Source organism: Gaetbulibacter sp. M240 (assembly GCF_043876815.1).
Lineage (GTDB): Bacteria > Bacteroidota > Bacteroidia > Flavobacteriales > Flavobacteriaceae > Gaetbulibacter_A.
In genome coordinates this window covers 634,387-749,729 of the sequence record NZ_JBAWKA010000002.1, presented here as the reverse complement: position 1 = coordinate 749,729, position 115,343 = coordinate 634,387, and the positions used below count along the sequence as shown (strand labels likewise).

Genomic DNA, 115,343 nt, shown 5'->3' with positions numbered 1-115,343 from the left:
AATATTGAAACACTTTGGCTATGGCTTCATCAGGATTAGAATTTTTAATCTTTTCCAAATCAGAAACCTTAAGGTTTTTGATGCCTTCTGCAAATTCATCAAAGAAGTTTTGACTATCCTTAATAGTTTTGGACTTAAAGAGAATTACAGGCTTGATAAGCTTTTTATACTTCTCAAATACCTTACGCCTGTATTGACTTAATAAAACTCCCTGAATGGCTCTATCGAATTGGGAAAGGTCTGCTTGCAGCACCTTGACTTCTTTAGAATAACCATCAATACGGAATTGCTTTAATGGATAATCAAAAATGAGTTTATCACTGTATTTTTCCTCAATTTGTGGGTTGGATAAATCGGCTGTTGCAGTAAATTCTAACAGTAAATTTTCTCTATTGGCATTAAAAATACGGTTTACCGTACCTTCCCAACTTAGTATATCTTCAACCTCATCTTTTTTAAGCTCATTTTTCTTTTTGGTTTCAGCGTTAATATGGTGTGCTTCATCTGAAATAAGAACAATCTTAGTTTCTTCAAAATCATCATAAGTAAGGCTATTTTCTTTAGGTGTGTTTAGCCTTGAATGTAAACCTTGAATAGTAGAGAATACAATATTTATATCTTCTTGGTTTGCCGCTTGAAAATTATCTACCTCTTTAATTTTAACCTGTTTATCGCCAATAGAAATACTATCTGCAAACAAATATTTGGATGATGTGGTATTAAAGAAGTTATCCCTTGTTTTCTCAATAATATTGGTGCTGTTTACAAAGAATAGAAAGTTACGATACCCTTGCTCATACAGGTAAATGATAAGCCCCACCATAACAAGCGTTTTACCACTACCAGTTGCCATATGATACAATAATTGTGTAGGTACTCCTTTTGGTCTATCGTGATAATCTTTCCAAAAGAAATTAAACCTACCAAAAGCTTCTTGCTGATAAGGCCTTGGACTGAAATCGGCTCTAAGATTTGAATAGACGTAATCTGGAACCTGATTTTTGTAAAAATCGGGACCATTAAATTTTAAAGCTGCATCTAATATTTCGTGTAGTTTCTGCATTATTGACAACTTTCTTTATTGAGCTTTCTAAACCATTTTGCAAATTCAGCTCTATTATAATTTTTTGACTGCTCTTTTGTAATCCCCTTTTGTTCGTCAATATCTTGAACAAGGATAACCCGAATTTTATCTTCGTGCTTTGTGCCGGATTTTGCATAGTTTACTAAAAACAAATGAGCTTCTAAATCTTTTGACACCCTGTAAAGAGAAATGAATTTTTGAGCGTTCTTATGCCAATATCTATTTGGATGAGAGGTATGTGGCGTGACAACCTGAGCTTCTTCACATAAAAGAAATTCAAATATAATGTACCCGTGTTTTGGATGTTTTTGAAGCCTATCGAAGTTAATGGCACAAGTTACTTGACCATCTAAGATTTCTTTTACGAAAGCAAAACCGCTTTCATCATCCATTCCTAAAGGTTTACTATTTGCCATATTTAATTGCTTTGATTATATAGTTGATGGTTTAACTTTTTATCTAAATCTGTTATTTTATGGTCCTCATCATTGATTTCTGAATAGTTAACATATAGAATGTTTAAGTCCAATATTGATATTAAAAAATCTTTCTTTTCTTCTAAGTTCAATTTGTCAAATTCGCTTTTATCAACTTCCTCCAGATTAGCATTAATACGAAAATCATTAAAGTGGTTATTACTTACCATACTATAATAATCGTTTATATCATCCTCATTAGATTGTAACACACCCTCAATAATTTTTTGATTTGCCTTGACTAATTCAGTATATATAAATGAACCACCACCTTTCCATTTAATGTCTTTAGAAATGCCTTTTTTATCACCTTTTATTACATTTAGCAACCTTGAAACAGAGTCTTCCTTACCATAATCCATTTGTTCGATACCTATATATCTTCTTTGTAACTTGTGAGCAACACTCGCTGTAGTTCCGCTACCTAAGAAAAAATCCAGAACAATATCATTTTCTGATGTTAGCCATTCTATAATTCTTCTTAAAATATCTTCATTCTTTTCGTGCTCAAACTTGGTCACCCTTCCAGCTACACTTAAATCCATCCAATTTTCACTTAGTAAAATTTTAGTTCTTGGAGGTATATAATGCTCAGGTTTGTCATTTCTACTCAATCTCACAAGTTCAAAGTCGGAACTATCATTAATACCATATTCTTCAATGTACTGAATGTAATAACTATCAATTATTTCATCGGTAATTGTTGTGTCTTTACCTTCATAGTTTTTTATATAACTTATCAGTTCATTAAAATTTTTAACGGCTTCAAAACTCCTGTTTTTTTCCCATCTCCATTGGCCACTATCAGGGTTTATACCTAATAGTTCATACCTCATCGTTGGTCTATCTGTACCTCGCCAATGATTATTCCAAGAAGAAGAAGTTACCCCTAACAACTCTTTAAACAAGTTTGGAAGTTTTATTTGGTCAGATTTAGTGTAAAGCAATATTGTATCAAAACCTGCATTAAGTTTTTGAATTTCTGTAAACTGTTTTTGTAAACTTTTTGTACCCTTTTTGGTAATGATGGAATTTCTGTAATTAGCTGAACCAAAAACTTCATCACAAAGAACTTTTAAATAAGCTTGCTCTTTATTGTCAATTTGAATTAGAATATAACCATCGTTTGAAAGTAATTCTCTTGCTACCTCTAAGCGGTTTTTCATAAAAGTTAACCAACTTGAATGATTAAACTTGTCATTATATCTAAAACTATCACTTCCTGTGTTGTATGGAGGGTCAATAAAGATTAGCTTAACACTATTAGAATACATAGGTTTCAGACTGTGTAAAGCCAAAAGATTATTGCCCTTTATTATAAGATTTTCATTTTTAGATAGTTCCTGAACCTGCTCAGTTCCTTTTGATGTATATCTTTTGAAGTTTGTAAAAACTTTGGGGTCTAAAAGCCTATCTATTTCATCAGGAGCAAGAGTTTTATTCCAGAAAACTTCATTAATACTTTGTTCCTCTTTAGTTTGACCGCCCTCTAAAACACAATCTTTATATGGCCAAGACAATACGACATCCTTATTTTCTTTAATAAACTCATCATCATCAGTTAAACCAATACGGTTTTTAAAAGACGTATAGCTATCAGGTAAAAAGGCTTTGTTACTTACAAACTTTTGGAATTTGATTTTATCAAAGACCATTACACCTTCAACATCTTGAAAGAAGTGTTTTTTGATACTCTCGTGTGTAAGGAGCATTTTTATTAATACAGGGTCAAGCTGTAAAGCCAACTCAATGATTTTATTCTTGAGCAGCTTGCCATCTACTACAAGTCTTTCATCTTTCTGAAGTAATGTTTTTAGATCATCTAAAAGGTTTTGCATTTAATTTTTTTTTTCTGTTAATCTATTCTTAAGTTGTTCTATTGGTTTGAAAAAGGACACAAAATAAATGCTCTAAATTAAACCAATTAAACTTAAATTCAGTTAAATTTCCGATGCACTTTTAAAGCTTTATGATTAAAAAATATTTAGAATTTATCTTTAGTTTTCTTTTCACTTTCAAATTTTTAATTTAGTTAGATAAGTTTCTTACTCGCAGAAAACGGTCTAGCATAAGAATAGTAGCGGATTAAAATGCACTAAATTTTCGGTTAAACACAAACCTTATTTATATTTACTTACTTTAGAATTAGCATTAAAACTGCTACTATTTTTTTACGTTGTTGTACCCAGTGATTTATTCTTCCTCTTCTTTTTTATTAGTATTCTGCCAATCATCTGACAATGATTTCCAATCTACGTTTCGTTCCGATTTTCCAGTCCAAACATCCCAGAAATCCGGGTCTTCTGATTTAGGCCTGTGGTCTTTTTTGAGATTATTCATTTCCACTAGAATTGGGATAGGTGTTGCCCAGCCTAACAAAATTGCTTTTCTAGTTGGTAAAATTGGAAGTTCTTTTAATAAACCACCAATGTTGTCAGGAACAAGTTTTTTTACAAGTTCTTGGTCTCTGTCATTTACTATTCTATGTAGCAAAAATGTATTGCATTGTGATAAAACAGTAGGTGATAATTCTGATGGTCTTTGAGACGATAATGTAAGACTTAAACCAAACTTCCTTCCTTCTCTTGCTATTCTTTCGAAAGATTCTGTGCAAAGTTGAGAAGCAGAAGTTTCATCACCACTTTCGTGATACCTTTTTATAAAATTATGAGCTTCTTCCATTACTATGTTTGTTGGAAGTAGTTTATTATTAGTTCTTCTATATCTCTGCAAGGACTCAAATACGACTCTTGATATTACAGAAACAACAAGGTGAGTAATATCTGAAGGAACTAATGAAAGGTCAATTATAGAAATACCATCAACATAGCTTTCTAGCCAATTTTCTAATGTGATATCATCATTCTGAACAACAATAGAGTTCATTCTTGTTTCGGCTAGCATAGTCCTCATTCGCATTACCAAAAAATCAATAAATTGAATAACGCCTGCTTCCTGTCCTAAATGCTCAATATGGTCAGGTAAATCTGTTATATTAAAAGGAACAGGTGTATCTTCATTAGGTCCTGTATAAGCAACAATTCCGCCTAAAGGTTCAAGAAAAGATTCAATCAATTCATAAATTTCTTTCACCTCTTTTACCTCAAAATCTCTATAAAACTCTACTAAATTACCCGTCTGTTTATCAGTGAAACTATCGAAACGGACAGCAATAATTCTTCTTATTTCCGTTGAAATATTTTCTAGTTGTGTTTTTAATTCGCCATCTTCAGATTGAGTTGCAAAAAATTCTGCATCGTTTGATAAACTATCAAGTTTTCTTCCAAATTTTGTCGATTCAGCTTTAAAAGCTTGTGCTCCTATTTTTAAGTCCAATCCAACGGTAATCAAGCAACTAGAAAAGTAACTTCTTATTTTGGTTTTAAATTCATCAACGCTGTTTGAATGACCAGATCTTAAATCTCGCAATGCTCTCTTCAAAATTGGCTTTTGCGTTCTGCCACTTGCATTTGAAAAAGAACTCCATTCATTGCTATTCCATAACCATGCAGGAACTTTTAGCTCTTTAAAAATATCTTTCTCTTCCTCAGATATTTCTACTTTGAATTTTTTTACTTCACAGTTTAAATCATTGAATGCATCTGTGTATTCTCCATTTGGGTCTAGAATAATGAATCTTGAATTTAATTTTTTACCAGCTTCTATATTTTTGGAAGCTTCTTCTAAAGACCACCTTATTACACCTGCGACACTACAAGATTTACCACTTCCTGTATTACCCAATATTGCTATGTGTCTTCCAAATAGTTTGTCAGGATTAATCTTGACATTTGCATTTCCTGCAATTGGTGCGATTCCAATTTTTACGTTCGCATTTTTCTCTTTGTTTTCTACAATTGATTTAAGTTGAGTATCTGAGGGCAAAATAACACTATCACCAACAGAGGGGAAGCTATAAACACCTCTTTCAAGTTGATACTCTTTGTTTTCAATTTTACCAATTTGTTTAAGGGTTCCCATTGGCGTAATTGACATTTTTCGCAATGGAAAAGGTAAATCAATTAAGTCAAAATCTCTAAATCCTTTACGTTTTGGGTATTGACTATGTTCAACTCCAAGCCAACTTATTAGACCAACCAAAGCTCCATTTTCATTTGGTATGAGCACAAAACCATTAATTCTAGGGAATAACGTAGGCACGCCAGTATTCAATGCAGTATTTTGAGGTGCTGATAAATCTAATACAACCCTAATTTCATTTGGAGAAACATAATCGACTGTACCAATGGTTAAATTACGTAAATGGTCAAAATCAAATTGCTGTAATTTCATTAGGCTTCAGTTTTTTGTTCGGTTTCGCCTTCTCCAAATCCAGCTTTGTTGTCTCCTCTGTTATCTTTAATTTTTTGCATTTTCACCGTTAATCTATCAATAGCAGATTTTGGTAAATAGTGTTCAACTAGATTTTCTAAATTCCCGAAATGTTCTCCAATCATCAAAGTACATTGAGCAGAATTTTTGTCTTCTAAAAATCTAATGATTCTATCTCTACCCGAACCGTAATTAGGTGCTTCACCTTCTTTAGAATAATTTTTATCCCAAGCAATAACAACTAAATGAGTTGAAGGAATGGTCATCATATCTTCAATCACTCGATTAATATGACTATCTCCAAAACCATAGCCATAAGTAATTATTACAGAGTTTGGCTGACAAATTGAAGATGAAAAGTCTCTAAATAACTCTGCATAAGGATAAAAAGCGGTTTCTAGGTCTTTAGAAGAATTAGGATAAATAACAACTTGGTCAGTTATATTTTTTGGGATAGCTGGATGACTATCATCTGCACCAAATGGTAATAGTGTTTTAATTATTCTATCGCTATCAAAACACCAGTCAATAGAACCGTGAAGTTTGGTAATGCGAGCAACACCTTCCGCATATCGAGGTTCTCCTCTTATACCTGGTGGATTATAATGATAATCTAGTTCTAATCGAGTATTTCTGAATATAGGTTGTATTTTTCCTTTGAATCTATCAAGTAATAAAACACCTGTTTCATCACAAGCAAGTTCGATGAATCTATCATAATTTGTAGTAAATAGATTTAATCGTTCACGAGAAGCTGAACGACTTGTAAAACTTAAAACAAAACTTTTTAAAAGGTTAAATGCCTTTATTGCTCCCTCTTCTTCCTTATGAAGTTTTTCAAAAAACTCCTTTTCGGTTGAAAGTATTGAGGAAATAAAAGTTCGAAGTTTAGCATTTAGTTCGATTGATAGTGTTTTTGCTCTCTCATCATCAATTATGTTAAGTCCATTTATTAATTCTAGAGTTACTCTAATATCATCCTCAATGTTTGCTTCACCACGATTCATATCGACCGCAGATTTATCAGCCTTTGCTTTAATTTTCTCTTTGAGTTCGTGTTCAAGAGAAAGTCGCCACATTTCTTGGGGCTTAACACCTGCAACAAATGAAACTGAACTAGTTAAACCAGAACCTATCAAAACGGATAAATGCTCGCTTTGAAATATTGCTGAAAGCCAAGGTTCTACTTCACGTCTCAATTCATCAGCTGATAAATCTTCTTCTTCGGAAGTACAGACAAGTTTCGTATTAGTCTTAAGTATGTGTTTTTTTGTCCAATCTATTCCGAAAAATTCCATTTATTGTAATTATTTAGTTTGTATTTTTGTTTTTCCGCATTGTGCACAAAGTTCTCGAGTATGGTTTGTTGCGATTTGAGGTAACCAATTTAGCAAATAAAACCAAACCGTAGGAAAATCCGTAAAAAATTCTGTAAAAATTAAAGATTCATCTACTAATTTTAAATCTTGTAACGAATTATAAATTTGTTAAAGTAATTAAATAAATAAGCTTTCACACTTAAGCCTAATTTGTTCTACTTTATCTACAATATCATTTAAGTTTAAAATTTCTCCATGAATGACTAGGGTATTGTTGAAATCATTATATCCTCTATGACAAGATTTACCTATCGAGAAACTTAAAGATGGATTCATAGCCAAATCAGTATAAGAGGAAATATTTTTATCTTTAAAAAAATCATCTAAAAATTCATCATAGTGTTCAAATTTATTCCGGAATATTCTATTTTTTAAAACACTATCATAATCAATGTTAAGTAACTTCCTAAGTTGTTTACCTCTTTCCCTATATTTCGATATTGGCCATAGAATTTTAGAAACATTTCCAGAAGATATCAAAATGGTTTGAATAGCTGACCAAACAGCAATTTTATCCAATTCATCTTTAGATTTTAATCTATCATTTGAATATGATACAATTTTAGCCTGGAAAATTAATTCTGATATAAATGCACCTTCTTGTATTAATTTCATGATTTTCTGATAAATGCGTTTATAAGGGACTTGATTAATTTACAATTTTGAATTTAAAATATAATTCTTCAGAAATGAAATTTTTGTAAATAAATTTGAGTTTTTTATAAACGACTTTATCTAAACTAACTTTCGAATTATTGCAAAAAAAAAAGAGACTATCATCATAGTCTCTTTTAGAATGGGAGGGTTTAATTTATAAACTTTTTCACTTTCTCAAATTCGTTTGGAAGTAATTAAGCAACCCCATTTTTTTGTAATAAATGACTTCGAAGAAAATAATTGATTATCTAACCAATACAATGTTGCTAAAGTCGTTAGCTAAATTATGTAAACCTTTTGTAATATCCAATAATTTATCATCAGATAATTTTGTTAAGCTTCCTGTATACTGTCTAAATAAACTCTTATTCATACCAATATATTCCGCAAAAGCAGATTTATTTATTACTTTAAAATAACTGAAAAATTGCTCTAAATCAATTACATAATCAATTTCATAATTTTCTATTCCTTTTAATTCTAAAGCAAGAATAAAATCCTCTTTTATTTCTGATATAGTATCCCCTGTGGTGGCTATACCATTCAATTCTTTAATGTAACCTGAAAAACCAGTACCTGTTTTTTCTATTACTGCAGTCAATTTTGTTTTCATCTCGATCTTTGTTTTAGTTAATTTCGAAAGAAGAAGGGCTATTTAAGCCCTGCCTCTTTCAAGATACTTTGTAAAGTACCTTTGGCTAATTCTTTACTACCATGTCTGGGAATAACCAATTCGCCACTTTTGGTTGGATGCCTATATAAGTCATGTTTTTTGCCATGACGATGCATAAACCACCCGTCCTTTTTGAGCCTTTTTACAAGCTCATTGACTTTAGCCATTTTGCTAATTTTAAGGGTTAAACAATCTATTTCAATGAACTTACTCATTTATTACCATGCAAATATATAACATTTTTGTTATATAACAAAAATGTTATATAATCAATTTATTTACTTGCATGAATATTGACCTAGTTTCCTTTTGAATTTATAAGATCAATTAAACTTTGCTTTTGAATTTTTTTCATCTCATGGTGGTAGCTTATCAAGTCATCAAATTTTATTCTTATATGTTTACCAACCTTCGTAAATGGGATTTTACCCTCTGCCAAAAGTTCATTTAAAAAGGCTTCTGAGCAGCCTAAAATATTACATGCTTCAAACACCCCAATTTCTGAAGGAGTAGTTACTAATGAAAATGATAAACCACGGCTAGTAATTTTTAAAATTTGAGCTAAAAAACTCAAAGCCTGGAAAGGAATTTTAAGTTTGTTATGACTCCCATTAATTTGAATGTCCAGACTATTGGAATTGCATGATTTAAGTTCATTTTCCAAAGGCCCACAAGACAACTTCGCTAAATTTCGATCCTCCTTTGAGGGACTGTAGTAGGTTTCCATATTCATTTATTTAAATAATTATTTAATATTTTAAAGTTCATTTACTTAATCCAAATCAATTACAATCGGATTATTAATTAGAATAAACTCATAATTTACCAGGCTTGCATTTATAAATTTAGTTTTACCCTTTTCAATGACTCCGTATGATTCATGAATATGACCAAAAACATGAATTTTCGGCTTAATTTCATTTACCCTGGTTAATAATTCTTCACATCCAACTTGACCTTCCTTTAGAGTTAAATCAAGTATTCCCCGGGGTGGTCCATGTGTTATCAGAATATCTGTGCTTTTTGGAATAAAATCCCAATGTTTTTTTATTTCATCGCCACGCTTCCTACCAAAAGCCCATTTCCCAAATTCTGGTTGTACGGGAGAACCCCAAAAATGAATTCCCTCAATAGTACATCCGGAATCATTTAAATAAATAATATTCTTTGGAATACGAGCCTTTAACATCACTTCTGAATTACTTTCAAAATACCAATCATGATTACCGGCAATTAATATTTTATATTTGTGAGGCTGATTTGAAAACCATATTAAAAACGATTCTACTTCCACACTTCTCCCCTTCATTGAAACATCTCCAGCATGCAATAAAATATCCCCTTCAGGTATTTTTACATCTTTATGCTTTCCATGGGTATCTGAAATAAAAACTATTTTCATTTTAAACCTAAATATTTTGTTAGAAATCTCTTTTCATCAATAAACCAATCAAAGCAATTAGGTTGAAATTCCTTAATAGACTTGATTGGAAAATGAAAATCGAATTTAATAGATTCATGTTGTTTAAATTCGAACATAGATTGACATCCAAGAGTGTAGCAAACATTAAATTGTTTAAGTCCTACATTATAATTTGAAGATTTTATTATTTTCTCAGATTTAATTGTAAACACCAATAAATCATTATCTTCTGAAGAAATTTCAAGGATCTTATTTTGTCTTTTCAACTCCCTGATTTTTTCAAAGAGTTTCATAACTTCAATTTTAAAATTTTGATTATAGTCAATTTTATTTTTTGTCCTCTTTAAGTTTTTTGAAACAATTGATTTTTTTGGCTTTTTAGAAATAAATTCATTAAAGCCTATCTCCTTTGCTTCTAAAAGTTGAAGATCCCTTACCACCTCAATTACTTTTTTTAAATCTTTTAACTGTCTTAATTCGGTCCAGCCATCCTTTCCTTTAAACTCCTCTAATTGGTAAGAAAACTGATCTTTAATTAAGGTTTCCGCGATCATCATTTTATTGGCATTCGAAAACTGGAATACGACACTTTTTTCAAAATCAAAATCATAGACTGTATTCAGAGAAAAAATTCTTTTTTTTCGGGTAATGGTTTTACCAAACTTAAAATATGGTTGATCTTTCAAAACCATTAAATAGACTATATAACAATTTGTATTCTTCATATTTTAACCAATTGGATTATGAAGTATTCTACCATTACTTGCTTCAAGTACATGAATTTCCTTGATGAGTTCATCTATGATCATTACCTGTTTTTTCTCTGGTATATTATTCTTTTTTAGAAATTCAATTGCTACTTCAAAAGCTCTTCCCCAATATTCTTTAGGTAATCTTGAAATTTCCCAAAATCGCCTAAAAACAATTTCTTTTTCTGAAATGGTTAATAGAAATAATAATCCTGGCATCTTTCGAATATCAATTTCTTTTTGGGTTAGTAAATTATTTCTTCCGCAAGGACTATAAAAATTACTTGGCGCTGTTTTAAAAACATCAATCACATGGTATAAGTTGATTTGTTCTAGCATGATCATTTTAATTTAATTCAATTTTAAAGTTATTGTCGATTTGTTCATCATCCTCAGGTTTTCCATTTAAGAAAGCTTCAACCTCTCGATAGATAGTTTTGAAACAATCTGAAATATTTTCTTCAATATTCCTGTTTTCAAATGACTTGTAAATTGGCTCGGTTTGCTTCATTTGAACACCTAACAATTCAGTGCAATTTCCTTCAGCCACGATGCCATAAAATTTACCTGCAGGAAGATTCGTAATATCCGATACTTTGACCCGTTCCCTCTCCTGAAAAGATTCTGTTGTACCGCGATTTGTTGATGAATTTCCTATAAACCCATTTCCGGAACTACTTCCACTACTTGTTGAACTGGAAACATATTTTCTATCCTCTTTTCCAAATAAAGCAGTAATCATCCGGGCTGTGCGTTCATTGACCGTACGACCATAAAATTGATTCCCTAAATTTGAAATCAAGACCTGGGCTTTATCCTGTCCATATTTGTCAACCATTTGGGAATAATCTTGTAATCCAATTATAGTAGCAATTTTATTGGACCTGGCCGTGGCCGGTATTTGTTCTAAATTCGGAATGTACAGCGTTGGAGCCTCATCCAAAACAACTGCACTTTTAACCTTATTTGGTTCGTTCATTTTTCGAAGGCACACACTAATGACCAATGAAATGATTGGAGCATAGGTTGTCGTTAGGGTACTATCATTGCCAATACAGAGAAATGTTGGATTTTCCCGATTGTTTAAATCTAGATCTACTTGATCATCAGATAATAAGTAGAAAAGCTCTGGAAAATTTAACTGGGCCAATGCATTTTTAATAGTTCCTATTACGCCGGCCAACTGTTTTTCAGCTTTCATTTCATGAGCTTCTTTTATACTAGATATCATACCTATGCACTCGAGATCTTTTGAAATAAGATCTATTATTGAAATTGATTTATAGGAGAGAATTAAGGCGATTAAATGAGGTAGAGTGCATTTATCAGGATGATTGTTTCTCAAATACCAAATTACCCCTGCTACGATGGAAATACTACTTCTGGACCAATAATCCGGATGTTTAATATTCTCGGGTAACAGATTATTCATTAATACAGATGCTAACTCAAAGGCTACCGCTTGTTTGTTTACATATTTTGGATGTATCGGATTAATACGTGAGGATCTACTATGATCCTTAAAGTCCAGAAATGAGAACTTAACCTTTGAATTTAGTTCACTATGAATCGCGTGTGCAAATTCAGATAATTCAGGAGATTTAAAGTCATACAACACACCCGTATATTCCCTTATCATCATTTGTTTAATAATTGGGTAGAATAGTGATTTGGACTTACCGGAACCTGCTCCCCCTTCAATAATAATCCCCCTAAAAGGATTAGCTATTTGGATAGTTCCTAATGACGATCGAAGAAAAAAGCTTTCCTCGTCATTGAAATTATTTTTTTGCTTAGGTTTTCTTTTGGAAGGTTTAAATAATCTAAATAACAGTAGAAATAGGAATATTACACCTAAAATGCATTCAGCTACAAACAAATAAGGAATCGCCAATCCTACGAGTTGAATTACTCCAATGGTAATAAGGGAATTGAGTATTCCAACTTTAAACTTGTTATGAAGAATAGTAAAAAAATAGATTACACCCAATAAAAAAAATGATACTATTAGAATCGAAATGGGTTCATTAGTTAGTGCTTTCATATTGATAATTCTTTTTCATTTGATTTGTCAATTACTGGTTTTATCTCCTGGTTGATTTCTTTGTCTTTTTCTGAATAGCCATTCCTTTTATCAAAATCAGAGATCACTTTTTGTTCTTGCCGGTCTTTTTCCCCTTTGTCTTTTTCCAGTTCAATCTGGGCTTTTAATAAAGGATCCTTGGATATCTGAATTCGGTATTCAACACGCTCATTCAAGGACCTGTTATAATTGAAGTTTTTATCAAAGAGTTGCTCAGCCTTTACATTGAAAAGGTTTCGATCAAAACCCCGTTGAACATTTTTCCCATTAGTAATACACTTTTTACCATTTCCTTTATCGTTGGCCAAAGGAGATAATTTTAATTTCATATCCCGATCTTTTCGGCTAACTATAACATGAACATGGGAATTTAATCCCGGTTTATTTGTTCCGGATTTTACTATACCTTGTTTTACTGCGAGCTCAGTACCCTTGTAATGCCTTTCATGCTCTATTTTACCGAAATAAAGTAGTTGATCACCACAAGTGATATTTTCGCGCTTAAAATGGACGGCATATTCATCCATCACTTTTCTGGAGTAGTCTTTCAAAATATTCTCATATCTTTCCAATTCATTTTTTGATAACTCGCTTATAGACCGAATTTCTCTTCCCGTAATACCGCTTAAAATATGTTCCTGTTCCTTCTCCGAGGGTGCAATATTTATAGCGTAGAATTTTGAATCATTTTTACTCAACCCTTTCTTGTTATTGTCAATTTCCTCTATCACTTCACTTTTCATCAAGCCATCATTTTTGTGTGAAAAAAAGCCGGTTCTTGGCATGGGTAATTCTCCCCTTTCAAAAGCTTCATTTTCCTTTTGCAAATCTTCCTTTTCTAGGTAATTTGCCAATGCCATACTGGACCCTTTATTCCCATTTGATTTATCAGAAGTTTGAATTTTAATTACCATTTTCTTGGAGTTTATTTACTATTGAATTACCCAATTTCGTAGCTAATTCAATCATGAAACTTTTTGTTACAAATTGATCTTTCACAAGTCCTGAAAATTCAGTAATCAGAAGATCTTGTTTTTTAATCAATGGATTCAGTTTGTCTTTTTCTTGTGTTTTAATAAAGCTGATTAATTGACTCTTAAGTTTTGAAATTTCCTTGGTTGCATTAGAGGGTTCTCTAGGGTCTAAATCAGTCTTTTCGAAATAGATTAAAAGGGCTTCAATGAGTTCCGTTTTACTTAGTTTATATCGATCACAAAAGCTATTCATCTTATCAAAATCACTTTCATATATTCTTATCGTTTTATACTTCATTATGCAATTGTTTATGCAGTTATATGTAATATTTAAAAGCCTTAACAGAGCATTTACAACGTAAATGCATAATGTTTTAAATCATATATTTTTATAAAATACTGTGAAACAGTATTTTAACCCCGTAGGGCAAGGTGGAACGGATGCTCTGCTCCGTTCCGCCTTGCTTACTCTGTAACAGGCTCAATAGTACGATTCATCAGATATTCATTTATATCTTTAAACCCATGATAAAACATACTTCCATCAAAAACATTTGCATGGTATTGACGAATTTTTTTTAGTCCTTTTTTACCCGATTCATCATCATCTAAACAGGCAAAAATCACATCATATTTTTTTATGATTTCAGAGATTTTTTCGATTAGCGATACTGAATTTAGGATGATGTAATCTTCCTTTAAATTGCGATCACCAAACAAAGTGAGATAAGATAGAAAGTCAAAAAAACCTTCAAAAATGCATAGGTTTTCTTCTCCCTTTTCTAGAAAAGTAATGTCCTTTTTTCCTAGGCATCCTTTAAAAAAAGAATTGCGGGTTTCATAGCCATTAGATCTATTTTTGAAGGCTATTGAAAAAAAGTTTTTACCGTTAGCTTTATAATGAATTTCTTTACAATAAGTCCTAGCTATTTCAGTCTCAATTTTTCGGGATTTTAAGTACGTTAAAAGCGCATGATGTTCCAGGTTTTTTAACTCAAGAATTTCGTGATTTTTATCTTTAATTAGTAACCCGGGAGAAGGCTTATGAAAAGAAAAAGAATTCACTTTATTATGCAAGAATTCTAAAGTTTCTGAAATTGAAAAATTATTTAACTCCATGACCAGATCAATTACATTTCCACCTTTACCGGCACCATGATCATACCACCGATTTAATTGTTTATCAACTTTGAAAGAGGCTTGGGTTTCTGACCGAAAGGGACTCAGAAACCAAGCTTCTTTCTCCGCTTCCCTAATTGGAAAATGCCCGGATCTTTTCAGCGTTTCCACGATGGAAATGTCACGGGCTTTTTCGCAATTTAATTTGTGATTTTTCATGATAGATTTGTTTTTAATTTTTTTTGATGATTTGATGACGAACTACTGTTAACCCTTATAAATACAAGTGATTCACGTGTCATCATTTTTTCATCAATCATCAAAAGTGTTTTTTTACAGTCATCACTTTATTTTTGATGATATTTTGATGACAACTTTGATGACATATTATTTAATTGATTTTTAGTTAGTTATATTAACTTGTCATCATTTCATCAAAAATTTCAGTAATCATTTTTCTTTCAATAGCATAGTACCGCCCTTTTCGATCAATTTGAACAAATTCACCATAACTGGTGTATTCAAATCCTTGATATGCATTAGAATTATCAGAAGGAGATAAATTCCATTTGTGTTTTAAAATTTTTCGAACTTCGTTCACCTCAAGTGTTAACCGTCTCGCCTTACTTAAAATGGCAACGACTTCCCTGGGAGTTACTTTTATCTGGTCGTCGGATATAGAATCAAAGATCTCGTAGAAAAGCTCTACCATCTCTTTTTCAATAACATTATTGTTGAGCCACATGAGCTTCAAAAGTGCTTTTGTTTTTATCTGATCAGAAGTAAACCACATCCTTGATTTCTTTCGAGTTGAAAAAGGTCTATCGATAAGAAATTGAAGAAAGGCAGGGATTTCCCGGATAAGTTTGGAAAGGTATTCAGTATCCTCATTTTTAAAGGGTGGAATTTTTCGGACCCAGAACCTAATTTCATTAGAGTCAATTAATATAAAAGTATCTTCATTGTTGCTGCATAGAATAAATTTTCCAAAGAATTCTATTTCTTCTCTGTCTTTTCCTTTGGCCTCAACCTTATCCTTATCTGTAGTACTTAGGTATTTTAAGCGTTCTGTGATTTCTTTTTTATCGAAAAAAACTTCATCAACCGCGATGATTGTTTTTGAAGCCCAATCCGCGTTAAATTGAGATGAAAAGCTATCACCCTTAATGTAGGTCATGTTTTGGCTAAAAATGGCTTTAAGCCATTTTATGAAAGTACTTTTTCCTGTGCCACGTTCCTTACTTACCAAACATAAAATTGGTAAAATCTGAGTTGGATATAAGTAAATGATTTTTAGATAGTCTAGTCCTAATTCTTTTTGTTTTCCAAAAATATGTTCGACAAATTCAATAGAAGTCTTGACACTTCCTTTTTTTGGTTTCAATGGCAATTCATGATACGTATTGTAAAAACTACCTATTTGTTGTTGGAAATTTATGTGATCCGGAATACAACAAAACCCATCCAGTTTTGGGATTTTTGAAAGGTAGCTTTTACCGTGATCAGCAATGATCGTCTCCTTGTTCCAGGGAACCATTACCGATACAGTATCACCTGAAATTAATGGTCTATCTAGATCCTTATAATATCTAGTTCCTAATCTTTTGTATGGGATTACATCTTCAGACATAGTACTACTATTTTTTATTTTTTAGTACGTAATCCAAAGATTTACTTTGAATTTCAGAGGTAGATTTACTCTTATTCTGAAGTAGCCAATCATCCAACTTTTCTTTATCAAAAAAGATAATTTTACCATTAGGTTTTGAAAAAGGAATTTGGCCAGTAGAAGTTAATTTATAGAGGTAGCTTCGGGAAATGCCTGTATAATCACAAGCTTCGTCGAAGGTAAGTACCTTTTTATTCGAAACCAGGAGCTTTTCTATCCGCTCTAAACGTTCATTCAATTGTAAATTGTCCATATTAATTGTTTTATCAATTATGAACAATTAGCGCTAATTGTTTCTTTTGTTAAGAATTCGTGAACAAAGGAAAAGAAAATAAATAGTAGGATGTTAAGGTTGTTATGAACCTTAACCTTTTTTTGCTGAAAGCAAGGAATTGGTTATTAAATCTTCATCTTTTGGAAGCATTTGTCCTCTAGATTTAGATGCATAAATAGATTTAGCATTTATAAATCCATTTTTGTTTTTGATTTTCTTGCTAATTTCGATAGTCGTAAAAGGAATTTTTATATTGAAAAACTTATTTAAACAATCTACAAAACAATAGAACTGGAGATTATCCATATTAAGGTTTAAAATCTCCTCATGAGAATCCCAATCGCATTTAAATACTTTAAGAAATCCATTTTCACATATCTCGTTTAAATTAATGAACTCACATCTCTCTAACTCACGATATATTCTTTTTAATTTTTCCTCTTTAACAGAAATATTAAAATTGTTTTTGACCATTTCTGATTGAACCTCACATAAATCCTCTATCCTTTCTTCAATTTGGTCGAGTGCTAACAATAACTTTTGTTCAAACTCATTAAATGCTTCAATTACACACAAATAAAAATAAATTTGAGACCCCTCAATATTTATTGAATTATCATTTAAATGAAACTCGATAATAGCTTTAATAGATTCTATTTGTTGAAAAAAATTATGCTTAATGTTTGTAGAAAAACTTCTAAGTTTCTGAATATGTGCTTCTTTCACAAGTTCATCTGTTGATTTCAAATAATCAACAAAGTCAATTAATTCCTTGGAACAATTAAATTTCAAATAATCATGTACTTCTTGTTTAAAGGGAATAAAATTTGAATCATAACTGAAAATAAATTTGGGATCCTCAAATAGGTAATAGTCATTTTTAATAAAAAGAAGTTTTAATTTTTCAAAATCTATAGAATGTAATGGGATTTCACTTAGTAAATCCATTACTAATTGAGTGAATTGAAACTCATTGAATTCTGATAAATAATTTTTAATTTTAATACTGTCAGAGGATTTATGGCCTCGTGAATCAAAAAACTCTTTCAGATATTTTTCATTATGGTTTTTTTTGAAATAAGAATAGACTATACTCATGATCAAACTTTTAATTCGGGGATAATATTTGCAGCTTCCTTCATTTTTTTATCAATGATTTTAGCATAGATCTCAGTAGTTCTAATTTCTTTATGGCCTAGCCGCTTTGAAACCGTATAAATATCAGCGCCATTCTCCAGGAGTAACACTGCATTAGTGTGTCGCGCACTATGAAATGTTATATGTTTAGTTAAACCTGCACGCATACACCATCGTAAAATTTCCGCATTAAAATGAGCACCATATTTTAATCCCGTAAATACCCTCTCAGATTCGGATTGTCTTTTCCCTAATAATTCCCGGGCTTGATCCGAAATATATAAGTATTCCTGTCCATCAGTTTTCTGTTGCCTAAAAATTATTCTGGATCCGGAATCTTCATCGCGTACTTCGGACCAGGTCATATTATTTATGTCACTCCATCGCAATCCCGTTAAGCAACTGAAAATAAAAGCGTTTTTTAAAATCTCATATTTACATTTGGCTTTAGTTAATGCCTGAAGTTCAGAATACGTTAGGTATTCTCTTTTTGACTCTCCCTGGTCAAATCCCTTTACACTTTTGAGAAGATTTTTTTCTAAGTAACCGTTTTCATAAGCTTCCTTTAAAGCAGCTTTAAATTTGTTGAAGTAAGAGTATTTTGAATTTTGAGATAGTTCTAAGTTACTTTTAGTTCTTGCCCCAGTATCAAGATATTTTTTAAATCCCTTAATGAAATTTTCATTAATATCCTTGAAGGTAGTGCTTGGGTGACAATATTTTCTGAGATGTTTGAGAGCCGCATCCCAATTTCCGTAGTTTCCTTTGCTATTATACCGTTCCTCTTTAAGTTGTTCAAAATAATCAAGAAACCTAATTTTAGACTTTCTGGCATTCTTAATTTGGTATTTACCTTGAATAACATCGGCTTTTCGGATGGCCAAGATCTCTTCAGCTAGCTTTAGGGTTTCCTGATCTTTTAATTTATCCTGTGAAGATGGGTTTTGTGAAATGTAAAGCTCTAAATATTCAAATTCACGCTGATGCTTTCTTTTTCCATTTTTATCTACATAGGATCCTTTATAGAATTCAAGATAAAGGCTAACTAAGCCATTTTTCAGCTTCTTTTGCTTGAGGGAAATTTTCATAAGTAGGTTTTTTACATCTTTTGTACACCTTTCAAAATATTTAAATCACTAAGTGTACATAAGGTGTAATAAAAGTATAAAAATAGGATATTAAAAGAAAATAAAACGGACTATTTTTTTACCTAAATATTTGAATATCAAATAAAAACAATCAAAAGAAGTTAAAAGAAAATAGGTTTACTTTCCAATACAAAAATTCGCAAAGATATTACCAAGCAGATCATCGGAAGTAATCTCTCCGGTTATCTCTCCAAAATGGTATAAGGCTTGACGGATGTCTATCGCCAATAAATCACCGGACAAACCGGATTCTAAACCGTTCTTAACTTTTGAGACCTCTTCTAATGCTTTTAGAAGCGCATCATAATGACGCGTATTCGTAACAATCGTATTGTTGTTTTTAAGCGCCCCTGTGTTTACAAAACTTAGTAATTTATCCTGAAGTTCATCAACTCCAAAGTTTGTTTTCGCCGATATCAGTTCGACTTCCGGAATTTGAGATTCCAGATCAGCTTTTTGCTTATCATTGATCGTGTCAACCTTATTAGCTAAAACAATCAATGGTTTTTGAGGATATTTATTCTTGATCTTTTCGATCTCAACTTTAAATGTGGCTTTTTCTTCCGAAAAGGATCCGGCATCAAACAAATAAATGACCACCTGAGCTTGATCGATTTTCTCAAAGGTCTTTTTGATACCGATGCTTTCCACCACATCCTGCGTATCTCGAATTCCGGCTGTATCTATAAACCTGAACCCTATACCTCCTATCGAAATTTCATCTTCAATCGTATCCCTGGTAGTTCCTGCAATTTCAGAAACGATGGCGCGATCTTCATTTAATAAAGCATTTAAGAGGGTTGACTTCCCTACGTTCGGCTCCCCAACGATAGCCACGGGAATACCATTTTTTATCACGTTTCCTACTGCAAAGGAATCTATAAGGCGCTTCAAAACAAAACTGATGCGTTCGATCAAAGCTTTAAATTCACTGCGGTCCGCAAATTCAACATCTTCTTCAGCAAAATCCAATTCTAATTCGATGAGTGAAGCAAAATTCAAAAGCTCTTCACGGAGTTTTGCGATCTCCGAAGAAAAACCACCACGCATTTGCTGCATGGCAATTTGATGGGAGGCCTCATTATCACTGGCAATCAGATCAGCCACAGCTTCAGCCTGACTTAGATCCAACTTACCATTTAAAAAAGCCCGCAAGGTAAACTCACCCGCTGATGCCATACGGCAGCCTTTTCGTAAAAAAAGTTGAATTATTTCCTGTTGAATATAACTTGAACCATGACAAGAGATCTCAATCACATCTTCTCCGGTATACGAGTTGGGGTTCTTAAATACAGAAACCAAAACTTCATCAATAGTGCGTTTATCATCAATGATGTGCCCCAAATGAATGGTATGTGTTTTTTGATCGATCAATTTTTTTCCGGATACCGATCTGAAATGACTATCGGCTATAGCAATGGCTTGGGGTCCGGAGAGCCTGAGCACAGCAATAGCTCCCGCTCCCGAAGGTGTCGCTAAAGCAATTATAGTATCCTGATTGATCATTTTTTATTCGGAATCTTTTAAATATATACCGTCCGACTTGATGTCGATCAAACGTTGCTTGTAGAGCGTTCCGATAGCTTTTTTAAAATTCTTTTTACTCATTTGAAGCTGCTGCTTGATCTCCTCCGGACTGGATTTATCATTTAAACTTAAATATCCTTCATGATCGCCTAATTCCTGCATGATCCTATCAGCATTAGGTTCAATACTACGGTACCCTATTTTTTCAAGAACAATATCGAGCTTATTCCCAGGACGGATCTTTTTGACATAACCCTTCAATTTATCTCCCACACTAATATCCTTGAAAATTTCATTTTTATGAATAAGTCCTGCATGGGATTTATTTACAATAACATTCCATCCAATATCTGAGGGATGAGAGGCAATCAGATCTACTTCTTCAAATTCCTTAACTGTGAGATCTTTATTATCTAAAAAATGGTTCGTTTTACTGGAAGCCACCAACCTGTTTGTTTTTTCGTCCAGATAACAATGCACCAAATACCAGCCCCCAGCTTTCATTTTAAAGGCCTGCTCCTGAAACGGACAAAACAATTCTTTAGCCAGTCCCCAATCTAAAAAGGCGCCATATTCCGTAATCTGACTACAACGCAATAGACCAAATTCACCACGCATAATGTATGGTGTTTCCGTGGTTGCAACCGGACGCTCTTCATGATCCAGATAAACAAAAACATCAATTTTATCCCAAATCTGAAAAGACTCAGGGACATATTTATTGGGTAATAACACCTGGTTATCATCATCATCTATCAAATACACACCGTGGTCAGTCTCCCTAAGTATCTCTAAAGTATTACGTTGTCCTAATTCTATCATGCCGCAAAGGTAATCATAATCCGTTTTGAAAAACAAAAAAGCACTACAATTCTGTAGTGCCTTTTAATCGATTTCAGCTTATAGATAGACCGATTCCTTATTGAAATGAAGAGTCAGTAAATAATAAATAACTGCCCGATATTTATTACGATTTGACTGGCCATAAGCTTCCATAATTTTAGCTATTGTAGTATCTAAAACTGATGTGTCTTCCAAACCTAGTTTCCCTATTAAAAAGTTTGTTTTAACCCGATTTAATTCTGACGGATCAGATCCCGACACCGTTGCTGCATCGGGTTTATAAATAGACGGTCCTAGGCCAATAGTGACCTTGGTTAAAAGTTCCATATTGGGCTTTACATTAAATTTTTCCTGCAATTCAGCAGCGTATCTTTGAATGAGTACTTCGCGTTGATTCATTTTTTTATAATTTTTGATTGATGGGATGATATGACATTAATTATTTAATAAAGTCGAAATAATCCAATAAAACAGAATCATTTAGAGTTCTTGGCGTGAAGATTTCAAGTAACTGTGGTTCTGTATTGGATTCATAAAACGAGGCCAGTTCCTTTTGAAGACCTTCCTCAGAATCGGCCTTTCGATAACCAATACCATAGGTTTTACATATATGTTCTGCGGTAAGCTGGTGGGTGGTTTCGAAATACGTATCAAAATTCGCAGTATTTTTTTGGCCCGGTAAAATCCTGAAAATACCTCCACCATTATTATTTAATAGAATTATTTTAAAATTCTTTGGTATATAGTTATTCCACAAGGCATTACTATCATAAAAGAAGCTCAGATCCCCAGTTACAAGTATGGTAGGAAGCTCACTTTGAACCGCATATCCAATGGCCGTAGAGGTACTGCCATCAATGCCACTCGTTCCACGATTACAAAACACATTTATAGATTTATCTATTTGGAATAGTTGGGTATAACGAATGGCGGAACTGTTGGCGACTTGTAGATTACTATTTTTAGGGAGACCTTTGATAATATGGTGAAATACCAGAAAATCACTATACGGAATACTTTTTATATAGGCATTATGACGCTCTAGGCGGAACTTGTTTATAGGGCTCCAAGTTGGATAATAAGTCGCTTTCTCAATGGGCTCCACCTGCGTTAAAAAAGCCTCAAAGAACAGATTCGGTGTCATTTTGATATGTCTGTTCAAACTAAAAAACGTATCGTTCGCATGATGTGCACCAATATGCCAATGTTGTTGTGGTTTATTTTTTCGCAACAAGGCTTTTATACGCTTTGAAACGATAAGACCACCAAAGGTCAATAAAATATCCGGACTCAGTTTAGCGCGTTCATCCTCCGTAAGCGGAGTTACAAATTGATCGATACATGGAAAGAATTTTTCGTGATGTATATTAGATGTTGTTTCAGTTAGAACAACAACGCTTGGATCATTTGCAAAGTAGTTTAACCATTTTTCATCGATACCTTCCGGCGTATTAACACCTACAAGGATCATTTTTTTGGAAGCCGAATTCCAATCTGAGACACAGGTCTCCAGAACATCAGGATCTAAAACACCATCAGGAGCTTTAAATACCGTCTTTTCCGGTGAAACCGAAAGCGCATCAACAGTCTCATAAAGCGGTTCATCAAATGGAATATTTAAATGTACCGGCCCTGATTCATGGTACGCCGTATGAAGTGCCATGTTTATGGCGTTTTCATTAAAGTATTGCACCTTATTTTGAAGATGCTCGGGATCATCCAATTCGGAGGTTGATAAGTCTCCAGCTACTTGTAACGATTTAACCTTTAAGGTTTTATCGCGATTGATATCTAACTTCAAGACCGCTGAATACCGAATATGGTTTTTAAAAACATGAGGCTGATTGATGGTTTGACCATCACCAATCCCAATAAGATGCTCCGGACGGTCGGCAGAAAGAACCACCAAAGGTATGTTGCTAAAATAAGCTTCCGCTACAGCAGGATAATAATTAAGCACCGCACTACCCGAAGTGCAAACCACTGCCGTGGGCTTATTTAAATTCTGAGCCATTCCTAAAGCAAAAAACGCTGCAGATCGCTCATCAATAATACTATAACATGAAAAATAAGGATCGTGCGTAAACCCAATAGTTAAGGGCGCATTACGGCTACCCGGGGAAATTATGATATGACGAATTCCGTGTTTTTTACAAAGTTCAATAACCGTTTGTGCTAAAGGAATTTTTGAGTATATCATCTATAGAAATTGTATTGCAAAAATACAAAATCAGCCTCTAAACAGCAATTACAAAACCGATTTAATAACCTTAGCTTTTGCAACCGTTTCCTCCCATTCTTCCTCAGGATCGGAAAACACCGTAATTCCGCCTCCAACGTATATCATAGCCTTCGAATCTTCTAAAGACATGCATCTTAAATTAACGTATAATTGGGTGCTGGTACTGGTGGTTTCAAAGGCCCGGGTTTCAATATTTCGCTTTGCCCTACGTGGCGATCTAACACTTTCGAGATTCAATTCACCTAAAAAACCGGTATAAAAATTACGGTCATAATTTTCGTGCTCTAAAATAAATTGTTTCGCTTTATCTTTAGGCAATCCGCAAACGGCAGGTGTTGGATGCAAATGAAATAAAAAATCCTTCAGACTGAAAATTCCATTTTTTAGGTTGCCCCAAATTTTAGTTTTTAAGTGCAGTAAATTAGCTGCTTTTACAGTTTGTACCTCGGAGAGCTGAATGTTTTCAACCGAGGCTTTAATACGATCTACAATATAATCCGTCACATATTGTTGTTCCTGCAGCTCTTTATCTCGCCAGGCCACCTCTAAAGTCCCATTATAGCTTTGCGTTCCCGCCAAGGCCATAATAGAAAAATGATTTCCTTCCAACTTTACTAAAGTTTCTGGCGTAGCACCCAGCCACAACCCAATTTCAGGGTGGTACCAGCAATACACAAACGCTGACGTGTATTTATTTAAAAGACTTGTGAAAATCTGGAAAGGATCATGATCTTTTAGAAGCACCTCCTCTTTCCGTGATAATACAATTTTCTTAACATCGGTAAGTTCAATAAAGGCCTTGCCCTTTTCAATAAGATCAATATGTGCCTTTTTTAGAGCCTCATTTGTGGGTTCTTGAACATCGTTCTTATTTAGAGCTAAATCAGAAGCCATACCTTCAAATTCTTCACAAAAAATATGGTCAGAATCTTTTAAGGGTAGTAGAATGGTTTTATTCCTGGAATCAAATGGTGAAAACACAAAACCCATTTCAGAAAAATCGCTTGTGGTAAACAAGCTGTCCATGCGTTGCAATAAACCCTGAAGTCTTTTTTGATTGGGCTTCCTATAAATTACGAACGGCAAATCTTGGTCAAACTGATCTTTAAAGCGCTCAAAGAATGCCTCTAAATTCATACCTTTCTTTTTGGTAAAGAGATCGTTGATAATTTACAAATAGATATAGTATTTCCGTCTTCATCAGTGACCTTAATATCAAACAATTGTGTGGTTCTTCCTTTATGCATAAAACAGGCCGTGGCATAAACATATCCTGTAGAAACAGATTTAATATGATTTGCAGAGATCTCCAAACCACGAATAAATAGTTTTTCGGAATCCAAAAAAATGTGACTGGCGAAACTACCCACGCTCTCAGCCAAAGCTACTGTAGCGCCCCCATGCAAAACGCCATCAGGCTGATGCACTTTAGGCCCAACTGGCATTTTAGCGGTTAACCAATCTTCTCCAATATCAATCAATTCAATGCCTAAAGTTTCCATGAGTGTATTTTTACTCATCAGATTGGCACGTTCTAAGATCTGTTTTTTTGATAAAGACATGGTTTTCTCTTTCTGTTTTAAGGGTCACAAAAATACGAAATAACACCGAAATGTACCGTGTTATTTAGGAATTGATTGCGACAAATTTAGAAATCAATCCAGAAGTTTTTGAATTTGTAAATACTGTAATAAAACAATGGTTCTGGTATCCTGAATTTGCCCGGAATTAAGCATTTCCAAAGCCATTTTAAATGGCAACTCTAGAACCTCAATGTCTTCCGCTTCACTATCAAGACCACCTCCGGAGCTTACTTTCATAGCATCGGTATACTCCCCAACAAAAAAATGCATTTTTTCTGTCATGACCCCTGGAGACGAATAGGCCTCGTATACTTTGGTCACCGTATCAAGGCGGTATCCAACTTCTTCTTCGGTTTCCCTAATAATGCAAGCTTCCGGATTGTCTTTATCTAGTAATCCAGCACAGACCTCGATCAAAAAACCATCAGGATTATCATTTTGATAGGTAGGCATCCGAAATTGTTTTATCAGAATAACCGTTTTTTTCGTTCTGTTATATAATAAAATACCGGCACCATCACCACGGTCATACACTTCTCGTACTTGATTTACCCAAGTTCCATTTTTCATGCGGTAATCAAAACTTAAACGTTTTAAAATATAGTAATGGTCAGATAATAGTCTGGATTTTATGTTTTTAATGCGATTTGAACTCATAATAGTAGGATTATAGATTACCTCTATAGATTGATAAAAATAGTTGAAAAGTTACATGTTTATATAATGAATAAAAAAATTATCTTTATAAGAAACCAAAAAACAATGAAGATGTATTTTAAAAAAATTGCCCTTTTCGTTTTAATTGCTAGTTTTTTCAACTGCAAACAAAAAACTACCGAAGCTGAGAAAACCAGTATGACCAACGAATCAGCAAAAATCGAAAACGCTGTTAACATTACACCTATCGAGCATGCTACATTTGTAATGACCTATAAAGACGCCGTTATTTACGTAGATCCTGTAGGTGGTGCTGAAGCTTTTAAAGGACAGCCAAAACCTAATTTAATATTGGTGACAGACATTCATGGCGATCACCTAAATGTAGAAACGCTAAAAGCTTTGGATGCACCGGTGGTAGCACCTCAGGCCGCAGTTGATCAAATGCCGGAATCTGCTAATATTAATAGTATGGTGTTGAATAATGGTGGTACAACAAATATGAATATTGGAGGCTCAACAATTACTTTAGAAGCAATTCCGATGTATAATTTACGTGAAGAAGCCTTAAAATTTCATCCTAAGGGTCGAGGAAACGGTTATGTAGTCACCTTAGGTGAAGATCGCATTTATATTTCTGGGGATACAGAGGATATTCCGGAAATGCGTAATCTTAAAGATATTGATATGGCCTTTGTTTGCATGAATTTACCTTACACCATGACGGTGGACAGTGCGGCCAGTGCTGTTCTTGATTTCAAACCTAAGAAGGTGTATCCTTATCACTATAGAGGAACGGGTGGTTTAAGCGATGTTTCTAAGTTTAAAACTTCAGTAAATAATGGGAACTCAAAAATAAATGTTGTGCAATTAGACTGGTATCCAAACAATTAATTTTTATTTCCATAAAAAATAGTATATTTGATTTTATACATTTATACTTAACAAACCTTACAAACCATGCCCCAAAATATTACTTTTTCGTTGTATGCGATCATGGATGAAAGCACCATAGTGACCTCGTTGATTATTGTGGTAATTTTCTTTGCCATTCTATTAATACTAGGTATCAGAAAATCATATCTCCTTAAAAAGGAAAACGAAAGGTTGGATGCTATTAATAAGCAGATTCTTGAAGATAACGAAGAGAATAAGCCCTATCGCGATTTTACCGAAGGACATCTTTATGGAAACGACAATAAATAAATAAAAACGCCTGCATGTTGCAGGCGTTTTTTTATTCATAAATTTTATAGTTAGCGCACGAGCTTTTTATATTTTATTCGCTTAGGCATAATATCTCCACCCAGACGTTTCTTTTTATTCTCTTCATATTCGGAGAATCCACCTTCAAAGAAATACACTTGACTATTCCCTTCAAATGATAATATATGCGTACAAATCCGGTCTAAAAACCAACGGTCGTGACTAATAACAACAGCACAGCCGGCAAAATTTTCTAAACCTTCTTCCAACGCACGAAGGGTATTAACATCAAGATCGTTTGTAGGCTCATCCAATAATAATACGTTGCCTTCCTCTTTTAAGGTCATTGCCAAATGCAAGCGATTTCGCTCACCTCCTGACAATAAGGACACTTTTTTATTCTGCTCACTTCCGGAAAAGTTAAAGCGACTCAAATAAGCTCTAGAATTTACTTGCTTACCTCCCATCATAATCAATTCCTGTTCATCACTAAAATTCTGCCAGATCGTTTTCTCAGGATCAATATTCGAATGACTCTGATCAACATAGGCGATCTTAGCCGTATCACCAACAATGAATTCACCCTTGTCAGGTGTTTCTTCTCCCATGATCATTCTAAATATTGTGGTCTTTCCGGCGCCATTGGGGCCAATAACTCCTACAATACCTGCCTGCGGTAAAGTAAAATTAAGATCGTCGTACAACAATTTGTCGCCATAGGCCTTACTAACATGTTTCGCCTCGATCACATTGGTCCCTAAACGTGGTCCGTTCGGGATGTATATTTCCAACTTTTCATCAAGTTGTTTCTGATCCTGACTCAATAATTTATCGTAATTCTTCAAACGTGCTTTTTGCTTGGTCTGTCGCCCTTTAGCACCTTGTCGTACCCATTCCAGCTCACGTTCCAAAGTTTTTTGACGTTTCGAAGCCGTTTTACTCTCCTGAGCCAAACGTTTTGATTTTTGATCTAACCACGATGAATAATTTCCTTTCCAAGGAATACCTTCCCCCCGATCTAATTCAAGGATCCAACCGGCTACATTATCTAGAAAATACCGGTCGTGCGTCACCGCGATAACCGTTCCTTTATATTGTGCTAAATGATGTTCTAACCAGTGTACGGATTCGGCATCCAAATGGTTTGTAGGCTCATCCAGTAACAATACATCCGGTTCCTGCAACAGCAAGCGACATAAAGCTACGCGGCGCCGTTCTCCACCCGAAAGTACACCTATCTTTTTATCACCTTCAGGAGTGCGCAAAGCGTCCATGGCAATTTCTAATTTGGTATCCAGTTCCCAGGCATTCGCCGCATCAATTTGGTCCTGAAGCACCGCTTGGCGCGCCATCAGTTTTTCCATTTTATCAGGATCAGAATATACTTCCTCCAACCCAAACTGATCATTAATTTTATTGTATTCATCAAGAATAGCAACAGTTTCGGCAGCACCTTCCTTAACTACATCCATCACGGTTTTCTCGTCGTCCAACTCCGGCTCCTGCTCCAATAAGCCCACCGTGTAATCCTGTGAAAACACAACATCACCCTGATAGTTCTTATCTCTACCGGCAATAATTTTTAACAAAGTCGACTTCCCGGAACCATTCAAACCTAAGATCCCGATCTTAGCGCCATAGAAAAAACTTAAATAAATATTCTTAAGCACTGGCGTGTTAGCACTTTGAAACGTTTTGGTTACTCCCGACATCGAGAAAATAACCTTCTTATCATCACTCATTATACGCGTCCTTTTAAAGCATTAAACACCCAGGCAATAGCAAAAAAGCCAATACCCACAGAGGCAAATCCCCAGCCTGCAACCTCGTCGTAACGAAAGGCGCCAAGGGCGATCAATATTAAACCTTCAATAATCATAATCCATGTGGCCCAAGCCAAAACCGTATTTTTATTCATTGCCATAATAATTCTTTTCTTTTTTAGGGCGCACCCACGCTTTTGGCGTGGTCAGGCTATTCGCTTTATCTTTTTTAAGGCAGAAAAAGCCTAAAAAAAGGATATCGCTGCTATCCTTTGCGCGGTTGGAAACACAAATATCGTATTTTTAAACAAAAAAAGCATCCTCAAAATGCGGATGCTTTATTATTTATAAACTTTACTAGATTTTAAAAACTTAGAATCTTAAATTCAGCTCGGCGATTTAGGCGATGTTTAGCTTCCGAACACGGCGTGTTGTCATCACATTCATTGATCAGGTTTGATTCCCCATAAGCTTTACCAACCAATTCATCGGAAGATATACCTTCATTCTCCAAATAATCTAAAACCGATTGTAAACGCCTTTCCGAGAGTTTTAAATTATAGGCGTCCGAACCTCGCGAGTCGGTATTAGCCCCTATTTCAAGTACCAATCCCGGATGCGCTTTAAATATCGCCATAAGGTCCTCAAGTGTTTTTCTTGAAGATTGCGTTAAAAACGATCGGTCAAAATCAAAATAAATAGGCTCCAAAGCTTCCAGCTGATTCTCAATTTCTTTACGTTCCTTCTCACGAGCTTCTTCCCTTGCTTTGCGCTCTTGTTCAAGTCTTTCAGCTTCTTTTTTTCTAGCCTCTTCTTGTGCACGTTTATAAGCCTCTTCTTTAGCCTTTAACACCTTAAATACAGAATCTTTTATACGTTCATTTTCCTTTTGAATGTATTCAATTTCAGCTAATTTCTTTTCTCCTTTTTTGCTCAGATCCTTCTCATAATTAAAACGGTATACCACGCCGGCTGCGTGTTGGATATGGTCTGTCAAACCTGGATCCATGGTCCATTTTCCTGTCGTATTTATGTCCAGTCCCCAGCGGTCTGAGAACCAAGTTCTAAATCCAAAAATGGCATTATAGGTTGCTCGGGATTCCCCAACTGCAGTATTTACGCCTAGTCCAATACCAAGATACGGATCAAACCAGCCATTATCACCAATTATTTTTTTAAGGTCATAGCTTAAACGAGCATCAAAAGCCCAGTAGTTCTTTCCTTCCGGTAAGGGTAAACCACCTACTATTTTACCTCTTTTATAGCGGTTGTATGAAGCTATACCTTCAAGACCCAAACCACTTCGCCAGTATTTTCCTAAACTCAACCTTGAGGGATATGGTGCATAATTCCACCCCGAAGAAAGATCGAATACTTCTCCAATTCTGTCGTCAGAATCATCAACAATATTCATCCCTACACCAAATATCGAGCTGCTTACGATAACAGAATCTCTCTTGGTCAGCTCCGGAACTTCCGTAAGCAGGGAATCAAGAATAGCACTATTCGCATTTTCCAGATCCTGTGCGTGTATCAAACCGGAAAAAGAAAGAATAAATAAAGAGATATATAAAATCGTTTTACGACGTGTCATTTATATTAAGGGCTTAACAATTTAGCGGTTAAAAGTATCTAAATTGAGAGTCCTCAAGAAATATAAACTTCAAAGCGTACAAATTATCGATAATAGGCGAATGAATAAAGTGATGCCAAGTTTAAAACAAAATTATTCACTAACTCCTTTAGAATTTATCTTATCGAAAATTTGAATTTATTACCGTTTGTCGAGAGTGAAATTTCTAATAATGTTAAAAAACAGCTATTTAGGTCGTGAATGTAAATAATTATTTAAAAGACTTCTCTAACATTGTTTCATATCTAAAGCGGATGCCGAAAAGCTAATAGAGTAGGCAATATTTTTAAAATTTATTTATTATGAGTAGATTAAGTTTAGATGCTTTCAAAGCAAAAGCAGAAAACATAAACATTAATGAAGTTCTTGAAAAAGTTCAAGGAGGAGATTGGTCTGATTGTCATGGTTGTGACGGTACTTGGGCTAAAATCAAGGACTATATAGCTGCTGGATTTGAGGCTCCAGTCCATATGTCTTCGCAAACACGTGATTAATTCAATTTAAAATGTTAAAAGTCTAAGTGTTTAATTAATCATTTGGGCTTTTATTAAAAATTTAAGATGATTATTAAAAAATAAATGCTAATAAACAATTCAATAGGAAAAAATAAGCTAATTGAAAATATAAAAATTCTGCTGTATAAAGAACGTGTTAATATTTTTGATATTTTAGATTTCGAGGATGACAACATTTATCAAGAACCTCTTTTCTTTGCTTTTTTTAAAAAAAAAGAACTTTATTTTAATCAACTTGACTCAATAATTTTTGGTTACAGTAATATCAAAAATTATAAGATTAAGGTAATTACAGATAAACACGGAAGAATTTACATTCCAAATATAGGATGGCTAATAACGGATTCTAAACTAAAAGCGTACGATTTAAGTAATTTAAAACAAATTCGATTAGAAGATGAAGATGGAAGTCATAAATTTAAACTTGAGCCCATTGAGTTAATCAAAGATACCACAATAGAACTTTTAAAGTATCCTATTGAAATATTAGATCAGTTTTACTATGATGAACATTTAAATAGGATTGATGTAGAAATTAAGGAAATAACAAAAAAACATATTTCTCACCTAACACAAGCTTTTTATCTAATAAAAAAATATATTCCTCACCATTATAAACTTATCGAGTCTGTTACTAAAAAAGTAGTTGTCTTCAATGTCAATGATGATTTGAGAAATTCATTTGCAACATTAAGTGCCCAAGGCATTGCTTTTTTTAATGCTTGTCAAGAAAATTATAATGAAGTTTTTTTTATTGATGATATTGCTCACCAAACTGGACATATCATCTTTAATGCAATGATTTATGATATTGATGAATTTCTCAAAGTTGAGCCTTCATATATAGTCCAAGAGTTAAAGAACGAAGAAGGTAAAATAGTTGAAACGAGAGATATCCATGTGGTACTTCATGCTTTATACACTTATTTCACAACATTTATTTGTTTAGATGCCATACTAGAAAATGATGTTTTTGAAGGAGAAAAACTGCATGAACTTTTAGGAAGGATGAAATTTTACATAGGTAAATGCTATTTAGATTTAAAAATTTTTGAAAACCCAATAAACAAAATTGAAGTAGAAAACATATTTGAAGATAAGGGATTAGAAATATATTCTGAATTAAAAAATAAGCATAAAGAAATGAGCCAAAAGTGGATTTCAAAAACGCAGAATTTTAGGCTAGATAATCAATTATATAATTTTTCATATTCATTATTTAAAGAATTAAACCCAATTGATTAAATGAGAACTATTCTAATTATGTTTCTTATTTTATTACTACCTGCATGTAATTCGTCAGATAGTAATTTTAAATTATGTGGAAATAAGAAATATCCATATTACCATCCTGATTTAAGTTATGAAGGTGGTTTTTATGAAATAAAAAGACATTTCTATGAAAATTATAGCCAAATAAAAAATGATAAAAACACAGGTATTGTTCAAATTCAATTTCAAGTTAATTGTATTGGAGATACAGGGAATTATAAAGTTAGCACCTATTCTCTTGAGTATAAAAATACCATTATGGATGAGACTATTATTCATAGGTTACTCCAATTAACTAAAGGTCTAAAAAAATGGATTCCAGCAGTTAATGATAATGGCGAAAATATAAACAGTCATAAATTTTTCGCTTTCAAATTGATCGATGGAAAGCTTATCGATATATTACCGAAATGATAAAAAAAAGAAAAAAGAAATGGAAAAAGAGATTGTTAATCTTTTTTTCATCTTTAATAATTTTAATTATTGTTTTAGGAATTGTATTTAATCAATTTGTCTATATGTTGATATTCCATTTTGGATATTCTCAAGTCTATAATGGTAATAATGAAAGAGGTAATAAAATCATGGAATATGCGATTTCTAAATTAAAGTCTCCTAATGCTAAAATTTATCACGCTCTTTCCGTTCAAAACACAAAAAACGGGAATTATGATATTGCTATTTCCTCTTTAGAAAAATCATACAGAATGAATCCTAATGAGGCTGGTGCTTATTATGGCTGGGTTTTATTGTATTATTATCATGATTATGAAATGGCTTTGGAAGTATTGAATAGGTACGATGACTCGACACCAAGATTTTCAGATTGGCCTATGGGTGAGTGCATTCATTATTTGAAAGGGTTGGCACATAAGGAATTAGGTGATTTTAAGTTAGCAATACAGGAATTTAATATCTCAATTGGTAATACGTCTAAAAAACATGGGGAAGATTGGGTAGATTATCAGGTTTTTCTAAACAAAGGAATAAGTTTTTTTTATTTAGAAGAGTATGATAAAGCTATTATTGAATTTGATAGGGTAATCAAAAATTATGACAAGTGTTCTGAAGCTTATTATTTTAAGGGCTTATCTCAACTAAAGTTGTTAAATAGTAATTTAGGATGTAGTAATCTAAATAAGGCACTGTCTTTAATTAGTCAAGGTTATAAATCATCGGATACATATGTAGAGTTATTTCATGAAATTTATGTGCAACAAGTAGAACAATCTATTTTAGAAAACTGTTACAATTAATGGCTAAAAAGTTTCCTTTCTATAAACAGTTGGACATGAAGGATTGTGGGCCGACTTGTCTGAAAATAATAGCAAAATTTCATGGGAGAATTTTTGAAATAGATTTTTTAAGGGAAAAAGCAAGTATTACTCAACAAGGATCATCTTACGGTGGTATAGCTGAAGCAGGAGAGATTATTGGTATGCATTCCTTTGGCGCTAATGTAACCTTTGATACTCTATCCAAAGAAGTCCCACTACCCTGTATTGCTCACTGGAGGCAAAGACACTTTATAGTCGTTTATAAAATTAAAAATGATAAAATCTATGTTTCCGATCCAGCTCATGGTCTTATAAGTTATTCTAAGGAAGAATTTTTAAATGGTTGGATACCCAATAAACAAAAACTTTCTCATTCTGAAGGTTTAGTTTTATTATTGGAGCCAACTCCTGAATTTTATAAGAGTGAAGATAATACTGAAACTAAAAAATTAGGGTTCAGATTTTTGTTTCCATATTTCAGGAAATATGAAAAAGTTTTAATTCAAATATTTATTGGACTATTTATAGTTACGTTATTACAATTAGCTATGCCATTTTTAACCCAAGCGGTGGTTGACTATGGTATTCAATACCAAAATTTAAATTTTGTATATCTAATACTAATTGCTCAATTAGTTTTTTTTGCTAGCACTACTTCTGTTCAGATAATTAGGGATTGGTTGATGCTGCACATGACAAGCAGAATTAACATTCGATTATTATCTGATTTTTTAATGAAATTAATGAAACTACCTGTTTTATTTTTTGATAGAAAAAATATTGGGGATTTGTTACAACGAATACAAGACCATACTCGGATTCAAAATTTTTTGTCATCTTCAACTCTTGGCGCATTATTTTCCTTCGTTACCATTTTTGTATTTTCCTTAGTATTGGCTTATTATAATTTATTTATTTTTTCAATATTTATTCTTGGAACATTATTGTATCTAGTTTGGACAATTATATTTTTAAAAAAAAGGAAAGAACTAGACTACAAAAGATTTGATTTAGCCTCAGGTAACCAAAGCAGTATCATTCAGCTCTTAAATGGAATGCAAGAGATTAAACTCAATGGTTCGGAAAGGAGGAGAAGATGGGAATGGGAAACGATACAAGCTAGATTGTATAAAGTCTCAATCAAAAGTCTAGCACTTCAACAAGCCCAAAATATTGGTGGTTCCTTTATAAATCAATTAAAAAACATCATTATTACATTTTTGGCAGCTAAAGGCGTTATTGATGGTCAACTTACTCTAGGAGCGATGCTTTCAGTCCAATATATCTTAGGACAATTAAATGTCCCTGTAAATAGCTTAATAACCTTTATTCAATCAGCTCAGGATACTAAAATAAGTTTAGCAAGAATATCTGATGTGCACCTTCAAGATGATGAGGAGAATAAAACGAAAAATAATATAAGGCAATTACCATCCGATAAATCCATATTTATAAAAAAACTCAGTTTTAGGTATGGTAGTAAACATTCTTCTTTAGTACTTAAAAACATAGATTTTGTAATTCCACAGGGGAAAATTACTGCAATTGTCGGTGCCAGTGGAAGCGGCAAAACAACTCTAATAAAACATTTACTCAAAATAGTTAACCCGATATCTGGCACAATTAAAGTGGGTAATATCAATTTCAAAGATTTGAGCGTTTCTTACTGGAGATCAAAATGTGGTTCTGTTATGCAAGATGGGTATTTATTTTCAGACACAATTGTTAGAAACATAACAGAGTCTGACTCAGAAGGGTTTATTAATAAAGAAAGGCTTTTGAGTGCTGTTAAAATAGCTAATATTGAGTCTTTTATTGAATCACTACCCATGGGCTACAATACAAGAATTGGTGCAAGTGGTATGGGTATTAGTGGAGGTCAAAAACAAAGAATATTAATAGCTAGGGCGATTTATAAAAACCCTGATTATTTATTTTTTGATGAAGCTACGAGTGCCTTAGATTCAACAAATGAAAGTGAGATAATGAATAATTTAAATGATTTTTCCGACAACAGAACTGTCGTCGTCGTAGCCCATAGATTGAGTACTGTACGAAATGCAGACAAAATTATTGTTCTAGATAAAGGTGAAATTGTAGAGGACGGAAATCATCAAGAATTAGTAAATAATAAAGGATTGTATTTTAAATTAGTGAAAGACCAATTAGAATTAGGAAATTAATTATGAAGATTGATGAAATAGAAACTCATAGTGAACAAATAAGAGAGATTTTAGAAAAGCAACCAAATTTATTTTTAAAATGGGGTATAACGGTAATTTTTATTGCCATTTGTTTCATTTTTTTAGCAACTTGGTTTATTAAATATCCAGATGTTATTAGATCCCAGGTAACAGTAACTTCAAATATTCCTCCGCAAAAAGTATATGCAAAAACTACAGGGAGAATAAGCAATTTATTTGTTAAAGACAAAGATTTGGTTGAATCCGGTGAGCCTTTTGCGATAATTGATAATAGTGCAAATTATAAGGATGTGTTTTATTTAAAAAAAATAATTGATAGAATTAAAATTAAAGATAAGTTTGAATTTCCAATGGATAGCTTGCCAAATTTATCGTTGGGAGATATAGCTTCTCAGTTTGCAATATTTGAAAACGCATACAATAAGTATAAATTAAATTTGGAATTAAAACCATTTTCTAATGAAGAAAAAGCAAATCTATATTCTGCTTTAGAACTTAACAAACGTCTCGAAAACCTAAAATCTCAAAAAGAAATCAATAAAATAGAATTAACTTTTAAAAAAAAAGATTTAAATCGGTATAAATTATTATTTGAAAAAGGTGTAATTTCCGAACAAGATTACGAAAAAAGACAGTTAGAATATTCTCAAGCTGAGCTTAATTATAAAAGTTTCGAAGCTTCTATCTCTCAAATAAGAGAAGGGATTTTTAATGCAAAAAAAAAATCTAAGGATACAGAAATAAATCGTATTGAAACAGAAATAACGTTATTCAAAAATGTTCTTCAATCATTGAATCAGTTAAAAAAAGCCATTAAAGATTGGTATTATAACTATGTATTAAAATCGAATATTAAAGGAAAAGTTTCCTTTTTAAATATTTGGAATACAAATCAAAATGTAAATCAAGGAGATTTGATATTTATAATAATTCCGATTAAAAGTTCCTCTATCATAGCTAAATTAAAAACCCCTCCTATAAATTCTGGAAAAATCATGGGTGGACAGAAGGTCAACATTAAACTTGACAACTATCCAAACATCGAGTTTGGAATATTAAAGGGTACAGTTAAGAATATTTCTTCAACTCCTGATAATAATGGGTTGTATACAGTTGATGTTAATTTGTCTAACAAACTCATAACTTCGTATAACAAAGAAATAGAGTTTAAACAAGAAATGACAGGGACGGCAGAAATTATTACAGATGACTTAAGGTTAATTGAACGTTTATTCTATCAAATAAAAAGAATTTTTGAAAATTAATATTTATTTAACAGAATCATTAATTCTTTTCTTTCGTTAATTATTGTGAAAATAATAAAAAATAAAATCAAGGAAATAGAAACAAATATGTTATTTCTAAAATAACAAAATGAAATAATTGATAAAATTATGGAAGTTATTAGGTACAAGTTTATTTTTCGAATATTATAGGTAATTTTATAGTATTTTTTCCCATAACGATACGATAACAATGTCATTACGAAATATACGATTAAAGTTACCCAAGCTGATACAATAAAACCAAATATTGGTAAAAGTAATAAGTTTAAAAAAACAGTAATTGTCGCCCCAATTAAAGAGAAACACATTCCAAAATATGTTTTATTAATAAGTTTATACCAAATTGATAAATTCTGATAAATCCCTGAAAACAAATTTGCTAACAATACAATTGGAACGATTATTAGAGCATCCCAATAATTCGGATTTATAAAATTCTTAAATACATCAACCAAAGCAACAATCGCAAATAAAATTAATGATCCAATAATTACAAAATAGGTCATTATTTTTGAATAAATAGCTTTAGCATTTTTATTTGCATATACATTAAAGAAAAAGGGCTCTATACCTAAACGAAATGCCATGACATACAAATTCATGAAAATAGATAATTTATAGCAAGCACTATAGATACCCATTTCCGAACCTCCAACTAATCTTTTAATCAAAAATTTATCCATATTCTCATTAATAATGTAGGCCATGCCTGCAATAACAATAGGCCATCCATATTTTATTATCCTTTTTAAAAGAGTTAAATCAAAATAAAATTTGAATTTAATCAAATAAGGAAGTAATAATAAAAATGAAACTCCACTACCAATTAAATTAGCAATAAATATATAATCTACTAAATTAACTTTATAAAAATTTTCTGTGAAAATCGAAGGTAATTTTCTATACGAATCAATAAATTCTGGCAGGAATTTTAAAAAAAATAAATTAAGGCCTACTACTATAATAACATTTACAAACCTTATTATCGCATATAGACTAGCATTATTTTTTATTCTTAAATATGCAAATGGAATAGTTGATAAAGTATCGAACGCTAAAACACCAAATAAAATTTTAATTCTAAAAGAGTTACCAGTAAAATCGAAAATTTCTAATAAAAAATTTTCGAAAAGACAAAAAAAGATACCTAGTAAAATTACTGAACAAACGGTAGTAATGAATGTCGTACCTATTAATTTACTTTTATCATTTTCATCATTATAAAATCTAAAAAAAGAGGTTTCCACGCCAAAAGTCAATAATATAGCAAATAAAGATATCCAGATATAGAAATCAGTATTAACCGCATAATCACTTACATTCAAACTATCCGTATGAACTTTTACTAATAAAAAATTTATTATTTTAGGAACAACTGTCGCCAGTCCATAAAAAAAAGTATTCTTAATTACAGTTTTATACAAGAGTAGTAGGTTAATTTATGGTGCGATTACTAAAACTATTTTAGATAAATCAATTCGAAATTACCAAAAAACATTTAATTAATAATCAATTGTAAACTAAATTACTGCATCGGTACTTCAATAAACAATAACCCGGTATCTTCTTTAGTACTAATTGTAAATTCTTTGGTATTACTAATTCCAATTGCATCTCGACTGTGAAGCGTTTCACCGGCAATCTCATGTTCTCCAAAAATAGTCATCACATACACACCATGATTTTCACCTTTTAATTCATAGGTAAAAGTCTTGTCTTTATCCAAATCAATACGCGACAATACAGCATCCTGATGAATTTTCAAACTACCTTCATGATCGGAGTCCATAGAAGTCACTAAAGTTTGAAGTTTATTTTTTCGATCAGCCTCTTCAAATCGTTTTTGACCATAGCGAGGTTCCACGTTCTTGGTATCGGGGAAGATCCATATTTGGAACAAATTCAAATGCTCCGTAGCCGATCCATTAATCTCAGAGTGTTGAACTCCAGTTCCGGCGCTCATCACCTGAACTTCTCCTGGTAATACTGCCTGCCATTCATTATGCATGGAATCACGGTGTTTTAGAACACCTTTTAATGGTATCGTAATGATTTCCATATTATCGTGCGGATGCGTTCCAAAACCCATACTTGGCGCAATAATATCATCATTCAAGACCCGTAAAGCTCCAAATTGAATGCGATCTTTATTAAACCAGTTCGCAAAGCTGAAGGAATGTGTGGCTTGCAGCCAACCATGATTTGCATATCCTCTACTGTCTGCTCTGTGAACAACAGTTTCCATTTTACTTGTGTTTTCTTTTATTGTTTCCATATTATCAACCTTTCTTTTATTTTTATCTCATTTTATCCAGCAGGTCGCTTAATTGTTCAGCTTCCTGTTCATTTAAATTTTTTAGAAGATTCTTATTAAAGTTTGCAGGAATACTGTCCAGTAACGCCCTGCCCTTTTTCGTGATCACTATTTTAACCACACGTCGGTCTTCTTTACAAGGTAAACGCTCAATATACTCCTTAGCTAATAGTTTGTCCATTAAACGTGTGGCATTTGGAGCACGTTCAATCATGCGGTCCTTAATTACCTGTACATTTAAAGGCTCTTTCGCACCCTTTAAAATGCGTAAAATATTGTATTGTTGTGGCGAGATACCGAACGATTTAAAAAATTCGTTCTGACAACTCGAGATCCAATTCGCCGTATACAGAATATTAAGAAGCGCCTTAATCCGGTTGTTCGGAAATGTGGATTGTATGTCTTTACTAATATCTCCCATGATTTTTATAAGCTATTACTAAACTTTTCTACTGCCGCCTTCAACTCAGAATCCAAATCACTATCTACAATTTTCCCATCCTTAAAGTTATCGTTAAAATTAGGAAACGAAAACGTCTCGATAATATCAGCTTCATGGCGTGGAAACCGTGATTTTGCGATCTCTAACACCGATTTACCGCCGCGGCCACCCGGTGACGAAGCCATGAGCAACATAGGCGTATTAAAAAATAACTTTCCCTCAATACGTGATAACCAATCTAAAGCATTTTTAAAAGCTACGGTGTAGGCGCCGTTATGTTCCGCCAAGGACAACACAATACCATCAGCATCCCTGAATTCCTCTAATAGTTTATGAGCATCTTCAGGAAAGCCCTGCTCCGCTTCCAGATCTACGCCGAACAGAGGCAGATCATAATCATTTAGATCTAATATTTTGGCATTGGCATCCTGCACTAAAGAAGCCGCATATGTAGCCAGTTGTTTATTAATTGAATGTTTGCTGTTAGAGCCTCCAAAGGCTATAATGTTTTTCATAGTTTCTTTTTTCTGATACAAAAATACATAAATTAATTTTATTTTCCAAGGAATATATTTCCATGTAATATATTTTAACAATTTATTGACTTTTATTATGCTTATTTTGTACATTCGTAGAAAATTAAATACCCATGGATATTACCTTTAATAAAAACGAAGATCATAACAAATTGCAGGTTTCTGAACTCAAAAAAAAACACGCAGAGGTTAGTTTAGGCGGCGGTAAATCACGTATTGAAAAGCATCATGCTAAAGGTAAAATGACAGCTAGGGAGCGTATTGATTTTTTATTGGATCCTAAAAAGAAATCTATTGAGATTGGCGCTTTTGCAGGTGACGGTATGTATAAGGATCATGGTGGTTGTCCATCAGGCGGAGTTGTGGTTAAAATGGGTTATATTAGTGGTAAACAATGTATTGTGGTGGCAAATGACGCCACAGTAAAGGCAGGTGCCTGGTTCCCTATAACTGGGAAAAAGAATTTAAGAGCTCAGGAAATCGCTATAGAAAACCGTCTGCCAATTATATATCTTGTTGATTCTGCGGGGGTATATCTACCAATGCAAGATGAGATCTTTCCGGATAAAGAACATTTTGGTCGTATTTTTAGAAACAATGCCGTTATGAGCAGTATGGGTATTACTCAAATTGCAGCTGTTATGGGTAGTTGTGTTGCCGGGGGTGCTTACTTACCTATAATGAGTGATGAGGCCTTGATTGTTGAGAAAACAGGAAGTATTTTCCTGGCCGGTAGTTATTTGGTAAAAGCGGCAATTGGAGAAACCATCGACAATGAAACTTTAGGTGGTGCCAGTACCCATTGCGAAATTTCCGGAGTTACAGATTATAAAGCCAAAGATGATAAGGACGCCTTGAATACCATTAAAAATATTATGGATAAAATTGGTGATTATGACAAAGCTGGATTCAATCGGGTTAATCCCAAAAAACCAACTGAGAAACCTGAAGATATTTTTGGTATTATTCCCAGAAGCCGTGCAGATCAATATGATACTTACGAAATTATTAAACGCCTAGTAGATAATTCCGAATTTGATGAATATAAGGCCGGTTATGGTCAAACCATCATTACCTGTTACGCTCGTATCGATGGCTGGGCCGTTGGCATCGTTGCAAATCAGCGTAAATTAGTAAAAACCAAAAAAGGAGAAATGCAATTTGGAGGTGTGATCTATAATGATAGTGCCGACAAAGCGACACGGTTCATCGCGAATTGCAACCAAAAAAAGATACCATTGGTTTTTTTACAAGACGTCACCGGGTTTATGGTGGGCAGTAAAAGCGAACACAGCGGCATCATCAAAGACGGGGCTAAAATGGTAAATGCCGTAAGTAATTCGGTCGTTCCTAAATTCACTGTAATTATGGGTAATAGTTACGGTGCAGGGAATTACGCTATGTGCGGAAAAGCTTATGATCCGCGACTCATTGTAGCCTGGCCTTGTGCTGAGCTGGCTGTTATGAGTGGGAATTCAGCCGCTAAAGTATTGCTTCAAATTGAAAAAGCATCCCTTGAAAAACAAGGTGAAAAAATAACAAAGGTTAAGGAAGAAAAATTGTATAATGAGATTAAGGCACGCTATGATGATCAAGTATCACCATATTATGCCGCAGCTCGCTTGTGGACCGATGCGGTTATTAGTCCGCTGGATACACGTACTTGGATCAGTATGGGCATAGAGGCCGCCAACCATGCTCCTATCGAAAAACCATTCAATATGGGAGTTCTACAGGTTTAAGATTCCTGCAGTTGTAATTTTTTTAAAGTCTTTTTTCGATGGATCTTATGTGAAGCCGTTTCCGCGAAAGCGGGTACAAAATAATGAGCTTTGGGTTTTTCGAACTTATCTAAAGATTCAAACACAGAACTATCGATATCATAAGGTTCACTCTCAACAACTAAGATCACTTTCTGCCCGAGCGCGTCATCAGGTATTGAAGTAATAAAAAAGCGTTTATTAATGCCTTTTTGTAGTTTATGCTCTATTTGTTCAGGAAAGACCTTGACACCTCCTGTATTGATCACATTGTCCCAGCGCCCTAACCAATCAAATTCTGTATTAGAATACATGGTGATCATATCGTTGGTTACGATAGGCTTATCCAATAATTTGGGGGCATCAATAACCAAACAACCCCGATCATCCTGAGATATGCTAACCTCTGGAAGGGTTTTAAAATGTAAATTTGAAAGATCTTTCGGCTTTTTGAAGTTATTGAGCTTTTTCATCGCTATATGCGATACTGTTTCAGTCATTCCAAAGGTCTCATAAACTTTAGAAGGAATATTCTGAATAGCTTCTAACAGCGATTTTGGAACCGGTGCACCTCCAACGATTATGGTTTTAAGATTCTTACTGTAATTCAAAAAGAATTTTAGCTGCATCGGTGTAAAAGCACAGAAATCATATTTCTTTTCGTAATCGATAAGGGGATGTGCTGATGGCTCTACCAACTCCAGGCTTAAGCCTAAGGCGATAGCACGAACGATCATCATTTTACCGGCAATAAAATTAGAGGGCAGGCAGTTAAGTACTTTATCACCGGGAGTCAGACCAAAATAATCACCGGTCATAATTGCCGAGTTTACCATAGCTTGCTTTTTTATTTTTAAACGCTTAGGCCTCCCTGTAGAGCCTGAGGTTTTAGCAATGATGTAGTCTTTATTATCCAACCAATCCAACAAAAAGTTTCCAATTTGCTCTTGATAGGGCTCTCCTTCTTTAACAAAACTGTAGGCTACTTCCATTAAATCATCAAAAGAGTAATAATGACCGTTTAACCGGAATCTATTGTGAACTTGCGTGTAATTTGGCGTCATAGGCGTTAGTTATTTTAAGGTTATTGCCCTATCGTATCAATGGCATCTTGTGAATTAGGGTCGACAACTTTACCAAAAAGCTTGTCTTTCCAGTTACTCCACCCGTATTTCTTCGATAAAATAAAAAGTAAAATAGGAAATACAACAAAAACGGGAACAAAAATTTCAAAAATACCCATTTTATCAGGTTCACTAACATCTTTCAAAACTGAATAAGTTTGAAAAGCTGTCCAGTCTGCTGTTACTAAAAGCGCTGTAAATAAATTATTTGCGGCATGAAAACCAAGGGCAAGCTCCAATCCGTCATCCATTAAAGTTATAATTCCTAAAAACATTCCTGTACCTATATAAAAGACCAAAATGGTATAACCTAATTTTTCAACCTCAGGATTGGCTATATGTAATAATCCGAATACTGCAGAAGTAATTAATAAAGGTAACCATTTGTTTTTGAAGATCACTCCCATCCCCTGCATGAGATACCCCCGGAATAAATATTCTTCAAAACTGGTTTGAAGTGGTATCATTATGATAGCTATTAAAAACAAGATGATGAATCTCATGGGTTCAAAATTCCAAACATAATCTTCTGGTGTCATCCAATATTCCATTAAAATGAATCCACTGGAAATAAGACCCCACAACACAAAAATAAATCCGACACGCTTCCAATCAATTTTTGGCCGGGTTGTAGTAAGCTGTTTAATGCTCAAATTATGCAGAAACTTCACTATTAATAATAAAGCACCTAGCCCTGCAGCAAAGGAAAGCAACATGAGAAACAAACTGAAATTGGGTTCCAAAACACCTAGTATCTCTGACTGAGTTAAGGCTATTTCACTTTCGCCTCCCATAGCCATTTTCATAACAACAGCAACAGTTAAAGGCAATTGCCCTATAACAATAGCAATAAAAACAAAAATTAATCCTACCAAATACCGCCACCATTCGTGCAGACCTTTAAATGCTTGTGCTATATACATATTCTATAAATTATTTAAGTTCAACTGCCTTAGATCCCAAGATTTTTTTTCATTGTAAAACAAGGCGCCTTGAATCACTTCTAACGGACTTTCAACATTATTCGTAAAAAGACCACCTGTACCCAGACCCTGAGGTAATAAACTTTGCTTTTGATAGGTAAATTGTGCTATGGCATTCAAACCTATATTGCTCTCTAAAGCACTGGTAATCCACCAGCCTATTTTATCTTGCTCTGCAAAAGTAATCCATGCATCACTTCCTGCAAAACCACCAACCAAAGAAGGTTTTAAAATAATAAACTGTGGTTTTATGGTTTGAAGTAAAGCTTTCTTTTTGGTATCGGAAAAAACACCAATTAACTCCTCATCCAAAGCAATGGGTAAAGGCGTCAAATCGCAAAGTTTTGCCATGTCATCTACCTGCCCTTGCTTTATAGGTTGTTCTATGGAATGCAAATCCAATTCGGATAATATTTTAAGCTTGTCTAAAGCCTCTTCAGGGGTAAAAGCACCATTAGCATCCACCCGTAATTCAATTTCCTTTGCTGAAAAATCCTTACGTATAGAGCGCAATAATTTGAGTTCTTGCTCAAACTCAATAGCCCCGATCTTCATTTTTATACATTTGAAACCAGACTTAAGTTTTTCTGAAATTTGCTTTTTCATAAAGCGCTCCGAACCCATCCAGATAAGTCCATTAATTTCGATGGCATCTTTACCTTCCGAAAATTTAGATGGGAATAGTTCAAAAGGATATTCGCTTTGCAATGACTTAAAAGCCATTTCCAAGCCAAATTGGATGCTCGGAAATTCTAAGGTTTCTTTCAATAGCCCCTCTAAACCAAGGTCAATATGTTTACATACCCATTGTAGCTTTTCTTCAAAATCAGGACGATCATCCACCGAGAGGCCTTTAAACATGCCACATTCGCCAATGCCGGTTTCTATTCCATTATTTAGAATAAGAAACCAGGTATCCTTGGTTTTCAGAACACCTCGGGAAGTACCGCTAGCTTGCTTAAAGTTGAGAGTGTATTTTTTAAAACGGGCTTTTATCATCTACAATTCAATAGATTCACCAATATCGAGAAGCATAAGATCTTTATTTTTTTCAAAGAATTTTTTCTTGGCTTCATCATGATCGATCTCAATATACCCGAAGGTGTCGTAATGATAACCAAGTACTTTGTCGCATTCCACAAAATCACTTGCCAGAATAGCGTCATCAATACCCATGGTAAAATTATCCCCGATAGGTAAAACCGCCAGATCCAGTTTTGTTTGTAATGGAATAAGTTTCATATCATATGTCAGAGCTGTATCGCCTGCAATATATATGTTTTTGTGTTCACTTTCAATAATGAATCCGCCAGGTTGCCCACCATAACTTCCATCAGGAAATGACGACGTATGAATAGCATTCACATATTTTACAGTACCGAATTCAAAATCCCATTGGCCACCATGATTCATAGGATGCCCTTCTAAATCTAACTTTTCATAGTGTGATATAATCTCAAAATTAGAGATCAAAACTGCTCCTGTGCGTTTAGCGATGGTCTCAACATCTAAAATATGATCTTGATGGGCATGAGTTATTAAAATATAATCTGCCTTTAGAGTGTCAATATCAATATTAGAAGCCTTTGGATTCCCCGTTATGAAAGGATCCACTAGAACATTAATGTCGCCGATCTGAATTCCTAAACTGGCATGGCCATAAAACGTAATTTTCATTTTTCAAAGATTTTTATTGTTACTACTCTGTTCTCATAAAACTTGACCCAACCCCATTAAAACAGCTAATAACACGGTAGTTAAAGCCAATTTTTTGAGTTCCGGGTCCAATAGCTTTGGAACCTTATTTTTATTAAAACGGTTTAAATGCAGTAGCAGGGGCAGATAGCTGACGATAAATATCAAACTATAATAGGATTGAAAATACAAAATACCAAACAAAGCTGAAAATACCACAGCAGAAATTATTAACACATTATGGTAGACCTTTGTTTTCTTAGCTCCTAATTTCACGGCCAGAGTATTCTTTTTTGAGGCTTCATCCGAAGCTATATCGCGTAAATTATTAAGGTTAAGAACACCAGCACTTAAAAGTCCAATAGTTACAGCGGGCAAATAAACAATAGCATCCAGTGTTTTCGCATACAAAACATAACCACCTGCAACACTTATGAGTCCAAAAAAAATAAACACAAACAGATCCCCCAGCCCTTTATAGCCGTAGGCTTCCTTCCCTACCGTATACTTTATGGCTGCTACAATAGAGGCAATACCCAAAACAAAAAATATTAAAATTAAAATAACTTGTGATGAGCCGAATGCCGTGAAAATTAAAATTGCAGAAAACAAGAGCGCTAAAAAAGCATTAATATAAATGGCGTTTTGCATTTGTTTCGGTGTAATTTTTCCACTTTGAATGGCGCGTTCCGGACCAATACGATTAGCGTTATCAGTTCCTTTTAAGCCATCACCATAATCGTTTGCTAAATTTGAAAGTATCTGAAAACTCAAAGTTGTAAGAAGCGCCAAAATAAATATTGACCAACTAAAATACCCCATTTTAAGGGCTAGAAATGTGGCCAAAATAATTCCGGAAACTGATAAAGGCAAGGTCCTTAAACGCATGGATGCGATCCAGACCGATAGATTATTCATCATGGAATCCATTTTTTATCAAAGTTTGGCTTACGTTTTTCTAAAAACGCATCACGGCCCTCCTTGGCTTCATCGGTCATATAGGCCAAACGAGTGGCTTCTCCTGCAAATACCTGCTGCCCTACCATGCCATCATCAGTAAGATTCATAGCAAACTTTAGCATTTTAATAGATGTAGGTGATTTTGCCAATATTTCCTGAGCCCATTCAAAAGCAGTACTTTCCAATTCCACATGTGGCACAACCGCATTTACCATACCCATGTCAAAGGCTTCCTGTGCCGAGTAATTACGACCTAAAAAGAAGATTTCACGTGCTTTTTTCTGCCCGACCATTTTAGCTAAATAGGCTGAACCATAACCGCCATCAAAACTTGTGACATCCGCATCAGTTTGTTTGAAAATAGCGTGTTCTTTACTGGCCAGTGTCAAGTCGCAAACCACATGTAAACTATGTCCGCCACCAACAGCCCAACCAGGAACCACAGCAATAACAGCTTTAGGCATAAAACGAATTAATCGTTGCACCTCTAATATATTTAACCTGTGATAGCCGTCATCACCAACATAACCTTGATGTCCACGAGCTTTTTGATCACCGCCACTACAAAAGGAATAAACACCATCTTTGGGAGAAGGCCCTTCAGCCGAAAGTAATACCACACCAATAGAGGTGTCTTCATTTGCGTCATAAAAAGCATCATAAAGTTCTTTGGTTGTTTTCGGTCTGAAAGCATTCCGAACCTCTGGTCTGTTAAACGCTATACGAGCGACACCTTCACATTTTTTATAGGTTATATCCTCATATTCTTTTACGGTAATCCACTTTGGTGACGTCATACTTAAAATTTTATCAAAAATAATTCATATTTAATAAAAACAAGGCCTCGCTTCTAAAAAAAGATTTTTGCTCAATTCATAAAAAGTTTGGCTATTTGGAAATATTGAATGTTCAATTTTAGTAAAAATCTAAAATTATAGTCAAAAAAATAACGATTTATCAGAAATTTTAAATTAGTACTTTAGCTATTTGCTTGTAGTCTTTTTTTTATTATCTTTGCTTATAGCTATTAATTAAACGTGAATATTTGCATTTCATCTATTATGACCTGCGATTTCCTACAAAAGCCCTAATGCCTATGATTTTAAAAATTACCCTTGCTATTGCGGTTCTTCTCTCCATTAATTTTATTTTGCTAAAATTTAGCTGTAACAAAATTTCTCGTAAAACACGGATTAATAAAAAACCGGTAATTCTTAATACTAGAATTAGAATCGATGAATCTGAAGAATTAGCACCTACAGGTAGCTAATTACTAATTAAAGATTTCCTTTTTTTAATCACCAGTTAATTGGCAGTTTACCCTGCTCATAAAGAACTTTATTGACTTTACTGAAATGTTTATTTCCAAACCAATAGCCTCTATTCGCACTCAAAGGTGAAGGGTGTCCTGAGGTTAGAATAAAATGCTTTGAAGTATTAATCAGTTTTAATTTCTTCTTTGCATAACCACCCCACAATAAAAATATAATTCCCGTTGTTGTACTATTAATTTTTTTAATAACGGCATCTGTAAAATTCTCCCAGCCTTTGCTTTGGTGGCTACCGGCTTGATGAGTCCGAACTGTTAAGGTCGCATTAAGCAACAAAACACCTTGGTCTGCCCAAGACATTAAATTGCCACTTTCAGGATATGGCTTTCCAAGGTCATTTGAAACTTCCTTAAAAATATTTACTAAAGATGGAGGATGTTGCACCCCATCGTTTACAGAAAAACATAAACCATTGGCTTGTCCATGGCCGTGATATGGGTCTTGACCAATAATGACCACCTTTAAATCCTCGGGATGACAGTGGTTGAAGGCATTAAAAATCTGATTGGCCGGTGGGAAGCATTCATGATTCGCATACTCTGACTTTACGAATTGTGTCAAGGCTTCAAAGTAAGGCTTATCAAATTCCTCTTGTAGTAAGGATTTCCAGCGATCATCAATTTTTAATTCCATAAAAACTTTCTAAAAAAGTACTATCTTTAATTTATTTAAATGTAAATCTATTGAAAAAAAGGAAGTTCCCCACGGCTCAAACCATTTTATTGATTATCGCGGCATTGGTGGCTTTAATGACCTTTATAGTTCCTGCAGGAAAATATGATACTTTAAGCTTTAATTCTGCTGATAACACATTTATCCGAGCAGGTTTGGACCACCAGAAAACCTTACCTGTTACTCAGAAAACATTAGATGAACTTGGAATAAAAATTCCCTTAGAAAAATTTACAAGTGGCGATATATGGAAACCCATAAATATTCCTGGAACTTATAAAAATCTTGGAGCGAAACCACAAGGTATTGTTGCTTTGATAGAGTCACCAATCAAAGGGATCATCGAGGCAGCTGACATTATTTTTCTGGTCTTGGTAATTGGTGGACTTATCGGAATAATGAATTTGACTGGTGCATTCGATGCAGGCATTTCTTGGCTCGCTAAGACCTTAAAAGGTAGAGAATTCGTCCTGATAATAGCTGTTACTTTTTTGATCGCTTTAGGAGGTACCACCTTTGGTCTTGCCGAAGAAACCATCGCCTTCTACCCTATTCTTATTCCTATTTTTCTGGCTGCCAAATACGACGCCATGGTAGCACTGGCTTCCATTTACATTGGGTCTTCAATTGGAACCATGTGTGCTACCACTAATCCGTTTAGCGCTATTATTGCCTCCGATGCCGCAGGTATAAACTGGACTTCAGGAATTACCAACCGAATCCTGTTTTTTGTTCTGGGAACCACAATTTGTATTATTTATATTTTAGTTTATGCCAAGAAAGTAAAAAAAGACCCATCTAAATCCATTATTTTCAGTCAAAAAGAAGCTATCGAAAATCATTTTGGAAATACTACCAATGCTTCTATAACCCTAACCAACCGTTTACGTCTCATCCTTTTTGTTTTTACCATGTGTTTTGTAATCATGGTTTACGGCGTATCTGTGGAAGGTTGGTGGTTTATAAAAATGACCTCCGTTTTTCTCGTTGGATCTGTGCTCATAGGTTTTATAGGAAAGATCAGAGAGTCTCAATTTGTTGATACTTTCGTTAAAGGGGCTGGAGAACTACTAGGCGTGGCCTTAATTATTGGTATTGCCAGAGGCATAACTGTAATTATGGAAGACGGACTGATTAGCGACACCATGTTGTACTATGCCAGTAATTTAACCAGTGGCATGAACAAGGGTATTTTTATTAATGCCATGCTATACATTTACGGTGGCTTGTCATTTTTTATTCCTTCTTCATCCGGAATGGCTGTTTTAACTATGCCAATTATGTCGCCTTTGGCTGATGGTGTTGGCATCGGAAGAGAATTTATTGTAAACGCCTATAATTATGGCATGGGGCTTTTCGCATTTATCAGCCCTACAGGATTAATACTCGCTTCTCTGGCAATCGTTAAAGTTGGTTACGATAAATGGTTAAAATTTGTGATCCCTTTGGTTCTCATCCTTTTGTTTTTTACCATGTTCGGATTAACAATATCCGTGTATATGTAAGTTGGTTTTAAGCCAGTATCTTCGCCATAAGCTCTTTAAGCAGGTCGCCTTGAGGAACCGCATTGGAATTTACCCCTTTACTTTTTACATCGAAAGTTCGTAAGTGCGATACGATAACACTCACCTTTTTCATCGGGTAATTTCTGGCAGCTGTAACATATTCATTTACAAAATACGGACTGATTTTTAAAGCAGAAGCCACACTTTTTGGTGATTTATCAAGTAATCCATGATAGGTTAAAAGCTGAGAAAAAAAATTGAATAGTAGCGCAACCGTAACAATCATGGGATTATCTTTTGGATTTTCCGAGAAATATTTAACGATCTGAAAGGTCTTCCTAGCATCACGATTTCCTATTGCCTTACGAAGTTCAAAATTATTAAAGTCCTTACTTATTCCTATATTTTCCTCTATTATCTCAGGTGTGATCTGGCTTCCAGGTTCTAAAATAATCTGTAATTTCTCTAATTCATTATTGATCTTACTAAGTTCGGTCCCTAAAAATTCAACCAGCATTTGCGCAGCTTTCGGGGAAATAGTGTAGTTTTTCGGTGCCAAAATACGACGAATCCAATCGACTACCTGATTATCGTACAATTTATTACTCTCATATACCACACCTTGTTTTCGGATAGCCTTATAAAGTGCTTTACGCTTATCTATTTTTTTATACTTGTAATTCAGCACCAAAACAGTAGATGGCTGTGGTGCTTCCGCGTAAGCGCTCAATTTTTCAATGGTTCTGGACAGATCCTGAGCCTCTTTTACAATAACAACCTGATGGTCGGCCATCATGGGGTATCGTTTCGCCTGAGCAACAATATCATCAATGGTTACGTCGCGACCATACAATACCATTTGATTGAAGCCGCGCTCTGCCTCAGATAACACCGTTGTTTCAATAAATTCAGATAGCTTATCAATATAATAAGGTTCTTCACCCATTAAAAAATAAATAGGCTTTATTTGACCCTTTTTTATATCTGCTACTAGTTGTTTTACTTCGTCCAAATCAGAGAAAATTCAATTTAAAAAATTCAAGAACATAACATTTTTGAATTCCTATTTGCTTTTTTGTTGTAGTAAGTTACCTTTGAAAAAATCATTACGAATACATGCAAGAATTAGACTTTCCAAAGTTTTCATTTCGATTCAAAAATAGGGAAAATAAAGTATCTATTTTTGATCCTATTCGTAAAAAATTTGTGATTCTACAACCTGAGGAATGGGTACGGCAAAACTGCTTACAGTTTTTAATGGAAATTAAAGGATTTCCTAAATCACTTATCAATGTTGAGAAAGAACTTCTGATTAACGATTTAAAAAAACGTTATGATATTGTTGTGTTCAATCCCAATGGCAGCATACACCTTGTGGTAGAATGTAAAGCACCAAAAGTCCCGATTACACAAAACACCTTCGATCAAATAGCACGTTATAATTTAGCATTGAATGCACGGTATTTAATGATAACTAACGGTTTAAATCACTATTATTGTGCTATGGATTACCAACAAAGTCGTTATCACTTTTTAAAAGATATCCCCGAATACGCTTAAATGAAACTCGCTGTCGTCATATTAAATTGGAATGGAAAGGAGCTGTTAAAAACTTTTTTACCCTCTGTAGTCCAATTTTCTGGAGAAGCCGCGATTATTTTGATCGATAATGCTTCAAAAGATGATTCTGTGAATTTTGTAAAAAAAGAATTTCCTTCTGTTCAGATTATTCAGCATCAAAAAAATTATGGTTTTGCAACGGGTTATAACAAAGGGCTTAAATCTGTTAATGCCGATGTGGTTTGTTTATTGAATAGCGATGTTGAAGTTACCAAAAACTGGTTAAAGCCTATTGTGGCTTGTTTTAAATCGGAACACAATACAGTAATCGCTCAGCCAAAATTATTAGATTACAAAAACAAGGATTACTTTGAATATGCTGGTGCGGCGGGTGGTTTTATTGATAAGTTCGGTTACCCGTACTGCCGTGGACGAATTTTTAATACCATAGAAAAAGATGAAGGTCAATTCAATGATTTAGCTTCTATTTTTTGGGCCAGCGGTGCCGCTTTTTTCATTCGTACAAAAGTTTTTAAAGAGTTAGGTGGGTTTGATGATTCGTTCTTTGCCCACATGGAAGAGATTGATTTATGTTGGCGGGCAAATAACAAAGGGTATGAGATAAAATATATCGGGCAATCTACGGTATACCATCTCGGTGGAGCTACGTTGAAAAATACCGATGCTAGAAAAGTGTTCTTAAATTTTAGAAATAGCCTGTATACCCTTACTAAAAATGCCAAAGGGATTTTACTGTATATTGTACTTGTGCGCCTTATTTTAGATGGCCTGGCCGCAATGAAATTTATTTTAGATGGAAAACCCAAATTTATGCTTGCTATTTTAAAAGCCCATTTATCTTTTTACGGTCATTTCAAGACACTATATCATCAACGGAAATTAACATTAAACAAAAAAAATTATTACCAAATAAAATCCATTGTTATTCGTTATTTCGTAAATAAAAACAGATACTTTAAAAGTTTGTAAAAAATTAGCAAAAGTTTTGTTAATCGTTCGAGATTCAGCCGTTTTTTACCTATTTTTGAAGTGTTTATAAAATAAATATCGAATCTTAAAAAATCTCATTAACATAATTATGAAAAAAATACTCTTACTTGGAGCTTCTGCACTTTTTATTCTAAGCTCTTGTGTTTCTAAAAAGCAGTACACTGACCTAGAAGCAAAACAAAAAGAAACTCAAGACTTATTGAACTCAGCAACAGTAAAATTGAACTCATGTTTAGAAGAACGCGCTTCTGCTACGGCTAGAGCAGCTGCTTTGGAAGAACAAGTTGCTGATTTACGAAAAAGCAATGATAATTTACAAATACTCTCTGCAAAAGGCGCAAGCAATGTTGAGAAAACTTTAGAAAGCATAAAAGAAAAAGATCTTAAAATTACACGTTTACAAGATGCTTTAACCAAAAAGGATAGTGTAACACTTGCTTTAGTAACTAGCATTAAACGAGAGGTTGGAATCAATGATCCAGACATCGAAGTGAATGTTGAAAAAGGTGTTGTTTTTATCTCAATTGCCGATAATCTATTATTCAAAAGCGGTAGCTATACTGTAACTTCAAGAGCTAAAGAGGTTTTAGCGAAAGTAGCGAAAGTAGTGAATAGCAAACCGAATTTCGAATGTATGGTTGAAGGAAATACTGATAATGTTCCATACAACCAACCACCGTTATTAGATAACTGGGATTTAAGTGTGAAAAGATCAACCTCTATAATTCGTGTATTACAGGACTTAGGTGTAAATCCAGGTCAGTTAATTGCTGCAGGTCGTAGTTCTTATGTACCGTTAGTTGACAATGACACTCCTGAACACAGAGCAATGAACAGACGTACTAGAATTGTGATCTTACCTAAGATTGATCAATTCTATGAAATGATAGAACAAGAAATGAAAAATCTTGAAGCTGGTGGAAACTAAGCTTAAGGAATAAAACTTATAAAAAGCTCAGCATTTTTGCTGAGCTTTTTTTTTATTTATAATATTTCTAGACCACCCTTGCCTTCTCTGATAATAACAGGTGGCGTTTCAGAAAGATCTATAACGGTAGAGGCTTCATTACCTCCATAACCACCATCAACAACCAATTCAACTAAGTTATCCCATTTCTCTTGAATAAGTTCGGGGTCCGTGGTATATTCTAAAATTTCGTCTTCATCTCTGATCGAAGTAGAGATAATAGGATTTCCAAGACCTTTCACAATCTCTAGAGCAATATTATTATTTGGCACCCGAATACCAACAGTTTTACGTTTTTTGAAAGGATTTGGTAAATTATTAGAACCCGGAAGAATAAAGGTATATGGGCCTGGTAAAGCTCGCTTCAAAATTTTAAAAGTTTTGGTGTCGATCTGTTTTACATAATCGCTAAGATTACTTAAATCATGGCAAACAAAGGAAAAATTAGATTTTTCCAGTTTCACTTGTTTTATCAAGGCGACCCGTTCCAATGCTTTTACATTATTAATATCGCAGCCTAAACCATAAACGGTATCAGTAGGATAAATGATTAGTCCGCCGTTTTTTAAAACCTTCACAACCTTCGCGATGGCCTTAGGGTTAGGATTCTCTTCGTAAATTCTAATGATTTCAGCCATAATGACGAACTTTTAGAACGATAAGCGAAGCTCAAAGTTCATTAAACTTATTATTAAAAAGATAAATTGTTTTTAGAGTCTTGAATTAATGCTCTTTTAAATTAACTTAAAACTTCCAGCTTTGCAAAACGGAGCAGTAGTTTTTTAACACCACCATGTTGAAACTTAATTTCAGCCTTCATGTCTGCGCCAGCACCTTCAATCTTTAGAACTTCACCAGTTCCAAACCGAAGATGTTTTACCACATTTCCAACAACCAATTCATTATCAAAAAGATTCGTTTTTCCATTAGTCTTAGAAACAGGTTTTAGGTTTTTTGGGGCAGAAACCTGGAATTTTTCGGGTTCGTTTTTGGGTTTTCCCTTTTTGAAATTGACTTTTTTTGCCGGTTTAAAACGAATTTGGTTAGGCTCTACATCACCAAAAATATCGGCGCTAAGCATTGGGTTTATGCGGCGTTCTTCAATCGGAGTAACAATGTCCAAATATTGTTCGTCGATTTCCTCAATAAACCGACTTGGTTCGGAATCTATAAGTTTTCCCCAACGATACCGTGTTAAGGCGTAAGTTAAATAAGCTTGCTTTTCAGCCCGTGTTAGAGCTACATAAAACAAGCGCCGCTCTTCCTCCAGTTCACTGCGCGTATTCATACTCATGGCACTAGGAAATAAATCTTCTTCGAGACCAACGATATAAACGTAAGGAAATTCTAAACCTTTAGCTAAATGTATCGTCATTAAAGCAACATGATCACTATCTCCTTTATCACTATCCAGATCGGTAGCCAAGGCAACGTCTTCCAAAAATTCAGCTAAAGATCCCGTGGCATCGGCTACTTCCATTTGCCCTTCAACAAAATCCTTCATCCCGTTTAACAATTCTTCAATATTTTCCATCCGGGTTACACCCTCAGGAGTACCATCTTTATTGAATTCTTTAATTAATCCACTTGTTCGGGTAACGTGCTCAGCCAGTTCAAAAACATCAGCAGTTTGGTTCATCACCTGGTAACTTTCAATAAGCGTTACAAAATTTTCAAGTTTTGTTTTAGTTCCAGAATTGAGCTTTACCGTCGAGCTCGCGATATTTTTCATAATATCGAAAATGGTTTTATTCTCAGCATTTGCTGCCACGATAAGTTTATCAATTGTGGTTTGCCCAATACCCCGAGCCGGAAAATTAATAATACGTTTCAAAGCTTCTTCATCCGCAGGATTTACCACTAATCGTAGATAAGATAGGACATCCTTGATCTCTTTACGCTGATAAAATGATAATCCTCCATAGATACGATAAGGAATATCACGTTTCCGAAGCGCGTCCTCTATAGAACGTGACTGTGCATTAGTACGATATAAAATGGCAAAATCACTGTTCGCCAACTGATTATTCATTTTATTTTCGAAGATGCTATTAGCTACATAACGTCCTTCATCCGCATCGGTTAAAGAACGGTGTACTTGAATTTTTTGACCATCGTCGTTAGCGGTCCAAACTATTTTTTCAAGTTTGGTTTGATTTTTATCGATAATAGAATTACCCGCATTCACAATGTTTTTTGTGGATCGGTAATTCTGCTCTAAACGAAACACTTTAACATCATCATAATCTTTTTGAAAATTGAGAATATTATTAATATTTGCACCTCTGAAGGCATAAATACTTTGAGCATCATCACCTACCACACAAATGTTTTGAAATTTATCTGATAACGCGCGTACAATAAGATATTGTGAATGGTTCGTATCCTGATACTCATCTACTAAAATGTATTTAAAGCGGTTTTGGTACTTAGCTAATACTTCTGGAAACCGGGTTAAAAGTTCATTGGTTTTTAATAAAAGATCATCAAAATCCATAGCCCCGGCTTTAAAGCAACGATCTACATATTCCCTGTAAACATCACCCATTCTGGGCCTTCTAGCCATGGCGTCTGCTTCAATCAACTCCGGATTTTGAAAATAGGCTTTTACGGTAATGAGATTATTTTTATAGGATGAAATCCTGGATCGAATTTGTTTATACTTATAAACATCTTTGTCCAGATTCATTTCCTTAATTATGGAAGCGATGAGTCTATCAGAGTCCTGAGTATCATAGATTGTAAAATTACTAGGATACCCCAAACGATCAGATTCAATGCGTAGAATCTTCGCAAATACTGAGTGAAAGGTTCCCATCCATAAGTTCTTAGCCTCACTGGAACCTACAATATCAGCGATACGCCCTTTCATCTCACGAGCAGCCTTATTGGTAAAGGTTAATGATAAAATATTAAAAGCATCAACACCCTGGCTCATCAAATAAGCAATGCGGTAGGTGAGTACTCGGGTTTTACCAGAGCCCGCACCCGCAATAACAATCATAGGGCCATCTTTTTGTAAAGTAGCCTCTTTCTGAGCGTCGTTTAGTTGATTTAAATAAGTCTCCAATTCCAATTCTTTTTATGATGTGAAAATAACCATTGTTGAGCTTTTAAGTAAGCAGATTTATTAATAATTATAAACAATCCTGAGCTAGGGGTTGCTTTATTAATTTTTGAATATATTTAAAGAAAATTACTAAGCATAACATGAAAAAACTAGTTCTCATCTTTCTATTAGCAGGCTTTTATGCTGCACAAGCACAATCGGATTTAGAGCAACAATTTTTGGCCCTGGAGTCTGAGGTCATTGAATGGCGTCGCGACTTTCATGAACATCCGGAATTATCCAATCGAGAATTTAGAACTGCTGAAAAAATTGCCGAACACCTAAAATCGCTTGGTATAGAAGTTAAAATTGGGATTGCTCACACCGGTGTTGTGGGTCTTTTAAAGGGAGATCTGCCTGGAAAAGTTGTCGCGCTTCGTGCAGATATTGATGCATTACCTGTAACTGAGCGTAACAACCTACCCTTTAAAAGTAAGGTAGAAACAGAATTCCTCGGCACAAAAACTGGGGTTATGCATGCTTGCGGTCATGATGCACATACGGCCATTTTAATGGGAGTTGCCGAAATATTAGCCAATAATAAAGATAAAATAAAAGGCACGGTAAAATTTATTTTTCAACCTGCAGAAGAAGGTGCTCCTCCGGGAGAAGAAGGTGGTGCAGCTCTAATGATAAAAGAAGGCGTACTCGAAAACCCCAAAGTAGATGTTATTTTTGGATTGCATATTAAATCGACAGTCCCGGTAGGTACCCTGCGATATAAACCAGAAGGAATGATGGCCGCCGTTGAGCGGTTTGAAGTTCATGTTAAAGGGAAACAAGCGCATGGTTCAAGACCGTGGATGGGCGTTGATCCTATTTACATATCTGCAAAAATCATAGACGGATTTCAAAGTATTATTAGTCGGGAGGCTAATTTAACCGAAGAGGCGGCTGTAATAACAGTGGGTAAAATAACTAGTGGTGTGCGCTTCAATATTATACCTGAAAGTGCTGAAATGATTGGAACTGTGCGAACACTGAATCCGAAAATGAAAGAAATGATTGTTAATCGCATGCGAGAAATGTCTGAAACCATTGCTAAGGCTTATGGCGGTGAAGCCACTTTCAAGATACAAAATAATACGGCGATTACTTACAATGATCCTGACCTGGTAAATCAAATGTTGCCAAGCTTAAAAAAAGTGGTTGGGGATAATCAGGTTGAACTGATGAAAGCAACCACCGGTGGTGAAGATTTTTCATTCTTTCAGGAAAAAGTTCCTGGTTTTTATTTTCAGCTGGGTGGCATGACACCGGGAAATACAACACAATTTGCGCATCATACTCCAGATTTCAGAATTGATGAAGACGGCTTAATTTACGGCGTAAAAGCTTTAACTCAGCTCACTTTAGATTATTTAAATCAATGATATGGATGGCATTCTTAACTTTTTGTCCGAGTTGAGTTGGTGGGTCTGGGTTCTCATTTTCCTAATTTTATTAGCCATACGCGACATCTTTTTTCAGCGTGCCCACTCTATTACACATAATTTTCCTATAGTTGGTCATTTACGCTATTTACTGGAAAGTATTGGTCCGGAAATGCGACAGTATTTTGTGGCCAGTAACCGAGAGGAACTACCTTTTAACAGAATTGAACGGATCTGGATCTATGCTTCTGCCAAACGGGAAAATAATTACAGAGGTTTTGGGACTGATAGAGATATTTATGCTATTCAGCATGTATTTATAAACAATGAATTGTTTCCCTTTAAACTTCCGGAAAATCACCCCAACATAATAGATCCTGATTTTGTGCCCTGTGCTAAAGTTATGGGCGCTTTTAATAAAAGAAAAAAACCATATCGTCCGGGGTCAATTATTAATGTTTCAGCGATGAGTTTTGGTTCACTTTCCGCAAAAGCTATAGAATCCCTAAACAAAGGTGTTAAGCTGGCAGGTGGCTATCACAATACTGGCGAGGGCGGCCTGTCTCCTTATCACAAAAATGGTAGTGATATTATCTTTCATTTTGGTACTGGTTATTTTGGTGTCCGGAATGAAGATGGCTCATTTTCTATGGAAAAATTAAAGAGACTGGTTGCAGAAAACCAGTTTATCAAGGCTATTGAAATTAAATTATCCCAAGGTGCAAAACCTGGAAAAGGTGGTGTATTACCCGGATCAAAAATTTCAAAAGAAATTGCTGCAATACGTGGGGTGCCTGTTGGAAGAGATGTGCTTTCTCCAGCTTACCACACAGCTTTCAATACCATTCCGGAGTTATTGGAATTTATTGAGGCCGTCGCAGAAGAAACCGGATTACCTGTTGGTATAAAAGCAGCTATCGGTAAACTCGATCAGTGGGAAGTTCTGGCCAACGAGATGATAAGAACAAACAGAGGTCCCGATTTTATAACTGTTGATGGCGGTGAAGGTGGTACCGGTGCTGCCCCGCCTAGCTTTGCAGATCATGTTTCACTACCCTGGGTTTATGGGTTCAGTGCTTTGTATAAACTTTTTAAACGAAAAGGTCTTACTGATCGTATTGTTTTTGTTGGAAGTGGGAAATTAGGATTCCCGGCCAAAGCAGCTATGGCATTCGCCATGGGTGTAGATTGTATTAATGTAGCCCGAGAGGCTATGATGAGTATCGGTTGTATTCAGGCCATGATTTGTCATACCAATCGTTGTCCAAGCGGGGTAGCCACCCAAAACAAATGGTTACAGAATGGTATAGATCCTACATTGAAATCATTAAGATTGGCGCAATATTTTAAAACTTTTAGGAAAGAATTTTTAGAAATAACCCATGCTGCAGGCTATGAACATCCCTGCCAGTTTAAAATGCATGATATTGAAATTAACGTAGACGATCATAATCTTTCTAAAGAACTTGATCAAGCGTATAACTATGAAAAAACACCAGTACCTTTCGAAGGTATGCAAAAGCTAAAAGATTGTGTATATTTGGGAAGCACAAAAACCAAATAATCTCTTTACTAAACAACCATGGAAATAAGCAGAATATTAGACCTATTTATGTATGCGATCCCAGCCATTATCACGGGAATTATCGCTTATTATTTTTTCCGAGAGCACACTAAAAACGAAGATGGACGTAGAAGATTTTTGCTCAAAAAAGAATTACAAGTAAATGCAATGCCATTACGTTTGCAGGCGTATGAGCGTATGGCGCTTTTTTTAGAAAGAATCACACCTTCTAAATTACTTATTCGGGTATCACCGATATCGTCAAGTAAAGAAGACTATGAGGCACTTTTAATACACACGATTGAACAAGAATTTGAACACAATTTATCACAACAAATTTATGTTAGTGATAAATGCTGGAATATTGTTACAGCCTCAAAGAATGCTACCATACAGCTTATAAGAAAGGCCGGATTATCAGAAAAGGCAGATTCAGCCAATAAACTTAGAGAAATCGTTTTAACCGAAATGATGGAACGTTTAGCTCCTAGTGATGCAGGATTATCGTTTATTAAAGAAGAAGTCTCTGAAATGTGGTAAAATTTAAACGATTCGAAGCTCGTTAGACTTGCCCTGCTCACTTTTTCCTTTGGCATAGTCGTAGCCTTGCTGCCACCACGAAGTCATTAGCTTTTTATTAAAAATCAAGGAATTCTCTGTTAATTTTGATGGTGTATAATAGAGATTGAGTTCTACATCCTTGTTTTTAGCTGCCAACTTCCCAATGGTCACATCATTTCGTTCCACCTGATCCAGTAAATGGCCAAATAAATTGATCATTAAGGAAAACGGATTCTTCCCTAATACCTTATTATATTCCATAGATTCAGACTCTAAAACAATAGCATCGACCTGAGTAGCACCTCGTAAAATAGCTTCGCGAATAGGAACAACACAACCCAGTCCGCCGTCGGCGTATTCATAGCCATCACGCGTGGCTAAAGACATAAAGGGTATGTAATTACAGGATATCCAGATCCAATCGCAAAATTCTTCATAAGTAAAATCATTAATAGATTTATATTCAACCCTATTCTTCGATAAATTAGAAACCGTCACCACAACATCTTCTACATTATTTCGAATATAATTATACTCGGCTCGTGTAAAGTTTAGTCGAATATTACGTTGTAATGCCTTACTCTCACCAAACGTACGTTTCCGTTTTATAAATTGAACCAAGGTATTAAAAAAGTTAACCGATACATATTCACGATTTCCCTTTTTTCTAATCCTAAAGGGGTTAATACTGAATATTTTATTTTGATTTACATTCGTAAATACATCATAGATTTTATCAATTTTTCCAGCGGCTAAGTGTGGAACCAACAAGCTCCCTGTAGAGGTTCCTAAAAACATATCGTAATCTTTGCCTTCCTCCTCGATCAAATATTGGGCGACACCTCCGGCATAAGCGCCTTTACTGCCGCCTCCTGAAATTACTAATGCTTTCATTGATCCATTGTTTTTAATAATTGGTTGGCAAATTTAGAAAATTGCCAGTTATGATGATGCCTTGCTTGTTCTAAATTTTCACGGCATTCCATATTACAAGCCCCAATTTGGTATAGGTATTGCGTAGCGCTTTGTCGAATTTCAAAACCATATTTTGGACTGGTATAATCTAAAAGTTCCTGATAATAATTAGGCTTTTCATTTGAATTATAATCATCGGTAATCAATGCTAAAGTTAACCACAACAAACGAATATTTTTCGTTTTCAGACCATCCAAGTCTTTGGTTTGGTCGAGATATTTAAAGCGATCCTTAGGAAAATTCCGCCATAAGTTAAATAAAGCGGCCTCTATAGTTTTATACGATTGATCGTTTAAAAGGCTTTCGTATGGAGTCTTAAGATTCGCCGGTATTTCCGTAACCTGTTGGGCTATAGCCTGACGCACTTGTAATGAATTTTTAAAATCTTCTTTAGAAATATTGTTTTTAAGTTGGGTAACAATATTGATCTTAGATTCATCGGAAATTCCGGAAGCCAAATAATCTTTACATCTTGAATTAACAACCTCGCAATCGGCCATAAGGTATTCATGGATGTAAGCGGACTTTTTCAAACTTTCAATAGCTGTATCATAATCAAATGAAGTTGCTGTTATCCACTTGTTTTTAAACGCCTTAAGATCTACATCACCAAAATCTTCTACGATACTTAAGAAATCTTCAGTTCTTACGTTTTTAAATTGATGAACATTAAGGTATTCTTTTATAGATTTTCTAAATACAGAATCACCTACTTTTTCCCGAAGTACATGCAATACCCAGGCACCGTGTTTGTAAAAGGTATCACTACTTGATTTGGGATTCAAAAGTGAGGTGCCACCGCCACTTTTATCCTGTTTAAATAATGTTTGTGCGTATTCATAAAGACGCCAATAATAATAATTCTCACCAAAAAGATTCCGTTCGGCCAGTAAGGCATAATAAGTCGCAAACCCTTCCTGTAGCCAATGATGGGTTCCGGAAGTTTCCGTTACTAAATCACCAAACCAATGATGCGCCAATTCATGGGCTCCTACATTCACGAAATTATTATCGTTGTATCCAATGGAATCTACTACAAAACTATCTGAAAAAATAGTGAGACTCGTGTTTTCCATCCCGGCGTATAAAAAATCCTTTACCGGAACCACTTTATAATTTTGCCAAGGATACGAGACACCAATTTCTTCTTCAAAAAAGTCGAAAATCTCCTTAGTATAGCGGTAAGTTGGTTCAAATTTTAAAGAGTCTTCAGGATAGTAATACATCTCGATGGGTACACCAGAACGCGAATTTTTTACTTTTTTTGTATAGTTACCAATGGCCAAAGCAACCAGATAGCTAGACATGGGCTGTTCCATACTATAATGCCAGATACTTGTAGAATCATTGCATGTTTTACCTTTCAACTTTCCGTTAGCTAAAACTTGATAGTTCTTATTGAAGGCGATTGACAGATCGAATATAATTTTATCATTCATATCGTCCAAAGACGGTAACCAGTTACTCGTGTATTTTCCCTGCCCCTGCGTCCAGATCTGTTTATTACCATCCGGATAATCCCAATCAATAAAATATAAGGCCTTTGTAGGCTTTGTACGCCATTTTATAGTCACACTATGATTGGTATTTGGCTTAAAAGCGTGTTTGATTATAAGTTGTTTACCATTGTATAGACTATCTGTTATTTCATCATCTAGGTGATAGGACAAAGTTTCAAAGTTCTTGGCATCCAAATAAACGGAATCTACAGCTTTCAGAACATGGAAATAATAGGTTACGCTTCCAGAAACCTTTCTATAAATAGTATCAAAAGTTATTTCCGCTTTGGCCGAAATAAAATCAACATCATCAGTTTGTTGGCTGTAACTAAGAACCGCAGAAAAACAAAAAAGTAGACTCAGTAATTTATTCATATGAACAGGTCTGCAAGGATTAGACCAAATTAGCACTTTTAATCTTAAATGAAATACCCTAAATTCGCTTTATGTCTGTAAATCTTCAAACACCCATTGATTACCTGAAAGGTGTCGGCCCAAATCGTGCCGACTTACTTCGCAAGGAGCTTGGTATCCATACCTATCAGGATCTGATCAACTTATTTCCGAACAGATATATAGATCGAACACAATACTACAAAATAAATCAATTACCTCGAAATAATGCCGATGTACAGGTGGTGGGAGTTATTACCGGTTTTAAAGAGGTCGCTCAAAAACGAGGTAAACGCTTAGTTGCAACATTTCAGGATGACACCGGGGTTATGGAATTGGTTTGGTTTCGTGGCCAAAAATGGATCAGAGAACGATTAAAATTACAAACTCCATATGTGATTTTTGGAAAGACCAATTGGTTCAATAACCGATTTAGTATGCCGCACCCCGACATGGAACTCTTATCAGAACATAAAAAAAATTTACGTTCTGCCATGCAGGCTATTTACCCTTCTACAGAAAAGTTATCGAATAGAGGCATTTCAAACCGGGTTATGAGTACCATGATGCAACAATTATTTCTAGAAACCAAGGGCGAATTCTCCGAAACCTTGTCAGATAATTTACGATCCGAATTAAAACTGGTCAGTAAAAAAGATGCGCTATTTAATGTTCATTTTCCGAAAAGCCCGGAACTCCTTTCTAAAGCTCAATTCCGATTAAAATTCGAAGAATTGTTTTATATCCAATTGCAACTCATCATCAAAAATAGGGTCCATAAATCAAAAATCAAGGGCTTTGTTTTTGAAACGGTAGGTGAATATTTTAACACCTTTTATAAAGACCATTTACCCTTCGAATTAACCGGAGCACAGAAACGTGTTCTTAAAGAAATCCGAGCCGATATGGGGAGTCATGCCCAAATGAATCGCCTATTGCAGGGTGATGTTGGTTCTGGAAAGACCATTGTAGCCTTCATGTCAATGCTCATAGCACTTGACAACGGTTTTCAGGCCTGCTTAATGGCTCCGACTGAAATTTTGTCAGTCCAGCACTATAATGGATTACTTGAACTATGTAAACCATTGAATATCAGTATTTCATTATTAACTGGTTCAACTAAAACTTCAGAACGAAATATAATTCATGAAAATCTTGAAAATGGCGACTTAAACATCCTTATTGGCACACATGCATTACTTGAAGATAAAGTGAAATTTAAAAATTTGGGACTTGCAATCATCGACGAGCAGCACCGGTTTGGAGTGGCTCAACGTAGTAAATTATGGCGAAAAAATGACTCACCTCCCCACATTTTGATCATGACGGCCACCCCTATTCCAAGAACCTTGGCCATGTCGGTTTATGGCGATCTGGATATTTCAATTATTGACGAATTGCCCCCGGGAAGAAAGTCCGTAAAAACTGTTCATCGATATGATAATAATCGGCTTCAGGTTTTTAAATTTATTCGCGATGAAATTAAAAAAGGACGCCAGATCTACATCGTGTACCCATTGATTCAAGAAAGTGAGAAAATGGATTATAAAGACCTTATGGATGGCTATGAAAGCATTGAACGTGATTTTCCAAAACCGGAATATCAAATATCCATTGTTCATGGTAAAATGAAACCTGCCGATAAGGATTATGAGATGCAACGCTTTATAAAAGGTGAAACAAATATTATGGTGGCCACTACAGTCATAGAGGTTGGCGTGAATATTCCAAACGCCTCCGTTATGATTATTGAAAGTGCTGAGCGTTTTGGCTTGTCACAATTGCATCAGCTTCGAGGACGTGTGGGTCGTGGTGCCGAACAAAGTTATTGTATCTTAATGACCAGCCACAAACTGAGTACCGACAGTAAAACCCGTATGGAAACCATGGTAGCAACTAATGATGGGTTCGAGATCGCTGAAGTGGATTTGCGCCTAAGAGGGCCAGGTGACATCATGGGAACGCAGCAAAGTGGGGTATTAAACCTTAAAATAGCAGACATTATTAAGGACAACGACATTTTGAAAAGTGCACGTTTCTATGCCAAGAAAATCATTAATCAGGATCCTTCATTCACACAACCTGAACATCAGTTGATTTTAAAGACCTATAAACAACTTACTAAGTTTAAAAATATTTGGAATTATATTAGTTAATCAGTCTCCAATTCTGGAATTTACTCAAACTAAAAATACACCTATACAAATCCCGAATAGAAGGAATACTTTCTTTAAATTTGCACGGCAAAATCTATGAAAGAACGACGCATACATATTAATGAAAAAACACTCCAAGATCTGGAGTTTCCAAGGGTTTTAGACCAAATAAGCGAGCTTTGTATCACACCCTTAGGACGGGAAGAAATATTAGAAATAAGGCCCTTCTCAAATGAGATGGATTTAAAGACCAGCTTAACACTTACCAATGAATATCTATCTTCATTCTATAATGATAACCGCATTCCAAATCATGGTTTTGAAGCTATAAACAAGGAATTACAATTACTTAAAATTGAAAACACCTTTTTAGAAGTGCACAGTTTAAAAAAACTGGTAAGCCTATCATTAACCGTTAATGATATTCTGAAGTTTCTAAAAAAGTTTGAAGAATACTACCCTAACCTTTACCAATATGCCTCTGACATTGAAATCACACAAGTTATTATTGAAAAGGTTGATAGTATTGTAGATCGTTTTGGCGATATAAAAGATCAGGCATCTGATGAGTTGTTTCGCTTACGACAAGCCATTAATAAAGTCAAAGGCAAGATCAATCAAAGTTTTGCGACGGCGCTCAATACCTACCATAATCTGGAATATCTGGATGATATTCGAGAAACTGTTGTAGATAACCGACGTGTTTTGGCTGTAAAGGCCATGTATCGAAGAAAAGTAAAAGGCAGTGTGATGGGCGGCAGTAAAACCGGTAGTATTGTTTATATTGAACCGGAAACCACGCTACAATACTCTAGGGAACTGAATAATTTGGAATACGAGGAACGTGAGGAAGTGATTCGTATTTTAAAGGAGGTCACCAACTATATTCGGCCCTTTTTACCCCTTTTAAAGCGTTATCAGGAATTTTTAATTCGGATCGATGTTATTTCGGCGAAAGCCAAATATGCGAAATCTTTAAATGCTATTTTACCTGAGTTCACCGAAGACAAAAGTCTGTTTTTAAGAGATGCTTACCATCCTTTATTATATCTGACCAATCTAGAAAAGAACGAAGAAACCTATCCACAAACGATAGCTTTAAAAAAAGACAGCCGCATTATTGTGATCTCAGGTCCTAATGCCGGTGGAAAGAGTATTACGCTTAAAACCATTGGTCTGCTTCAAGTAATGTTACAAAGCGGTATTTTAATTCCGGTACATGAGCGTAGTAAAGTATGTTTGTTCGATCGGATCCTAAGTGATATTGGAGACAACCAATCAATAGAGAACCATTTAAGCACCTATAGTTATCGCTTGAAGCAAATGCGTTATTTCTTAAGTAAATGCAATAAAAATACTTTATTTCTTATCGACGAATTTGGTACCGGTAGTGATCCGGAGTTGGGTGGTGCTTTAGCGGAAACCTTTCTTGAGGAATTCTATCACCGCGAGGCCTATGGTATAATTACCACGCATTATTCTAATTTAAAGATACTCGCCACCGAATTACCGCATATGTTAAATGCAAACATGCTTTTTAATGAAAAAACCCTGGAACCCATGTTTAAATTGGTTGTGGGTCAGGCTGGAAGTAGTTTTACATTTGAAGTAGCTCAAAAAAATGGTATTCCTTTTAGTTTAATTAATCGTGCCAAGAAAAAAATTGAACGAAGTAAAGTGCGTTTTGATGCTACAATTGCTAAGCTGCAAAAAGAGCGTTCTAAATTAGAGCGAACAGGACAATCTTTAAAAGCGAATGAGAAGAAAACCTCTGAAGAAGCTGATAAATTAGAAGAAATAAATGCGCGAATACAGAAGAAACTGGAAAGTTACCAGGAATTATACGACAGTAATCAGCGTTTAATCTATTTAGGCCAGAAAGTAAATGACCTTGCTGAAAACTATTTTGAGAATAAGCGGAAGCGTGAATTGATGAACGAATTATTCAAACTCGTTCAGATCGAAAACTCAAAACGCAAAAAAGTTTCAGCAAAGATAAAGAAGGCTCAGAAAGCTAAAGAAGAGCAGGTTAAAAAAGAAGCCGAAAAGAAGGTTGAAGTTATTCGAAAAAAGAAAAAAATAGAAAAGCAAAAAGCGAAGGCCGTTCCTGAAAAACCAAAACCTATCCTTAAAGTTGGAGATCGCGTGAGACTTGAGGACGGCCGTGCGGTTGGAAGCATTGATAAGATCGAAAAAAACAAAGCGATTGTGAATTATGGTATGTTTACCACCACTGTGAGTTTAGAACAATTAGAACTGGTTGAAGCCGTTAAAAAATGAAAAACATCCCGGAACATAAAAAATTAATTCTTTTTGACGGGTTTTGCAACCTTTGTAATCGCAGTATACAATACGTTATCAAATATGATAAAAAAGATCAATTCCTGTTTACTGCCTTGCAAAGTGAGACTGGAAAATATCTTATTGATAAATTTAATATAGATACCACCAAGACCGATTCCGTAATACTTTATAACCCTAAGAGAGGTATTGACACAAAAAGTACAGCAGCCTTAAAAATTGCCTATCAATTAGGTTTTCTACACCGTATTTGGTGTGTATTTTTCATCATACCCCCTTTTATTCGAAATTTGATCTATGATTTTATTGCTAAAAATCGCTATAAATGGTTTGGCAAAAAGGATGCGTGCATGATACCTACTCCCGAACTTAAAGTGAAGTTTTTAGAGTAGTCACGCTTTAACCAAACTTCCCCACTCGGTCCAGGAGCCGTCGTAAACGGCTATATTATTATAATCGGCTACCGTTGCACCCAAAGCAAGTACACAGGCTGTGATTCCCGAACCACATGAAAAAATTATAGGATCATTTTTATCTGCTACCTTTTTAAAGGCTTTTTCTAATTCAGTTTTCGGTTTTAAACAACCGTCTTCCAATAAATCATTGAAAGGCAAATTAACAGAGTTGGGTATAGTACCCTGACGCAAACCTACTCGGGGCTCGGGAACTTTACCCTCAAAACGGTCGGCAGATCTCGCATCTATTGTGGTATGGGTGTTATTTTGTACCGCAATTTTTACATCGTTAAAGAAATCCATCATTTCTGGATGAAGCCTGGCTTTAAAATTACCTTCCTTACCTGAATAAGAGAGCACTTTTTCTGCGGGGTACTCCCCTTTTTCCCATGCTGGAAAGCCTCCACTTAAAACAGCAACATTATCATGACCAAAAGCCTTGAACATCCACCAAACACGTGCACTGGAATAAATTCCTTTATCATCATAAACCACTATGGCTGTATCAGAGTTTATACCTAAAGCTTGAGCCTCTTTTTCAAATTGCTCCATTGATGGGAAGGCATTTGGAAACGGATCATTTATATTACTGAACTTATTTTGTAAATCGAAAAAACGTGCCTTTGGAATTTGCGATGAATTGTCATCCGGAGTTTTTCCAACGGTACCATCTAAAACAACTAAATTTTCGGCGTCTAAATGATTATGCAGCCAGCTTACAGAAACAACAGGAGTTGTTAATTTCAATGATGTACTCATGATTAACTATTTTACCTCATCATAATGATCATTCCATTCTTTTGGTTTCGGGTCATGAATTTTCCCCAAAGATTTTGCCACTATAAGTGCCACTGTAGCATCGCCTGTAACATTTACAACTGTTCTACACATATCCAAAGGCCTGTCTACAGCAAAAATAAGTGCTAACCCGATAGGTAACAATTCCTCAGGAAAACCAATCGACTCCAAAACAATTACCAACATAACCATACCGGCACTAGGTACCGCAGCACTTCCAATTGAAGCTAGCAAGGCGGTTAAAACAATAACCAACTGATTCGTAAAGGTTAATCCTTCGGGCCAAATAACCTGCATGATAAAAACGGCCGCAATGCCCTGGTATAAACTTGTACCATCCATATTAACAGTGGCACCTACAGGAAGCACAAAACCTGAAACTTCTTTATCCACTCCTAAATGTTCTTCAACGCGCTCCATGGTAACGGGTAAGGTTGCTGCGCTGCTACTGGTTGAAAAAGCGAGAAGTTGTGCCGGACTTATTTGTTGTAAAAACCACATTGGCGATTTTTTCACATAAACACCAACGAGTAAAAGGTAGAAACAGATCATCAATATAAGTCCGCCTAATACACAAATCGAGTATAGTAATAATTTGATAAGAATATCAGGATCGTCAAAGGCCACAATAACATTGGCTAAAAGCGCAAAAACAGCATAGGGGGCGAAAAGCATAATTAAATCGACCATTTTCATGACGACATCATTAAGCGAATCAAAAAAATCAATCAAGGGTTTGGCTTTCTTTTCACCAATTAAGAGCAAACATATACCCACAAAAAGGGCAAAGAAAATCACCTGCAACATTGATGCATTTGCGAACGATTCGAATATATTGCTTGGAAAAATATCTACTAGTGATTGTAAAGGACCGGCATCTTTTTGAGCCGAAGCTTTTACTAATTTATCAGTTACACCGGCATCGTTTTGATAACGTTCCTCAATTTTTTGAAGTGTATCTGCTGGCATTCCTTTACCGGGTTTAACCGTATTAACGATGGTTAGACCAATAATAATAGCCACAAGGGTAGTACCGATATAAATACCAATAGTCCGAAGTCCCATCGATTTAATCTTGGAAATATCTTTTAGATCTGAGATTCCTTTGATCAATGACGCTAGAATTAAAGGAACAGCGATCAATTTTAAAAGGTTAATAAAAATGGTTCCAAATGGTGCTATCCAATCTCCAACAAAGCCTCGTCCTCCGTCAACAGAGGTCATTATAAACCCGAAAATAATTCCGAGAACCATTCCAATAATAATCTTCCAATGTAGTGCTAATTTCTTCATATGCTATTAAAGTCAGTTTTCTTGTTCATCAAAAGCAACAAGGTACGTATTTCAATATGATTTGTAAATTGTGTAAACCTTAGCTTAGGAGTACAGTTTATTTAAAAGGTGAAAATCTGCCATTACAAGGGCTGCCATAGCCTCCACAATAGGAACGGCTCGAGGAACCACACAAGGATCGTGACGACCTTTTCCGTGCATTGTTACCACCTTTCCTTCTTTATCAATAGTCTCGTATTCCTGAATTAAAGTTGCTACGGGCTTGAAGGCGACATTAAAATAAATATCCATACCATTACTGATCCCACCTTGAATACCTCCTGAATAATTAGTTTTGGTACTTCCATCGGAATTAAATGCATCGTTATGGTCGCTACCATACATCGTACTTCCGTGAAAACCACTACCATATTCAAAACCCTTTACAGCATTTATGGACAACATAGCTTTCCCTAATTCGGCGTGAAGTTTATCAAATACGGGCTCACCCAAACCGGCAGGAACATTTTGAATAACACAGCTCACAACACCACCAACTGTATCGCCTTTACCTCGAACCTCTTTAATGTAATCTTCCATTTGTTTCGCCATTTCAGCATCGGGGCATCGCACGATATTCGATTCTACTTGTGATAAATCGATTTCCTGATAATTTTTATCTAAACCTAAAGTTCCCACGCGTGACACATAAGCCGTTATTTTTACATCCTGAATCACCTGTTTAGCAATTGCTCCGGCCACAACACGGCAAGCTGTTTCCCGGGCCGAACTTCGACCGCCACCACGATAATCTCGAAGACCATATTTTTGATCATAAGTATAATCGGCATGACTAGGGCGATAGGTATCTTTAATATGCGTATAATCCTTTGACTTCTGATTCGTGTTCTTGATCACGAATCCAATAGGCGTTCCTGTTGTAACACCTTCAAAAATGCCTGAATGAAACTCAACCGAATCAGGTTCCTTCCGTTGTGTTACGATCTTAGATTGCCCTGGTTTTCTTCGGTTTAATTCATCTTGAATGGCTTCCAAATTTAAGTTTATTCCCGGCGGACATCCGTCTATGACACCACCCAAGGCCGGGCCGTGTGATTCACCGTAGGTTGTAAGATTGAAAAGTTTGCCAAAGGAATTTCCTGCCATACTAATATTTTTTGCTAAAATAAAGCTTTTTTCTAATTCCGCCCTCTAAATAAGCGGTATTACATAGTTTCTTTGCATACAGATATTTAATATAAAATTAGTTTTTAATAACTTGCATAGCTTTTAGATATTTGCATAACAATAAGTTAACAGAAAACTGATACAGAAGTAATAATTAGGTAATTATTACTTAATATTAAAAGAAGTAATTTGTAGTGTGAAAAAACTGGAATAAATTGACCATCAAAAGAAAATTAGAGCTTGCGGTAATATCCGACGTACATTTGGGCACTTATGGGTGTCAAGCCAAGCCTTTACTTACCTATCTCAATAGTATTGCCCCAAAAATCTTGATTTTGAATGGTGATATTATTGATACCTGGCACTTTAAAAAGCGTTATTTTCCAAAATCACATTTAAAAGTGATCAAGAAAATAATTGACATGGCGGCTCATGGTGTTCGGGTAATCTATATTACCGGTAACCATGATGAAGCCTTTAGAAGGTTTGCCGGAACAGAACTTGGGAACATATCTATCGTAAATAAACAGGTTCTAGACCTTGATGGAAAAAAAGCCTGGTTTTTTCATGGCGATATATTTGATGTTTCTATTAAACATGCAAAATGGCTTGCGAAGCTGGGTGGTTATGGTTACGACCTGTTAACGGTTTTAAATCGTTACATTAACTGGGGTTTGGATAAAATGGGTAAAGAGCGATTTTCCCTTTCAAAAAAAGTCAAAAATGGGGTTAAGAATGCCATAAAATTTATAAAGAACTATGAAACTGAAATTGCGCATTTAGCTATTGAAAATGGATACGACTACGTAGTTTGCGGCCATATTCACCAACCCAAGATGGAAATAATAGAAACCAAAAATGGAAAAACCATGTATTTAAATTCAGGGGATTGGATTGAAAATTTTACAGCTCTAGAATATCAATTCAAACGTTGGAAAATCTATCACTTTGATGAGGATAAGTTAGCTCCTTTCAGTGTTAATGAAGATGATGACAGTTTAGATATGCAAGATCTTATTGCTGCTATTACTATTGTTGAGCAGGAAGTTAAAAGACCTAAAAAGGAAAAGATCGACTAACATCCTTTCTTACATCAACTTATTTTAAGGCTGCTTTTAAAATGGATATAGGATGAAGTGCCTTTTTACCTGTGCCATCAGCTATTTGATGCCTGCAACTTGTTCCATTAGCGGCAATGATCACACCCTCAGGAGCTTTTCGAACAGCCGGAAATAAAGTTTGATCTCCAATAGCCATACTCACATCATAATGTTCCTTTTCGAAACCAAAACTTCCTGCCATACCACAACAGCCGCTTGGGATGACCGTTACTTTAAAATTTTGAGGTAAGTTTAAAATCGAAAAACTAGACATCACATTACTTAATGCTTTTTGATGGCAATGCCCGTGAAACTTAATCGTTTTTGATTCTGTTGTGAACTGTTGCGTCGTAATGTGTCCTAATTTAATTTCTTGTTCAAGGAACTCTTCAATTAAATACGTGTGCTCTGCAATAGCTTGTGCTGCCTCCTTATCATTGGCTAGCTTCAGATAATCATCTTTAAAGCTCAAAATCGCAGAAGGTTCTATCCCAATTAATGGTGTATCCTTTGAAATTAATTCTTTAAAAACAGACACATTTAAATTTGCTCTTTTTTTAGCTTGTTTCAATAAGCCTTTGGAAATAAAACTTCGTCCCGATTCGGCATGCTTTATAATTTTTACATTATAACCCAAGGCATTAAGCAACTCAATAGCATCCATTCCTATAGTAGCATCCAAACGATTTGTAAACTCATCATTAAACAAATAAACTGTTTTTATGAATTTACGGTTTGAAGAACCCTTTATAAATTCATCATACCAAGTAGAAAGGTTTTTAGGTCCTACCAGAGGCAGTGTACGATCTTTAGCAATACCCACGGCAGATTTCAATAGTTTAGCCGTGAATTTATTCGAATAAATAGCATTGGTTAATCTTGGTACTAAACCACCCAAGCGATTAATATGGTCATTATAGGCAAATAATTTTGTGCGTAATGAAACTCCATTAGCCTGATGATATTGATATTGAAACTCTGCTTTTAAACTAGCTACATCAACACTACTCGGGCATTCACTCGCGCAAGCTTTACAACTCAAACATAAATCGAACACCTCTTTAAGCTCCTGATGATTGAATCGATTAGATTCTTCAGAGTGGGTTAAAAATTCTCTTAAAGCGTTGGCACGAGCCCTTGTGGTATCTTTTTCATTCCTAGTGGCCCGGTAGCTCGGGCACATGGTACCGCCAAACTCCGGCAATTTTCTGCAATCACCAGAACCATTACATTTCTCCGCTTCTCGTAAAATACCTTCCGAAGCTGAAAAATCCATTACTGTCGTAATTTCAGGTTCTATTCGATCCGGCTCATAGCGCAAGTTTTTATCTATAGGCAATGCGTCAACAATTTTACCCGGATTAAATATGTTATTCGGGTCAAAAACGGATTTGATTCGCTTTAATATTTGGTAATTATCCTCACCGATCATCATGGGGATATAACTAGACCGAACGATACCATCACCGTGTTCACCGCTCATCGAACCTCGATACTTTTTTACAAGTTTTGCAACAGCCGTTGTAATATCTCTAAACAATCTAACATCCTCAGAGGCCTTTAAATTAAGAATGGGCCTGAGGTGTATCTCCCCTGCTCCGGCATGTGCATAATACACCGCTTCCTGATCAAAGGTGCGCATTAATTCAGTAAATTCGGAAATATATTCGGCCAGATCCGCTAAAACTACGGCTGTGTCTTCAATACAAGCCACCGCTTTTTTATCTCCTATAATATTGCCTAATAGCCCTAAACCCGCTTTTCGAAGTTCCACAGCCCTATTAATTGCATCGCCTTGAAGTATCGGTGCTGCATAGGCTAGGTTGGTAGCCATAACAGATTTTATAAGGCTATCAGCAAGAATTTTAACGTCACTTATTGTTTTTGCACGAACCTCACACATTAAAATGGCTTTGGGGTCTCCTTCCAAAAATTGCCTATTCACTTGTTGGGCACGGTTATGCTTAGTACAGTCCAAAATGGTTTTATCCATCATTTCACAGGTGTACAAATTATGTTTCATAGCAGGAACTACAGCCAGTAAACATCCTTCAATGGTTTTAAAATGAAATGGTACCATAATAGCGTATTCTGGTGGTAGATCATCTAATTTTAGTGTTATTTCTGTTGTAAATGCCAAAGTACCCTCACTTCCCGAGAGTAGTTCACACATATTGAAGTTTTTGGAAGAGGCCCTAAAAACATCCGAGTCGATCAAAGCATCTATAGCATAACCTGTATTGCGACGGTGAATGGAAGGTTTTGGAAATTTTTCTGTTATACCTTGTTGAACATTTTGTGGTTTAAGGTTATCGTAAATGGTTTTGTAAATCTGACCTTCTAAGCTTTTTTCATTTGTTTTATTATGAAATTCTTCTGCAGAAACTGTATTAAAAACAGCCTCACTCCCATCACTTAAAATTGTTTTCAATTGTAACACCTTATCTCTGGTAACGCCATATCTAATAGAGGTGGTCCCTGAAGAATTATTTCCTACCATTCCTCCAATCATACAACGGTTAGAGGTTGACGTATTGGGTCCGAAAAAAAGTCCGTGAGGTTCTAAATAGGCATTCAATATATCCCTTACAACACCGGGTTGGACCGTAACGGTTTTTGAGTTTTTGTCGAAACTAATTATCTGAGTAAAATATTTCGAAACATCAACCACAATGCCATCGCCCACACATTGACCCGCCAACGATGTTCCTGCTGTTCTGGGAATTAAACTAATGCTATTAGCTTTAGCAAATGCAATTAACTTCTTTATATCCGACGGATCTCTTGGGTAGGCAACTGCTAAAGGTAACATGCGATATACTGAAGCATCAGTGGCGTAAACCGATTTAATAAGATTATCAAAAAATAATTCACCTTTAAGGTCTGATTCAATTGTATTTAACCGATTTCTTATTGACATATAATTCAGAAAATTCTACTTGGATAAAGATAATTACAATTTTGGTCTTATTTTTGTTTCTAATATTGAATAATAGAAATATGGTCTTTTTAGTTAAAAAGGACGTATATACTTATAAACCAAAACAATTTATTTTATGAAGAAATCAATTCTAATTACATTTTTACTAGTAGGCTTCGCATTTACTGCTGATGCTCAACAAATTTCTAGCAATGCCCTCGGATTACGTCTGGGTGATGGCAACGGCTTTGGTGCCGAAGTATCTTATCAAAGAGCTTTAGGCATGAACAATCGCCTGGAGTTAGATCTAGGACTTCGTTCCGATAATAATTTTGATGGCTTCAGTTTAGCTGCATTATACCAATGGGTATGGCTACTAGATGGCAATTTTAACTGGTATGCCGGTGTAGGTGGTGGTGTAGCATCATATAGTTATGACACACCTGATCCAAGATTCGACAACAGTGAAACGTTTATTTTCGGTGCTGGTGATATCGGGATCGAGTATAATTTTGATATTCCGATTCAATTATCTTTAGATGCCAGACCTGAATTTGGTTTTGGTAATCGAAATAATGATCTGGATTTTGATATTGCCTTAGGGATAAGATACAGATTCTAAGTATAGTCTTAATAAAAAAAAGCGCCTTATAGGCGTTTTTTTTATGTTTTAATTTACGATATCGTGCAATTTTCAAGGGTGTCCTCATAAATCTTTTCATAAACGGGCACTATTTTATGAACATTAAACTTTTGAGCTTGACTTCTTGCTTGGGTTTTGAAGGTTTTTAATCGGTCTTCATCTTTTAAAATGTAAAGAGCATTCTTAGACATATCTGCAATATCGCCCACATGACTCAAAAAGCCTGAATATCCTTGTTCATTTACTTCAGGAATTCCTCCTGTGTTACTGGATATTACAGGAACACCTGACGCCATAGCCTCTAATGCGGCCAACCCAAAACTCTCCGTTTGAGAAGGTAAAAGGAATAGGTCACTAAAACATAGAATCTTATCGATCTCATTACTTTTTCCTAAAAAGACCACTTTATCATAAATTTTAAGTTTTTTACATAAAGAAACCACTTTCTCTCGCTCAGGACCTTCACCTACTAACATGAGCTTGGCGGGAATCTCTTTTTGAATATTATTAAAGATCCGAATGACATCCAAAACGCGTTTTACGGGTCGCAAATTACTAACATGAGTAATGATTTTTTCATTTTCATCGGCCATCATCGCTCTTTGGCAATCAGTAAAAGTAAACTTATATTTATCCAGATCGATAAAGTTAGGAACGACATGAATATCATTTTTAATATTGAACAACCGCATAGTATCATCCTTTAAACTTTGTGAAACTGCTGTAACCGCATCTGATTTATTGATGCTAAAAGTTACCGCAGGTTTATAAAAAGGGTGACTTCCTACAAGTGTGATATCTGTACCGTGCAGGGTTGTTACAAAAGGAATGTGGATACCTTCTTCTAACAGCATTTTCTTCGCCATGTAGGCCGCGTATGCGTGAGGGATGGCGTAATGTACATGAAGTATATCAATTTGATGTAATTTCACCATATCAACGAGTTTGCTGGAAAGGGCTAACTCATAAGGCTGGTAATGAAATAAGGGGTATTCAGGAACATTTACCTCGTGATAATGAACATGGTTACTCAATAACTCAAGGCGCACAGGTTGCCTGTAAGTTATAAAGTGAATTTCATGACCACGCTTTGATAATTCCAAACCTAATTCGGTTGCAACCACGCCACTTCCTCCAAAGGTTGGGTAACATACTATTCCTATTTTCATTTCGTTTTCAGCACTTTCGGCTTTTTTAAATTAATTCTACAGTAAAATACAACAACTACTATTCTATAATTGCTTCATAAATAAGTTCCTGAATATCTGTTCGAACATTTTCTCTTAATAAAGTATTCTTTCCTGCTTTAGGAAATGTTCGATTTGCCATGAACACATACAAAATATCTGCATCCGGATCAGCCCAGGCATAAGTACCAGTAAATCCGGAATGCCCAAAACTGGTTAAAGACACGCAACCACAGGTAGGACCATCTCCTTCTATTTGAGGTTTATCAAATCCTACACCACGTCTATTATCCTGTTCACAAAAATAACAGGTATTAAATTTATCAATAGTTTCCGGTTTTAAAAACCGTTTTCCACCATAAAATCCCTTTTGAAGATACATTTGCATGATTTTAGCCACATCATTGGCATTACTGAAAATACCGGCATGGCCTCCTACCCCATTTTGCATGGCCGCTCCCATATCATGAACGTAACCGTGGATCTCCTGATACCTATAATAATCATCCATTTCTGTTGGCACTATTTTAGTATCACTTACCGTGTGAAAAGGGTTGTATGTTGTATGATTCGCACCAATTGATTGGTAAAAATGCTCTTGAACCAACTCATCTAATCCTTTGTTATAATAACCTTCTATATATTTTTTCAAAATGTAATACGGAAAATCGCTGTAGCGATAGCGTAGTTTCGGTAAAAGTTCAGATTCTTTAATGATTTTTTGAATTGAATCAGGGTAATCCGATCGTAAATACATATTTTTTGTAACCTCTATATTAAATAATGTATTTCGTTGCGTGCGGTAATATTTAGCACTCGGACGCTTAGTATCGGGATTCAAGGTGTGGTAATAAAATGGTTCCCATGGTCTTAATCGAGCATAATGTGACAACATTTCCTTAATGGTAATATTAGCTTTATTGGAATTTTTATATTCTGGCAATATATCTCCTAATCGGGCATCTAAAGACACAATTCCATTCTCCTCTAACTCCATTAAAAGCGGTAGGGTTGCTAATATTTTTGTTAAGGAAGCCACATCATAAATATCTTCGTCCTTAACATAATTTTTACCTTCATAGGTATGCTTACCAAAATTTTTGTTGTAGACCACTTTACCATGTCTGGCTACTAAAAGTTGAATACCAGGAGTCATTTTTAAATCTACTGCCCGCTGTGCAATGGAATCAATTTTATTTAATCGTTCTGAACTCATCCCTTCCCGTTCTGGGATGGTATACCCCAATCGTTTTAAGTCGAAAGATGTAATACCCGCACCAACTGGAAATTCACTTCCAGCAGAAACAGGTAATTTACCATTTGCCGCAATAGCTCCAAAGATAAGTTGAGCCGATTTTTCCTGGGCCAATTTACTGTTTTGATAACTTACAACGATACTTTCTATATTATCCAACTCTTTTAAGTCTGACAAAGCATACGGTTTTACAAATACATCAAGAATAACCATATGATCTTTAGCGATGTCTTCCAACCAACTTATTTCTTCTTTAGTAAATTTATAGGACTTCCATGGTGATTCGTTGGACCTGTGTAATCCAACAATTACGGTATTATAGCCCAAAAGCCTGTTATTTAGTTGTTTGTTATCAACTTCATTAACCTTGGTATATTTTTTTAATTCATTTATAAAATAGGATCCAGAATCATCTCCTAAATTCACATAGGCTATCTTTTTGGTTTCTAAATTTCTTATGGGGAGTAGATCATTTTTATTTTTAACTATCGTAAGGGCACTTTCGATAAGATCTTCATTTAGTACCTGATCTTCAATACGATTTAAATCTTCTAAAAGGTTATGAAGATTAATAGGAGCGTAATCAGACAGGCCTACCTTATATTTAGCCTCAAGAATCTTTTTAACTGAATGAGCTAATCGATCTTCACTGATTACACCAATTTTATATGCTTCAACTATCTTCGAGATACCAATGCCCACATCTTCCGACATCAACATCACATCATTCCCTGCTAGAAAAGCTGCAAGGTCTATGTCGCCCGTTTCATTAAAGTTAGATGCTCCTTTCATGGTCAAGGCATCGGTAAATATGAGTCCGTCAAATCCAAGTTGGCCCTTCAGAACATCTGTTACTATATGTTTTGATAATGATGAAGGAAGGCCTTCTCTGGGCTCCAGGGCAGGCACATTCAAATGGGCTACCATAACACTAGACAAGCCATTCTTAATTAATGATCGATAGGGATATAATTCTACCGACTCAATACGGTCCTCATCAAAACTCACTGTTGGTAATGTTTTGTGAGAATCCTGATCTGTATCACCATGACCCGGAAAATGCTTTGCACATGCCAAAACTCCAGCGCTTTGCATACCCACCATAAAGGATAATGCTTTTTCAGTAACATTTATTTTATCTTCTCCAAAGGACCGATTACCTATAATGGGGTTGTCTGGGTTGGTGTTGATATCCACAACTGGAGCAAAATTAAAATGGACCCCCAGGCGTTTACAATGTTCCCCAATATGCTTTCCTGCTTTTTCAACAAGCTTATTGTTATTGATAGCACCCAAAGTCATATTCCATGGAAATACAAAAGTAGAATCTAGCCGCATGCTCAATCCCCATTCGGCATCCATCCCAATAAGAAGAGGGGTTTTAGATAAGGCCTGCAACTCATTATTAAGTTTAGCCTGTTTTACAGGTCCGCCATTAGAGTATATAATTCCCCCAATGTGATACTTTCTAATGGTATTTATAATATTATTTTTCGATTGTTGATCCTGATCCGACATAACTTGAACCATATACAACTGCCCTACTTTTTCTTCTAAACTCAAGGCATTATATACTGAATCTACCCATTTTTTCTGTTCACGAGCATCCTCCACCCTAAGGGGATTAGCCAAATTTTGAGAGTAACTTATTCTTGGGGCAAAGAGTATAAGTAATAAGAAAAAGATATGGCGCATATGAAGGATCAATTATGTTATTTAATTACGTACCAAGTAGCAGTAATAACTGTGCCAAAGTACTACATTTAAGAAAAAGATGAAAAGACTTTAAGATAGTTTTATAACGAAGTTATCAAACAACAAGGAGTACTTTATTCCAATAGATCGATATGCCGGTCATGATAACCCAGTAAATATAAAACGCCATCTAAACCGATACTAGAAATAGAACTTTGCGCATTTTGTTTTACCTTAGGTTTGGCATGAAAAGCGATCCCTAAACCGGCCAGATTCAACATAGCTAGATCATTTGCACCATCACCAACTGCTATGGTCTGACTAATATTAATACCTTCCATTTTGGCAATTTCCTTAAGATACTCTGCTTTTTTGTTACCATCAACGATCTCTCCCAGGTAACCACCAGTTAAAACACCATCTTTAATTTCCAGCTGATTCGCATAAACGTAATCGATGCCCAATTCTTTTTTAAGGTACTCTCCAAAATAAGAGAAGCCCCCGGAAAGGATTGCTGTTTTAAAACCGTAACTTCTCAAAGTATCAATAAGTCTCCTAGCGCCTTTAGTAATCGGTAATCGTACTGCGACATCTTGCAGAACTTCTTCTTTCAAGCCTTTAAGGAGTTTCATACGACGCGTAAAACTTTCTTTGAAGTCGATCTCTCCCTGCATGGCCAATTCTGTGATTTCACGCACTTCCGGCCCAACCCCAGCCAAATCAGCCAATTCGTCTATAACCTCCGTTTGAATCAATGTAGAATCCATATCGAAACACACCAAACGACGGTTTCTCCGATAAATATTATCTTCTTGAAAAGCAATATCCACATCCAAATCACTTGAAATTTGCATGAATTTTTCTGTAAACTCCGCTTTATCATCAATTTTACCTCGGATTGATAATTGAATGGAAGCTCTAGGATATTCTTCCTCTTTCACCAAAGACAATCGACCAGTTAACCGCTTAATAGAATCGATATTGAGATTTTTTTCTGAAATGATCTTTGTAACTTCAGAAATTTGTTCAGCAGCTAATTTCTTCCCTAAAATAGTTACGATATAACGATTCTTGCCTTGTAGACCAACCCATTTTTCGTAATCATCCGATGAAATAGGTGTGAATTTCGCTTTTATATTTAACTCATAAGCCTTAAAAAGTAAATCCTTAAGAACAGCAGCAGATTTTTTGCCGGATTGAATTTCGAAAAGGATACCCAGAGATAAAGTATCGTGTATATTGGCCTGACCGATATCTAAAATTTTAGCCTGATATTGCGCTAAAACACCTGTTAAACCTGATGTTAGACCAGGTTTGTCCTGTCCTGATATATTTAGTAAGAAAATCTCGTTGGCCATACTTATTGCTTCTTCTACTTTTAAAAGCCGTAAAAATCAGGATTCTAAATGAGAAATAAAAGTTTTTAAAAAAATTAAAAATGCCCCTGCACTATTTTACAAATCGGCTGTGCCAGCTTTCGGAAGCCGGTACTTCCCAATTTTCTTTGAATTCAGCAATATTCGTTACCAGATTATTAAAAACAATCGTATTCTTTGAAACGGCTTTATCTTTAGCCATTTGTTTAAAATCTGTTAACGTTTTATAAGCTACATATTCCCCTTGTTTGTAGGAGACATTCATTTTATCCATTAGGTCAACCTCGTAATCCTGTTCCAGCTTTTGAATAAAATGTACGGATGCATCGATCGAGCAACCGGTAGCCGCATTCCTGTTTTGATCCAGGGCCATGATTATAAAACGCTTGTATTTTATAGTATAGCCTGACTGCAAATCAGCACCATGAGCGGTCCACTTTTCAATGAAAGCATCCAATTTTTCGGATATTTCCTCAAGCTCTTCTTCGGTAAACGACCGATTAGCCTGATAGATCCAAACTCTGGATTCTTCAGGTAAACTTTCAAAATCTACTAGCATACTGGTATTGGGAATAAGTCTATTAAAAAATAATTTTCTGGATTAAAGATCCTGAGCATTGGCTATCAATTCAGCGACGTCCATTACAGCAATGGATCCTTCTTTTTCTTTAGCCTTTACACCGTCCGTCATCATGGTATTACAAAAAGGACAACCCGCTGCAATAATTTCAGGTTCCACCTCAAGCGCCTGTTCAGTGCGTTCTATATTTACTTCTTTATCACCTTTTTCAGCATCTTTAAACATTTGGGCTCCTCCTGCACCACAGCACAAACCATTGCGCTTACAGTTCTTCATTTCTACAAGTTCAGCTTCCAGTTTTTGGATAAGATCACGTGGTGCTTCGTAAACATTATTGGCTCGACCTAAGTAGCATGGATCATGAAACGTTATCCGTTTTCCTTTATACTGTCCACCCTCGATACTTAAACGCCCTTCATTCAATAATGATTTCAAAAATTGAGTATGGTGCATTACGTCATAATTTCCACCCAATTCAGGATATTCATTTTTAAGGGTGTTAAAACAATGAGGACAAGCCGTAACAATTTTCTTGATTTCATAACCATTTAAAACCTCAATGTTGGTCATGGCCTGCATCTGAAATAAGAACTCATTTCCTGCCCGTTTCGCAGGATCACCTGAGCAGCTTTCTTCAGTTCCTAATACAGCAAATTCGACCTTTGCCTTATGCATGAGTTTTACAAAGGCTTTTGTTATTTTTTTTGCTCGGTCATCAAAACTACCGGCACAACCGACCCAAAACAAAACTTCGGGTTGTTTGCCTTGTGCCATAAATTCGGCCATTGTTGGTACTTTTAGTGCTTCGCTCATGTATATTCTTTTATTCGTTTTTCCAATTTAATCTGTCCATTTGATTGTATGGCCAGGGTGCTCCATTATTTTCAATATTGGACATCATATTATTCAATTCCATTGGCGCAGCCGACTGCTCCATCACCAAATAACGACGCATTTCCATAATAATAGAAAGTGGATCAATACTCACCGGGCAAGCTTCAACACAGGCATTACATGAGGTACAGGCCCATAGCTCCTCCCTACTGATATAATCGTCCAGAAGTTGCTTTCCATCAGGTTTAAACTCACCATCATTGGCATCAATATTTTTTCCAACCTCTTCCAAACGATCTCTAGTATCCATCATTATCTTACGAGGAGATAATTTCTTTCCTGTTTGATTGGCCGGACATTCACTGGTACAGCGACCGCATTCGGTACATGTATATGCATTCAACAATTGTAACGAACTTAGGTCCTGTACATCGCTAGCCCCAAATTTTTCAGGAACATCATCTTCAGGTCCTTCAGCAGGAGTTGCAAAAGGGTCTGCATTTGGATCCATCATCATTTTTACTTCCTTGGTGACTGATGCCAAATTATTAAACTGTCCCTGAGGTTTTAAACGACCAAAATAAGTGTTTGGGAAAGCCAGTAAAATATGTAAATGTTTTGAAAAATAGAGATAATTTAAAAATATTAAGATCCCTATAATATGTAACCACCAGGCAGAGCGCTCAATAAGATGAACGGTGCTTTCAGGAAAATCAGAAAACCAAGGTGCGATAAACTGACTAAATATATTACCGGTATTAGCTTCCTGTAATACAGGGTCTGTGGCGTTCATGATCAAGAACAGGCCCATCAGCACCATTTCAAAGTATAAAATATAATTGGCATCGTTCTTTGGCCAGCTTGTCATTTCTTTACTCCAAAAACGTTTTATTTTTAGAGTATTTCGGCGCAGCCAAAAAAGGATTACTGAAACAAAAACCAAAACGGCCAAAATCTCAAAGACACCAATTAAAAAACCATAAATAGATTCCGGTAAAATTTCCAATCCTATCCGGTGTGTTCCGAAAATACCATCAACAATGATCTCAAGTACCTCAATATTGATAATAATAAAACCTATATATACAATAACGTGTAAAATACCTGAAATGGGACGGCGTACCATTTTGGTTTGCCCTAAGGCAATCAATGCCATGTTCTTCCAGCGTTGGGATTTATTATCACTAACATCTACATCTTTACCAAGAGAAATATTACGACGTAATTTTTTGACATTTTTGGTGAAATAACCTATACCCAAAATGAGTACGATTACAAATAGTATTTGAGGAATTAAGTCCATCATAAAATTAATTGTCCTTTATTTCATTACCCTCAGCATCGTATTGCTTACCCTTTTTACCAAAGATCGAGAAATGTACATAACGCTTAGGATTCAATTTTAGGTCCTGAAGTAGTTCTTCTAATTGTTTGCTTGCGCCTTCCAGATTATCGTAAAGGGTGTCATCATTCATCAATTTACCCATGGTTCCATTTCCATCATTGATTCCTGCGATAGTTGTATTTAAATTATCGAGAGTCGTTTGCAAATTATTTATGGTTTGCTTCAGGTTAGCTTCGGCCAAAGAATCAGATACTTTAGATAAATTGGAGCTGATATGCTCTACATTCGCAAGTGATTTGTTCAAATTACTATCTTGATCCGATAACAAGCTATTTAAAGAATTTGATGTTCGCTCAAAGCTTTTTAACAGCCCGTTCAGCCCTTCAATACTTTTTCTTAGACTGGCTTTAGCATCATCATCAAATACATCGTTTAAATTTGTAAAAGCGGTATTTACACTTGTTGTTACTTTTTCAACTTTTTCCTGAAGTGGAGTTAAACGCTGATTTACCAATTCGCTCAAGCCCGGTTTTTTTGTGCCCTCCAAATATGTTTCTGGTTCTGCAATAGTAGCACCGTCAAAAGCAGGAACAACAGCAATGGCTTTACCACCAATCAAACCGGTTTCATATAATTCAGCTTTACTATTCTTGGAAAATTCAAAATCACTATCTACTGTAAATTTCACAACCAACTTTCCAGATCCGTCTCCTTTGAAACCAATAGAAACAACTTTTCCAACTTGTAAACCATTAATGGTTATAGGGGTTGAAGACGCTAAGCCTTCAACATTATCATACACCGCGTAATATGTTCTTGAAGAATTTAATAGGTTTTTCCCTTTGAGATAATTAAAACCAAAAATGAACAAAACGATACCAGCAATAACTAATATTGAGGTTTTTACTTCTTTAGATATTTTCAAATTAAATAGGCTTTAGATTAGCAAATTTAGAATAAATATAAGAAGAACATCTTAATTTGCCGCTGTTTTTAGTGCCTCCGTCAGACTAATTTTTTTTCCGTCTTTAAAAGCCACGACAAAACTACTGGTATACCCCTTCCTTTTAACCTCGTCCTCAAGGTCTTTGGTTAAATTGTAATTTGAGGTCGCTCCGTAAAAATATTTGTACAAATTACCCTCTTTTTCACGGGTAACATGATCTAAACCATTAAAATTATAGGGTTTTGTTTCAAGCGCCTTAGAACTGGCTGCGATTTGAATTTTATATACAATTGAGTTTTCAGGCAGCGTATCGATCTGTTCAGAAATTTGATCAGTTAAGGCATATTCAGCAATATATCCGCCACCCAATTGGTCTCTGTATTCAAAAATTGCCTTGCTTATAGCTGTTGCTATTTGGGTTTGTCCTTTTGAAGAATTTAAGTAAGCGCCTTCTGCTTGATTGGTTACAAAACCTGTTTCTATCAGAACACTTGGCATAGCCGTTTGGTGAATAACCCATAAACTAGCCTGTTTTACCCCTCGGCTTTTTCTTTGATACATATCGGCAAAATTATTTTCAATTAAACTAGCCAATAAAATACTCTGATCGGTATATTCTTCCGTAACCACCGAGATTCCTAAAAGAGATTCGGGTGAATTGGGGTTAAATCCTGAATACTTATCTTGATAATTATCTTCTAGAAAAATTACCTCGTTCTCTGCTTTGGCAACCTCGAAGTTACGTTGCGTATTACCAACTCCCATAACATAGGTCTCTGTTCCATAGGCCTGACTGTGGTGAGCATTACAATGAATAGAAACAAACAAATCCGCTTTGGCTTTGTTGGCTATTTTAGGACGGTCTCGTAATTCAATAAACACGTCGGTTTTCCGGGTATAAACTACTTTAATATTCGGGTTTTTCCCTAATTGTTCCCCAACCTCAAGGGCTATTTTTAACGCAATGTCTTTTTCTTTATAACCATATTTTGAAGGTTTCCCTGGATCCTTTCCCCCATGACCAGCATCTAATACAACAACAAATTTATCTTTACTTTCCTCAACACCCTCAATTTGAATTGAATTAAATGAGGTTAAAGTAAATACTGATAAAATAAATACGAAAAGTAGTATGTATTTCGTTTTCATGTAAAATTGTTGTTTTTCTCTATTAAAATATTATTTGGACGAACTTGTTATCGATTTAACGAACATTAATCCGTGTTTATTTCAAATTTCAATTTTATATGGAAATAATAAAACAATCACAGAAAAATATATGTAATTTTGGCATTTCAAAAACCGAGCCATACTTTTACAAAAATACATTTAAAAGCGTTGCGTACAAACACCATTAAAATACTTTTTACCCTAAGTTTTACAGTGTTTATTAACATGTTAGGCTTTGCCCAAGATATCCCTAAAAAAGGAAAAACCATCCCTAAATCTGAAACCGTTGACCAAACAAAAAAAGACACAACACTGGTTGTAAATGATAGTTTGATTAACCCTGTTATTAATCAGAAAGTACAAGATTCCACCCAAAACGATAGTATTCCACCCAAAAAAGGATTTTTAGAGAACAATATAGTCTATCATGCACAAGACTATACCACCTTCGATAGAAAAGCACACAAAATGTACTTGTATAACGATGCCAAAATTGATTATGGCGATATGAATATTACCGCTGGTAATATTGTTATAGATTATACAAAAAATACGGTATACGCCAAAGGGATTCTTGATTCTATTGAGGGATACACGCAAAAACCCGTTTTTACCCAAGGTAGCAATGTGGTTGAGCCAGACTCCATTATTTTTAACACCAAAACAAAGAAAGCTTTAATTTTTAATTCTCAAACAGCTCAAGGGGAAGGAACCGTTATTGCTAATGTCACGAAAAAAGAAAATGATTCGGTGTACTTTATAAAAAATGCAAAGTATACCACAGCTCAAAACCTCGAGGATCCTGAGTATTATATCAAACTTAGAAAGGGAAAGGTTGTTCCTGGGAAAAAGATCGTAACCGGTTTGGCGAATATTTTTATTTATGACGTTCCCACACCAGTTGGATTACCGTTTGGATTTTTTCCTCAGTCAGAAAAACATACCTCAGGAATTATTATCCCTAGTTTCGGGGAGCAAAATGATCGCGGTTATTTTTTGCAGAATGGCGGATATTATTTTGCTATTAACGATTATTTTGACCTATCTGTTCTTGGCGATTATTACACCAATGGAAGTTATGGGTTACGAACACAGAGCACTTATAGGAAACGCTACAAATTTAGCGGTAATGTTGCATTAAGATACGAAAGCTTGATCTCTAGCGAGCGTGGTTTTCCTGATTATTCGAAATCCACAATTTATAATATACAATGGTCTCACAGTCAGGATGCTAAGGCAAGTCCGAATTCTAGGTTTTCGGCCTCCGTTAACTTAGGAAGCAGTACGTATTATCGAAATTCTTTAAACCAGATTAACACAGGCGCTTTTTTAAATAACACCTTATCATCTTCAGTTTCTTATTCAAAAACTTTTATGGGTGAACCACAGGTGAATTTCAGTGTAACGGCGACGCATTCCCAAAACACCAATACACAGCAAATTAACATGACCTTACCTACGCTTCAGGCCAGTATGAGTAGAATTTATCCATTCGCACCCAAAAATGGATCAAAAAAGGGTGTTTTTGAAAATATTAACTTCCAATATAATCTTAGGGCAGAAAACAGAATCCAGACCACAGACGATTTGTTTTTTACTAAAGCAATGTTCGATGACGCTAAAACCGGCATGCAACATAGCATTCCGTTAACAACTAACTTCAAGGTTTTTAAATATTTTAGTTTAAGTGCCAGTACCAATTACCAGGAGGTCTGGACACTTAAAACCATTAAAAAATACTATGACGAGGTGAGTCGCCAATTTTCAACAGAAAGTGTTAATGGTTTTGATAGCTTCCGAACCTACAATTTCAGTACAAGTATAGGAACCACTGTTTATGGTATGTTTAATTTTGAAAAAGAAGGTAAAGACCGCAAGATCAAGGCTATTAGGCATATTATGAGACCTTCTATTAGTTACAATATTAATCCGGCTTTTGATACCTATTATGACAGTGTAGAAATTATTTCAGCAGACGGCCAGACACGAGAAGATATTGACAGGTTATATGGCGACTATACCCGTTTTGAACAAGGTGTATTTGGAACACCTTCCAAGAGTTTTTCAAGTTCAATGGGTATTTCATTATCGAACAATATAGAAGCTAAAGTACGTGATAGGGATAGCACCGCGACAGAGCCTAAAAAAATAAAATTATTAAACAATTTAAACTTTTCAACCTCGTATAATTTTGCAGGAGATTCTTTAAAACTGAGCCCTGTTAGAATGAGTGGAGGAACTACGCTCCTAAATAATAAACTTAATGTCAATTTTGGAGCAACACTTGACCCCTACGCTTTGGATAGTGATAATAACCGAATAAACACATTAAATGTCAAGAATGGTGGAAGTATATTCAGGCTTACTGGAGCGAATTTAAATGCAAGCTGGTCTTTTTCCAGCAAGGACAATAAGGGTAATGACCGTAATAAGTCCGGTATCGAACAAAACTTGAGGAATGGAGGACGCGCTGATGATTTATTGGGAGTTTCAGAAGATTTTGCGAGGCGTCAAAATGAGGGTGAAGACGATAAAGAAAAAGAAAATGCCGAAAGTGAACTATATAACTATAAAGTGCCGTGGAGTATTCGTTTAGCTTATGCTGTAAACTATTCAAATAGCCGAAGGCAAAATGAAATCTCATCACATTCGTTAATGTTTTCGGGAGATATCCAGCTTTCTGATAAATGGTCTGTAGGTGGTTCATCGGGTTACGACTTGAAAAATGCCGGATTTACTTTTACCCAATTACGCTTTGAACGGGATCTTCTAAGTTGGCGAATGAATTTCAGCTGGGTTCCGTTTAGCTCAAGAAGTTCCTGGAACTTTTTTATTGGCATTAAATCCAGTATGTTGAAAGATCTTAAATACGAACAAAGAAAACAACCCGATATTCAACTTTAAATTTGTTGTTCAAAAAATCTAATCAGATATGAAATCCATAATAACAACTTCCGACGCACCACAGCCTATTGGACCGTATAGCCAAGCTATTTTAAGTGGAAACACCTTATACACTTCGGGACAAATAGCTATCGATCCAAAGGGCAATCGTTTGGTCACTGATAATATTAAAGCTGAGACAAAACAGGTTATGGAAAATCTAAAAGCAGTTCTTAAAGCCGCAGATATGGATTTTAGTTTTGTTGTTAAAGCCACTATTTTTATTAGTGATATGAATAACTTCTCGGAGATAAATAGTGTTTACGGACAATATTTTGATGATGCTACAGCTCCGGCCCGCGAGACTGTTCAAGTAGCAAAATTGCCGAAAAATGTTAATGTAGAAATTAGTGTCATAGCCGTAAAACCCTAACGGGTTATTGAAGTCTTTGGCGCGTATTTCTCAAGTAGTTCTTTAAGACGATTTACGTCGATAGGTTTGGCAATAAAATCATCGATACCAGCTGCTTTTGCATTTACAATATCTTCTTCAAAAGCACTTGCCGAAACCGCAACAATGGGTGTGTTCCTTTTTATATATTTTGCCGTCTCCTTAATGGCTTGTGTAGCCATATACCCATTCATGTCTGGCATATAAATATCCATAAAAATAATATCAAAATCTTTATTCTCGTAGTGTCTAACAGCCTGCAGACCGTTTCGGGCAAAAGTACAATTAGCACCCAGCTGCTCTAATAAGAATTGGATCACCTTTTGATTAGTCAGGTTATCTTCGGCCACCAAAACATTAATTTTTTCTTCTAAAAAAGGCTGAGTTTGGTTAACCTCTTCTTTGATATTTAAGGTTTTTTTGAGTTGTAAACTGAAATAAAATGTAGAGCCTTCGTTTTCTTTACTCTCAACCTTGAGCTCCCCACCCATTAGTTTTATCAAATTATACGAAATAGAAAGCCCTAGACCACCTCCCCGGTAATCTTTAAAAAGAGGATTGATTTGCTCCGAATGATTTAGAACACTTTGCATTACCTCTGGCCCCATACCAATACCGGTATCTTTAATATAGAAACTCACAATTTGATCTTCCTCTAATCCTACGGTATCATCAACAATAATAGATATTTTGCCGGAATTTGTGAATTTTATAGCATTGTTGATCAAATTGATCAAAACCTGCTGAATTCTGGCAGAATCACCTAGAAGAGAATATTTTTTCTTATGCTTTGATAAAAATTTATATTCAAAATCTAAGCCATTTTCCCAGGCCTGATATTCAAATACTTTAAACAATCGGGAAAGATCAGACTTCAAGTCCATGGTTGACATTTTTAAGGTAACCTCTCCACTTTCCATATCAGCATTATCGGTAATCATATTTACCAATTGCAATAAGTGTTTTGAAGAATAATCTGCTATTTCCACCTGTGCCAACTGATCAGAACTCAATTCAGTTTGCTTTAACATATTAAGCATTCCTAAAACCGTACTCAATGGTGTCCGGATTTCATAACTCATATTGGCCAGATACGCCGATTTATGATCTGCTGTATTCTGAGCTTCTTCTAATTTATGATTTACTACGTCTAAGCGTTTCTCCAGATTTTTCCGAATAAGATCATGCTTTATCTGGTTTTTAAAAAAGTATTGTAAAACGAGAATCTGAACAACGCACAAACCCAATAGAATATAAACCATGTTGGTGCTTTCTATCCTTTGGTCAATAAAAAAATAGGTAAGAGAAAGTATTGCTATTATTGAAAAAAAGACAACAAAAGAAAGTACAAATCTAGGGGTAATATTATTTTTAATTTTGCTTTGAATAGACATTAATTCGTGCTTAAACCGTCGCATAAAGATATAAATAAAAAGTTCAAAGCATAGCTATCCAACCGCTGAAACATGGAAATTTAACAGCGCCTGAGAACTATAATACCGTTGAAAAGCACAGAAACAGAATGCTAACACCCCATAAATCAGCCCTATAACCTTCTGTTTTTGAAAACAACAAAGCTCTTTAAAACTAAAATTACATATCGTTCGTGTGGAAAGGAATCAAGCCATCGATTGGTCGTCGTATAAAATTACCCACCTTAAAGCCCATTTCCTGAGCAACTTCTTTAATTTCCTTTTGGGAAAAATAAGCTATTGATCCTGCAAAATGAACAGGAACAGTTTTTAGCTCCTCTTTATACTGCATAATCATGTTGGTAGCAAAAAGACGAATTCCTTTTTTGATAAGATTGATAGTATACTCCGAATCTTTATGCAAAAACATAAACTCAGCAAAATTAGCTAAATACGCATTTGGACTCGGTTGTTTATATAAATTGTATTTTATAAAGTCTGCGTCCATATTGTATTTAGCACCAAACGCTATTTTTACATTTTCGGGCATATGATTAAAGTAGTAATCTCTGATCAATTGCTTTCCGTAATAATTTCCTGAGGCATCATCCATGAGCGTGTAGCCCAATGATTTCACCCGCTGATGCAATTTATTACCATCCCAATAACTGCAATTAGAACCAGTACCAAGAATGCATACAACAGCAGCTTCAGTTGGGTGATTTATAGTTGAAAATACAGCGGCAAGAGTATCCTCATTCACCTCTACATGTGCATTCACAAAAATTTCCGTAAGAACCTCAGTCAATAAATTTCTCGCATTTTCAGTACCACAACCGGCACCATAGAAAAATACATGAGTTACAACCTCTTTATTGTTGCTTAATTCCTCACTGTTTTTAATTATTTTAATCAGTTTCTTCTTGGAAAGAATAGCCGGATTTAAACCCTTGGTACGGATCTTTTCCAGTAATTTATTTCCATTTTTATCTACAGCTATCCAATCGGATTTTGTAGAACCACTATCAACTATTAATACCATAGCTTAAAGATAAAAAAAAACTCCACATAATGAACGATTGCCCATTAGGTGAAGTCTTAAATTGTTATAAATTCAAAATTAAACTTTGCTTATGTATTGGGCCAAGTCAATAAGTTTCGTTGAATAACCAAACTCATTATCATACCATGATACCAGTTTAAAAAAGTTATCATTTAAAGCGATACTAGCTCCTGCATCAAAAACGCTGGTCATGGGCTCAGAAACAAAATCCTGAGATACCACAGCTTCTTCAGTATAACCCAAAACTCCTTTTAATGGTCCCTCAGAAGCAGCTTTTAAGGCGGCTTTTACCTCATCCCAAGAAGCAGATTTTTCAGTTCTTACTGTTAAATCAACTACTGAAACATCAGGTGTTGGAACTCTAAAAGCCATACCTGTTAATTTACCATTAAGTTCAGGTATTACCTTACCAACAGCTTTTGCTGCTCCGGTAGAAGACGGTATAATATTCGCCAAAGCACTTCTACCACCACGCCAATCTTTTTTAGATGGTCCATCAACAGTCATTTGTGTTGCGGTTGTTGCGTGTACGGTAGTCATTAAGCCTTCAATAATTCCAAAGTTATCATTGATAACTTTAGCTAAAGGCGCTAAACAGTTTGTTGTACAAGAGGCATTAGAAACTATAGTATCCGCAGCCGTAATTTTATCGTGGTTCACACCCATTACGAACATTGGTGCATCTGCTGAAGGTGCTGAGATAGCTACTTTTTTGGCACCTGCTTTCAAGTGTGCTTTCGCTTTATCTAAAGTGGTAAAAATACCAGTACAGTCTAATACAACTTCAGCGCCTACAGCATCCCATTTTAGATCCTCCGGGTTACGTTCAGCTGTAATTCTGATCTCATTTCCGTTAACCACAAGATTCCCTCCTTTTATATCTACAGTTCCGTTGAATCTTCCGTGTACTGAGTCGTATTTTAATAAATAGGCTAAATGATCAACATCTAATAAATCGTTGATCGCTACTATTTCAACATCAGGTCTCGAAGCCGCTACTCTAAAAGCGATTCTACCTATTCTTCCAAATCCGTTAATTCCTAATTTTAGTTTTGACATATTCTTTTGTAATTGGTTATGTGCTCATAATATCTGAGACACGTAAAAGTTCTAAATTAATTTTTGTTTTTCCTTTAATCGCCTTATCTAAAGGCGTTAATTCCATTTTACTGTTTAATAGTCCAACCATGAAATTGGTTTTTCCTTCCAGTAAAGATTCTACGGCTTTAACTCCCATACGGCTTGCTAAAACACGATCGAAACATGATGGCGGACCACCACGTTGCATATGACCTAATACAGAAACACGTACATCGTAGCCTTCCATATTTTGATCGACGTAATCCTTAAGTTCAAAAATATTCTTACCTATTTTATCGCCTTCAGCAACTACAACGATGCTTGAGGTCTTTCCTGATTTTCTACTACGATTCAAGGAATCTACCAAACGATCCATACCCAGATCTTCTTCAGGTATTAAAATCTCCTCAGCACCACCGGCTACACCAGTATTCAATGCTATGTGACCAGCATCACGCCCCATAACCTCAATAAAAAATAGGCGGTTATGCGAACTGGCTGTATCACGAATTTTATCAATGGCATCAACAACGGTGTTCAAAGCAGTATCAAATCCTAAAGTATTGGAGGTTCCAAAAATATCGTTATCAATAGTTCCGGGAATTCCCATAACAGGAAAACCAAACTCCTGATTAAATATCAAGGCTCCAGTAAAAGAACCGTCTCCACCAATAACTACAAGGCCATCAACGTCATTCTTTACAAGGTGTTCGTGTGCTTTCTTACGGCCCTCCTTTGTTCTGAATTCTTTAGATCGGGCAGATTTTAAAATTGTCCCTCCCTTATTGATAATTCCGCGAACACTTCGAGCATCCATTTCTTTAAAATCACCTTCAATGAGTCCCTCGTACCCGCGATAAAATCCAATGCACTTTATATTATGATAGGCGCAGGTCCTGACAACAGATCTTATAGCTGCATTCATTCCCGGCGAATCGCCACCTGAAGTTAGTACGGCTAGTTTCTTTATTAATTTTGGCATTCATTTTCTAATTAAGTCAGTAAAATTACTAAACAAAAAGCACATTTCTAAACCTGTAGCTATATTTTCAATGGGGAAAGAAAACTATAACGTTTTAGTTAATAAAAATATTAAACCCCTTAGTACATAAGGTCTAATCTTAGGTAGTTTTTCTTAAATCTGGCTGGATGGCGAGACGTCTGGAATCACTTTTTCCTCGGTTTCAACAGGTTGTTCGGTGGTATTTTCTTTGGGTTCACTCTTCTTCTTTACGATATTTCGAAGCAATTCCTTAAAAGTATCAAAATCTACGTTATACGACAAACCGAGACCTTGAGTGTATCCAATATTCTCTCCAAAATTTCGAATACTATTTTCCCGGTTGAAAACTCTTGCCGTTAAGGTTCCTTCCTTATTTAGCAAAAAGTTTATTTCCACATCTCCTGCTACCACAGTTTCAGTAGCTCCGGGACCACCAACTGGAACTCCTACTTTACCATTAATAAGTACACGGTCACTTATCTGGGTTTGTAAAGTAAATCCAACACGGTTATCTGTTTGAAAATTTGCCGTATTTTGACCGGCCTCAAAATAAGGGTTCATATTGAATTTACCATTCTTGGAACTAAATATACCACCAATGATACCATTTAATCGTTCCGCAATCGTACCTGAAAGACTTAATTCGTTAAAGCCACGCCCCTGAAAAGAACCTCCACTAGCCAAGAAATATAAGGCCTGATTACTAATGTTATCACCGGTTCCTAAGCGGTACTGTAATTCTGATTTAATAGCTGAATTTACATTTGGAAAATCAAAACTGAAGGTTGGCAGAGGTTGTTCCAAATCGCCTGTAAGCTCTATAACTAATTCAACAGGAATACTTCTGTTTACAGGGTTATCTAGTAACGGTGATGGATTGGCTTGTGTTCTATAGATGGCCTTCATATTAATCTGAGCTTTCAAAGGATCACCATCCCAGGCTATAGTACCACCAGGCTGCACCGAGAATTCCTTTTGAACCAATCCGCCATAGGCAAAATTATAGGTTCCTTCGAAAACGGAGAAATCCCCCCACATATCAAACTTTCCATTGGTATTTATTTCAACTAAAATACCTCCACGACCGCGACCTTTTAAGGCATGGCCTGTATCTTTATTAATGATGATCTCTACCTCGGCGTCTTCAGTTATATCTAAATCAAAATCGAGTTCCAGACCTTTAATTTCATTAAACTCAATGTCCTCTCCTTTAGCTCGTGCACTTTTTTCTTCGGGGGTAATAAAATGGATATAGGAGTTGTCTCCGAATGATTCGGTATCCTTTAAAGGTATTTTAAACACGGTTCCCTCCTTTGTAGCACCAACCACACTTATAACAAGTGCCTCAGTAGGTCCTTTCAAGCTAGCTACACCGCCAATAAAACCTGTACCATAATACAAAGATTCTTCAGATTCACTAGTGTCTAATACGAGTAATCTATCTGTTTGAATACCCAGATCCAAACTCCAATTGGAGAAATTCTCATGGTTCAAGCTCCCTTTGAGAATTCCCTTTGAATTAAATTTAGTATCTGTGATTTTGATATTATTGAAGGTAAAGGACTGATCTTTAAGCGTTACACTGGATATTGGATCAAATTGGTAATCAACATTCAGATAAGGGATTCCTAAACCACCATTTTCCAGAACGAGATCGCCATTAAAGCCCGGCTGAGACAAGTCGCCTACCAAATCAATTTTTCCACTGATCTCACCCCTGATATTGCTTAAAATATCCTGAAGCAACGGATTTAGAGGTTGCAGATTGAATTTATTGAAATTTAGTACAACATCAATTTTTGATTGCTCTCCGTCCACCTCTATATTTCCCTGCGCATGAAACGATTTTGAAATATCGTTTTTAATGAAAGCATCAACCGTATAATTCGTTAAATCTGCATTACCCTGAATGCTGGCATCGAAAGAGCCTAACTCAATATCGTTCAATTTAAAATCATCTATTACGACTGTTGAATTAGGTAAATAACTGCCATTCTTCTGCAGTATATCCAACTTACCGTTTACATTTCCTGCTAGAGAGAGGCTATCAATATCCGGCGTTATTTTCGCAAGATCAACATTTTTAAAATTTAGCTTGATGTCTTTCTGGGTAGAGTCTTTTACAAAGCCCGATAACCTGATAATTTCATTTTTATGGTTAACTCTGAGATTATCAATAGTAAATGTTGACAAGGCTTTATCAAATGAAATCTTATTATCTAGATCACGGTTTTCATTAATAAACCACTTATTATCTTTTAAGGTGACATCTGATTTCTTGAACCCTACTACAGATTCATTATCCTCGTTTATGGTATGATACAGACTTAGGTTAAACTTATCGTTATTTCTTTTGCCTCCTGTAAATTCAGAACGAATAAATAAGGTATCATTAACTGTAACATTAATTAAATTAAACTTTGAAACATTATAGTATTTGGTGTTTAAACTATCTACCTCCAAATAAGTATTGAATAAGGGGTTACTGTTATCGACTTGTAGTTCAATGTTATTGGCAAAATTCTTTTGGTAAGTTATTTCAGGTGATTTGAAAGTCAATCTAAATTTCCGCTCATCGCTCTCTACCCGTCCTCTAATAAAAGTGTTCTTGCCCAAACTTAATTCTGGAAAAACAACCTCTACAATCTTATTATAAATCTTAAAATTGAAATTAATATGTTGCTCTGTATCCACCTCATAAGGCTGATAGTTCGTGTAAATGTAACCTATAGAATTTTCGAATAATTTCTTGAGATCTTTGAACCTGAATTTTCCCTCCATATGACCTTCAATAATATCAGGTGAAATAATATCAATAAACCGTGTTTCATTAATAAATTTTGATTCTAAACTTAAATTATCGAAGAGATAGGTGTCTTTTTGATTCTTATAGCTCGTGTTTTTAAATGCAATTTTTCCGAATGCATCATCATAACTACTAGCATTCATGTTCATTTTTACCGAACTTCTAAAGATTGCGATATCATCTCTATTAACGAAGTTCAAAGCCTTTAGATCGGCATAATATACTTCAGCTTCAAAATCATATTTATTAACTTTTTCTGAAAAGTCAACGAACCCGGTGAAATTTAGATTTAAATTTTTATCTGTAGCCACTAAATTTCCATCAAAAATTTTATTTCGAACATTTCCGGCTACCTTAATATTCGAATAATCGTAATCATTGTAAACAATATGGTAAATATCTCCTCTTACAGCTGTATTGACTTTTTCGGCTACAAATCCCTTCCCATCCACATCGAAATCTAGTGAGGCTGATCCCACCTTCGGAGCATTTAAAAAGGTTCCGAAGTCAAATTCATCAAACTTAAGAGTTCCTTTATACGATGCATTATCAATATCGTTAACCTTATTGATTTTCAAATCAGCATCTACCAACCCAAGATCAGTATTAATATTAATATCGGCATCTACGGTAGAGGCTGTTACACGGGAGGTTCCTGTGATTTTAAAATTTCCAAGTGTCTCAAAACTGGTTGGGATAACCTTACCTAAAACGTTGGGCATAATAGCATCAAGATCCCAATAAGTGGATGTAAGATTATTGAAACTGGCATTCATCACGAAATCCCCTTTTTGTTTACTGAATATATTTTTCAGATTTATGTTACCACGGATCCTTGTATTTCTGCTCGTAAGATCTAACCTGTTTACATCCAAATCATTTAAAGTCCCATTGAGATCAACATCGATTCGGGCGTATTGGTTACTTCCAAACTCATTATAAAAAGTATTCAGCTCATCCAGGTGAATTTTCGTGTCGCGCAGTTGCGCACTGATCTTAACCTTATCTACAAAATACTGTAAATCTTTCCGCTCATAATTAAACTTCAATTCTCCTTTTATAAGCGATTTCGGTGTTTCAATCTCAAGATTCGCAAAAGTCATTCCCGTAAGTGTGTAATCAAAATTGGTCATCATATTCTTAACGGCCAACCCACGCTTATCGTTAAATGACAATTTATTGATCCGGGTACTTACATCACTTCCTTTTACAAGAAAATTTGTAGCATTAATATTCAAGTTATTAAATTCAAGACCTTCTGGATTATCATTATTCTCATCAGAAATTCGAAATACGCCATCTACAATAGAAATATCACTGGAAGACAATAAAAATTCACTAGGCTCTTCTCTGGGATTATCACTTTCAAATTTGGCTACAAAAACATCCAAATTAGTGTCTTTATACCCCTTGTAGGTTTTAATATTGAACGTTAGCCCCTGAATATCAACATCACCAAAGGTTAACTTATTATTAAAAACCTTCCTAACACTTATGATAGATGTGTTAAGTCTGTTAATGGCTATTAAAGTATCTTGTTTAAAATCCTCAATGTATATTTTTTTTAGTTGTACATCACCATTAAGCTGCATCCCAATTTGATCGATATTGATATTTGTACCAAACTCCTCATTAAGTCTTTTAGTAGCATAATTACCTAAGGCCGTTTGAACCGGAGGAATAGAAAGCACCAAAACGCAGATAATAAAGAGCATCACAAAGATGCCTACAATCTTATACGTTATTTTAAATACTTTTTTGATGGATTTAAGTCTTATGTTTTAATTTTGAATAGTCTATTTTTGTACTTACGAAAGAGAAGTGGTTCAAAGACTTCTATTTTATTCAAAATTAACAATTATTGTGCCTAATATTCACTAATGCCCGCAGAAAATATTTTTATTCTTGGAATTGAATCTTCCTGCGACGATACCGCCGCTTCGGTAATCCATCAGGGAAGAATTCTAAGTAACGAAGTTGCCAGTCAGAAAATACATGAATCTTATGGTGGGGTTGTGCCCGAATTGGCTTCCAGAGCACACCAGCAAAATATTGTCCCGGTGGTACATCAAGCCCTTAAAAAAGCTGGTATTTCTAAATCGCAATTAAGTGCTATCGCTTTTACTCGTGGTCCGGGCTTAATGGGAAGTTTACTCGTAGGCACCTCATTTGCTAAATCTTTGGCTTACGGACTAGACATTCCGTTAATTGATGTCGATCATATGCAGGCTCATATTCTGGCACATTTTATTGAAGATGCCGGATCGAAAAAGCCGCCTTTTCCATTTTTAGCGCTCACCATTTCTGGTGGACATACGCAAATTGTTCGTGTAGATGATAATTTTAAGATGACGGTTATTGGAGAAACCATTGATGATGCTGTTGGTGAAGCTTTTGACAAAAGCGGTAAATTACTTGGTTTGGGTTATCCTGCCGGCCCCGAAATGGATAAACGTGCCCAATTAGGAAATCCGAAGGCCTATAAATTTACTAAACCTAAAGTTGATGGTTTAAACTTTAGTTTCTCGGGATTAAAGACAGCCATACTTTATTTTGTTCAGAGAGAAACCAAAGTTGATCCTGATTTTGTAAAGAATAACCTGAATGATATTTGTGCTTCCATTCAATATACTATTGTTGGAATTTTAATAGATAAACTTAAACTGGCATCAAAACAAACCGGTATCAAACATATCGCTATTGGTGGTGGTGTTTCGGCAAACTCTGGAATCCGGGAAGCTTTAAAACAAGGTGAAGTAAAATTTGGTTGGACCACATATATCCCTAAATTTGAATTTACGACAGATAATGCTGCTATGATCGCTATTGTAGGCTATTTAAAATATTTAGAAGGTCATTTTTCAAAACAAGATATAACTGCTTCGGCCAGACTTAAATTTTAAGATCATGCAATTATTTTTCACCTCCGACATACACGAAAACAGCGACACCTTTAGTTTTAATAAAGATGAGAGCCGACATATTATAAAAGTACTTCGGAAGTCGAAAGGAGATCAATTAAATATCACTAATGGTAGAGGCTGGTTGTTTGAAGCCAAAATTATTCAGCCAGACCAAAAGCAATGTGTGGTATCTCTCATTTCGAAAACAAAACAACCTCCGAGACCCTATCAGGTTCACCTTGCCGTTGCGCCAACAAAAATGAATGACCGTTTTGAATGGTTTCTGGAGAAAGCGACTGAAATTGGTATCGATCGTATAACCCCATTACTTTGTGAGCGCAGTGAACGCCGTGTGATTAAAAAGGAGCGGTACGAAAAAGTTATTCAAGCGGCCACAAAACAATCATTGCATTTTTTTATGCCTGAACTTGACGATCTAACCTCTTTTAATGACTTTGTAAAGGAGAATATTAAAGGGGAAAAATTCATTGCTCACTGCGAAGAAAAAGATAAAAAATCACTAAAAGAAATCATACAACCAAATACAGACGTTACTATTTTAATTGGTCCCGAAGGTGATTTTTCATCCCGGGAAATTGAATCAGCCATCAAAAACGGTTTTAAACCGGTAACCTTAGGTGATACCCGATTACGTACAGAAACAGCGGCTATTGTAGCCTGCTATTCCGTAGCTTTTATAAATCAATAATATGAAGTTCAAACGACACATAATAAGTTTTAGTTTTTACCTTGTTTTTAATTTACTTAATGGGCAGGATATCGCACTTCTCAAGTATAAAGGTGGTGGCGATTGGTATGCAAACCCTACAGCTCTTCCAAATTTAGTTAGCTTTTGTAACACCAATATAAACACCAAGATAAACCCGAAAATCCAAACTGTAGAAGTCGAAAGCCCGGAGATCTTTCAATATCCTTTTGTACACATGACCGGCCATGGCAATGTGTTTTTTAATGAGGAAGCGGCAACTAATCTTCGGAAATATTTACTATCAGGTGGTTTTCTCCACATTGATGACAATTATGGTTTAAAGCCTTTCCTTGAGCGGGAACTTAAAAAAGTATTTCCTGATAAAGAGCTTATCGAACTTCCGGCAAGACATCCTATTTTTAGTGTTTTTTATAATTTTCCTAATGGTCTTCCCAAAATACATGAGCATGATGGTAAACCTCCGCAAGCTTTTGGCATTTTTAATGATGGTCGTTTGGTTTTGCTTTTTACGCATGAATCCGATCTAGGGGATGGCTGGGAATCCCCTGAGGTTCATAACGATCCGCCTGAAATTCGCAAAAAGGCATTAGAAATGGGGGCTAATATCATTAAATATGTTTTTGAGCATTGAACCATGCCTTAGTTATTAAAAACGATGCAGCTTACCCACTACAACTCCAAGTTTAATAAACATCAATTTCCAATTATTTTAGTTTGCGACGAGGTAACTAATGCTCCTAATATTGGAAGTCTATTTCGCATTGCAGATGCTTTTGGAGTCGAAAAATTGATCTTGTGTGGAGAAAATGTTCAATTAAGTCGGAAAATAAAAAAAACATCGCGGGCCACTGAAAAAATAGTGCCTTACCAAATTGAAACAAACATTGTAAATGTTCTAACCGATTTAAAAAAACAAAACTATCATATCATAGCCCTTGAAATTACTTCGAGGAGTTCCGCTATTCAAAGCCATAGGTTTTCTCTTAAAAAGCCTATTGCTGTGGTGGTAGGAAATGAAAATGAAGGCGTGTCAGATGCTGCTTTAAAGGTTTCAGACACTATTTTACATATTGATATGTTCGGCGAAAATAGCAGCATGAATGTTGTTCAGGCAGCAAATATTGCTCTTTATGAAATCACAAAACAATTATTAAAGTTTCCCTGATTTTCTTCATTAAAATGAAAAAGAAAAAATCTTCCCGAGATTTTGATTCCCTCAAATTAGTATATTTACTGCATGAACTCTAATACTATATCAAACGGGATTTTAAAGGCAGTAGCGATTATCTTTGGTATTGCCCTACTGGTATATTTATTATACGATATTCGCTCGGTAATTTCATACGTTGCCATTGCCGCTGTAATTTCACTCATTGGACGCCCAATAGTTCTTTTCCTAGTTCAAAAATTGAAATTTAAAAATACCATCGCAGTTGTGGCTACAATTGTTTTACTGCTTAGTATATTTTTGGGGTTAATGAGTTTATTTATTCCCCTGGTCTTAAAACAAGGACAGAATTTATCACTTTTAAATATTAACGACCTTCAAAACAATATAGAAAACCTGTATACCGAAATCGTAAATTATTTCAACCTCAAACAGATTGATATTGAACAATCTTTAAAAGCTTCAAATCTATTAGATAATTTAGATTATTCAATCATACCTAATTTTTTAAATACGGTGATCAGTAGTCTTGGAAGTTTTAGTATCGGCTTGTTCTCGGTGTTATTTATTTCATTTTTCTTTCTAAAAGACAGTCATTTACTTGAGAGTGGTTTAACGGTTTTTATTCCTGAGGATAAAGAAATGCGTTGGAAAAAGTCTTATGTTAAAATTAAAGACCTGTTATCTCGATATTTCGTCGGACTTATTCTCCAAATCTTGGTGCTCTTCATTATATACACCATTGGCTTATTAGTTGTTGGGATAGACAACGCCATAGTTATCGCCTTTCTTTGTGCCCTGTTTAATTTAATTCCATATTTAGGTCCTTTAATCGGTTTAGTAATTATGGTTACCTTAACAATGACGAGTAATCTTGGTATGAATTTTAGCGATGTGATTTTACCTAAAACTCTTGGGGTATTAGTAATATTTGCTATTGGGCAGGTTGTAGATAATTTTTTCAGTCAGCCTATTATTTATTCAAAAAGCGTAAAATCTCACCCTCTAGAAATATTTTTAGTGATCTTAATTGCTGGTATTCTATTTGGTATTGTAGGGCTAATTATTGCTATTCCAACCTACACCTCCATTAAGGTTATTTTAAAGGAATTCCTATCCGAGAACAAAATCGTTAAAAAATTAACCCGCGATCTATAATTTATTTTTGTTGAATGCCGCCATTCTAAATACAACCGTTCAGAATTTTATAGAAAAGAATCTGGATGCGGATTTGGTAAACTTAGCCTTAAAAAAACCATCATTCCCTGGTGTTCAAACCGAAGAACTTTTATCACAAATTGAGGCGAAAAAACGTTGCAAAGATAAATTACCTACCTGGTTCCATACTACAGCAATTTATTACCCAACGAAGTTAAATATCGAGCAAACATCCTCCGAAATCACTGCGGAGTATAAATCAGGTCTAATTTCGGGTGGTTCATTAATCGATATTACCGGCGGTTTTGGTGTAGATTCCTTTTATTTTGCAAAAAAAGTTAAAGCCGTAACGCATTGCGAAATTGATGAGCCATTATCAAAGCTGGTTAGTCATAATTTTGAACAACTGAAAGTTTCAAATATTACGTTCGTTCCGCAGGATGGCATTGACTATCTAAAAAAGTCCGGGCAACATTTCGACTGGATCTTTATCGATCCCTCAAGACGGCACGACAGTAAAGGACGTGTATTTTTTTTAAGAGATTGTCTACCCGACGTTCCGGAACATTTAAAAACACTTTTTGAACACAGTAATCATATTTTAATAAAAACAGCACCTTTATTAGATCTCAGTGCTGGCTTAAAGGAGCTTGAATCTGTTAAACAAATTCATGTGGTTAGTGTGAACAATGAAGTAAAAGAACTACTTTGGGTTTTAGAAAAAAACTATCAATATGGTCTTGAAGTGATTACCGTAAATCTAAAAAAGGACGATACAGAATTATTTTCGTTTTTGTTAAAAGAAGAAAAATACGCTTCTGCTAACTATAATGCGCCTCAAAAATATTTATATGAACCGAATGCATCCATCTTAAAAGCTGGGGCCTTTCAATTGATTTCTGAAAAATACAAGGTTTCCAAACTCGATAAACACACCCATTTATATACTAGTGAAAAATTAATTGAATTTCCAGGGCGTCGGTTTGAGATCGAGAATATCATTCCTTACAGTAAAAAAGACCTTAAAAAAGCTGGAATAAAAAAAGCCAATATCACGACCCGAAATTTTCCGGAAAGCGTAAAACAATTACGACAGAAATTTAAGATCTCTGATGGTGGCGATATTTATTTGTTTTTCACTACGGATTATGAAGGGAAAAAAATGATAATCGTTTGTCGAAAAACCAATTAAGAACTCGTTATTTTTGAAGGGCCGTTTTAAAAGGGTTTTCGATAAATACCAAGTTTTCGACACCCTACTAGCCTAACTTTTAAAAATATTAAATTATTTATTTACAATATCTGATATTAATCATTAATAATTTTTTTTTATCTTTCTATATTTCAACACTTTAAGCACAAGTGTCACCAGGATTAATTGGTGTAAAATGGCTATGGGATTAATATACTGAATTAGCTTAACCAATCAACTCTTCTACCTTTTTTCGGTTCTATATTTTTTTATTTAACAATTTTTAAATTTTTTAAAAAATGAATCGTTTACATTTATTCATGACAGCCCTTACTTCTTTATTTCTACTTTTTTCTTGTTCAGAAGAGCAAATTCAAGGCACAGAACCTACCGATGGATTTTCTCTAAAAATGGCAACACCAAAAGCCATAACGGTACCATTTAAAGCTACTTTTTTTACCCTTAGAGATTATTCATTCACCCCTGATTGTTCAGCTTACGGATCAACCAATCCTGATGAAGATTTTGGTGCGGCTGGTAATTATCAGGTGGGTGAAGGTGAGGGTACTCACTTAGGAAAATTTACAACAACAATCTCTTTTTGTGGAGGCCCTAATTTCCAATATAAAGCAGGTGAAGGGGTGTTTATAGCTGCGAATGGAGATGAATTATACTTTAACATTCCCCCTTCCGGAGTCATAGGTCAAATATATCAAATCTTCGATGACCCTTACTATGAACTTTGGTTTGGAGATGCCTTTGAGTTTACAGGCGGTACAGGTCGCTTTGAGGGCGCAACCGGTAGCGGCACAACTGATAGTTATGTCAATTTGATCGAAGGTGGCTGGGCCAACTTTCCAGACGGCTTTCTCCCAGAACATCAAACAGATCATGTGTTTACAGGTACGCTTACATTTTATCCTGGAAGCGCATCTAAATAAAAATCAAAACAGAATATCTATGGTTCGATAAGGAGTTACTTTACGTAGCTCCTTATTTAATTATAATCTATACTTTGAGGGATTAATTCTGCGCATTTTTTATTAGTTTCTTTTAAAATTATCAAAAATCCTTTCTTTTAGCTTTATAAACAATTCTAATAACAGGAAAAATGATCCACAAGGATAACATTATAAAGGATATTACTAGTCCTAAATTTGTTCCGAAAAACTGTTTAAAAATAGCTCCTGTGTAACCTAAAAGTGCAGAAATATCCAATTTCAGTAAAATGAGTGTTCTGGATAAGTCTATCGGGTTTAGCATCGTGCCTACCAAAGAGAGTTTATCTAGTGGGTAATCTTCAAAAAGTATCAGCGACATTAAAAAAAGACCATCATAAATAATAGCCAGGAATAGCCATAAAAGAATTGCATAGCCAAATCCTTTTATCTTATTTTCATTAGATAAAGCAATATTAAAAGCCAATGCCGTAAAAACAAACGACAATAAAGCTCCTGTAATTATTAGTAATGAAAAATCCCAAATGCTATTGGATTTAAATAAACCATAAAAAATAAAAGGTAGCCCCAACCCTAAAATTAAACTCATTGATAAGGAAATAGCTACGCCTAAATACTGACCTAAAAATATTGAAGACCGCTTTAGGGGTTGTGCTAACAGGAGTTCTGTAAATTCTTTAGAATTGTAATAATACATGGCTCCAAAAATGGTTCCTATTAACGGGACAATAATTATAATAACATTCATTAAAGTTATAACCGCTTTAGAAAGGTCATTATTTAAAAATAACAACACAAAACTAAGCAACAAATAGAATGCAAAGTATACGTAACTCCAACGACTACGGATTAAATCGTAAAAACTATATTTTAATATTTTTAGCATGGTTTTCTTTTAAAATTGTCGCTATAGCATTTTCAAAGTCCGGTTGGTTGGTTTTTTGTTTTAGTTCATTAATAGTGCCTTTAAAGTAAATTTTTCCCTCTAATAAAAACACGATTTCATCTGATATTTCTTCAACAAAACTCATAATGTGTGAGGTAATTAATATCGTTTTCCCTTTATCTTTTTCAGATTGTATTAATTGTTTTAAAGTGAGTAATGAAATAGGATCCAACCCCGATGTTGGCTCGTCTAGAATCATAATAGGACTATTGAACATAAAGGTTAAAACCAGATTAACTTTTTGTTTGGTTCCGCCGGATAGATTTCCTAATTTTTTATCAAGAAATGGTTCTAAACTAAATTGACTTATTAAATCAGTGTCGTTTTTGGTGTAACCTCTAAGATCTTTGATCATGTTGATGAGTTCCTTGACTTTTAAATTATTAGGGAAATTTGCAATTTGAGGTAAGTAATCAATCTTATTCCTGTAATAAGGACTTTTTTTTATGTCGCTCCCAAATAAGTAAATATTGCCTTTATTTGGTATTACCATCCCTAAAATAGATTTTATTAATGTTGTCTTTCCCGAACCGTTAGGTCCCAGAACGGCAAATATGCCTCCTTCTTTTATGTCAAGATCTAAACCACTTAATACGTCGTTTTTACCAAACCTTTTATGTAAATTTTCAATTCTAATCATGGTGTTTTTTCATCAAGGGATTGTTGTCCATTAAATCGTCCGGCGTAAAAACAGGCGAGACTTTTTCTGAAAAATCTATAATATCAATAAATAAACTTCTTAATAAAATTATCGTCTCAGGCGTTCTATTTACTATATAAGAAAACAGCTTAACGGGTCTGTAAGGCACATCTCCAAAACCATCTTTATCTAAATCGTAGCCTGTGTAGTTGCTCCAATAATTTTGATTAAATACATTATCGTTTACTTTGCTGTTATAAGAAATATCGAAAGAATTGTACAAAAAATTGTTTTGAAAAAAAGTATTCGTGTAACACGCACCTCTCACTTTAATGGCCCAACCATTATTTATAAAATTATTGTTTTTGTAAAGCATCCTATTAGAGCCTTCAATGTTTATTCCTATAGTGTTTTCCTCAAAAAAATTACCAATTATTTCAGAATCGTTTATTTCTTTTAGAAGCACTCCATACGATGCGCTTCCCCAGTTTTTTTTAAACCTGTTATATTTCATTTTAATATTTTTTGAAAACATAACAGCAACACCAGCGCCGTTGTTTTCAAATAAATTTGCTTCATAAACATTCTTGTTTGAAAACATAAAATGGAGTCCGTACCTTAAGTTTTTTGTACTTGTATTATTTTTAATAAAACTATTATGCGTAAATTCCAGATAGATACCATCTCTCACGCCTTGAATATGATTTTGTTCAATATTCACATGATTACTATACCATAGTTGAATACCGTTACCTGAATTATACTCGGATGTAGCATTACCTATAATCCTGTTGTGAAATATGGTGCCATGGTTTGATTTTTCTATATAAATACCGAAAAACATTTTTTCTAATACTAAATTCTTAATGGTAAAATAGTTGCTCTTTTTTACTCTAATGGCGGCAAAATCTTCAGTATAACTTTTACCTACATTGATAATATTTAAACCATCGACAGAAACTGAATCTGAAACTATGGTAATAATTTCTCCCTTTAATTCGCCGTCTATAACGGGTTGATTTTTTCCAATAATGTTTAGTGGCTTATGTATGATAATATTATGTTCTTTATAGGTGCCTTTTTCAATAATAATAGTGCCGTTTCTTTCTACTAATTGTATCGCACTTTTTAGGGAAGAAACAGGACAGGTATTGCAAACCGTTATGGTTTGAGAATAACCAATCAGGGTGAAAATTAATAGGCTTATATTTATTACAAAACAGTTCAATTAATTAAGATGATTTTGAAGTTCTTCCCAGGAATATAAGGTCCCACCTTTTAGACTTTGAAATTTTTGAGCTTCAGTGGGATCTTTAAAGGCCGATAAAAAAGCCCCCATCGGGCTGGGTATTTCTTCACTTATCAAAAAAGTTGCTTTAGTGGCATCAATTAATACTTCCGGCTCGGTAAAATTATTAGAGAGGTACAATTCAATTTTTGAAACATCGAATGATTTTTTAAAATTTATCATGCATTCTGTGGCATCAAACTTATAAACCTTCCCCTTTTTTGTAACAATTTCAGCCGCATGAACCTTATCCACTATAGTCATTCTACAAAAATGACATCCATCATTTCCGTAATCTATGGGCTTAGGCGTAACATTGCAATTATAAAACAGCAACATCGGCAGTATTAAAAAACAGTTTAAAGACTTCATTTTTATTAAGTTTTTAAGCTTTTACTTTGCTTTAACCCAACCCGATAGGCAATAAAAGAAAACGCAATACCCAGACCTAATAAAAAAGCACCTAATCTAGGATAAGAATGGGCGGTAAAATTTAATATATCCTTACTCCCGAATAAAGGTGGTTGAAATCCCATTTGCGTGCCATCCGGATTTGTAAATTTCATTATAGCTTTAGGGTCTAAATTATGCCCGTAATCATATTCCCAAAGATAAAAGTCATACATGCCTGCCGAGCATAAAACCACCATTAAAACGAACCAAAACAAGAACCATTTATAATTCCCTTTGAAGGCGATTAAAAGCCCTATTATTGAGGTTATTATTATTCCTATTGGGAAAATTTTAAATTCTGGAATGCTCTCCGGAATGTATTTCATACCTACATAATGATTCATTAAATTAATGTTTTTAATATCATGAGGATTGACATCTGCAAAATCATTAATATATATACTCATACCCAAAGAAGTTGGGTATTGAGGGGCTTCCAAGGTAATTTTCCAAAGTGGAAAAAGAAATAAACCTAAAGGCAGAAGTGCCGCTATTAACATGATTATATTAGACTTTTTCATAGTATTACATTTTATATTTAAATCATTTCTTTTTTAGAAAAAAGACGAGGATAAATATACCCTCGCCCTTATTTCTAAAATAAATGCAAAAGCATTATTTTTATTCAATATCTTCTCCCAGCGACCACTTTAATGGCACATTTGAATTAGCTGAAGAAACTCTAACATAGCCTTGCATTTCCTGGTGTAAAGCCGAACAGAAATCTGTACAATAAAATGGCCACACCCCTACTTGTTTTGGCTCCCAAAGGAAGGTTTCAGTTTGTCCGGGCATAATAAGCAACTCTGATGTATTGGCTCCGATCATACTTACGCCATGAGGTACATCATAATCTTGCTCTAGGTTTGTTACATGAAAATAAACTTTATCACCTACTTTCACCCCTTCAATATTATCTGGTGAAAAATGACTTCGAATGGTAGTCATATAAATATGTACCACATTGCCATCTCTTTCAACTTTTGTATCAGCTTCACTTTTTGCAGCATAAGGATGTTCGTTGTCTTCCAAATTAAAAATCTTTTTTGATCTAGGTTTAATGAGGTCTGCAGGACAACCCGCTGCATAATGAGGTTCTCCAACGGTAGGGAAATCAAGTAATAATTCCATTTTGTCTCCAGAAATATCGTAAAGTTGAGCTGATTGTGTTACTTCAGGACCCGTTGGTAAATACCGATCTTTAGTAATTTTATTCATGCCAACAACATATTTTCCAAATGGTTTTTGAGAGTTACCTCCGGGGATCATTAAATGACCAATAGAATAGTAACTTGGTTGACGATCCACCACTTCCCATGTCCCTAATTTCCATTTTACTATTTCGGATGAAATAAAGAATGACGTATATGCATTACCTTTATTATCAAATTCTGTATGTAACGGCCCTAGACCTGGTTGTTTAACACTACCGGCTAAAACATCTTCAAAATTTAAAATAGGGATTCCGTAAGCTTCTCCTGCAAATTTTTTGTTTTCTATAGCATCTAACATTTTTGTAAATGAATGTACCGTAACATCGGCAGAAAGCTTACCACTACCAACAATATACTCACCCGTTGGATCAACATCGCAACCATGTGGAGATTTTGGAGTTGGTAAAAAATAAAGTGCTCCAGGAACATCAGAAGGATCAACAACAAGTACTTCTTTTTTCATTGTAGAAGTAGCAGAATGTGTTTTTTCATCATACACATTATGTGCATAATTAGTGGCCATTTTTTTTCCACCTCCATTGTTTACGAATTCTTCAATTTTTTTCCAATTTACAGCAGCAATAAAATCTTTATCGTTTTGAGAGGCATTAACCTCCAAAAGTGTACTAGCCTCTTCAGTATTGTAGGTTGTAAAAAAGAACCAACCATGCGATTTACCTCTTCCCGGGTGTGCTTTATCATAATCAAAACCAGGCATTAAAACTTGAAATTTCAAGTCCATACCACCATCTTCCTGATCAACCTTTATAAAAGATAATGTTCCTTTAAAATTACCCTTATATTCGTTTATGGGCATATCACGTTGTGGAATGGGAACAGAAAACCGCGTACCGGCTACGACATATTCTGTATTATCGGTAACATATGAAGAACTATGGTTTCCGGCACTATTGGGGATTTCTAAAATTTCGGTAGTTTCAAAAGTCGAAAGATCAATTTTTGCAATTCTAGGCGTGTTGTTTCCATTAATAAACACCCATCGTCCGTCTATAACCCCGTTAGTTTGAGAAATATCCGGATGGTGCGCATCATCCCATGGTATAAAGCCAAATGAAGTATTTAACATTGGTTTAGTTTCTTCATTATAACCATAGGCTTTTTCTGCATCCTGAGAGAACACCGGAATAACTTTAAACAATCTCCCTGAAGGCAACCCATAAACAGATAACTGTCCGCTAAATCCCCCCGAGACAAAGGCATAAAACTCATCATGCTCTCCGGGAGCAACATAAACTTTTTCTGCAACGCTGCTAGCTAGAGCTCCGGATTTACCAGACTTATTGTTGCAAGCTGTAAATGCAATTATAATAATGATTATTCCAATTGCCGATTTTAAAAAATTCTTCATATTCTATTTTATTATTGTTAATTATTTATTCATTAGGAGGTAACAAAACCTTGTCTATAACATGTACAATACCATTACCCGCTTTAACCGAAGCTATAATGTTTGCCCCACCTATAACTGGTTTGCCATCAACAACCTCTACCTTTACATATTGATTATTAGCCTGGCCTAATTTTGGGAGTTTGGTTAAAATCGAAGTGCTTAAATTACCTGGTGTAACATGGTATTTTAAAATGTTAGCCAAGACTTCTTTGTTTTCTGGTTTTACCAGATTTTCCACCGTTCCTTCTGGTAAAGCAGAAAAAGCAGCATCTGTAGGGGCAAAAACAGTAAGAGGACCAACATTAACCAAAGCATTTTCTACTTGTGCCGCTTGAACAGCTGCTACTAGTGTTTTATGGTCTGGAGAGCCCATAGCTATCTGAAGGCAGTTAGGTGTAGACGCATCATCAACAATAAATGCCTGTCCTGTTTTATTCGTATTATTTTCTTCTGTAGTTACAGATTCCGAGCTTGAGTCTTTGCTATTATTTTTACAAGAAAACGCAAAAAATAAGCAAGCAAAAACTAATAATAAAGGTTTTATATTTTTCATATGTTATTATTTTAAAGTTCTGAAATATTCCAAAATAGCTCTCGCCTCCTCTTCAGTAAGGTTTTGATTTGCCATTGGAGACCCATTAAATTCAATTAACAATGCTTTTGCTAAAGGATCATTTTGCACCATTCCTTCAGGGTTTAAGATCATATTCATAACCCATTCTGGAGATCTTCGTTCTAAAACACCATGAGGCGCAGGGCCTATAAATTTTTTATTTTCCCTGTGACATGCGGTACACATTTTTTTAAAAATATCTTCACCTTGAGTTACTAATTCCTGATTGATTTCGCTATCCAGCTTTATTTCCTTTATTGGTCCTACCCCTTTATTGTTAAGATCGATGGTTTTTGAAGCAGGGATATTTTCTTCTTCCATACTAACATTTTTGTCTGCGGTTGTTTCTGTTTTTTCGTAAGTAAAAGACTCTTTCTCTTTCTCTTTTTCTTTTCCTCCGCAACTAACCAGGAATAAGATGATTAAGGCACAAAATAATTTGGATGTTGTTTTCATAATATGGTTTTAATTGAAACGAATAGTAGTAATTGGAATACAAACTTATGGTAGTAAAACAGGAAAAAATATGACTTTTATCATATTAAAGACATAGAAGTCTTTTTTATTTTGCAATAGATTATTTAAGTCCTGAAAATGCTTTCAAATTCATCAAAATACGCTATTAAGGCTGTTCTACACCTAGCACTCCACTCAAATGAAGGAAGGAAATTAAAGGCTAAGGATATTGCCTCTCATACTAATGTGCCTCTATCATATCTATCTAAGCTATTACAAAAACTAGCCAAAGCGAATAAAATATCATCTGAGCGAGGACCTCATGGCGGATTTTATTTAAAAGAAGAGGATAAAAATCAAAATTTAAATGACATCATCGAAGTTTTAAACACACAAAGATCAATTAGTACTTGTGCATTAGGGTTTAAAGAATGTGACCAAGAGAATAAGTGTTCATTACACGATATATTTAGTGATTCAAAAAAGACTTTAATGACTAATTTAAAGTCTAAGTCGATAAATGAATTGATAAACAAAATTTAGCTGTAACGGTATTTAAAAGGCTGGTTTAAAATTGTTAATTGTCATCATTCAGCTTTAAAACTATTGTCTCCGACACAAAATTTCCTTCACCTGTAACTCCTTCAACAAAAAGTTTCATATCATTTTTTGCCGGATTATAGACTGTGAAGTTTAAAATTCCATTTTCATCCAAGGAGCATCTTGGAAACCAGTCAATTACCCCATATTCATTAAAAAATGAATCATTATATACTTTATACTTTGGAGCATAAAATTTTTTATCTTCTGAGAAAGTTAAAGGAAAATCAAACTGCCTAAAAGAATTATCATCTCTTTTCTTCCTATAATCAAATGAAGTGTATATTTTAATTACCCCATTGGCTCCTAAAAACCCTTCTCCATTTCCGTTCTCATTCACCGTTACGTAATCGACATTACTCATATCAAAAGCATAAAAATAATCTAAACCCGAAATAAGCAAATCATCCAAATAAATAAGGGGACTTTGATTAGCACCTATTAATGTTGTAGTCACTCTTTTATTTATGCTTAAGGTACCTCCCCCTTCAAAGGCAACAAAGCCGGGCACATAATAATTGATATAACTCGCCAATGTAAGATTCATTGCTCTTTTTTTATCATCAAAAATATCAACCCTACTAAATGAATTTTCTAAATCTTTGATTTTAGTTATTCTTGATTTACCTTCAACTACAACTTCTTCAAGCACCTGTGTTAAATTAAGATCAACTTGGGTAAACATTGAATCAGACAAATTCTGAGTTAAATTTGAAGTTCTTGGTTGTAATATATAATTGTTAAAATTATAATTGGAAATATTAGATGGAAAAAATTGTAAATATAATTTTGGACTGTCCTTTGTTTTCCCACTTTTATTTAAAGTACCTATACTCAGTCTTTCGTCACCAGTAGGATATAGGTTGGAAACAACAAATCTATTTTGATCATCAGTTAAATTTAAAACTACTACATTGCTATACTTCAGTGGATATATTACAAAATCTTTCTGCCTACTATCTTGTTGATGGGCTCTTAATACAATTCCATCTTCATAAGCATAATCGTCGGTGATGTTATACTCAAAGATATTATCCCATTTATAACTGCTCCATCCTTGAGTTATTAATAAGATATCAAGGTCATATTTAATTTTAAAATCAACATTTGTAAAATAATATTGGGCATTCTCAATATAGCCCTTAAGGTAGGGTTGTAAGTAGGTATGAGAAATAATATTATGATGTCTTTGATGTGCTTTCGTTTTTTCTGGAAGCACTGAGATACTTATGTTAGAGTATATATTTGACTCATTTCCGAAATTCTTGAGAGGTATTTTTATGTGAGTGGAATCTCTACGCACATCATAAATTAGATTATCCGTTGTTAAAAGATTCACACCGTTATAATTAAAAAACAGCCGTTCTAAGATGGGTCTGTTTTGTTCATCAAATAGCGTAATAATATTGGTGCCTGGAAATAGTAATTTATAATCAAGAATTCTTACGATTTCCTTTCTATCAAATCTAAAAGTGAATCCATTTACTCCTTTTCCGTTATGAATTGTCATTTTAAAAAGCTTTCCTTTAATGTCATTTAATGTACCCTCATTAGTTCTAAAGACTATAGCGAGACTATTTCTAGTGTTATTAACATTAATAGAGATTCCTTTAAGTTTTACATCGTCTAATTGATATTTGGAAATCCTATTTAAGTGATTAATTTTAACGATATATCTTTCATTGATATCAGGGATTAATAAAAATCTACTAATACCCATTTCATTGGTTCTAAATGTTGCTTTTAATTCATTATTTGTGTTGTAAACCTTGCCTTCAATATTTGAAACTCCTAAACCTTGTGCGTTTTTTATTATAACACCTACAACCGTTTGTACAGATGTTATTAAATAACCACCTTCAGGTAAAAACTGAGCATCTAAACTCTCTTCAATTACAGGTTTTTTAACAACATTTTCTGATTCTGGTTCAATAACATGAAACAATTCGATAAAGGCATTAGGTTCATCAAAATTCCTCATCCAATTGGTATATGCTTTAAATGTATAATTGCCAGATGTAAAACTACTATCTATACTAAATACATTATTAGCAAATCCATCTGTTAACCTTACCAATTTACTTTTAACAATTTTGTTATTACTATCAGTTACAACGCAATAAAGGTTTTTTGAGTTTTTAGAAGGGACTTTTAGATCTTTATCCAAAACATAC

103 protein-coding genes (2 of these 103 only partly in view) are annotated in these 115,343 nt (G+C 34.9%); 31 read left to right on the top strand and 72 right to left on the bottom strand.

Features of this window, described 5'->3' with window-relative positions:
* The 27 genes from V8G61_RS08940 to nudK form a co-directional block, all read right to left on the bottom strand.
* Positions 1–1,063 carry the beginning of a DEAD/DEAH box helicase family protein gene (locus tag V8G61_RS08940; protein ID WP_394875220.1) on the bottom strand. It extends 1,562 nt beyond the left edge of the window, so 1,063 of the gene's 2,625 nt are visible here — the first part of the coding sequence; it begins with the start codon at positions 1,061–1,063; the stop codon falls past the left edge of the window.
* On the bottom strand, positions 1,063–1,500 hold the full coding sequence (locus tag V8G61_RS08935; RefSeq protein WP_394875218.1) for a hypothetical protein: 438 nt from the start codon (positions 1,498–1,500) through the stop codon (positions 1,063–1,065). Before V8G61_RS08935 ends, V8G61_RS08940 begins: the two co-directional genes overlap by 1 nt.
* A gap of 2 nt (positions 1,501–1,502) precedes the next feature.
* Positions 1,503–3,398 carry a DNA methyltransferase gene (locus V8G61_RS08930; protein WP_394875217.1) on the bottom strand — a complete coding sequence of 632 codons (1,896 nt, stop codon included), beginning with the start codon at positions 3,396–3,398 and terminating at the stop codon, positions 1,503–1,505.
* 355 nt (positions 3,399–3,753) lie between these two features.
* Entirely contained in the window at positions 3,754–5,853 is a 2,100-nt protein-coding gene (locus V8G61_RS08925) for an ATP-binding protein (RefSeq protein ID WP_394875216.1), read from the bottom strand.
* Positions 5,853–7,190: an SIR2 family protein gene (locus V8G61_RS08920; protein WP_394875215.1), complete on the bottom strand. Its 1,338-nt coding sequence runs from the start codon at positions 7,188–7,190 to the stop codon at positions 5,853–5,855. The genes V8G61_RS08925 and V8G61_RS08920 overlap by 1 nt, the downstream gene beginning before the upstream one ends.
* A gap of 198 nt (positions 7,191–7,388) precedes the next feature.
* The gene (locus tag V8G61_RS08915) at positions 7,389–7,886 is read right to left on the bottom strand and encodes a hypothetical protein (protein ID WP_394875214.1); all 498 of its coding nucleotides are present in this window, start codon (positions 7,884–7,886) and stop codon (positions 7,389–7,391) included.
* Between the two features lie 286 nt (positions 7,887–8,172).
* Positions 8,173–8,541: a type II toxin-antitoxin system HicB family antitoxin gene (locus V8G61_RS08910; protein ID WP_394875213.1), complete on the bottom strand. Its 369-nt coding sequence runs from the start codon at positions 8,539–8,541 to the stop codon at positions 8,173–8,175.
* A 38-nt stretch (positions 8,542–8,579) separates the two neighbouring features.
* The gene (locus V8G61_RS08905; RefSeq protein WP_394875212.1) at positions 8,580–8,768 is read right to left on the bottom strand and encodes a type II toxin-antitoxin system HicA family toxin; all 189 of its coding nucleotides are present in this window, start codon (positions 8,766–8,768) and stop codon (positions 8,580–8,582) included.
* 131 nt (positions 8,769–8,899) lie between these two features.
* A complete protein-coding gene (locus V8G61_RS08900; RefSeq protein WP_394875211.1) occupies positions 8,900–9,328 on the bottom strand; it encodes an excisionase family DNA-binding protein in 429 nt (142 codons plus the stop codon).
* A 45-nt stretch (positions 9,329–9,373) separates the two neighbouring features.
* Complete coding sequence (locus tag V8G61_RS08895; RefSeq protein ID WP_394875210.1) at positions 9,374–10,003, bottom strand: metallophosphatase domain-containing protein; 630 nt, start codon at positions 10,001–10,003, stop codon at positions 9,374–9,376.
* The gene (locus V8G61_RS08890) at positions 10,000–10,578 is read right to left on the bottom strand and encodes a hypothetical protein (protein WP_394875209.1); all 579 of its coding nucleotides are present in this window, start codon (positions 10,576–10,578) and stop codon (positions 10,000–10,002) included. Before V8G61_RS08890 ends, V8G61_RS08895 begins: the two co-directional genes overlap by 4 nt.
* 174 nt (positions 10,579–10,752) lie before the next feature.
* Positions 10,753–11,112: a hypothetical protein gene (locus V8G61_RS08885; RefSeq protein WP_394875208.1), complete on the bottom strand. Its 360-nt coding sequence runs from the start codon at positions 11,110–11,112 to the stop codon at positions 10,753–10,755.
* 7 nt (positions 11,113–11,119) lie between these two features.
* Entirely contained in the window at positions 11,120–12,817 is a 1,698-nt protein-coding gene (locus V8G61_RS08880; protein ID WP_394875207.1) for a TraM recognition domain-containing protein, read from the bottom strand.
* Positions 12,814–13,770, bottom strand: coding sequence for a DUF5712 family protein (locus V8G61_RS08875; protein WP_394875206.1), 957 nt, complete (start codon positions 13,768–13,770; stop codon positions 12,814–12,816). The genes V8G61_RS08880 and V8G61_RS08875 overlap by 4 nt, the downstream gene beginning before the upstream one ends.
* Positions 13,760–14,128, bottom strand: coding sequence for a BfmA/BtgA family mobilization protein (locus V8G61_RS08870; protein ID WP_394875205.1), 369 nt, complete (start codon positions 14,126–14,128; stop codon positions 13,760–13,762). Before V8G61_RS08870 ends, V8G61_RS08875 begins: the two co-directional genes overlap by 11 nt.
* Positions 14,129–14,295: 167 nt before the next feature.
* Positions 14,296–15,168 (bottom strand): toprim domain-containing protein, encoded by an 873-nt coding sequence (locus tag V8G61_RS08865; protein WP_394875204.1) that lies wholly within the window; start codon positions 15,166–15,168, stop codon positions 14,296–14,298.
* A gap of 196 nt (positions 15,169–15,364) precedes the next feature.
* A complete protein-coding gene (locus tag V8G61_RS08860) occupies positions 15,365–16,579 on the bottom strand; it encodes a primase-helicase family protein (protein WP_394875203.1) in 1,215 nt (404 codons plus the stop codon).
* Positions 16,580–16,586: 7 nt separating this feature from the next.
* Positions 16,587–16,871 (bottom strand): helix-turn-helix transcriptional regulator, encoded by a 285-nt coding sequence (locus tag V8G61_RS08855; RefSeq protein WP_394875202.1) that lies wholly within the window; start codon positions 16,869–16,871, stop codon positions 16,587–16,589.
* A gap of 111 nt (positions 16,872–16,982) precedes the next feature.
* Positions 16,983–17,990: a hypothetical protein gene (locus tag V8G61_RS08850; RefSeq protein ID WP_394875201.1), complete on the bottom strand. Its 1,008-nt coding sequence runs from the start codon at positions 17,988–17,990 to the stop codon at positions 16,983–16,985.
* 2 nt (positions 17,991–17,992) lie between these two features.
* Positions 17,993–19,117 carry a tyrosine-type recombinase/integrase gene (locus tag V8G61_RS08845; RefSeq protein WP_394875199.1) on the bottom strand — a complete coding sequence of 375 codons (1,125 nt, stop codon included), beginning with the start codon at positions 19,115–19,117 and terminating at the stop codon, positions 17,993–17,995.
* Positions 19,118–19,294: 177 nt separating this feature from the next.
* Positions 19,295–20,683 (bottom strand): tRNA uridine-5-carboxymethylaminomethyl(34) synthesis GTPase MnmE, encoded by a 1,389-nt coding sequence (gene mnmE, locus V8G61_RS08840; RefSeq protein ID WP_394875198.1) that lies wholly within the window; start codon positions 20,681–20,683, stop codon positions 19,295–19,297.
* 3 nt (positions 20,684–20,686) lie between these two features.
* Positions 20,687–21,526 (bottom strand): S1 RNA-binding domain-containing protein, encoded by an 840-nt coding sequence (locus V8G61_RS08835; protein ID WP_394875197.1) that lies wholly within the window; start codon positions 21,524–21,526, stop codon positions 20,687–20,689.
* 78 nt (positions 21,527–21,604) lie between these two features.
* A complete protein-coding gene (locus V8G61_RS08830) occupies positions 21,605–21,946 on the bottom strand; it encodes a DUF2853 family protein (protein ID WP_394875196.1) in 342 nt (113 codons plus the stop codon).
* A gap of 40 nt (positions 21,947–21,986) precedes the next feature.
* Positions 21,987–23,747 carry a 2-succinyl-5-enolpyruvyl-6-hydroxy-3-cyclohexene-1-carboxylate synthase gene (gene menD / locus V8G61_RS08825; RefSeq protein WP_394875195.1) on the bottom strand — a complete coding sequence of 587 codons (1,761 nt, stop codon included), beginning with the start codon at positions 23,745–23,747 and terminating at the stop codon, positions 21,987–21,989.
* A gap of 48 nt (positions 23,748–23,795) precedes the next feature.
* On the bottom strand, positions 23,796–24,926 hold the full coding sequence (locus tag V8G61_RS08820) for a chorismate-binding protein (protein WP_394875193.1): 1,131 nt from the start codon (positions 24,924–24,926) through the stop codon (positions 23,796–23,798).
* Positions 24,923–25,351 carry a PaaI family thioesterase gene (locus V8G61_RS08815; protein ID WP_394875192.1) on the bottom strand — a complete coding sequence of 143 codons (429 nt, stop codon included), beginning with the start codon at positions 25,349–25,351 and terminating at the stop codon, positions 24,923–24,925. The genes V8G61_RS08820 and V8G61_RS08815 overlap by 4 nt, the downstream gene beginning before the upstream one ends.
* A 93-nt stretch (positions 25,352–25,444) precedes the next feature.
* A complete protein-coding gene (nudK, locus tag V8G61_RS08810) occupies positions 25,445–26,029 on the bottom strand; it encodes a GDP-mannose pyrophosphatase NudK (RefSeq protein ID WP_394875190.1) in 585 nt (194 codons plus the stop codon).
* A gap of 111 nt (positions 26,030–26,140) precedes the next feature.
* On the opposite strand from nudK, the gene V8G61_RS08805 reads away from it, so the two are divergent.
* Complete coding sequence (locus V8G61_RS08805; protein WP_394875188.1) at positions 26,141–26,923, top strand: MBL fold metallo-hydrolase; 783 nt, start codon at positions 26,141–26,143, stop codon at positions 26,921–26,923.
* Between the two features lie 66 nt (positions 26,924–26,989).
* Entirely contained in the window at positions 26,990–27,235 is a 246-nt protein-coding gene (locus tag V8G61_RS08800) for a hypothetical protein (RefSeq protein ID WP_394875186.1), read from the top strand.
* Between the two features lie 50 nt (positions 27,236–27,285).
* Here V8G61_RS08800 and ettA read toward each other — a convergent pair whose 3' ends face one another.
* The 3 genes from ettA to V8G61_RS08785 all read right to left on the bottom strand — a co-directional run bounded on the left by ettA (position 27,286) and on the right by V8G61_RS08785 (position 30,592).
* The gene (ettA, locus tag V8G61_RS08795) at positions 27,286–28,977 is read right to left on the bottom strand and encodes an energy-dependent translational throttle protein EttA (RefSeq protein ID WP_394875185.1); all 1,692 of its coding nucleotides are present in this window, start codon (positions 28,975–28,977) and stop codon (positions 27,286–27,288) included.
* On the bottom strand, positions 28,977–29,159 hold the full coding sequence (locus V8G61_RS08790) for a CAL67264 family membrane protein (protein ID WP_394875183.1): 183 nt from the start codon (positions 29,157–29,159) through the stop codon (positions 28,977–28,979). The genes ettA and V8G61_RS08790 overlap by 1 nt, the downstream gene beginning before the upstream one ends.
* A gap of 203 nt (positions 29,160–29,362) precedes the next feature.
* Complete coding sequence (locus V8G61_RS08785) at positions 29,363–30,592, bottom strand: OmpA family protein (RefSeq protein ID WP_394875181.1); 1,230 nt, start codon at positions 30,590–30,592, stop codon at positions 29,363–29,365.
* 341 nt (positions 30,593–30,933) lie between these two features.
* Between V8G61_RS08785 and V8G61_RS08780 the strand changes: the two genes are divergently transcribed.
* The 6 genes from V8G61_RS08780 to V8G61_RS08755 all read left to right on the top strand — a co-directional run bounded on the left by V8G61_RS08780 (position 30,934) and on the right by V8G61_RS08755 (position 37,164).
* A complete protein-coding gene (locus V8G61_RS08780) occupies positions 30,934–31,125 on the top strand; it encodes a hypothetical protein (protein ID WP_394875179.1) in 192 nt (63 codons plus the stop codon).
* 84 nt (positions 31,126–31,209) lie between these two features.
* On the top strand, positions 31,210–32,391 hold the full coding sequence (locus tag V8G61_RS08775) for a hypothetical protein (protein ID WP_394875177.1): 1,182 nt from the start codon (positions 31,210–31,212) through the stop codon (positions 32,389–32,391).
* Positions 32,392–32,832, top strand: a complete 441-nt coding sequence (locus tag V8G61_RS08770) for a hypothetical protein (protein WP_394875176.1) — start codon at positions 32,392–32,394, stop codon at positions 32,830–32,832.
* A complete protein-coding gene (locus V8G61_RS08765; RefSeq protein ID WP_394875175.1) occupies positions 32,829–33,674 on the top strand; it encodes a tetratricopeptide repeat protein in 846 nt (281 codons plus the stop codon). The genes V8G61_RS08770 and V8G61_RS08765 overlap by 4 nt, the downstream gene beginning before the upstream one ends.
* Complete coding sequence (locus V8G61_RS08760; protein ID WP_394875174.1) at positions 33,674–35,878, top strand: peptidase domain-containing ABC transporter; 2,205 nt, start codon at positions 33,674–33,676, stop codon at positions 35,876–35,878. Before V8G61_RS08765 ends, V8G61_RS08760 begins: the two co-directional genes overlap by 1 nt.
* A gap of 2 nt (positions 35,879–35,880) precedes the next feature.
* Entirely contained in the window at positions 35,881–37,164 is a 1,284-nt protein-coding gene (locus V8G61_RS08755; RefSeq protein WP_394875173.1) for an HlyD family secretion protein, read from the top strand.
* Here V8G61_RS08755 and V8G61_RS08750 read toward each other — a convergent pair.
* The 4 genes from V8G61_RS08750 to V8G61_RS08735 all read right to left on the bottom strand — a co-directional run bounded on the left by V8G61_RS08750 (position 37,161) and on the right by V8G61_RS08735 (position 40,456).
* The gene (locus V8G61_RS08750) at positions 37,161–38,609 is read right to left on the bottom strand and encodes a lipopolysaccharide biosynthesis protein (protein WP_394875172.1); all 1,449 of its coding nucleotides are present in this window, start codon (positions 38,607–38,609) and stop codon (positions 37,161–37,163) included. The genes V8G61_RS08755 and V8G61_RS08750 overlap by 4 nt on opposite strands.
* A gap of 101 nt (positions 38,610–38,710) precedes the next feature.
* A complete protein-coding gene (locus V8G61_RS08745; RefSeq protein ID WP_394875304.1) occupies positions 38,711–39,430 on the bottom strand; it encodes a pirin family protein in 720 nt (239 codons plus the stop codon).
* Positions 39,431–39,482: 52 nt separating this feature from the next.
* Positions 39,483–39,920 carry a MarR family winged helix-turn-helix transcriptional regulator gene (locus V8G61_RS08740; RefSeq protein WP_394875171.1) on the bottom strand — a complete coding sequence of 146 codons (438 nt, stop codon included), beginning with the start codon at positions 39,918–39,920 and terminating at the stop codon, positions 39,483–39,485.
* Between the two features lie 5 nt (positions 39,921–39,925).
* On the bottom strand, positions 39,926–40,456 hold the full coding sequence (locus V8G61_RS08735) for an NADPH-dependent FMN reductase (protein ID WP_394875170.1): 531 nt from the start codon (positions 40,454–40,456) through the stop codon (positions 39,926–39,928).
* A 134-nt stretch (positions 40,457–40,590) separates the two neighbouring features.
* Here V8G61_RS08735 and V8G61_RS08730 point away from each other — a divergent pair, with 134 nt between their 5' ends.
* The gene (locus tag V8G61_RS08730) at positions 40,591–42,219 is read left to right on the top strand and encodes an acyl-CoA carboxylase subunit beta (protein WP_394875169.1); all 1,629 of its coding nucleotides are present in this window, start codon (positions 40,591–40,593) and stop codon (positions 42,217–42,219) included.
* On the opposite strand, the gene V8G61_RS08725 is transcribed toward V8G61_RS08730, so the two are convergent.
* From V8G61_RS08725 to ung, 7 genes are all read right to left on the bottom strand, one after another.
* A complete protein-coding gene (locus tag V8G61_RS08725; RefSeq protein ID WP_394875168.1) occupies positions 42,216–43,301 on the bottom strand; it encodes an AMP-binding protein in 1,086 nt (361 codons plus the stop codon). The genes V8G61_RS08730 and V8G61_RS08725 overlap by 4 nt on opposite strands.
* 20 nt (positions 43,302–43,321) lie before the next feature.
* Positions 43,322–44,284 carry a CPBP family intramembrane glutamic endopeptidase gene (locus tag V8G61_RS08720; protein ID WP_394875167.1) on the bottom strand — a complete coding sequence of 321 codons (963 nt, stop codon included), beginning with the start codon at positions 44,282–44,284 and terminating at the stop codon, positions 43,322–43,324.
* Positions 44,285–44,287: 3 nt separating this feature from the next.
* Positions 44,288–45,343, bottom strand: a complete 1,056-nt coding sequence (locus V8G61_RS08715; protein ID WP_394875165.1) for an o-succinylbenzoate synthase — start codon at positions 45,341–45,343, stop codon at positions 44,288–44,290.
* A complete protein-coding gene (locus V8G61_RS08710) occupies positions 45,344–46,021 on the bottom strand; it encodes a metal-dependent hydrolase (RefSeq protein ID WP_394875164.1) in 678 nt (225 codons plus the stop codon). It abuts the gene before it with no gap.
* A 33-nt stretch (positions 46,022–46,054) separates the two neighbouring features.
* Positions 46,055–46,960: a 1,4-dihydroxy-2-naphthoate octaprenyltransferase gene (gene menA, locus V8G61_RS08705; RefSeq protein ID WP_394875163.1), complete on the bottom strand. Its 906-nt coding sequence runs from the start codon at positions 46,958–46,960 to the stop codon at positions 46,055–46,057.
* Positions 46,957–47,796 (bottom strand): 1,4-dihydroxy-2-naphthoyl-CoA synthase, encoded by an 840-nt coding sequence (locus V8G61_RS08700; RefSeq protein WP_394875162.1) that lies wholly within the window; start codon positions 47,794–47,796, stop codon positions 46,957–46,959. The genes menA and V8G61_RS08700 overlap by 4 nt, the downstream gene beginning before the upstream one ends.
* A gap of 501 nt (positions 47,797–48,297) precedes the next feature.
* Complete coding sequence (gene ung / locus V8G61_RS08695; protein ID WP_394875161.1) at positions 48,298–48,963, bottom strand: uracil-DNA glycosylase; 666 nt, start codon at positions 48,961–48,963, stop codon at positions 48,298–48,300.
* A 50-nt stretch (positions 48,964–49,013) separates the two neighbouring features.
* On the opposite strand from ung, the gene V8G61_RS08690 reads away from it, so the two are divergent.
* Positions 49,014–50,507 (top strand): YfcC family protein, encoded by a 1,494-nt coding sequence (locus tag V8G61_RS08690; protein ID WP_394875160.1) that lies wholly within the window; start codon positions 49,014–49,016, stop codon positions 50,505–50,507.
* A 7-nt stretch (positions 50,508–50,514) separates the two neighbouring features.
* On the opposite strand, the gene holA is transcribed toward V8G61_RS08690, so the two are convergent.
* Entirely contained in the window at positions 50,515–51,519 is a 1,005-nt protein-coding gene (gene holA, locus V8G61_RS08685) for a DNA polymerase III subunit delta (protein WP_394875159.1), read from the bottom strand.
* Between the two features lie 104 nt (positions 51,520–51,623).
* On the opposite strand from holA, the gene V8G61_RS08680 reads away from it, so the two are divergent.
* From V8G61_RS08680 to V8G61_RS08670, 3 genes are all read left to right on the top strand, one after another.
* The gene (locus V8G61_RS08680) at positions 51,624–52,067 is read left to right on the top strand and encodes a type I restriction enzyme HsdR N-terminal domain-containing protein (RefSeq protein ID WP_394875158.1); all 444 of its coding nucleotides are present in this window, start codon (positions 51,624–51,626) and stop codon (positions 52,065–52,067) included.
* Positions 52,068–53,057: a glycosyltransferase family 2 protein gene (locus V8G61_RS08675; RefSeq protein ID WP_394875157.1), complete on the top strand. Its 990-nt coding sequence runs from the start codon at positions 52,068–52,070 to the stop codon at positions 53,055–53,057.
* Positions 53,058–53,166: 109 nt separating this feature from the next.
* Positions 53,167–54,006 carry an OmpA family protein gene (locus V8G61_RS08670; RefSeq protein WP_394875156.1) on the top strand — a complete coding sequence of 280 codons (840 nt, stop codon included), beginning with the start codon at positions 53,167–53,169 and terminating at the stop codon, positions 54,004–54,006.
* 56 nt (positions 54,007–54,062) lie between these two features.
* Here the strand turns inward: V8G61_RS08670 and V8G61_RS08665 are convergent, their stop codons facing one another.
* Both V8G61_RS08665 and V8G61_RS08660 read right to left on the bottom strand, forming a co-directional pair.
* Positions 54,063–54,683: an L-threonylcarbamoyladenylate synthase gene (locus tag V8G61_RS08665; protein WP_394875155.1), complete on the bottom strand. Its 621-nt coding sequence runs from the start codon at positions 54,681–54,683 to the stop codon at positions 54,063–54,065.
* A gap of 101 nt (positions 54,684–54,784) precedes the next feature.
* Positions 54,785–57,115, bottom strand: a complete 2,331-nt coding sequence (locus tag V8G61_RS08660) for an ATP-dependent helicase (protein ID WP_394875154.1) — start codon at positions 57,113–57,115, stop codon at positions 54,785–54,787.
* Positions 57,116–57,255: 140 nt separating this feature from the next.
* Between V8G61_RS08660 and V8G61_RS08655 the strand changes: the two genes are divergently transcribed.
* Genes V8G61_RS08655 through V8G61_RS08645 form a run of 3 tightly spaced genes read left to right on the top strand, consistent with a single transcriptional unit; the run spans position 57,256 to position 60,631 of the window.
* Positions 57,256–58,527: an amidohydrolase gene (locus V8G61_RS08655; protein WP_394875153.1), complete on the top strand. Its 1,272-nt coding sequence runs from the start codon at positions 57,256–57,258 to the stop codon at positions 58,525–58,527.
* 1 nt (position 58,528) lies between these two features.
* Positions 58,529–60,091 carry an FMN-binding glutamate synthase family protein gene (locus tag V8G61_RS08650; RefSeq protein WP_394875152.1) on the top strand — a complete coding sequence of 521 codons (1,563 nt, stop codon included), beginning with the start codon at positions 58,529–58,531 and terminating at the stop codon, positions 60,089–60,091.
* 18 nt (positions 60,092–60,109) lie between these two features.
* A complete protein-coding gene (locus V8G61_RS08645) occupies positions 60,110–60,631 on the top strand; it encodes a hypothetical protein (protein WP_394875151.1) in 522 nt (173 codons plus the stop codon).
* Between the two features lie 3 nt (positions 60,632–60,634).
* Here the strand turns inward: V8G61_RS08645 and V8G61_RS08640 are convergent, their stop codons facing one another.
* A complete protein-coding gene (locus V8G61_RS08640; RefSeq protein ID WP_394875150.1) occupies positions 60,635–61,546 on the bottom strand; it encodes a patatin family protein in 912 nt (303 codons plus the stop codon).
* A complete protein-coding gene (locus V8G61_RS08635; RefSeq protein WP_394875149.1) occupies positions 61,543–63,501 on the bottom strand; it encodes a M1 family metallopeptidase in 1,959 nt (652 codons plus the stop codon). Before V8G61_RS08635 ends, V8G61_RS08640 begins: the two co-directional genes overlap by 4 nt.
* Positions 63,502–63,572: 71 nt before the next feature.
* On the opposite strand from V8G61_RS08635, the gene recG reads away from it, so the two are divergent.
* The 3 genes from recG (at position 63,573) to V8G61_RS08620 (ending at position 68,368) form a co-directional block, all read left to right on the top strand.
* Positions 63,573–65,675 (top strand): ATP-dependent DNA helicase RecG, encoded by a 2,103-nt coding sequence (recG, locus tag V8G61_RS08630; RefSeq protein ID WP_394875148.1) that lies wholly within the window; start codon positions 63,573–63,575, stop codon positions 65,673–65,675.
* A gap of 96 nt (positions 65,676–65,771) precedes the next feature.
* Positions 65,772–67,955 carry a DNA mismatch repair protein MutS gene (locus V8G61_RS08625; protein ID WP_394875147.1) on the top strand — a complete coding sequence of 728 codons (2,184 nt, stop codon included), beginning with the start codon at positions 65,772–65,774 and terminating at the stop codon, positions 67,953–67,955.
* Complete coding sequence (locus V8G61_RS08620; RefSeq protein ID WP_394875146.1) at positions 67,952–68,368, top strand: thiol-disulfide oxidoreductase DCC family protein; 417 nt, start codon at positions 67,952–67,954, stop codon at positions 68,366–68,368. The genes V8G61_RS08625 and V8G61_RS08620 overlap by 4 nt, the downstream gene beginning before the upstream one ends.
* Here the strand turns inward: V8G61_RS08620 and V8G61_RS08615 are convergent, their stop codons facing one another.
* The 3 genes from V8G61_RS08615 to aroC all read right to left on the bottom strand — a co-directional run bounded on the left by V8G61_RS08615 (position 68,369) and on the right by aroC (position 71,668).
* Complete coding sequence (locus V8G61_RS08615; RefSeq protein WP_394875145.1) at positions 68,369–69,190, bottom strand: sulfurtransferase; 822 nt, start codon at positions 69,188–69,190, stop codon at positions 68,369–68,371.
* A 6-nt stretch (positions 69,191–69,196) separates the two neighbouring features.
* Positions 69,197–70,522, bottom strand: a complete 1,326-nt coding sequence (locus V8G61_RS08610; RefSeq protein WP_394875144.1) for a dicarboxylate/amino acid:cation symporter — start codon at positions 70,520–70,522, stop codon at positions 69,197–69,199.
* A gap of 84 nt (positions 70,523–70,606) precedes the next feature.
* Entirely contained in the window at positions 70,607–71,668 is a 1,062-nt protein-coding gene (gene aroC / locus V8G61_RS08605; RefSeq protein ID WP_394875143.1) for a chorismate synthase, read from the bottom strand.
* A gap of 236 nt (positions 71,669–71,904) precedes the next feature.
* Here aroC and V8G61_RS08600 point away from each other — a divergent pair, with 236 nt between their 5' ends.
* Complete coding sequence (locus V8G61_RS08600; RefSeq protein WP_394875141.1) at positions 71,905–72,768, top strand: UDP-2,3-diacylglucosamine diphosphatase; 864 nt, start codon at positions 71,905–71,907, stop codon at positions 72,766–72,768.
* A 19-nt stretch (positions 72,769–72,787) separates the two neighbouring features.
* On the opposite strand, the gene V8G61_RS08595 is transcribed toward V8G61_RS08600, so the two are convergent.
* Positions 72,788–75,709, bottom strand: coding sequence for an FAD-binding and (Fe-S)-binding domain-containing protein (locus tag V8G61_RS08595; protein WP_394875140.1), 2,922 nt, complete (start codon positions 75,707–75,709; stop codon positions 72,788–72,790).
* Positions 75,710–75,845: 136 nt separating this feature from the next.
* Between V8G61_RS08595 and V8G61_RS08590 the strand changes: the two genes are divergently transcribed.
* Entirely contained in the window at positions 75,846–76,331 is a 486-nt protein-coding gene (locus V8G61_RS08590; protein WP_394875139.1) for a hypothetical protein, read from the top strand.
* Between the two features lie 53 nt (positions 76,332–76,384).
* Here V8G61_RS08590 and bshA read toward each other — a convergent pair whose 3' ends face one another.
* The 8 genes from bshA to V8G61_RS08550 all read right to left on the bottom strand — a co-directional run bounded on the left by bshA (position 76,385) and on the right by V8G61_RS08550 (position 86,719).
* Positions 76,385–77,521: an N-acetyl-alpha-D-glucosaminyl L-malate synthase BshA gene (gene bshA, locus V8G61_RS08585; RefSeq protein WP_394875138.1), complete on the bottom strand. Its 1,137-nt coding sequence runs from the start codon at positions 77,519–77,521 to the stop codon at positions 76,385–76,387.
* A gap of 58 nt (positions 77,522–77,579) precedes the next feature.
* Complete coding sequence (locus tag V8G61_RS08580) at positions 77,580–80,489, bottom strand: glycoside hydrolase family 3 N-terminal domain-containing protein (RefSeq protein WP_394875137.1); 2,910 nt, start codon at positions 80,487–80,489, stop codon at positions 77,580–77,582.
* A gap of 134 nt (positions 80,490–80,623) precedes the next feature.
* The gene (gene serB / locus V8G61_RS08575) at positions 80,624–81,847 is read right to left on the bottom strand and encodes a phosphoserine phosphatase SerB (protein WP_394875136.1); all 1,224 of its coding nucleotides are present in this window, start codon (positions 81,845–81,847) and stop codon (positions 80,624–80,626) included.
* A 91-nt stretch (positions 81,848–81,938) separates the two neighbouring features.
* Complete coding sequence (locus tag V8G61_RS08570) at positions 81,939–82,424, bottom strand: ABC transporter ATPase (RefSeq protein ID WP_394875135.1); 486 nt, start codon at positions 82,422–82,424, stop codon at positions 81,939–81,941.
* 42 nt (positions 82,425–82,466) lie between these two features.
* Positions 82,467–83,258, bottom strand: coding sequence for a (Fe-S)-binding protein (locus V8G61_RS08565; RefSeq protein ID WP_394875134.1), 792 nt, complete (start codon positions 83,256–83,258; stop codon positions 82,467–82,469).
* 10 nt (positions 83,259–83,268) lie between these two features.
* Entirely contained in the window at positions 83,269–84,582 is a 1,314-nt protein-coding gene (locus tag V8G61_RS08560) for a 4Fe-4S dicluster domain-containing protein (protein ID WP_394875302.1), read from the bottom strand.
* Between the two features lie 7 nt (positions 84,583–84,589).
* On the bottom strand, positions 84,590–85,549 hold the full coding sequence (locus tag V8G61_RS08555; RefSeq protein WP_394875133.1) for an MlaD family protein: 960 nt from the start codon (positions 85,547–85,549) through the stop codon (positions 84,590–84,592).
* Positions 85,550–85,600: 51 nt separating this feature from the next.
* Positions 85,601–86,719 (bottom strand): N-acetylmuramoyl-L-alanine amidase, encoded by a 1,119-nt coding sequence (locus V8G61_RS08550; protein ID WP_394875132.1) that lies wholly within the window; start codon positions 86,717–86,719, stop codon positions 85,601–85,603.
* Between the two features lie 138 nt (positions 86,720–86,857).
* Between V8G61_RS08550 and V8G61_RS08545 the strand changes: the two genes are divergently transcribed.
* Both V8G61_RS08545 and V8G61_RS08540 read left to right on the top strand, forming a co-directional pair.
* Positions 86,858–89,644, top strand: coding sequence for a putative LPS assembly protein LptD (locus V8G61_RS08545; protein ID WP_394875131.1), 2,787 nt, complete (start codon positions 86,858–86,860; stop codon positions 89,642–89,644).
* A gap of 28 nt (positions 89,645–89,672) precedes the next feature.
* Positions 89,673–90,056 (top strand): RidA family protein, encoded by a 384-nt coding sequence (locus V8G61_RS08540; protein ID WP_394875130.1) that lies wholly within the window; start codon positions 89,673–89,675, stop codon positions 90,054–90,056.
* On the opposite strand, the gene V8G61_RS08535 is transcribed toward V8G61_RS08540, so the two are convergent.
* From V8G61_RS08535 to V8G61_RS08515, 5 genes are all read right to left on the bottom strand, one after another.
* Positions 90,053–91,336 (bottom strand): response regulator, encoded by a 1,284-nt coding sequence (locus V8G61_RS08535; RefSeq protein ID WP_394875129.1) that lies wholly within the window; start codon positions 91,334–91,336, stop codon positions 90,053–90,055. The two genes, V8G61_RS08540 and V8G61_RS08535, sit on opposite strands and share 4 nt — an antisense overlap.
* 331 nt (positions 91,337–91,667) lie before the next feature.
* Positions 91,668–92,528, bottom strand: coding sequence for an N-acetylglucosamine kinase (locus V8G61_RS08530; protein ID WP_394875128.1), 861 nt, complete (start codon positions 92,526–92,528; stop codon positions 91,668–91,670).
* 78 nt (positions 92,529–92,606) lie between these two features.
* The gene (gene gap, locus V8G61_RS08525) at positions 92,607–93,608 is read right to left on the bottom strand and encodes a type I glyceraldehyde-3-phosphate dehydrogenase (protein ID WP_394875127.1); all 1,002 of its coding nucleotides are present in this window, start codon (positions 93,606–93,608) and stop codon (positions 92,607–92,609) included.
* Positions 93,609–93,624: 16 nt separating this feature from the next.
* On the bottom strand, positions 93,625–94,611 hold the full coding sequence (gene pfkA / locus V8G61_RS08520) for a 6-phosphofructokinase (RefSeq protein ID WP_394875126.1): 987 nt from the start codon (positions 94,609–94,611) through the stop codon (positions 93,625–93,627).
* A 153-nt stretch (positions 94,612–94,764) separates the two neighbouring features.
* Positions 94,765–99,153, bottom strand: coding sequence for a translocation/assembly module TamB domain-containing protein (locus tag V8G61_RS08515; protein ID WP_394875125.1), 4,389 nt, complete (start codon positions 99,151–99,153; stop codon positions 94,765–94,767).
* 165 nt (positions 99,154–99,318) lie between these two features.
* Between V8G61_RS08515 and tsaD the strand changes: the two genes are divergently transcribed.
* The 7 genes from tsaD (at position 99,319) to V8G61_RS08480 (ending at position 105,530) form a co-directional block, all read left to right on the top strand.
* Entirely contained in the window at positions 99,319–100,341 is a 1,023-nt protein-coding gene (tsaD, locus tag V8G61_RS08510; protein WP_394875124.1) for a tRNA (adenosine(37)-N6)-threonylcarbamoyltransferase complex transferase subunit TsaD, read from the top strand.
* A gap of 4 nt (positions 100,342–100,345) precedes the next feature.
* A complete protein-coding gene (locus V8G61_RS08505) occupies positions 100,346–101,050 on the top strand; it encodes a 16S rRNA (uracil(1498)-N(3))-methyltransferase (RefSeq protein ID WP_394875123.1) in 705 nt (234 codons plus the stop codon).
* Position 101,051: 1 nt separating this feature from the next.
* Positions 101,052–101,702, top strand: a complete 651-nt coding sequence (locus V8G61_RS08500) for a DUF4159 domain-containing protein (RefSeq protein WP_394875122.1) — start codon at positions 101,052–101,054, stop codon at positions 101,700–101,702.
* A gap of 24 nt (positions 101,703–101,726) precedes the next feature.
* Positions 101,727–102,236 carry a TrmH family RNA methyltransferase gene (locus V8G61_RS08495; RefSeq protein ID WP_394875121.1) on the top strand — a complete coding sequence of 170 codons (510 nt, stop codon included), beginning with the start codon at positions 101,727–101,729 and terminating at the stop codon, positions 102,234–102,236.
* A gap of 72 nt (positions 102,237–102,308) precedes the next feature.
* Positions 102,309–103,397 carry an AI-2E family transporter gene (locus V8G61_RS08490; protein ID WP_394875120.1) on the top strand — a complete coding sequence of 363 codons (1,089 nt, stop codon included), beginning with the start codon at positions 102,309–102,311 and terminating at the stop codon, positions 103,395–103,397.
* A 10-nt stretch (positions 103,398–103,407) separates the two neighbouring features.
* Complete coding sequence (locus V8G61_RS08485; RefSeq protein ID WP_394875119.1) at positions 103,408–104,589, top strand: class I SAM-dependent methyltransferase; 1,182 nt, start codon at positions 103,408–103,410, stop codon at positions 104,587–104,589.
* Between the two features lie 299 nt (positions 104,590–104,888).
* Positions 104,889–105,530: a hypothetical protein gene (locus V8G61_RS08480; protein WP_394875117.1), complete on the top strand. Its 642-nt coding sequence runs from the start codon at positions 104,889–104,891 to the stop codon at positions 105,528–105,530.
* A gap of 121 nt (positions 105,531–105,651) precedes the next feature.
* Here the strand turns inward: V8G61_RS08480 and V8G61_RS08475 are convergent, their stop codons facing one another.
* From V8G61_RS08475 to V8G61_RS08440, 8 genes are all read right to left on the bottom strand, one after another.
* Positions 105,652–106,434 carry an ABC transporter permease gene (locus V8G61_RS08475; protein WP_394875116.1) on the bottom strand — a complete coding sequence of 261 codons (783 nt, stop codon included), beginning with the start codon at positions 106,432–106,434 and terminating at the stop codon, positions 105,652–105,654.
* Complete coding sequence (locus tag V8G61_RS08470; protein WP_394875115.1) at positions 106,412–107,134, bottom strand: ABC transporter ATP-binding protein; 723 nt, start codon at positions 107,132–107,134, stop codon at positions 106,412–106,414. Before V8G61_RS08470 ends, V8G61_RS08475 begins: the two co-directional genes overlap by 23 nt.
* Positions 107,127–108,362 (bottom strand): nitrous oxide reductase family maturation protein NosD, encoded by a 1,236-nt coding sequence (locus tag V8G61_RS08465; protein ID WP_394875114.1) that lies wholly within the window; start codon positions 108,360–108,362, stop codon positions 107,127–107,129. Before V8G61_RS08465 ends, V8G61_RS08470 begins: the two co-directional genes overlap by 8 nt.
* On the bottom strand, positions 108,363–108,794 hold the full coding sequence (locus tag V8G61_RS08460; protein ID WP_394875113.1) for a nitrous oxide reductase accessory protein NosL: 432 nt from the start codon (positions 108,792–108,794) through the stop codon (positions 108,363–108,365). It abuts the gene before it with no gap.
* A 5-nt stretch (positions 108,795–108,799) separates the two neighbouring features.
* On the bottom strand, positions 108,800–109,396 hold the full coding sequence (locus V8G61_RS08455) for a hypothetical protein (protein WP_394875111.1): 597 nt from the start codon (positions 109,394–109,396) through the stop codon (positions 108,800–108,802).
* Positions 109,397–109,496: 100 nt separating this feature from the next.
* On the bottom strand, positions 109,497–111,458 hold the full coding sequence (gene nosZ, locus V8G61_RS08450) for a Sec-dependent nitrous-oxide reductase (protein ID WP_394875110.1): 1,962 nt from the start codon (positions 111,456–111,458) through the stop codon (positions 109,497–109,499).
* A 25-nt stretch (positions 111,459–111,483) separates the two neighbouring features.
* A complete protein-coding gene (locus tag V8G61_RS08445) occupies positions 111,484–112,053 on the bottom strand; it encodes a fasciclin domain-containing protein (RefSeq protein WP_394875109.1) in 570 nt (189 codons plus the stop codon).
* A 6-nt stretch (positions 112,054–112,059) separates the two neighbouring features.
* Positions 112,060–112,569 (bottom strand): c-type cytochrome, encoded by a 510-nt coding sequence (locus tag V8G61_RS08440; protein WP_394875107.1) that lies wholly within the window; start codon positions 112,567–112,569, stop codon positions 112,060–112,062.
* A gap of 138 nt (positions 112,570–112,707) precedes the next feature.
* Between V8G61_RS08440 and V8G61_RS08435 the strand changes: the two genes are divergently transcribed.
* On the top strand, positions 112,708–113,112 hold the full coding sequence (locus tag V8G61_RS08435) for an RrF2 family transcriptional regulator (protein ID WP_394875106.1): 405 nt from the start codon (positions 112,708–112,710) through the stop codon (positions 113,110–113,112).
* Between the two features lie 34 nt (positions 113,113–113,146).
* Here V8G61_RS08435 and V8G61_RS08430 read toward each other — a convergent pair whose 3' ends face one another.
* Positions 113,147–115,343 carry the 3' portion of a hypothetical protein gene (locus V8G61_RS08430; RefSeq protein ID WP_394875105.1) on the bottom strand. 218 nt of this gene lie beyond the right edge of the window, so 2,197 of the gene's 2,415 nt are visible here — the last part of the coding sequence; its start codon lies beyond the right edge, outside the window — the gene reads right to left on this strand; its stop codon occupies positions 113,147–113,149.

Excerpts from the sequence above, each read along its gene's own strand:
- V8G61_RS08935 (WP_394875218.1), bottom strand. The coding sequence starts at position 1,500 with ATGGCAAATAGTAAACCTTTAGGAATGGATGATGAAAGCGGTTTTGCT.
- V8G61_RS08930 (WP_394875217.1), bottom strand. The coding sequence starts at position 3,398 with ATGCAAAACCTTTTAGATGATCTAAAAACATTACTTCAGAAAGATGAA.
- V8G61_RS08925 (WP_394875216.1), bottom strand. The coding sequence starts at position 5,853 with ATGAAATTACAGCAATTTGATTTTGACCATTTACGTAATTTAACCATT.
- V8G61_RS08920 (WP_394875215.1), bottom strand. The coding sequence starts at position 7,190 with ATGGAATTTTTCGGAATAGATTGGACAAAAAAACACATACTTAAGACT.
- V8G61_RS08915 (WP_394875214.1), bottom strand. The coding sequence starts at position 7,886 with ATGAAATTAATACAAGAAGGTGCATTTATATCAGAATTAATTTTCCAG.
- V8G61_RS08910 (WP_394875213.1), bottom strand. The coding sequence starts at position 8,541 with ATGAAAACAAAATTGACTGCAGTAATAGAAAAAACAGGTACTGGTTTT.
- V8G61_RS08905 (WP_394875212.1), bottom strand. The coding sequence starts at position 8,768 with ATGGCTAAAGTCAATGAGCTTGTAAAAAGGCTCAAAAAGGACGGGTGG.
- V8G61_RS08900 (WP_394875211.1), bottom strand. The coding sequence starts at position 9,328 with ATGGAAACCTACTACAGTCCCTCAAAGGAGGATCGAAATTTAGCGAAG.
- V8G61_RS08895 (WP_394875210.1), bottom strand. The coding sequence starts at position 10,003 with ATGAAAATAGTTTTTATTTCAGATACCCATGGAAAGCATAAAGATGTA.
- V8G61_RS08890 (WP_394875209.1), bottom strand. The coding sequence starts at position 10,578 with ATGATCGCGGAAACCTTAATTAAAGATCAGTTTTCTTACCAATTAGAG.
- V8G61_RS08885 (WP_394875208.1), bottom strand. The coding sequence starts at position 11,112 with ATGCTAGAACAAATCAACTTATACCATGTGATTGATGTTTTTAAAACA.
- V8G61_RS08880 (WP_394875207.1), bottom strand. The coding sequence starts at position 12,817 with ATGAAAGCACTAACTAATGAACCCATTTCGATTCTAATAGTATCATTT.
- V8G61_RS08875 (WP_394875206.1), bottom strand. The coding sequence starts at position 13,770 with ATGGTAATTAAAATTCAAACTTCTGATAAATCAAATGGGAATAAAGGG.
- V8G61_RS08870 (WP_394875205.1), bottom strand. The coding sequence starts at position 14,128 with ATGAAGTATAAAACGATAAGAATATATGAAAGTGATTTTGATAAGATG.
- V8G61_RS08865 (WP_394875204.1), bottom strand. The coding sequence starts at position 15,168 with ATGAAAAATCACAAATTAAATTGCGAAAAAGCCCGTGACATTTCCATC.
- V8G61_RS08860 (WP_394875203.1), bottom strand. The coding sequence starts at position 16,579 with ATGTCTGAAGATGTAATCCCATACAAAAGATTAGGAACTAGATATTAT.
- V8G61_RS08855 (WP_394875202.1), bottom strand. The coding sequence starts at position 16,871 with ATGGACAATTTACAATTGAATGAACGTTTAGAGCGGATAGAAAAGCTC.
- V8G61_RS08850 (WP_394875201.1), bottom strand. The coding sequence starts at position 17,990 with ATGAGTATAGTCTATTCTTATTTCAAAAAAAACCATAATGAAAAATAT.
- V8G61_RS08845 (WP_394875199.1), bottom strand. The coding sequence starts at position 19,117 with ATGAAAATTTCCCTCAAGCAAAAGAAGCTGAAAAATGGCTTAGTTAGC.
- mnmE (WP_394875198.1), bottom strand. The coding sequence starts at position 20,683 with ATGATCAATCAGGATACTATAATTGCTTTAGCGACACCTTCGGGAGCG.
- V8G61_RS08835 (WP_394875197.1), bottom strand. The coding sequence starts at position 21,526 with ATGATAGAATTAGGACAACGTAATACTTTAGAGATACTTAGGGAGACT.
- V8G61_RS08830 (WP_394875196.1), bottom strand. The coding sequence starts at position 21,946 with ATGAATCAACGCGAAGTACTCATTCAAAGATACGCTGCTGAATTGCAG.
- menD (WP_394875195.1), bottom strand. The coding sequence starts at position 23,747 with ATGATATACTCAAAAATTCCTTTAGCACAAACGGTTATTGAACTTTGT.
- V8G61_RS08820 (WP_394875193.1), bottom strand. The coding sequence starts at position 24,926 with ATGAATTTAGAGGCATTCTTTGAGCGCTTTAAAGATCAGTTTGACCAA.
- V8G61_RS08815 (WP_394875192.1), bottom strand. The coding sequence starts at position 25,351 with ATGTCTTTATCAAAAAAACAGATCTTAGAACGTGCCAATCTGATGAGT.
- nudK (WP_394875190.1), bottom strand. The coding sequence starts at position 26,029 with ATGAGTTCAAATCGCATTAAAAACATAAAATCCAGACTATTATCTGAC.
- V8G61_RS08805 (WP_394875188.1), top strand. The coding sequence starts at position 26,141 with ATGTATTTTAAAAAAATTGCCCTTTTCGTTTTAATTGCTAGTTTTTTC.
- V8G61_RS08800 (WP_394875186.1), top strand. The coding sequence starts at position 26,990 with ATGCCCCAAAATATTACTTTTTCGTTGTATGCGATCATGGATGAAAGC.
- ettA (WP_394875185.1), bottom strand. The coding sequence starts at position 28,977 with ATGAGTGATGATAAGAAGGTTATTTTCTCGATGTCGGGAGTAACCAAA.
- V8G61_RS08790 (WP_394875183.1), bottom strand. The coding sequence starts at position 29,159 with ATGGCAATGAATAAAAATACGGTTTTGGCTTGGGCCACATGGATTATG.
- V8G61_RS08785 (WP_394875181.1), bottom strand. The coding sequence starts at position 30,592 with ATGACACGTCGTAAAACGATTTTATATATCTCTTTATTTATTCTTTCT.
- V8G61_RS08780 (WP_394875179.1), top strand. The coding sequence starts at position 30,934 with ATGAGTAGATTAAGTTTAGATGCTTTCAAAGCAAAAGCAGAAAACATA.
- V8G61_RS08775 (WP_394875177.1), top strand. The coding sequence starts at position 31,210 with ATGCTAATAAACAATTCAATAGGAAAAAATAAGCTAATTGAAAATATA.
- V8G61_RS08770 (WP_394875176.1), top strand. The coding sequence starts at position 32,392 with ATGAGAACTATTCTAATTATGTTTCTTATTTTATTACTACCTGCATGT.
- V8G61_RS08765 (WP_394875175.1), top strand. The coding sequence starts at position 32,829 with ATGATAAAAAAAAGAAAAAAGAAATGGAAAAAGAGATTGTTAATCTTT.
- V8G61_RS08760 (WP_394875174.1), top strand. The coding sequence starts at position 33,674 with ATGGCTAAAAAGTTTCCTTTCTATAAACAGTTGGACATGAAGGATTGT.
- V8G61_RS08755 (WP_394875173.1), top strand. The coding sequence starts at position 35,881 with ATGAAGATTGATGAAATAGAAACTCATAGTGAACAAATAAGAGAGATT.
- V8G61_RS08745 (WP_394875304.1), bottom strand. The coding sequence starts at position 39,430 with ATGGAAACTGTTGTTCACAGAGCAGACAGTAGAGGATATGCAAATCAT.
- V8G61_RS08740 (WP_394875171.1), bottom strand. The coding sequence starts at position 39,920 with ATGGGAGATATTAGTAAAGACATACAATCCACATTTCCGAACAACCGG.
- V8G61_RS08735 (WP_394875170.1), bottom strand. The coding sequence starts at position 40,456 with ATGAAAAACATTATAGCCTTTGGAGGCTCTAACAGCAAACATTCAATT.
- V8G61_RS08730 (WP_394875169.1), top strand. The coding sequence starts at position 40,591 with ATGGATATTACCTTTAATAAAAACGAAGATCATAACAAATTGCAGGTT.
- V8G61_RS08725 (WP_394875168.1), bottom strand. The coding sequence starts at position 43,301 with ATGACGCCAAATTACACGCAAGTTCACAATAGATTCCGGTTAAACGGT.
- V8G61_RS08720 (WP_394875167.1), bottom strand. The coding sequence starts at position 44,284 with ATGTATATAGCACAAGCATTTAAAGGTCTGCACGAATGGTGGCGGTAT.
- V8G61_RS08715 (WP_394875165.1), bottom strand. The coding sequence starts at position 45,343 with ATGATAAAAGCCCGTTTTAAAAAATACACTCTCAACTTTAAGCAAGCT.
- V8G61_RS08710 (WP_394875164.1), bottom strand. The coding sequence starts at position 46,021 with ATGAAAATTACGTTTTATGGCCATGCCAGTTTAGGAATTCAGATCGGC.
- menA (WP_394875163.1), bottom strand. The coding sequence starts at position 46,960 with ATGATGAATAATCTATCGGTCTGGATCGCATCCATGCGTTTAAGGACC.
- V8G61_RS08700 (WP_394875162.1), bottom strand. The coding sequence starts at position 47,796 with ATGACGTCACCAAAGTGGATTACCGTAAAAGAATATGAGGATATAACC.
- ung (WP_394875161.1), bottom strand. The coding sequence starts at position 48,963 with ATGGAATTAAAAATTGATGATCGCTGGAAATCCTTACTACAAGAGGAA.
- V8G61_RS08680 (WP_394875158.1), top strand. The coding sequence starts at position 51,624 with ATGCAAGAATTAGACTTTCCAAAGTTTTCATTTCGATTCAAAAATAGG.
- V8G61_RS08675 (WP_394875157.1), top strand. The coding sequence starts at position 52,068 with ATGAAACTCGCTGTCGTCATATTAAATTGGAATGGAAAGGAGCTGTTA.
- V8G61_RS08670 (WP_394875156.1), top strand. The coding sequence starts at position 53,167 with ATGAAAAAAATACTCTTACTTGGAGCTTCTGCACTTTTTATTCTAAGC.
- V8G61_RS08665 (WP_394875155.1), bottom strand. The coding sequence starts at position 54,683 with ATGGCTGAAATCATTAGAATTTACGAAGAGAATCCTAACCCTAAGGCC.
- V8G61_RS08655 (WP_394875153.1), top strand. The coding sequence starts at position 57,256 with ATGAAAAAACTAGTTCTCATCTTTCTATTAGCAGGCTTTTATGCTGCA.
- V8G61_RS08650 (WP_394875152.1), top strand. The coding sequence starts at position 58,529 with ATGGATGGCATTCTTAACTTTTTGTCCGAGTTGAGTTGGTGGGTCTGG.
- V8G61_RS08645 (WP_394875151.1), top strand. The coding sequence starts at position 60,110 with ATGGAAATAAGCAGAATATTAGACCTATTTATGTATGCGATCCCAGCC.
- V8G61_RS08640 (WP_394875150.1), bottom strand. The coding sequence starts at position 61,546 with ATGAAAGCATTAGTAATTTCAGGAGGCGGCAGTAAAGGCGCTTATGCC.
- V8G61_RS08635 (WP_394875149.1), bottom strand. The coding sequence starts at position 63,501 with ATGAATAAATTACTGAGTCTACTTTTTTGTTTTTCTGCGGTTCTTAGT.
- recG (WP_394875148.1), top strand. The coding sequence starts at position 63,573 with ATGTCTGTAAATCTTCAAACACCCATTGATTACCTGAAAGGTGTCGGC.
- V8G61_RS08625 (WP_394875147.1), top strand. The coding sequence starts at position 65,772 with ATGAAAGAACGACGCATACATATTAATGAAAAAACACTCCAAGATCTG.
- V8G61_RS08620 (WP_394875146.1), top strand. The coding sequence starts at position 67,952 with ATGAAAAACATCCCGGAACATAAAAAATTAATTCTTTTTGACGGGTTT.
- V8G61_RS08615 (WP_394875145.1), bottom strand. The coding sequence starts at position 69,190 with ATGAGTACATCATTGAAATTAACAACTCCTGTTGTTTCTGTAAGCTGG.
- V8G61_RS08610 (WP_394875144.1), bottom strand. The coding sequence starts at position 70,522 with ATGAAGAAATTAGCACTACATTGGAAGATTATTATTGGAATGGTTCTC.
- aroC (WP_394875143.1), bottom strand. The coding sequence starts at position 71,668 with ATGGCAGGAAATTCCTTTGGCAAACTTTTCAATCTTACAACCTACGGT.
- V8G61_RS08595 (WP_394875140.1), bottom strand. The coding sequence starts at position 75,709 with ATGTCAATAAGAAATCGGTTAAATACAATTGAATCAGACCTTAAAGGT.
- V8G61_RS08590 (WP_394875139.1), top strand. The coding sequence starts at position 75,846 with ATGAAGAAATCAATTCTAATTACATTTTTACTAGTAGGCTTCGCATTT.
- bshA (WP_394875138.1), bottom strand. The coding sequence starts at position 77,521 with ATGAAAATAGGAATAGTATGTTACCCAACCTTTGGAGGAAGTGGCGTG.
- V8G61_RS08580 (WP_394875137.1), bottom strand. The coding sequence starts at position 80,489 with ATGCGCCATATCTTTTTCTTATTACTTATACTCTTTGCCCCAAGAATA.
- serB (WP_394875136.1), bottom strand. The coding sequence starts at position 81,847 with ATGGCCAACGAGATTTTCTTACTAAATATATCAGGACAGGACAAACCT.
- V8G61_RS08570 (WP_394875135.1), bottom strand. The coding sequence starts at position 82,424 with ATGCTAGTAGATTTTGAAAGTTTACCTGAAGAATCCAGAGTTTGGATC.
- V8G61_RS08565 (WP_394875134.1), bottom strand. The coding sequence starts at position 83,258 with ATGAGCGAAGCACTAAAAGTACCAACAATGGCCGAATTTATGGCACAA.
- V8G61_RS08560 (WP_394875302.1), bottom strand. The coding sequence starts at position 84,582 with ATGGACTTAATTCCTCAAATACTATTTGTAATCGTACTCATTTTGGGT.
- V8G61_RS08550 (WP_394875132.1), bottom strand. The coding sequence starts at position 86,719 with ATGAAAACGAAATACATACTACTTTTCGTATTTATTTTATCAGTATTT.
- V8G61_RS08540 (WP_394875130.1), top strand. The coding sequence starts at position 89,673 with ATGAAATCCATAATAACAACTTCCGACGCACCACAGCCTATTGGACCG.
- V8G61_RS08535 (WP_394875129.1), bottom strand. The coding sequence starts at position 91,336 with ATGGTTTATATTCTATTGGGTTTGTGCGTTGTTCAGATTCTCGTTTTA.
- V8G61_RS08530 (WP_394875128.1), bottom strand. The coding sequence starts at position 92,528 with ATGGTATTAATAGTTGATAGTGGTTCTACAAAATCCGATTGGATAGCT.
- gap (WP_394875127.1), bottom strand. The coding sequence starts at position 93,608 with ATGTCAAAACTAAAATTAGGAATTAACGGATTTGGAAGAATAGGTAGA.
- pfkA (WP_394875126.1), bottom strand. The coding sequence starts at position 94,611 with ATGCCAAAATTAATAAAGAAACTAGCCGTACTAACTTCAGGTGGCGAT.
- V8G61_RS08515 (WP_394875125.1), bottom strand. The coding sequence starts at position 99,153 with ATGCTCTTTATTATCTGCGTTTTGGTGCTTTCTATTCCTCCGGTTCAA.
- tsaD (WP_394875124.1), top strand. The coding sequence starts at position 99,319 with ATGCCCGCAGAAAATATTTTTATTCTTGGAATTGAATCTTCCTGCGAC.
- V8G61_RS08505 (WP_394875123.1), top strand. The coding sequence starts at position 100,346 with ATGCAATTATTTTTCACCTCCGACATACACGAAAACAGCGACACCTTT.
- V8G61_RS08500 (WP_394875122.1), top strand. The coding sequence starts at position 101,052 with ATGAAGTTCAAACGACACATAATAAGTTTTAGTTTTTACCTTGTTTTT.
- V8G61_RS08495 (WP_394875121.1), top strand. The coding sequence starts at position 101,727 with ATGCAGCTTACCCACTACAACTCCAAGTTTAATAAACATCAATTTCCA.
- V8G61_RS08490 (WP_394875120.1), top strand. The coding sequence starts at position 102,309 with ATGAACTCTAATACTATATCAAACGGGATTTTAAAGGCAGTAGCGATT.
- V8G61_RS08480 (WP_394875117.1), top strand. The coding sequence starts at position 104,889 with ATGAATCGTTTACATTTATTCATGACAGCCCTTACTTCTTTATTTCTA.
- V8G61_RS08475 (WP_394875116.1), bottom strand. The coding sequence starts at position 106,434 with ATGCTAAAAATATTAAAATATAGTTTTTACGATTTAATCCGTAGTCGT.
- V8G61_RS08470 (WP_394875115.1), bottom strand. The coding sequence starts at position 107,134 with ATGATTAGAATTGAAAATTTACATAAAAGGTTTGGTAAAAACGACGTA.
- V8G61_RS08460 (WP_394875113.1), bottom strand. The coding sequence starts at position 108,794 with ATGAAGTCTTTAAACTGTTTTTTAATACTGCCGATGTTGCTGTTTTAT.
- V8G61_RS08455 (WP_394875111.1), bottom strand. The coding sequence starts at position 109,396 with ATGAAAAAGTCTAATATAATCATGTTAATAGCGGCACTTCTGCCTTTA.
- nosZ (WP_394875110.1), bottom strand. The coding sequence starts at position 111,458 with ATGAAGAATTTTTTAAAATCGGCAATTGGAATAATCATTATTATAATT.
- V8G61_RS08445 (WP_394875109.1), bottom strand. The coding sequence starts at position 112,053 with ATGAAAAATATAAAACCTTTATTATTAGTTTTTGCTTGCTTATTTTTT.
- V8G61_RS08440 (WP_394875107.1), bottom strand. The coding sequence starts at position 112,569 with ATGAAAACAACATCCAAATTATTTTGTGCCTTAATCATCTTATTCCTG.
- V8G61_RS08435 (WP_394875106.1), top strand. The coding sequence starts at position 112,708 with ATGCTTTCAAATTCATCAAAATACGCTATTAAGGCTGTTCTACACCTA.